General features: G+C 71.5%; 102 protein-coding genes, 1 tRNA gene and 1 pseudogene (2 of these 104 running past the window's edge). 40 read left to right on the top strand and 64 right to left on the bottom strand.

Translation table 11 applies throughout. The annotated features are described in order from the left end of the window. From AC07F3_RS23650 to AC07F3_RS23600, 11 genes are all read right to left on the bottom strand, one after another. Positions 1–661: the 5' portion of a diacylglycerol kinase gene (locus tag AC07F3_RS23650; protein ID WP_479116447.1), read on the bottom strand. 272 nt of this gene lie to the left of the window's left edge; 661 of the gene's 933 nt are visible here — the first part of the coding sequence; it begins with the start codon at positions 659–661; its stop codon lies beyond the left edge, outside the window. Positions 662–698: 37 nt separating this feature from the next. Beyond that, complete coding sequence (gene tatC / locus AC07F3_RS23645; RefSeq protein WP_479116446.1) at positions 699–1658, bottom strand: twin-arginine translocase subunit TatC; 960 nt, start codon at positions 1656–1658, stop codon at positions 699–701. 70 nt (positions 1659–1728) lie between these two features. After that, on the bottom strand, positions 1729–2013 hold the full coding sequence (gene tatA / locus AC07F3_RS23640; RefSeq protein WP_114037926.1) for a Sec-independent protein translocase subunit TatA: 285 nt from the start codon (positions 2011–2013) through the stop codon (positions 1729–1731). Between the two features lie 211 nt (positions 2014–2224). Continuing rightward, positions 2225–2422, bottom strand: coding sequence for a hypothetical protein (locus AC07F3_RS23635; RefSeq protein WP_114037925.1), 198 nt, complete (start codon positions 2420–2422; stop codon positions 2225–2227). An 11-nt stretch (positions 2423–2433) separates the two neighbouring features. Next, positions 2434–2688 (bottom strand): hypothetical protein, encoded by a 255-nt coding sequence (locus tag AC07F3_RS23630; RefSeq protein WP_479116445.1) that lies wholly within the window; start codon positions 2686–2688, stop codon positions 2434–2436. 15 nt (positions 2689–2703) lie between these two features. Further along, positions 2704–3678, bottom strand: coding sequence for a helix-turn-helix transcriptional regulator (locus tag AC07F3_RS23625; RefSeq protein WP_479116444.1), 975 nt, complete (start codon positions 3676–3678; stop codon positions 2704–2706). Between the two features lie 16 nt (positions 3679–3694). After that, entirely contained in the window at positions 3695–4645 is a 951-nt protein-coding gene (locus tag AC07F3_RS23620; RefSeq protein WP_114037922.1) for a helix-turn-helix transcriptional regulator, read from the bottom strand. A 147-nt stretch (positions 4646–4792) separates the two neighbouring features. Next, complete coding sequence (locus AC07F3_RS23615; RefSeq protein WP_479116443.1) at positions 4793–5164, bottom strand: FKBP-type peptidyl-prolyl cis-trans isomerase; 372 nt, start codon at positions 5162–5164, stop codon at positions 4793–4795. Positions 5165–5204: 40 nt separating this feature from the next. Further along, positions 5205–6215 carry an FKBP-type peptidyl-prolyl cis-trans isomerase gene (locus AC07F3_RS23610; RefSeq protein ID WP_479116442.1) on the bottom strand — a complete coding sequence of 337 codons (1011 nt, stop codon included), beginning with the start codon at positions 6213–6215 and terminating at the stop codon, positions 5205–5207. 136 nt (positions 6216–6351) lie between these two features. Beyond that, positions 6352–7713: a Pup--protein ligase gene (gene pafA, locus AC07F3_RS23605; protein WP_053723508.1), complete on the bottom strand. Its 1362-nt coding sequence runs from the start codon at positions 7711–7713 to the stop codon at positions 6352–6354. A 9-nt stretch (positions 7714–7722) separates the two neighbouring features. Next, the gene (locus AC07F3_RS23600) at positions 7723–8982 is read right to left on the bottom strand and encodes an MFS transporter (RefSeq protein WP_479116441.1); all 1260 of its coding nucleotides are present in this window, start codon (positions 8980–8982) and stop codon (positions 7723–7725) included. A gap of 176 nt (positions 8983–9158) precedes the next feature. On the opposite strand from AC07F3_RS23600, the gene AC07F3_RS23595 reads away from it, so the two are divergent. Further along, entirely contained in the window at positions 9159–10181 is a 1023-nt protein-coding gene (locus AC07F3_RS23595; protein ID WP_479116649.1) for a LacI family DNA-binding transcriptional regulator, read from the top strand. Positions 10182–10214: 33 nt separating this feature from the next. Here AC07F3_RS23595 and prcA read toward each other — a convergent pair whose 3' ends face one another. The 6 genes and pseudogenes from prcA to arc all read right to left on the bottom strand — a co-directional run bounded on the left by prcA (position 10215) and on the right by arc (position 15990). Then, positions 10215–10973 (bottom strand): proteasome subunit alpha, encoded by a 759-nt coding sequence (gene prcA / locus AC07F3_RS23590; protein WP_189962087.1) that lies wholly within the window; start codon positions 10971–10973, stop codon positions 10215–10217. A 55-nt stretch (positions 10974–11028) separates the two neighbouring features. Continuing rightward, positions 11029–11874: a proteasome subunit beta gene (gene prcB, locus AC07F3_RS23585; RefSeq protein WP_114037917.1), complete on the bottom strand. Its 846-nt coding sequence runs from the start codon at positions 11872–11874 to the stop codon at positions 11029–11031. Continuing rightward, positions 11826–12032 (bottom strand): annotated as a pseudogene (locus AC07F3_RS23580) (endonuclease domain-containing protein); the annotation flags it as partial. The pseudogene AC07F3_RS23580 and the gene prcB, both read right to left, overlap by 49 nt. Before the next feature lie 95 nt (positions 12033–12127). After that, entirely contained in the window at positions 12128–12346 is a 219-nt protein-coding gene (locus AC07F3_RS23575) for a ubiquitin-like protein Pup (RefSeq protein WP_016325855.1), read from the bottom strand. Positions 12347–12466: 120 nt separating this feature from the next. Next, on the bottom strand, positions 12467–13978 hold the full coding sequence (dop, locus tag AC07F3_RS23570) for a depupylase/deamidase Dop (protein WP_479116440.1): 1512 nt from the start codon (positions 13976–13978) through the stop codon (positions 12467–12469). 245 nt (positions 13979–14223) lie between these two features. After that, positions 14224–15990, bottom strand: coding sequence for a proteasome ATPase (gene arc / locus AC07F3_RS23565; protein WP_469839218.1), 1767 nt, complete (start codon positions 15988–15990; stop codon positions 14224–14226). A 239-nt stretch (positions 15991–16229) separates the two neighbouring features. On the opposite strand from arc, the gene AC07F3_RS23560 reads away from it, so the two are divergent. Next, positions 16230–16508, top strand: a complete 279-nt coding sequence (locus AC07F3_RS23560) for a ferredoxin (RefSeq protein WP_450718788.1) — start codon at positions 16230–16232, stop codon at positions 16506–16508. Positions 16509–16548: 40 nt separating this feature from the next. Here the strand turns inward: AC07F3_RS23560 and AC07F3_RS23555 are convergent, their stop codons facing one another. The 3 genes from AC07F3_RS23555 to AC07F3_RS23545 all read right to left on the bottom strand — a co-directional run bounded on the left by AC07F3_RS23555 (position 16549) and on the right by AC07F3_RS23545 (position 19578). Continuing rightward, complete coding sequence (locus AC07F3_RS23555) at positions 16549–17130, bottom strand: hypothetical protein (RefSeq protein WP_479116439.1); 582 nt, start codon at positions 17128–17130, stop codon at positions 16549–16551. A gap of 202 nt (positions 17131–17332) precedes the next feature. Next, a complete protein-coding gene (locus AC07F3_RS23550) occupies positions 17333–18220 on the bottom strand; it encodes a tRNA (adenine-N1)-methyltransferase (protein ID WP_053723500.1) in 888 nt (295 codons plus the stop codon). 92 nt (positions 18221–18312) lie between these two features. Further along, entirely contained in the window at positions 18313–19578 is a 1266-nt protein-coding gene (locus AC07F3_RS23545) for a site-2 protease family protein (protein ID WP_479116438.1), read from the bottom strand. Positions 19579–19757: 179 nt separating this feature from the next. Between AC07F3_RS23545 and AC07F3_RS23540 the strand changes: the two genes are divergently transcribed. Continuing rightward, entirely contained in the window at positions 19758–20615 is an 858-nt protein-coding gene (locus tag AC07F3_RS23540) for a RecB family exonuclease (protein ID WP_479116437.1), read from the top strand. Between the two features lie 132 nt (positions 20616–20747). Beyond that, entirely contained in the window at positions 20748–21419 is a 672-nt protein-coding gene (locus tag AC07F3_RS23535; RefSeq protein ID WP_053723497.1) for a response regulator, read from the top strand. 180 nt (positions 21420–21599) lie between these two features. Here AC07F3_RS23535 and AC07F3_RS23530 read toward each other — a convergent pair whose 3' ends face one another. The 4 genes from AC07F3_RS23530 to metH all read right to left on the bottom strand — a co-directional run bounded on the left by AC07F3_RS23530 (position 21600) and on the right by metH (position 29732). Next, positions 21600–23192: an ABC transporter substrate-binding protein gene (locus AC07F3_RS23530; protein WP_479116648.1), complete on the bottom strand. Its 1593-nt coding sequence runs from the start codon at positions 23190–23192 to the stop codon at positions 21600–21602. A gap of 71 nt (positions 23193–23263) precedes the next feature. Beyond that, on the bottom strand, positions 23264–24865 hold the full coding sequence (locus tag AC07F3_RS23525) for an ABC transporter substrate-binding protein (protein ID WP_479116436.1): 1602 nt from the start codon (positions 24863–24865) through the stop codon (positions 23264–23266). Positions 24866–25353: 488 nt separating this feature from the next. Then, the gene (locus AC07F3_RS23520; protein ID WP_479116435.1) at positions 25354–26094 is read right to left on the bottom strand and encodes an HAD family hydrolase; all 741 of its coding nucleotides are present in this window, start codon (positions 26092–26094) and stop codon (positions 25354–25356) included. Between the two features lie 128 nt (positions 26095–26222). After that, positions 26223–29732 carry a methionine synthase gene (gene metH, locus AC07F3_RS23515; RefSeq protein WP_479116434.1) on the bottom strand — a complete coding sequence of 1170 codons (3510 nt, stop codon included), beginning with the start codon at positions 29730–29732 and terminating at the stop codon, positions 26223–26225. 291 nt (positions 29733–30023) lie between these two features. On the opposite strand from metH, the gene AC07F3_RS23510 reads away from it, so the two are divergent. The 6 genes from AC07F3_RS23510 (at position 30024) to AC07F3_RS23485 (ending at position 37044) form a co-directional block, all read left to right on the top strand. Next, positions 30024–30788 (top strand): IclR family transcriptional regulator, encoded by a 765-nt coding sequence (locus AC07F3_RS23510; protein WP_479116433.1) that lies wholly within the window; start codon positions 30024–30026, stop codon positions 30786–30788. Between the two features lie 330 nt (positions 30789–31118). Beyond that, positions 31119–31895 (top strand): MIP/aquaporin family protein, encoded by a 777-nt coding sequence (locus tag AC07F3_RS23505; RefSeq protein WP_479116432.1) that lies wholly within the window; start codon positions 31119–31121, stop codon positions 31893–31895. Between the two features lie 40 nt (positions 31896–31935). Next, a complete protein-coding gene (gene glpK, locus AC07F3_RS23500) occupies positions 31936–33462 on the top strand; it encodes a glycerol kinase GlpK (RefSeq protein ID WP_114041518.1) in 1527 nt (508 codons plus the stop codon). A gap of 15 nt (positions 33463–33477) precedes the next feature. Beyond that, a complete protein-coding gene (locus AC07F3_RS23495) occupies positions 33478–35088 on the top strand; it encodes a glycerol-3-phosphate dehydrogenase/oxidase (protein WP_479116431.1) in 1611 nt (536 codons plus the stop codon). 161 nt (positions 35089–35249) lie between these two features. Beyond that, positions 35250–36308, top strand: coding sequence for an LLM class flavin-dependent oxidoreductase (locus AC07F3_RS23490; RefSeq protein WP_479116430.1), 1059 nt, complete (start codon positions 35250–35252; stop codon positions 36306–36308). A gap of 64 nt (positions 36309–36372) precedes the next feature. Beyond that, complete coding sequence (locus tag AC07F3_RS23485) at positions 36373–37044, top strand: FadR/GntR family transcriptional regulator (RefSeq protein ID WP_479116429.1); 672 nt, start codon at positions 36373–36375, stop codon at positions 37042–37044. 426 nt (positions 37045–37470) lie between these two features. On the opposite strand, the gene AC07F3_RS23480 is transcribed toward AC07F3_RS23485, so the two are convergent. Genes AC07F3_RS23480 through AC07F3_RS23460 form a run of 5 tightly spaced genes read right to left on the bottom strand, consistent with a single transcriptional unit; the run spans position 37471 to position 43221 of the window. Beyond that, positions 37471–38502, bottom strand: coding sequence for an ABC transporter permease (locus AC07F3_RS23480; RefSeq protein ID WP_479116428.1), 1032 nt, complete (start codon positions 38500–38502; stop codon positions 37471–37473). Next, positions 38499–40064: a sugar ABC transporter ATP-binding protein gene (locus AC07F3_RS23475; RefSeq protein ID WP_479116427.1), complete on the bottom strand. Its 1566-nt coding sequence runs from the start codon at positions 40062–40064 to the stop codon at positions 38499–38501. The genes AC07F3_RS23480 and AC07F3_RS23475 overlap by 4 nt, the downstream gene beginning before the upstream one ends. Positions 40065–40066: 2 nt before the next feature. Continuing rightward, complete coding sequence (locus AC07F3_RS23470) at positions 40067–41104, bottom strand: sugar ABC transporter substrate-binding protein (protein WP_479116426.1); 1038 nt, start codon at positions 41102–41104, stop codon at positions 40067–40069. 24 nt (positions 41105–41128) lie between these two features. Next, the gene (locus AC07F3_RS23465) at positions 41129–41905 is read right to left on the bottom strand and encodes an SDR family NAD(P)-dependent oxidoreductase (protein ID WP_479116425.1); all 777 of its coding nucleotides are present in this window, start codon (positions 41903–41905) and stop codon (positions 41129–41131) included. After that, a complete protein-coding gene (locus tag AC07F3_RS23460; RefSeq protein WP_479116424.1) occupies positions 41902–43221 on the bottom strand; it encodes an enolase C-terminal domain-like protein in 1320 nt (439 codons plus the stop codon). Before AC07F3_RS23460 ends, AC07F3_RS23465 begins: the two co-directional genes overlap by 4 nt. Before the next feature lie 359 nt (positions 43222–43580). On the opposite strand from AC07F3_RS23460, the gene AC07F3_RS23455 reads away from it, so the two are divergent. The 4 genes from AC07F3_RS23455 (at position 43581) to AC07F3_RS23440 (ending at position 48771) form a co-directional block, all read left to right on the top strand. Then, entirely contained in the window at positions 43581–44564 is a 984-nt protein-coding gene (locus AC07F3_RS23455) for a PAC2 family protein (protein WP_114041509.1), read from the top strand. An 87-nt stretch (positions 44565–44651) separates the two neighbouring features. Next, the gene (locus AC07F3_RS23450) at positions 44652–46058 is read left to right on the top strand and encodes an NADP-dependent succinic semialdehyde dehydrogenase (RefSeq protein ID WP_479116423.1); all 1407 of its coding nucleotides are present in this window, start codon (positions 44652–44654) and stop codon (positions 46056–46058) included. A gap of 358 nt (positions 46059–46416) precedes the next feature. Next, positions 46417–48153, top strand: coding sequence for a S8 family peptidase (locus tag AC07F3_RS23445; RefSeq protein ID WP_479116422.1), 1737 nt, complete (start codon positions 46417–46419; stop codon positions 48151–48153). A 54-nt stretch (positions 48154–48207) separates the two neighbouring features. Beyond that, positions 48208–48771 carry a hypothetical protein gene (locus AC07F3_RS23440; protein ID WP_479116421.1) on the top strand — a complete coding sequence of 188 codons (564 nt, stop codon included), beginning with the start codon at positions 48208–48210 and terminating at the stop codon, positions 48769–48771. Positions 48772–48832: 61 nt separating this feature from the next. Here the strand turns inward: AC07F3_RS23440 and AC07F3_RS23435 are convergent, their stop codons facing one another. From AC07F3_RS23435 to AC07F3_RS23415, 5 genes are all read right to left on the bottom strand, one after another. Continuing rightward, positions 48833–51868, bottom strand: coding sequence for an NPCBM/NEW2 domain-containing protein (locus AC07F3_RS23435; protein WP_479116420.1), 3036 nt, complete (start codon positions 51866–51868; stop codon positions 48833–48835). A gap of 136 nt (positions 51869–52004) precedes the next feature. Continuing rightward, a complete protein-coding gene (gene mshC, locus AC07F3_RS23430; protein ID WP_479116419.1) occupies positions 52005–53234 on the bottom strand; it encodes a cysteine--1-D-myo-inosityl 2-amino-2-deoxy-alpha-D-glucopyranoside ligase in 1230 nt (409 codons plus the stop codon). Positions 53235–53481: 247 nt separating this feature from the next. Then, a complete protein-coding gene (locus AC07F3_RS23425; RefSeq protein WP_479116418.1) occupies positions 53482–54303 on the bottom strand; it encodes an SCO1664 family protein in 822 nt (273 codons plus the stop codon). Next, a complete protein-coding gene (locus AC07F3_RS23420; RefSeq protein ID WP_114041504.1) occupies positions 54267–54857 on the bottom strand; it encodes a DUF3090 domain-containing protein in 591 nt (196 codons plus the stop codon). The genes AC07F3_RS23425 and AC07F3_RS23420 overlap by 37 nt, the downstream gene beginning before the upstream one ends. 68 nt (positions 54858–54925) lie before the next feature. Continuing rightward, on the bottom strand, positions 54926–55612 hold the full coding sequence (locus AC07F3_RS23415; RefSeq protein ID WP_479116417.1) for a histidine phosphatase family protein: 687 nt from the start codon (positions 55610–55612) through the stop codon (positions 54926–54928). 59 nt (positions 55613–55671) lie between these two features. On the opposite strand from AC07F3_RS23415, the gene corA reads away from it, so the two are divergent. Then, positions 55672–56667, top strand: coding sequence for a magnesium/cobalt transporter CorA (gene corA, locus AC07F3_RS23410; protein WP_479116416.1), 996 nt, complete (start codon positions 55672–55674; stop codon positions 56665–56667). On the opposite strand, the gene AC07F3_RS23405 is transcribed toward corA, so the two are convergent. Together AC07F3_RS23405 and AC07F3_RS23400 are read right to left on the bottom strand one after the other, a co-directional pair. After that, positions 56668–57456 (bottom strand): ferritin-like domain-containing protein, encoded by a 789-nt coding sequence (locus tag AC07F3_RS23405; RefSeq protein WP_479116415.1) that lies wholly within the window; start codon positions 57454–57456, stop codon positions 56668–56670. A gap of 215 nt (positions 57457–57671) precedes the next feature. Then, positions 57672–58727, bottom strand: coding sequence for an LLM class F420-dependent oxidoreductase (locus AC07F3_RS23400; protein WP_479116647.1), 1056 nt, complete (start codon positions 58725–58727; stop codon positions 57672–57674). Positions 58728–58897: 170 nt separating this feature from the next. On the opposite strand from AC07F3_RS23400, the gene AC07F3_RS23395 reads away from it, so the two are divergent. Beyond that, positions 58898–59881 carry an aldo/keto reductase gene (locus AC07F3_RS23395; protein ID WP_479116414.1) on the top strand — a complete coding sequence of 328 codons (984 nt, stop codon included), beginning with the start codon at positions 58898–58900 and terminating at the stop codon, positions 59879–59881. Further along, positions 59878–62202, top strand: coding sequence for a helix-hairpin-helix domain-containing protein (locus AC07F3_RS23390; protein ID WP_479116413.1), 2325 nt, complete (start codon positions 59878–59880; stop codon positions 62200–62202). Before AC07F3_RS23395 ends, AC07F3_RS23390 begins: the two co-directional genes overlap by 4 nt. Positions 62203–62265: 63 nt before the next feature. On the opposite strand, the gene AC07F3_RS23385 is transcribed toward AC07F3_RS23390, so the two are convergent. Next, positions 62266–62943 (bottom strand): hypothetical protein, encoded by a 678-nt coding sequence (locus tag AC07F3_RS23385; protein WP_479116412.1) that lies wholly within the window; start codon positions 62941–62943, stop codon positions 62266–62268. Between the two features lie 47 nt (positions 62944–62990). On the opposite strand from AC07F3_RS23385, the gene AC07F3_RS23380 reads away from it, so the two are divergent. Continuing rightward, positions 62991–63179 carry a DUF5703 family protein gene (locus tag AC07F3_RS23380; RefSeq protein ID WP_114041729.1) on the top strand — a complete coding sequence of 63 codons (189 nt, stop codon included), beginning with the start codon at positions 62991–62993 and terminating at the stop codon, positions 63177–63179. An 88-nt stretch (positions 63180–63267) separates the two neighbouring features. Here the strand turns inward: AC07F3_RS23380 and AC07F3_RS23375 are convergent, their stop codons facing one another. The 3 genes from AC07F3_RS23375 to AC07F3_RS23365 form a co-directional block, all read right to left on the bottom strand. Next, positions 63268–64089 carry a chaplin gene (locus AC07F3_RS23375; protein ID WP_479116411.1) on the bottom strand — a complete coding sequence of 274 codons (822 nt, stop codon included), beginning with the start codon at positions 64087–64089 and terminating at the stop codon, positions 63268–63270. Between the two features lie 139 nt (positions 64090–64228). Then, positions 64229–64462: a chaplin ChpH gene (chpH, locus tag AC07F3_RS23370; protein WP_114040110.1), complete on the bottom strand. Its 234-nt coding sequence runs from the start codon at positions 64460–64462 to the stop codon at positions 64229–64231. A 198-nt stretch (positions 64463–64660) separates the two neighbouring features. After that, on the bottom strand, positions 64661–65992 hold the full coding sequence (locus AC07F3_RS23365; RefSeq protein WP_388983057.1) for a M20/M25/M40 family metallo-hydrolase: 1332 nt from the start codon (positions 65990–65992) through the stop codon (positions 64661–64663). Between the two features lie 187 nt (positions 65993–66179). Between AC07F3_RS23365 and AC07F3_RS23360 the strand changes: the two genes are divergently transcribed. Next, a tRNA-Leu gene (locus AC07F3_RS23360) sits at positions 66180–66267 on the top strand. Positions 66268–66955: 688 nt separating this feature from the next. Here the strand turns inward: AC07F3_RS23360 and AC07F3_RS23355 are convergent. The 4 genes from AC07F3_RS23355 to AC07F3_RS23340 all read right to left on the bottom strand — a co-directional run bounded on the left by AC07F3_RS23355 (position 66956) and on the right by AC07F3_RS23340 (position 70287). Next, positions 66956–67789: a helix-turn-helix domain-containing protein gene (locus AC07F3_RS23355; protein WP_479116410.1), complete on the bottom strand. Its 834-nt coding sequence runs from the start codon at positions 67787–67789 to the stop codon at positions 66956–66958. Further along, positions 67779–68303, bottom strand: a complete 525-nt coding sequence (locus AC07F3_RS23350; RefSeq protein WP_479116409.1) for a DUF6879 family protein — start codon at positions 68301–68303, stop codon at positions 67779–67781. The genes AC07F3_RS23355 and AC07F3_RS23350 overlap by 11 nt, the downstream gene beginning before the upstream one ends. Beyond that, positions 68287–68496: a hypothetical protein gene (locus AC07F3_RS23345; protein ID WP_479116408.1), complete on the bottom strand. Its 210-nt coding sequence runs from the start codon at positions 68494–68496 to the stop codon at positions 68287–68289. The genes AC07F3_RS23350 and AC07F3_RS23345 overlap by 17 nt, the downstream gene beginning before the upstream one ends. A 264-nt stretch (positions 68497–68760) precedes the next feature. Further along, complete coding sequence (locus tag AC07F3_RS23340) at positions 68761–70287, bottom strand: beta-ketoacyl-[acyl-carrier-protein] synthase family protein (protein ID WP_479116407.1); 1527 nt, start codon at positions 70285–70287, stop codon at positions 68761–68763. Positions 70288–70482: 195 nt separating this feature from the next. Here AC07F3_RS23340 and AC07F3_RS23335 point away from each other — a divergent pair, with 195 nt between their 5' ends. The 4 genes from AC07F3_RS23335 (at position 70483) to AC07F3_RS23320 (ending at position 73616) form a co-directional block, all read left to right on the top strand. Continuing rightward, positions 70483–71433 carry a pseudouridine synthase gene (locus AC07F3_RS23335; RefSeq protein ID WP_479116406.1) on the top strand — a complete coding sequence of 317 codons (951 nt, stop codon included), beginning with the start codon at positions 70483–70485 and terminating at the stop codon, positions 71431–71433. 70 nt (positions 71434–71503) lie between these two features. Then, positions 71504–72448, top strand: a complete 945-nt coding sequence (locus AC07F3_RS23330) for an aldo/keto reductase (RefSeq protein WP_479116405.1) — start codon at positions 71504–71506, stop codon at positions 72446–72448. Further along, positions 72445–72756, top strand: coding sequence for an L-rhamnose mutarotase (locus AC07F3_RS23325; RefSeq protein ID WP_479116404.1), 312 nt, complete (start codon positions 72445–72447; stop codon positions 72754–72756). Before AC07F3_RS23330 ends, AC07F3_RS23325 begins: the two co-directional genes overlap by 4 nt. Then, positions 72753–73616: an amidohydrolase family protein gene (locus tag AC07F3_RS23320; protein WP_479116403.1), complete on the top strand. Its 864-nt coding sequence runs from the start codon at positions 72753–72755 to the stop codon at positions 73614–73616. The genes AC07F3_RS23325 and AC07F3_RS23320 overlap by 4 nt, the downstream gene beginning before the upstream one ends. Positions 73617–74085: 469 nt before the next feature. On the opposite strand, the gene AC07F3_RS23315 is transcribed toward AC07F3_RS23320, so the two are convergent. The 4 genes from AC07F3_RS23315 to AC07F3_RS23300 are packed head-to-tail and all read right to left on the bottom strand — an operon-like array spanning position 74086 to position 79080. Continuing rightward, positions 74086–74721 carry an MBL fold metallo-hydrolase gene (locus AC07F3_RS23315; RefSeq protein ID WP_479116402.1) on the bottom strand — a complete coding sequence of 212 codons (636 nt, stop codon included), beginning with the start codon at positions 74719–74721 and terminating at the stop codon, positions 74086–74088. Continuing rightward, on the bottom strand, positions 74721–75806 hold the full coding sequence (locus AC07F3_RS23310) for an S-(hydroxymethyl)mycothiol dehydrogenase (protein WP_479116401.1): 1086 nt from the start codon (positions 75804–75806) through the stop codon (positions 74721–74723). Before AC07F3_RS23310 ends, AC07F3_RS23315 begins: the two co-directional genes overlap by 1 nt. A gap of 46 nt (positions 75807–75852) precedes the next feature. After that, positions 75853–77496 (bottom strand): amidohydrolase, encoded by a 1644-nt coding sequence (locus AC07F3_RS23305; RefSeq protein WP_479116400.1) that lies wholly within the window; start codon positions 77494–77496, stop codon positions 75853–75855. Between the two features lie 36 nt (positions 77497–77532). Then, the gene (locus tag AC07F3_RS23300; protein ID WP_479116399.1) at positions 77533–79080 is read right to left on the bottom strand and encodes an APC family permease; all 1548 of its coding nucleotides are present in this window, start codon (positions 79078–79080) and stop codon (positions 77533–77535) included. Between the two features lie 69 nt (positions 79081–79149). On the opposite strand from AC07F3_RS23300, the gene AC07F3_RS23295 reads away from it, so the two are divergent. Next, positions 79150–79857: a TetR/AcrR family transcriptional regulator gene (locus AC07F3_RS23295; protein WP_479116398.1), complete on the top strand. Its 708-nt coding sequence runs from the start codon at positions 79150–79152 to the stop codon at positions 79855–79857. A 76-nt stretch (positions 79858–79933) separates the two neighbouring features. Here AC07F3_RS23295 and AC07F3_RS23290 read toward each other — a convergent pair whose 3' ends face one another. Continuing rightward, entirely contained in the window at positions 79934–81397 is a 1464-nt protein-coding gene (locus AC07F3_RS23290; protein WP_479116397.1) for an amino acid permease, read from the bottom strand. A 230-nt stretch (positions 81398–81627) separates the two neighbouring features. After that, positions 81628–82329, bottom strand: coding sequence for a FadR/GntR family transcriptional regulator (locus AC07F3_RS23285; protein ID WP_479116396.1), 702 nt, complete (start codon positions 82327–82329; stop codon positions 81628–81630). A gap of 138 nt (positions 82330–82467) precedes the next feature. Between AC07F3_RS23285 and AC07F3_RS23280 the strand changes: the two genes are divergently transcribed. Both AC07F3_RS23280 and AC07F3_RS23275 read left to right on the top strand, forming a co-directional pair. Further along, a complete protein-coding gene (locus tag AC07F3_RS23280) occupies positions 82468–82977 on the top strand; it encodes a gluconokinase (protein ID WP_479116395.1) in 510 nt (169 codons plus the stop codon). A 12-nt stretch (positions 82978–82989) separates the two neighbouring features. Next, positions 82990–84396, top strand: a complete 1407-nt coding sequence (locus tag AC07F3_RS23275; protein ID WP_479116394.1) for a GntT/GntP/DsdX family permease — start codon at positions 82990–82992, stop codon at positions 84394–84396. On the opposite strand, the gene AC07F3_RS23270 is transcribed toward AC07F3_RS23275, so the two are convergent. From AC07F3_RS23270 to AC07F3_RS23255, 4 genes are all read right to left on the bottom strand, one after another. Then, positions 84382–85047, bottom strand: coding sequence for a cytochrome b/b6 domain-containing protein (locus AC07F3_RS23270; protein ID WP_479116393.1), 666 nt, complete (start codon positions 85045–85047; stop codon positions 84382–84384). The genes AC07F3_RS23275 and AC07F3_RS23270 overlap by 15 nt on opposite strands. Then, positions 84989–85720 carry a molybdopterin-dependent oxidoreductase gene (locus AC07F3_RS23265; RefSeq protein WP_479116392.1) on the bottom strand — a complete coding sequence of 244 codons (732 nt, stop codon included), beginning with the start codon at positions 85718–85720 and terminating at the stop codon, positions 84989–84991. Before AC07F3_RS23265 ends, AC07F3_RS23270 begins: the two co-directional genes overlap by 59 nt. A gap of 84 nt (positions 85721–85804) precedes the next feature. Beyond that, a complete protein-coding gene (locus AC07F3_RS23260) occupies positions 85805–87400 on the bottom strand; it encodes an APC family permease (protein ID WP_479116391.1) in 1596 nt (531 codons plus the stop codon). 75 nt (positions 87401–87475) lie between these two features. Next, on the bottom strand, positions 87476–88426 hold the full coding sequence (locus AC07F3_RS23255) for a hypothetical protein (RefSeq protein WP_479116390.1): 951 nt from the start codon (positions 88424–88426) through the stop codon (positions 87476–87478). A gap of 189 nt (positions 88427–88615) precedes the next feature. Between AC07F3_RS23255 and AC07F3_RS23250 the strand changes: the two genes are divergently transcribed. Next, complete coding sequence (locus AC07F3_RS23250) at positions 88616–89047, top strand: ASCH domain-containing protein (protein ID WP_479116389.1); 432 nt, start codon at positions 88616–88618, stop codon at positions 89045–89047. A gap of 50 nt (positions 89048–89097) precedes the next feature. Here AC07F3_RS23250 and AC07F3_RS23245 read toward each other — a convergent pair whose 3' ends face one another. Beyond that, a complete protein-coding gene (locus AC07F3_RS23245) occupies positions 89098–90753 on the bottom strand; it encodes an FAD-binding dehydrogenase (protein WP_479116388.1) in 1656 nt (551 codons plus the stop codon). A gap of 166 nt (positions 90754–90919) precedes the next feature. Here AC07F3_RS23245 and AC07F3_RS23240 point away from each other — a divergent pair, with 166 nt between their 5' ends. From AC07F3_RS23240 to AC07F3_RS23215, 6 genes are all read left to right on the top strand, one after another. Beyond that, a complete protein-coding gene (locus AC07F3_RS23240; RefSeq protein WP_479116387.1) occupies positions 90920–91816 on the top strand; it encodes a DMT family transporter in 897 nt (298 codons plus the stop codon). A 43-nt stretch (positions 91817–91859) separates the two neighbouring features. Beyond that, positions 91860–92375: an NUDIX hydrolase gene (locus tag AC07F3_RS23235; protein WP_479116386.1), complete on the top strand. Its 516-nt coding sequence runs from the start codon at positions 91860–91862 to the stop codon at positions 92373–92375. A 25-nt stretch (positions 92376–92400) separates the two neighbouring features. Further along, on the top strand, positions 92401–92793 hold the full coding sequence (locus tag AC07F3_RS23230; protein WP_479116385.1) for a YidH family protein: 393 nt from the start codon (positions 92401–92403) through the stop codon (positions 92791–92793). Continuing rightward, on the top strand, positions 92793–93113 hold the full coding sequence (locus tag AC07F3_RS23225; protein ID WP_479116384.1) for a DUF202 domain-containing protein: 321 nt from the start codon (positions 92793–92795) through the stop codon (positions 93111–93113). The genes AC07F3_RS23230 and AC07F3_RS23225 overlap by 1 nt, the downstream gene beginning before the upstream one ends. A gap of 110 nt (positions 93114–93223) precedes the next feature. After that, a complete protein-coding gene (locus AC07F3_RS23220; protein WP_479116383.1) occupies positions 93224–94246 on the top strand; it encodes a phosphotransferase family protein in 1023 nt (340 codons plus the stop codon). 9 nt (positions 94247–94255) lie between these two features. Beyond that, complete coding sequence (locus AC07F3_RS23215; protein ID WP_479116382.1) at positions 94256–95470, top strand: acyl-CoA dehydrogenase family protein; 1215 nt, start codon at positions 94256–94258, stop codon at positions 95468–95470. Positions 95471–95482: 12 nt separating this feature from the next. On the opposite strand, the gene AC07F3_RS23210 is transcribed toward AC07F3_RS23215, so the two are convergent. The 3 genes from AC07F3_RS23210 to AC07F3_RS23200 all read right to left on the bottom strand — a co-directional run bounded on the left by AC07F3_RS23210 (position 95483) and on the right by AC07F3_RS23200 (position 98580). Continuing rightward, a complete protein-coding gene (locus tag AC07F3_RS23210; protein WP_479116381.1) occupies positions 95483–96079 on the bottom strand; it encodes a TetR/AcrR family transcriptional regulator in 597 nt (198 codons plus the stop codon). A gap of 87 nt (positions 96080–96166) precedes the next feature. Further along, complete coding sequence (locus AC07F3_RS23205; protein WP_479116380.1) at positions 96167–97819, bottom strand: class I adenylate-forming enzyme family protein; 1653 nt, start codon at positions 97817–97819, stop codon at positions 96167–96169. Continuing rightward, a complete protein-coding gene (locus AC07F3_RS23200; protein ID WP_479116379.1) occupies positions 97816–98580 on the bottom strand; it encodes an SDR family oxidoreductase in 765 nt (254 codons plus the stop codon). Before AC07F3_RS23200 ends, AC07F3_RS23205 begins: the two co-directional genes overlap by 4 nt. Before the next feature lie 652 nt (positions 98581–99232). On the opposite strand from AC07F3_RS23200, the gene AC07F3_RS23195 reads away from it, so the two are divergent. After that, complete coding sequence (locus tag AC07F3_RS23195) at positions 99233–100486, top strand: exo-beta-N-acetylmuramidase NamZ family protein (RefSeq protein ID WP_479116378.1); 1254 nt, start codon at positions 99233–99235, stop codon at positions 100484–100486. A 107-nt stretch (positions 100487–100593) separates the two neighbouring features. Next, a complete protein-coding gene (locus tag AC07F3_RS23190) occupies positions 100594–101904 on the top strand; it encodes a serine-threonine protein kinase (protein ID WP_479116377.1) in 1311 nt (436 codons plus the stop codon). A gap of 18 nt (positions 101905–101922) precedes the next feature. Here the strand turns inward: AC07F3_RS23190 and AC07F3_RS23185 are convergent, their stop codons facing one another. After that, positions 101923–104700 carry a penicillin acylase family protein gene (locus AC07F3_RS23185; RefSeq protein ID WP_479116376.1) on the bottom strand — a complete coding sequence of 926 codons (2778 nt, stop codon included), beginning with the start codon at positions 104698–104700 and terminating at the stop codon, positions 101923–101925. A 598-nt stretch (positions 104701–105298) separates the two neighbouring features. Between AC07F3_RS23185 and AC07F3_RS23180 the strand changes: the two genes are divergently transcribed. Both AC07F3_RS23180 and AC07F3_RS23175 read left to right on the top strand, forming a co-directional pair. Next, positions 105299–105910: a hypothetical protein gene (locus AC07F3_RS23180; protein WP_479116375.1), complete on the top strand. Its 612-nt coding sequence runs from the start codon at positions 105299–105301 to the stop codon at positions 105908–105910. Between the two features lie 97 nt (positions 105911–106007). After that, positions 106008–106715: a 3-keto-5-aminohexanoate cleavage protein gene (locus AC07F3_RS23175; protein ID WP_479116374.1), complete on the top strand. Its 708-nt coding sequence runs from the start codon at positions 106008–106010 to the stop codon at positions 106713–106715. Positions 106716–106730: 15 nt separating this feature from the next. Here AC07F3_RS23175 and soxR read toward each other — a convergent pair whose 3' ends face one another. Further along, the gene (gene soxR / locus AC07F3_RS23170; protein ID WP_479116373.1) at positions 106731–107192 is read right to left on the bottom strand and encodes a redox-sensitive transcriptional activator SoxR; all 462 of its coding nucleotides are present in this window, start codon (positions 107190–107192) and stop codon (positions 106731–106733) included. A 191-nt stretch (positions 107193–107383) separates the two neighbouring features. On the opposite strand from soxR, the gene AC07F3_RS23165 reads away from it, so the two are divergent. Further along, entirely contained in the window at positions 107384–107845 is a 462-nt protein-coding gene (locus AC07F3_RS23165) for a MaoC family dehydratase (protein ID WP_479116372.1), read from the top strand. A 59-nt stretch (positions 107846–107904) separates the two neighbouring features. Here AC07F3_RS23165 and AC07F3_RS23160 read toward each other — a convergent pair whose 3' ends face one another. From AC07F3_RS23160 to AC07F3_RS23150, 3 genes are all read right to left on the bottom strand, one after another. Continuing rightward, positions 107905–108540 carry a TetR/AcrR family transcriptional regulator gene (locus AC07F3_RS23160; protein ID WP_479116371.1) on the bottom strand — a complete coding sequence of 212 codons (636 nt, stop codon included), beginning with the start codon at positions 108538–108540 and terminating at the stop codon, positions 107905–107907. 72 nt (positions 108541–108612) lie between these two features. Continuing rightward, entirely contained in the window at positions 108613–108900 is a 288-nt protein-coding gene (locus AC07F3_RS23155; protein WP_114040119.1) for a YiaA/YiaB family inner membrane protein, read from the bottom strand. 77 nt (positions 108901–108977) lie between these two features. Beyond that, positions 108978–110135 (bottom strand): acyl-CoA dehydrogenase family protein, encoded by a 1158-nt coding sequence (locus AC07F3_RS23150; protein ID WP_479116370.1) that lies wholly within the window; start codon positions 110133–110135, stop codon positions 108978–108980. Between the two features lie 57 nt (positions 110136–110192). On the opposite strand from AC07F3_RS23150, the gene AC07F3_RS23145 reads away from it, so the two are divergent. Together AC07F3_RS23145 and AC07F3_RS23140 are read left to right on the top strand one after the other, a co-directional pair. After that, positions 110193–110876 carry a TetR/AcrR family transcriptional regulator gene (locus AC07F3_RS23145; RefSeq protein ID WP_479116646.1) on the top strand — a complete coding sequence of 228 codons (684 nt, stop codon included), beginning with the start codon at positions 110193–110195 and terminating at the stop codon, positions 110874–110876. A gap of 40 nt (positions 110877–110916) precedes the next feature. Continuing rightward, on the top strand, positions 110917–111915 hold the full coding sequence (locus tag AC07F3_RS23140) for a DMT family transporter (RefSeq protein WP_479116369.1): 999 nt from the start codon (positions 110917–110919) through the stop codon (positions 111913–111915). Between the two features lie 11 nt (positions 111916–111926). Here the strand turns inward: AC07F3_RS23140 and AC07F3_RS23135 are convergent, their stop codons facing one another. Further along, a protein-coding gene (locus tag AC07F3_RS23135) for a Zn-dependent alcohol dehydrogenase (RefSeq protein ID WP_479116368.1) crosses the window boundary here: on the bottom strand, positions 111927–112423 show its final stretch. It continues 583 nt past the right edge of the window; 497 of the gene's 1080 nt are visible here — the last part of the coding sequence; its start codon lies off the right edge, out of view; its stop codon occupies positions 111927–111929.

Raw genomic sequence — 112423 nt, 5'->3', positions numbered from 1 at the left:
GGCCGTCGGCGGGGTCGGCGTCGGCGCAGATGCGCATGCCGCCTCCGTAGGAGGAGGTGTTGCCGACCGCGACGAGGGTCGCCTCGATCTCGTGGGTCTCGCCGTCGTCGAGGGTGATCTTGTACGGGGTGGGCGTGAAGGCGGCGAGTTCGGCGAGCATCGCGAGGTCGTACTTGAAGCGGCCGCCGGGCCAACGCATGCGGTTCCCGCGGTCGTTGACCTTGGAGTCGAAGCCGGAGGCGAGGACGGTGGCGAACCAGCGGTCGCCGACCCGGCCCAGGTCGACGTCCCTGAGGTGTGCGCCCTTGAGGGCGTCCGCGGCGAACTGTCCGGCGCGGGCCGGGTCGCGTATCGGCAGGCCGAGGGCGCGGGCGAAGTCGTTGCCGGTGCCCGCGGCGACGACGCCGAGCGGGGTCCCGGTCCCGGCGACGGCCTGAAGGGCGAGGTTGACCATGCCGTCGCCGCCGACGGTGACGAGCGCCCCGGTGCCGCCCTCGACGGCCTCGCGGGCGCGGCGCAGCGCGTCGTCGGCGTTCTCGCCGAGGACGGTGCGTACGGAGTACCCGGCGGCCCGCAACGCGGAAGCGGCCGGCTGCGCGGCGTGCGCGCCCCGGCCGCGTCCCGCGGTGGGATTGACGAAGAGGGTGATCTCGCTGGTCACCCGCCGGACCCTACAAGCTCCGGCGATCACGTCAAGGTCAGGTGATGTCGTCGTACCCGTTGAGCTTGCTGGAGCGTCCGCCGTCGGACTGCTCGGGCAGACCGGGCGACGCGCTCACGGGTTCGATCGCGCCGACGTCCTCGGGGGTGAGGTCGAGTTCGGAGGCCTCGTCGTCGGCGGGCCCGGCTTCGGCGCGCTGCTTGCGGCGCTTGTCGTTCATCAGGGCGATGCCGACCGCGACGAAGTAGAGGGCCACGATCGGGGCGGCGAGCGAGAGCATCGACACGGGGTCGACGGTCGGCGTCGCGAAGGCCGCGAAGATGGTGACACCCATGATCATCCCGCGCCACCAGCCCAGCATCCGGCGGCCGGTGAGAATGCCGCTGAAGTTGAGCATGACGAGGAACAGCGGCAGCTCGAAGGAGAGGCCGAAGACGATGATCATGCGGGTGACGAGGTCGATGAGTTCGTTCAGCGGCAGGAGGTTGGCCACCCCCGCGGGGGTGAAGTCCAGGAGCACCCGGGCCGCCGCCGGCAGTACGTTGTACGAGAACCAGCCGCCCGCCACGAACAGGGGGAAGCCCGCCGCGACGAAGCTCAGCGAGTAGCGCTTCTCGTGCTTGTGCAGGCCCGGCGAGACGAACGCCCACAGCTGGTAGAGCCAGACGGGGCTGGCCGCGACGACGCCCGCCACCATCGACACCTTGATCATCAGCGTGAACGGCCCCATGAGGCCGGACATGGTGATGTTGCCGCAGACCTCCGAGCCACCGTCCTTCTTGGTGAGCTCGGTGAACGGCACCGTGCAGTTGACGGCTTCCTTGATCGGCCGCGTGATCAGTTCGGCGATGTCCTTGTAGTAGAACGCCGCCACGATGGCGCAGACCAGGATCGCCAACACCGACTTCGCGAGCCGGTTGCGCAGCTCGCGAAGGTGGTCCGAGAGCGGCATCCGGCCCTCGGGGTCCCTCTGTTGTTTGCGGGCAGACTTGAGCAACCCACGTCCTCATCTCGTGCGGCAGGTCACTTTGGTCACAGAGGTGAACAGCGCCTGCTTCGGCCCGGTGTCAGCGCTGCGTGGTGTCCGTCGGCTCGTTCACCGGGCGGGCGCTGCTCACGTCGCCGGGCGCGGACTGGATCGTGCGCTGGGCCGGGGGCTGCTCGCCCGGGGTGGCCGGTTCGGCCGGGGCGGGCTGCTGGCCCTCCGACTTCATGGCCTTGGCCTCGCTCTTGAGGATGCGGGCCGACTTGCCGAGCGACCGCGCCATGTCCGGGAGCTTCTTCGCGCCGAACAGCAGGACGACGACGATGAGGATGAGAATGATCTCGGGGGCGCCGAGCCTTCCGAACATAAGCGTTTACCTTCTCACCGAGGCTGCAGGATAGGGGGCTGCTGGAGGGCAGCGGACTGGTGTCCGACCGCCTTACGTGCAGCGATCGTAACGCGCGGGGGTGAACGCTGGGCAATCCCCGTGCGTACTCCCGTTTGCGGACCGGGCCTCGCTACCTGGCCCGCGTTGTGCAGCGTACCGTCCCGAAACGGGCGACATCAGAGCGCACCGGTCATCTCAGCGTTTCCCCGGCGCCCGCGAGGTCGACCGCGGCGCGTTCCAGGTCCTCGGCGGCGCGGTTGATCTTCCGTGTGGTGTCGGCCACTTGGCGGCCGAGCCGCTGCGCCTCGACGAAGACCTTGATGGCGAGGACGCCGAGCACGGCGATCCCGAGGAACCCGAGGGCGATGGCGGTCATCGGCCAGAACATGGATGCGGACCCTAGACGGTGGAGTGGAGGCGCAGCGTACGGACGCCGCCGCCGGTGAGGAGCTCGATGATGCGCTCCCCGGCGGGCTTGCGGACGGCCGAGCCGCACTCGGGGCAGGTGAAGGAGTAGAACGTGGTGCGGCGGCTGGCGCCGATGGCCAGCCGGAGCGCGGGTGCGCCGAGTTCGAAGCGGGCGCGGCACTCCGGGCAGGCCGCCTTGAAGAGGACCGGGATCATCGGACGGGAAATACCGGGCAATACCGACATGTTCCGCAATTCTCCTCAGCTCTGGTGGTCGAGCGCGGGCGGTTCCTCGTAGCCGGCCAGCGCCTCGCGGGCGGCGCGCCGGGCGCTGTCGGCGAGGTCGTCCGGCGACACGATCCGGCCGTCCTGGCCCAGGCGCAGCGCCAGGCGCCGCAGCGAGGCCGGGTCGGGGGTGCGCAGCGTGATCCGCAGCCCGCCGTCGGGGAGCTCCTCGGCGCTGTCGTGCGGGTAGTACTCGGCGACCCAGCGCCCGCCGGGGCCGACCTCGACGACGACCTCGGGGTCCTCGGCGGACGGCTGGACGAGCCCTTCGGACAGGTCGCGCAGTTCGAGCTCGGGCGGGGCGGAGACCTCGTCGAGCAGGCGGATCTCGGCGACCCGGTCGAGGCGGAAGGTGCGCCGGGCCTCGGAGAGGCGGCACCACGCCTCCATATAGGTGTGGCCGACCGCGAAGAGCCGGATCGGGTCGACCTCGCGCTCGGTGAGCTCGTCGCGCGCGGGCGAGTAGTACTTCACCCACAGCCGGCGGCGCTCGGAGATCGCGCGGTCGACCTCGGCGAAGACACCGCCCTCGGACTCGAAGGTGACGGAGAGGCGGGAGCTGGCGCCGGCGGCCTCGCCGGCCGCCGCCTCCAGCTTGGCGGTGGCGCGCAGCAGCGCCTGCCGGTCGCCCTCGCGCAGGCCGGGCAGCGTGGAGACGGCGCGGGCTGCGACGAGCAGCGCGGTCGCCTCGTCGGCGGCGAGGCGGAGCGGCGCCGCGACGTCGTCGGGGTTGTGCCACCAGATGCGGTCGCCGTCGGTGTCGATGTCCAGGAGGTCGCCGCCGCGGAAGCTCGTGCCGCACATGGGCAGCACGTCCAGGTCGGAGATGAGTTCGTCCTCGGTGATGCCGAAGGCGCGGGCGACATCCGCGACGTGGGCGCCGGGGCGCTCGCGCAGATAGGTCACCAGCGAAAGCATCCGCCGCGTCTGGTCGATGGCGTTCGCAGCCATGGTCGTTCGGTCCCCCTCAGCCCTTGGCCACGGCGCGCAGCCGGTCCATCACGTCGGCCCGCAGATCGGCGGGCTCCAGCACGACCACGTCCGGGCCGAACTCCACGAGGTGGGCGTCCAACCCGTGCCCGTACGGAATCTCCAACTCGTCCCAACCGTCGCCGAGTTCCCTCGTCGAGGTGGCCCGCGAGCGCAGCGGGTAGCCGGCCCCGGCGCGCAGCCGGATCCTGGCCGAGCGGGTCGCGGTCTCCCCCGCCCAGGTCTCGACGGTCTCGCGCACGGTGACGACGTCGGGCACCGGCGCGGTGAAGGCGCCCGCGCGGGAGCGGACCCGGCCACAGATGCGGCTGAGCCGGAACACCCGCTCGGCACCCCGGTCGCGGTCCCAGCCGGCCAGGTACCAGTGGCCGCGCCAGCACTCCAGGCCCCAGGGCTCGACGTGCCGGGTCTCGGGGCGTACGGCGGTGACCTTGCGGTAGTCGAAGACGACCGGGCGCCGGTCGCGGCAGGCCAGCATCAACGGCTCGAAGGCCGCCTCGTGCACCGGGATGCGCGGTTCGATCGCGCTGTGCTCATACGGATTGTCGGCTTCCGGCATGCCCGCGGCGCGCAGCTTCTGGAGGGCCCCGCTGGCCGCGCCCGCGAGCCGGGCCTGCTGCCAGACACGGGCGGCGAGCCCGAGGGCGGCGGCCTCCTCGGCGTCGAGCTGGACCGGCGGCAGGCGGTTGCTGTCGCGGCGGGCGAGGTAGCCGGTCTCACCGTCGAGGTTCTCGACGGTCTCGATGACCAGGCCGAGCTCCCGCAGATCGTCCTTGTCCCGCTCGAACATCCGGTTGAAGGAGTCGTCGGACCCCGCCTCGAGATAGGCCTCGATGGACTCGCGCAGCTCCCGCTTGCTGAGTGCGCGCCGTGTCCCGAGCAGACACAGCGCCAGGTTCATCAGCCGCTCGGCCTTGGCAATCGCCATCGATGCCCTACGCCCTCTCTCGTTGTGCGCTACGACCGTTGACCGTACCGCTCCGGGCTCCCCGGGCAAAAGCCGAGGGCCCATGCCGACTGGCATGGGCCCTCGCTCTGATCAGGTCCGATCGCTCAGGACTGATCGAGGTGCGTCTCAGACGGCGACCAGGTCGCAGACGAAGATCAGCGTCTCGCCCGGGGCGATGGCGTTGCCGGCGCCGCGGTCGCCGTAGGCGAGGTGGGCCGGGATGGTCAGCCGACGGCGGCCGCCGACCTTCATGCCCTGGATGCCCTGGTCCCAGCCGGAGATGACCTGGCCGGCACCGAGCTTGAACTGCAGCGGGGTGCCGCGGTTCCAGGAGGCGTCGAACTCCTCGCCGGTGGAGAAGGCCACGCCCACGTAGTGGACCTTGACCATGTCGCCGGCCTTGGCGACGGCGCCGTCGCCCTCCCAGATCTCCTTGATCTCCAGGTCCGCCGGCGGCTGACCCTCGGGGAAGTCGATCTCGGGCTTGTCGATGCTCACGTAATGCTCCTACTAATCGCTATGGGCAACCGGAACAGTCTTACATTGCTCCGACGATGTCCACGACGAAGACCAGCGTCGAGTTCGCGGGAATGTCCGCGCCCTGGGCCTTGTCCTTGTAGCCCTGCTCCGGCGGGATGACCAGCAGGACACGGCTGCCGACCTTCTTGCCGACCAGGCCCTTGTCCCAGCCCTCGATGACCTGGCCCTGGCCGATCACGGTCGAGAACGGGGCGCCGGTCTTCCAGGACGTGTCGAAAAGCTTCGCCTGCGCCGCGCCCTCGTTGGGCTTCCAGGTGGCGCCGCTGTACTGCATGTAGACGGTCTGGCCGCTCTTGACCTCGGCGCCCTTGCCCTCGATGAGGACCTGGTCGACGAGCTTCTTCGGCGGGTCGTTCTTGGGGACGCTGATCGTGGCGGCCTCGTCCTTGTCCGCCTTGATCTGCGGCAGGTCGGACGGGATGGCCGACTGCGTGCCCTCGACCTTCTTCGGCATCACACTGTCGATGTCGAGCACGAAGACCAGGTTGTCGGTGCCAGAGACGCCGAGCTCCTGCTTGCCCGCGGCGCCGAAGGCGGCGGCCGGCGGGGCCACGACCAGCACGCGGGCGCCGACCTTCTGGCCGAGCACCGCCTCGCTGAACGCCGGGATGTAGGTCTGCGAGCCTGCCGGGATGACCTGCGGCACACCGCCCTGGTCGTACGAACCGGCGAGGTCCTTGCCGCTCTTCCAGATCTTCCCGGTGTACTTCGTGACGGCGAGGTCGTCCTTCTTGACCTCCTGGCCGGTGCCCGCCGTCAGGGTCTTGACGACGAACTTTCCGCTCGGGTCGCCCTTGGGGATGGTGATCGTGGGCTTCTTGCCCGCGTCGCCCGCGACGGTGGGCATCGGCGAGGCGTCGGACACCGGCTTGGGGGCGGCTGGCTGCGACGCCGAGTCGGTGGGCGAAGCGGACGCGTCCTTCTTCTTCGCTGCGTCGTCACCTCCTCCGCAGGCCGCGGTGAGCATCAGGGCCGGCACGATGAGCGCGGCAGCAAGTCGGCGTCGCACAGTGGTCCTCGGGGTAGCTGGAACGGTCGGAGCGGCCACTCTACGGCCCCGCCCCCGTCCCACAAGGGTCCGGCATGCCCGGGGGCCCCGTGCGCCACAGCGCGCGGGGCCCCCGGTCGCAACCGCTCCCGGCGTCTCACATACCGGCGATCAGCTTCTCCACCCGGTCGTCCACCGACCGGAACGGGTCCTTGCACAACACGGTGCGCTGCGCCTGGTCGTTGAGCTTGAGATGCACCCAGTCGACGGTGAAGTCCCGGCGCTGCTCCTGGGCGCGGCGGATGAAGTCGCCGCGCAGCCGGGCCCTGGTGGTCTGCGGGGGCACCGACTTGCCCTCGAAGATCTTCAGGTCGTTGCAGATCCTGGCCGCCTGACCCTTGCGCTCCAGGAGGTAGTACAGGCCCCGCCGGCGGTGGATGTCGTGGTAGGCGAGGTCTATCTGCGCGACGCGCGGGTGCGACATGGTCATGTTGTTCTTGGCCCGGTACCGCTCGATGAGCTTGTACTTCATGACCCAGTCGATCTCGGTGCCGATCCGGTCGAGGTCCTCGGCCTCGATCGCGTCCAGGGTGCGGCCCCACAGTTCGAGGACCTGGTCGACGGTGCCGGTGCGGATGCCGCGCCGCTCCACGAAGTCGACGGCCTTCTCGTAGTACTCGCGCTGGACTTCGAGCGCGGACGCCTCGCGCCCGCTGGCCAGGCGCACCTTGCGCTGGCCCGTGATGTCGTGGGAGACCTCGCGGATGGCCCGGATCGGGTTCTCCAGAGTGAGGTCGCGCATGACCGTCCCGGCCTCGATCATGCGCAGCACGAGGTCGGTGGCGCCGACCTTCAGGAGCATGGTCGTCTCGGACATGTTGGAGTCGCCGACGATGACGTGCAGGCGCCGGTAGCGCTCGGCGTCGGCGTGCGGCTCGTCGCGGGTGTTGATGATCGGACGCGAGCGGGTGGTGGCGGAGCTGACGCCCTCCCAGATGTGCTCGGCGCGCTGGCTGACGCAGTAGACCGCGCCGCGCGGGGTCTGGAGCACCTTGCCGGCGCCGCAGATCAGCTGGCGGGTGACGAGGAAGGGGATCAGGATGTCCGCGAGCCGCGAGAACTCCCCGTGCCGGGCGACGAGATAGTTCTCGTGGCAGCCGTAGGAGTTTCCCGCCGAGTCGGTGTTGTTCTTGAAGAGATAGACGTCGCCCGCGATTCCCTCCTCGTGCAGGCGGCGTTCGGCGTCGACGAGCAGGCCTTCGAGAATGCGCTCACCGGCTTTGTCGTGGGTGACCAGTTCGGTCACGTTGTCGCATTCGGGAGTTGCGTATTCCGGATGCGATCCCACGTCCAGGTAGAGGCGGGCGCCGTTCCGCAGAAAGACGTTGCTGCTGCGGCCCCATGACACAACACGGCGGAAGAGGTAGCGCGCCACTTCGTCAGGAGACAGTCGGCGCTGTCCCCTGAACGTGCACGTGACGCCGTACTCGTTCTCCAGCCCGAAAATGCGGCGGTCCATGAGTGAACATTACGCCTGATGGCCTGAGCTGAAACCGGGTTCGACGGCACGGTTTCGATCATTTTCGTCAACTCCGGCGACATCAGGCCGACGCCCGGGAGCTGCCAGGACGCGCTGGGTGGCGAGAAGGACGACGAGGGCCGCGAGGCCGCCGCCGCCCGCGACCGCGAAACTGGCTCCGGTTCCGCCGAGTTCGACCGCCGGACCCGCGGCCGCCGTGCCGAGCGCGGTGCCGACGCCGAAGGCCGTCACCAGCCAGGAGAACGCCTCGGTGACCGTGCCGCGCGGCGCGTGCCGGTCGACGACGATGAACGCGCAGGCGATGGACGGCGCGAGGAAGAGGCCGGAGAGCACGGTGAGCGCGGCCATCGCGGGGACGCCGGGGACGAGGGCCAGCGGCAGATAGCCGACGGCCAGCAGGGCCACGAGGACCCGCAGGCGCTTCTCGGGCGCGCCGCTCCACTGCCGGGCTCCGTAGACGAGTCCGCCGAGCAGGGCGCCCAGACCGTTGGCGGCCATCAGCCAGCCGTAGATCTGGTCGCTGCCGTGGCCGTCGGCGTAGGCGGACGCGGCGACGATGATGGCGCCGAGCGCGAGGCCGACGAAGAAGAACGAGCCGAGCAGGGCGAGGAGCCCGGGCGAGCGCAGGGCGCCCAGCCAGTGCGCCTCGCGGGGCGCCGAACGCCAGGCCCTGGACGGCTCGGACAGGACGACGCTCAGAGCGCCGAGCACGCCGAGCGCGTTGATCAGGAGCAGCGCGGTGGCGGGCGACCAGAGCGCGATGGAGACGGTGACGAGCAGCGGGCCGACCGTGAACATCACCTCCTGGGCTATGGCGTCCATGGCGTAGGCGGTGTGCACCTGCTCCTCGCGGCCCAGGACGCTGGGCCACAGGGCGCGCAGCCCGCCCTCCAGGGGCGGGGTGGCGAGCCCGGCCACCAGCACCGCCGCGTAGGCGAGGGGCGCCGGTTCGATGCCGACGACGGCGAGCAGTGCCATGCCGAGGGCGGCCAGGACCGAGGCGGGGAGCATCACGCGCGGCTGTCCGTACAGGTCGACGGCCCGGCCGAGCAGCGGCTGGCCCACGGCCGTGGCCACCCCGTACACGGCGGTGAGGCCGCCCGCGAGCGCGTAGCTGCCGCCCTGGGAGCGGACGAAGAAGACGACCGCGATCGCGGCGGTGGCGTTGGGCAGCCGGCCCGTGAGGGTGCCCGCGAGCAGCCGCGCGGCATGCCGGGTCCGAAGGATCTCCGCGTATCCCGCCGCCATGGCCCACTCCCTAAGTGTTACGTATAACTTCCGTCGTCATACGTACCATGTGGCGAGTGCGCGGGTCTACCCCGCGCCCGCCGACCAGCCGCCCTGGAGGACCTGTGACCAGCCCGGAAAGCCCGGAATCCACGCCGGTCGCGGCCCGTACGGGGGTGCGCGCGGCCCGCGCCGCGATGTCCGGGCGGCCCGCCGGGGCCCGGCCCACCAGCCGGGACGTCGCGAGCGCGGCGGGTGTCTCGCAGGCCACCGTCTCCCTGGTCCTCGGCGACAAGTGGCGGGGGCGGGTCTCCGAGCGGACCGCGGAGCTGGTCCGCTCTACCGCGCGGGAGCTGGGCTACCGGCCGAACCTGGCCGCCCGCAGCCTGCGGCTCGGCCGCACCCGTACGGCGCTCCTGGTGGTGCCCGCCATGACCAGCGAGTTCTTCGCCCAGGTCTACGCGGGCGCGGCCCGGGTCGCTGCCGAGCACGGTTTCGGCGTGGTGCTCTACCCCTCCCCCGAGGGCATCGGCCCGGCCCGGGACCCCTTCGACTCCGCGCGCACCGCCCTCGACGGCGTGATCGCCTCCTCGATGGCGGCGGACGCGCTCGCCTCGATCCGCGGCAGCGACCTGCCGCTGGTGATGCTCGACAGCGACCCGGACGAGGCCGGGCCCGTCGCCCACGTCAACCTCGACATCGCCGACGGCGTACGGCGCCTGACGGAGCATCTGCTCCAGCTCGGCCACCGCCGCTTCGCGCACGTCGCGGCCGACGTGGACTCCTGGACGTTCGTCGTCCGGGCCCGGGCGCTTCGGGACGCGCTCGCCGGGGTGCCGGACGCCCGGCTGGTCACGGTCCGGGCGGCGCTCGGCGTGGACTGCGGCCGACTGGCCGCGGAGCAGGCCCTGAGCGGCCCCGGCCCCCGGCCGACGGCGTTGGTGTGCGACGACGACTTCCTCGCCGCGGGCGCCTGCAAGGCGGCCCACCGGCTCGGCCTTCGCATCCCCGGCGACGTGTCCGTCACCGGGTTCGACGGCCTCACCCTCGCCACCGCCCTGGAGCCGGAGCTGACCACGCTGGCGCTGCCCGCCGAGCAGGTCGGGGCACGGGGCATGGCGGCGCTGCTCGCCGTCCTGGAGGGCCGGGCGCCCGAGACCGGGGACCTGCCCGTCGCCCTGGCCGTGCGGGGATCAACGGCCGCGCCCCGGCCCGCCTGAGGCGGAACCGGGGCGCGTGCGCGACGGCGGGGACTACTCGTCCTCCGTCTCCTCCAGGTCGGACGGGGCCTCGGTGGGCTCGGTCTTGGCCACATCGGCCTGGAGCAGCCGGGAGAGCTGCCGGCCGACGATGCGCTTGAACTTCCGCTGCTGGGGCCGCGTCCGGTCCAGGACCGCGACCTCCAGGCGCTCGGCGGGGATCTCCCGGTCGGCGCCGTTCGCCTGGTTCGACAGGGCCTGCACGGCCAGCTTCAGCGCCTCGGCGAGCGACATGCCGTCCTGGTGGCGCTGGTCCAGGAAGGTGCTGATCTGCTCGGCGTTGCCGCCGACCGCGACCGAGCCGTGCTCGTCCACGATCGAGCCGTCGTGCGGCAGCCGGTAGATCTGGTCCTCTTCGGGGGTGCTGCCGACCTCGGCGACGACCAGCTCCACCTCGTAGGGCTTCTCGCCGACGCTGGAGAAGATGGTGCCGAGGGTCTGTGCGTAGACGTTGGCCAGCCCACGGGCCGTCACGTCGTCGCGGTCGTAGGTGTATCCGCGCAGATCGGCGTAACGGACGCCGCCGATGCGGAGGTTCTCGTACTCGTTGTACTTGCCGGCGGCCGCGAAGCCGATCCGGTCGTAGATCTCGCTGAACTTGTGCAGCGCGCGGGACGGGTTCTCACCGACGAACACGATGCCGTCGGCGTACTGGATCACGACCAGGCTGCGGCCGCGGGCGATGCCCTTGCGGGCGTACTCCGCACGGTCGGCCATGGCCTGCTGGGGTGAGACATAGAACGGGGTCGACACCGGCTAACCGTCCCTTTCTGTCAGTGGCGGGGTCATCTCGGGGCCTGCACGGGCCTCAGAGGAGGGAGGCCCGGGGGCCGTCGGGCTGCTCCAGCCGCCGTGCCAGGACGGAGCGGGCGAGCTCGGAGGACTCCGCCTCGGTGAGCCTGCGGAACCCGTCCTCGGTGATGACGGTGACGATCGGGAAGATCCGGCGCGCCATGTCGGGGCCGCCGGTCGCCGAGTCGTCGTCGGCCGCGTCGTAGAGCGCCTGGATGACGAGGGTCGTCGTCTCCTGCTCCGTCAGGTCGTCGCGGTAGAGCTTCTTCATGGAGCCCCGGGCGAAGATGGAGCCGGAGCCGGTGGCGGCGAAGCCGTGCTCCTCGGAGCGGCCGCCGGTGACGTCGTAGGAGAAGATCCGGCCCTTGTCGCGGTCCACGTCGTAGCCCGCGAAGAGCGGGACCACGGCGAGGCCCTGCATGGCCATGCCGAGATTGCCGCGGATCATGGTGGAGAGCCGGTTGGCCTTGCCCTCCAGGGAGAGCGTGGCGCCTTCGACCTTCTCGAAGTGCTCCAGCTCCAGCTGGAAGAGCTTGACCATCTCGACGGCGAGACCGGCGGTGCCGGCGATGCCGACCGCCGAGTACTCGTCGGCCGGGAAGACCTTCTCGATGTCGCGCTGGGCGATCATGTTGCCCATCGTGGCCCGCCGGTCGCCGGCCAGGACGACCCCGCCGGGGAACGTCGCCGCGACGATCGTCGTGCCGTGCGGGGCTTCGAGCGCGCCCTGCACGGGCGGCAGGACGCGCTTGCCGGGCAGCATCTCCGGCGAGTGCTCGGACAGGAAGTCCATGAACGAGGAGGAGCCAGGCGTCAGGAAGGCAGCTGGTAGACGCCCCGTGCCACGAGTGTTGGCTTCCACGAGTTTCCTTCCAAGTAGGCGGCAGCCCGACGGACGGTGCCGGGGATTTCCCCCAACAGGCCGATGGCCGAATTGCAGTTGAAGCACAGTACGCCTGGGACCCTACCCGGCGTGTGGCAATGATCCACATGAACGGCTGGGCAGGACAGGCCAATTACGCGATGAGCCCCGCGGGGCCCGGGGGGACCGCCGTGGGAAGCCCGCGACCCCGGCCGGACCTCCCACGACGCACCCCGATGTTCACGTTCGTGAACTACTGTCCGCCCTTTTGAACGAACGACCGCACGAAGTCTTCCGCGTTCTCTTCGAGCACGTCGTCGATCTCGTCCAGGACGGAGTCCACGTCGTCGGAGAGCTTCTCCTGCCGCTCCTTGAGGTCCTCGGAGGCCTGCGCGTCCTGCGCCTGCTCCTCGACCTCCTCGGTGGAGCGCGTCGCCTTCTGCTGGCCGCCGCCGGTGTCCTTGGTCGCCATCTACCTCACCCCGCTCGGTTCGATGTCCTTGATCAGACCCTACAAGCAGGGTCTGACATCGGCCCCGCACTTGGTGGAACGTGCGGGGCCTACCTCTGTGTTTCCCCCACCAGCGGTCTTTCAGCCGCCGGAGAGCACCCGCACCAGATCTTCGGCCGTGCGGCACCGGTCGAGCAGCGCCTTCACGTGGTTACGCGTTCCGCGTAGGGGTTCGAGGGTTGGAACCCGCTGCAGCGAGTCACGGCCGGGCAGATCGAAGATCACCGAGTCCCAGGAGGCCGCCGCGACGTCGTCCGCGTACTGCTCCAGGCAGCGGCCGCGGAAGTACGCCCTGGTGTCCTCCGGGGGCTTCGTCTGCGCCCGCAGGACGCCGGGATCGTCCAGGAGCCGCTTCATCTTGCCGCGGGCCACCAGACGGTTGTACAGGCCCTTCTCGGGCCGTACGTCGGCGTACTGGAGGTCCACCAGGTGCAGCCGGGCCGCGTCCCAGTCCAGCCCGTCGCGGCGCCGGTAGCCCTCCATGAGCTCGCGCTTGGCGATCCAGTCGAGCTCGCCCGACAGGCTCATCGGGTCGTTCTCCAGGCGGTTCAGGACGTCCTCCCAGCGGACCAGGACGTCCTTGGTCTGCTCGTCGGCGTCCGCCCCGAACCGCTCCTCGACGTACTTGCGGGCCAGCTCGAAGTACTCCATCTGCAACTGGACGGCCGTCAGCGTGCGACCGCTGCGCAGCGTGACCAGGTGGTGCAGGGTGGGGTCGTGCGAGACCTGGTGGAGGGTGCGGACCGGCTGGTCCACGGCCAGGTCGACGTTGATGAACCCTTCCTCGATCATGGAGAGGACCAGGGAGGTCGTGCCCAGCTTGAGGTACGTCGAGATCTCCGACAGGTTCGCGTCGCCGATGATCACGTGCAGGCGGCGGTACTTCTCGGCGTCCGCGTGCGGCTCGTCGCGGGTGTTGATGATCGGCCGCTTGAGCGTGGTCTCCAGGCCGACCTCGACCTCGAAGTAGTCGGCGCGCTGGCTGATCTGGAAGCCGTGCTCGTGGCCGTCCTGGCCGATGCCGACGCGTCCGGCGCCGGTGATGACCTGGCGCGACACGAAGAACGGCGTCAGGTGGCGCACGATGTCCGAGAAGGCGGTCTCCCGCTTCATCAGGTAGTTCTCGTGGGTGCCGTAGGAGGCGCCCTTGTTGTCGGTGTTGTTCTTGTACAGGTGGATCGGCTGGGCGCCGGGCAGCTGGGCCGCGCGCTCGGCCGCCTCGGCCATGATGCGCTCACCGGCCTTGTCCCACAGGACGGCGTCGCGCGGGTTGGTGACCTCGGGTGAGCTGTACTCGGGGTGTGCGTGGTCGACGTACAACCGGGCCCCGTTGGTGAGGATGACGTTGGCGAGGCCGATGTCCTCGTCGGTGAGCTGGCTTGAGTCGGCGGCCTCGCGGGCGAGGTCGAAGCCGCGGGCGTCCCGCAGCGGGTTCTCCTCCTCGAAGTCCCAGCGGGCGCGGCGCGCCCGGTGCATCGCCGCCGCGTAGGCGTTGACGATCTGGGACGAGGTGAGCATGGCATTGGCGTTGGGGTGGCCGGGGACGGAGATCCCGTACTCCGTCTCGATGCCCATTACTCGCCGTACGGTCATGCGGCCCTCCTTGCCCGGCGGCGCTCCCCCGCGGGAGCGGCGCTCAAGTACCGCTGGTTCTCCGGTGCGTGTGCGGTGCCCGTCCCCGCACTGCGCGACTCGGCGGTACCGAAGAGCCTAGAACGCCTCTGCGCTGGTGGGGAGATCAATTCCGTCATTGCTCGTGTTGTGCTCGTGGCCTGTTCATGGCCTGAAAAGCAGTCGGCTGCGGGTGCCCGCCCGGGCACCCGCAGCCGGCCTGCCTTTTACAGGTACTGACCGGTGTTGGCCACCGTGTCGATGGAGCGTCCGGTGTCCGCGCCCTGCTTTCCGGTGACAAGGGTGCGGATGAATACGATCCGCTCGCCCTTCTTTCCGGAAATCCGGGCCCAGTCGTCCGGGTTGGTGGTGTTCGGCAGGTCCTCGTTCTCCTTGAACTCGTCCACGCAAGCCTGGAGGAGGTGGGAGATCCGAAGGCCCTTCTGGTTCTGGTCGAGGAAGGCCTTGATGGCCATCTTCTTGGCCCGGTCCACGATGTTCTGGATCATGGCGCCGGAGTTGAAGTCCTTGAAGTACAGGACTTCCTTGTCGCCGTTGGCGTACGTGACTTCCAGGAAGCGGTTCTCCTCGGACTCCGCGTACATCTGCTCCACCACGGACTGGATCATCGCGTGGGTGGTGCCCTCGGCGTCCCCGCCGTGCTCGGCGAGGTCGTCGGCGTGCAGCGGCAGCGACGACCTGAGGTACTTGGCGAAGATGTCCTTCGCCGCCTCCGCGTCCGGACGCTCGATCTTGATCTTCACGTCGAGCCGGCCGGGCCGCAGGATCGCGGGGTCGATCATGTCCTCGCGGTTGGAGGCGCCGATGACGATGACGTTCTCCAGCCCCTCCACGCCGTCGATCTCGGCGAGCAGCTGCGGGACGATGGTGTTCTCCACGTCCGAGCTGACACCGGATCCACGGGTGCGGAAGAGGGACTCCATCTCGTCGAAGAAGACGATGACGGGCGTGCCCTCGCTCGCCTTCTCCCGCGCACGCTGGAAGACGAGGCGGATGTGCCGCTCGGTCTCGCCGACGTACTTGTTGAGGAGCTCGGGGCCCTTGATGTTGAGGAAGTAGGACTTCCCCGCGGGCTGGCCGGTCACCTCGGCGACCTTCTTGGCAAGGGAGTTGGCGACCGCCTTCGCGATCAGCGTCTTGCCGCATCCGGGCGGGCCGTAGAGCAGGATGCCCTTCGGCGGCCGCAGTTCGTGCTCCTTGAAGAGGTCGGGGTAGAGGTAGGGAAGTTCGACCGCGTCGCGGATCAGCTCGATCTGGTTGCCCAGACCGCCGATCTTGTCGTAGTCGACGTCCGGAACCTCTTCGAGGACGAGTTCCTCGACCTCGCTCTTCGGCACCACTTCGTACACGTAGCCGGACCTGGGTTCCAGCAGGAGCGCATCGCCGGGGCGGATGGTGATGTCCAGGAGCGGCTCGGCGAGCCTCACCACCCGTTCCTCGTCGGTGTGCCCGATCACCAGGGCGCGCTCGCCGTCCTCGAGGATCTCCTTGAGGGTGACGATGTCCCCGGCGCGCTCGAACTCCATGGCCTCGACCACGTTGAGCGCTTCGTTGAGCATGACTTCCTGGCCGCGCCGCAGTTCGTCGAGTTCGACGCTGGGGCTGACGTTCACCCGGAGCTTGCGGCCCCCGGTGAAGATGTCGACGGTGCCGTCCTCGTTGGACTGCAGGAAGACTCCGAAGCCGGCCGGCGGCTGCGCGAGCCGGTCGACCTCCTCCTTGAGGGCCACGATCTGGTCGCGGGCCTCGCGGAGCGTGTTGGCGAGCCGCTCGTTCTGTGCGGACACGCCCGCCAGGCTGGTCTGCAGCTCGACGATCCGCTCTTCGAGAATCCTCGTATGACGCGGAGAGTCGGCGAGCTTGCGTCGCAGGACGGCGATTTCCTGCTCTAGATAGGCAACCTGGCCGGCTGGGTCCTCAGACCCCCGCCCGGGCCGGATGCCGCGGTTGATGTCGTCGTCGTGGGCTGCCACGGTCCTCACCTCCTCCAAGGGGAGCTGGACGCTTCCTGACCCTACCTGGGCTGGTGGTGATTGAAACCCCTAGATCACAAAGACTCTGAGGTGTGTCTGATCTTCACCCTTGCGCTCTCCCTCACGCCAGGGGAATACCCACCCATCAACATCGGAAAGCGGGCGGTTGTTATCGTCGATGGGTCAACACCCGTCAGGGCTGGCATCGATTGATTCACTCGCGCAGGAACGGCAGGCACATGAACGAGGCGCTCGAAGTCTGGATCGACCAGGACCTGTGCACCGGCGACGGCATCTGCGTCCAGTACGCCCCCGAAGTCTTCGAGCTGGACATCGACGGGCTTGCGTATGTGAAGAGTTCCGAGGACGAGTTGCTGCAGTCGCCGGGGGCCACAACACCCGTCCCGCTGCCGCTGCTCCAGGACGTCGTGGACTCCGCGAAGGAGTGCCCTGGTGACTGCATTCACGTACGTCGGGTTTCGGACAGCGTCGAGGTGTACGGCCCGGACGCGGAGTGAGCGGAGCGTGACGGGGCGCTACCCGGCGCCGGTCTGACGCTCAGACACCCATCGGGGCGGCGCCGGACGAGCGGACGAACTTCCCGCCCTGCCAGCGCCACTTGACCTCCTGGCGCACGTCGGGCTCGTAGCGCGGGACGTCGTCGGACGAGTAGCCGAGCAGGGTCGCCGCCACCGCGCCGTTGCGTACGGCGAGCTCGGTGACGGTCTGCTTCTCCTTGGGGTCCACCAGCGTCGCCACCACGCGCGGCGGGGCTCCCCCGGCCGCCGGCCGCGTCAGGACGTAGACACCGGAGGGCGGGGTGCCGCCGCCGGCCTTGCAGTGCACGACCGCCACCGTCTCCGGGACGCCGTCGCCGTCGAGGTCGCCGGTGGCGCGCTTCTCCACCACCGAGCCCATCGGCCCGCACCGCAGGGGGAACACGGCCGTCCCCGGATCGGGGGCCGCCGCCGTCGTGAGGGGGGTGCCGCTCCGCTCGCCGGGGCTCTCCGTGGCCTTGGCCGCGTCCGGCTGCAGGAAGCCCGCGAGCGCGACCACCGCGGCCATCGCGGTCGCCGTGGCGATCCAGTGCACGGGGCGGGCGTGGGTGTGCGCGAGCTCAGGGACGGCGGCAGTCAGCACGCGGGAGGTCTCCTGTGAAGGGCGGTGCGAGTGGGGGTGGCCAGCATCGTGCCACACGTCACAGGTGGGCGGAATACCGGGGCCAACAGGCTCAACGTAAAGGCGCCGCCGCCGAGTTCCCGGGTCGGTCCGGGAACTCGGCGGCGGCGCCGGTTCGTTGTACGGGGCCCAGCTTCGGGGCCTGATCAGCCGGTCAGGCTGCTCAGTCCTTGTTGGGGCCCTCGTAGTCGTCGCCGTACGCGCCCTTGGCGGGGCGACGGCGGCGCATCGGGGGTTCCACGCCGTCCGCGAGGCGGCGGGCGGTCACCAGGAAGCCGGTGTGGCCGATCATCCGGTGGTCCGGACGCACGGCCAGGCCCTCGACGTGCCAGTTGCGGATCATCGACTCCCAGGGCTGCGGCTCGGCGAAGCAGCCGATCTCCCGGATGGACTCGACGGTGCGCGAGAGCTGGGTGGTGGTGGCCACGTAGCAGCACAGGATGCCGCCGGGGACGAGCGCCTTGGAGACGGCGTCCAGGCACTCCCAGGGGGCGAGCATGTCCAGGATCACGCGGTCGACGTCGGTGTCCGACAGGTTGTCCTGGAGGTCGCCGACGGTGAGCTGCCAGGCGGGGTGCGGACCGCCGAAGTAGCGCTCCACGTTCTGCGTGGCGATCTCGGCGAAGTCCTCGCGGCGCTCGTAGGAGTGCAGCATCCCGTGGTCGCCGATGGCGCGCAGCAGGAAGGCGCTCAGCGAGCCCGAGCCCACCCCCGCCTCGACGACGCGGGCGCCGGCGAAGATGTCGGCGAAGGCCAGGATCTGCCCCGCGTCCTTGGGGTAGACCACGGCGGCACCGCGGGGCATGGACAGGACGAAGTCGGGGAGCAGGGGGCGCAGCGCGAGGTAGGCGACGTTTCCCGTGGTACGGACAACACTGCCCTCGGGAGCACCGATCAGCTCGTCGTGCGGGAAGGAACCCTTGTGGGTGTGGAAATTCTTCCCGGCTTCGAGCGTGAAGGTGTAGTGGCGTCCCTTGGGGTCGGTGAGCTGGACCTGGTCCCCGACCTTGAAGGGCCCGCGACGGCGGGCGGCACCGGTCGGTTCGGACATACGACCAGAGTACCGGCCGTACGAGGCCGCGAACGCCACGCGTCCGCGCCCCGGTGGCGGCGGCCGGCCGGGTGGCGGGCAGCCGGACGCCGTCAGGCGCCGGGCCGCGCCATGGCCGCCACGAACGCCTTCTCCACGTCGGCCGCGGACAGCACGCCGTAGATCTCCCCGGTCTCCTCGACGACGAGGTACTCGGTCGCGGGGGTGGCCCGGAGGAGGTCGAGGAGCGGCTCACCGGCGAGTTCGGCCGGCACGCGCATGCCGTCGGTGAGCTCCTGGGCGAGGCCGCTGACGGCGACCCAGGGGCGGCGGTGCTCGGGGACGCCGACGATGGCCGCCTCGCGGACCAGGGCGGTCGGATCGCCGTGCCCGTCGACGACGACCAGGGCGCGCGCCCCGGCTTCGTTGGCGCGGCGCAGCGCCTCGGAGAGTGGGGTGGTGGACTCGACGGGGACGGCGCGCCGGGTGAGGGTGCGGGCGCGCAGCTCGGGGAGGTGTTCGCGCAGCCGGGCCATGCGCAGGCTGTTGCCCGCGCCGGTCCAGATGATCGCGGCGAGGATGGCGGCGAGCAGCGCGTCGGTGACGGTGTCCATCCCGCTGACCTCGTCGGGCGAGTTCCCGAGCACCCCGGTCTGGGTGAGCATCGGCAGGCCGATGAGGACGGTGACGGCGAGGGCGCGGCCGACCCAGGCGGCGGCCACGGTGCCGCTCATGGGCTTGCCGGTGATCTTCCAGACGACGGCGCGGAGCATGCGGCCGCCGTCGAGCGGAAGACCGGGCAGCAGGTTGAAACCGGCGACGATGAGGTTGGAGACCATCAGGCCGGCCAGCAGGACGCCGGGCACGGTGCCGGGTTCGACGGCCTTCATGCCCAGGTAGAAGACGCCGGACAGGACCAGGGAGAGCAGCGGGCCGACGAAGGCCAGGACGAATTCGCGGCCCGGTGTCTCGGTCTCCTTCTCGATCTCGGAGACGCCGCCGAAGAACTGGAGCTGGATGCGGCGCACCGGCAGTCTGAAGCGGAGGGCCGCCACCGTGTGGGCGAGTTCGTGGACCAGGACGGAGGCGTAGAAGGCCACCGCGAAGAAGAGGGACACGAGGTAGCGGGCGGCGCCGAGTTCGGGCAGGACGCGGTCGAGCTGGCCGCCGAAGACCCAGGTGATGAGGGCGGCGACCAGGAACCAGCTGGGGGCGACGTAGACGGGCACTCCGAAGGGGCGGCCCATCAGGAGCCCGCCGCCAGGGCCGGGCCGGGGCTGCTTTCCGTTGCCGGGACCGGCGCCGGGGGTGTCGTCCTGCGCGCCGGACCGCGGCCGTCCGCGCTTGTCGCGCTCGCCGCTCTCGCCGCTGTCTTCCACGGGTTCCCTTCGTCGGTACGATGCCTGCTCCGGGGAATGTGCCCCCGGTGCCCCGGCCGGACTCTCCTCGTCCGCCGAATGTTCGCTGCATGGCGCGATGTCACGATCATGCAGGGTGAGGGCGCCTGTCGTCGATGGTATTCCGCTCGCTGTCAGTGGCGGGTCGTAGGGTCTGTGTCATGAGTACGAGCACCGGTGGGGCCGCGGCCGCACAGCAGCCAACGTCGTTGTCGCCGTCGCGGGCGAACGACTTCATGCAGTGCCCCCTGCTGTACCGGTTCCGGGTGATCGACAGACTGCCGGAGAAGCCGAGCGAGGCGGCCACGCGCGGCACCCTGGTGCACGCGGTCCTGGAGCGGCTCTTCGACGACCCGGCCGTCGAGCGCACGGCGCCGCGCGCCAAGTCGATGATCCCGGGGCAGTGGGACCGGCTGCTCGAATCGAAGCCGGAGCTGACCGAGCTGTTCGCCGAGGACGCCGAGGGCGAGCGGCTCGCCAAGTGGCTGGGTGAGGCCGAGCGGCTGGTGGAGCGCTGGTTCTCGCTGGAGGACCCGACGCGCCTCGAGCCGGTGGAGCGGGAGTTCTTCGTCGAGACGGAGCTGGAGTCGGGGCTGCGGCTTCGCGGGGTGATCGACCGGGTCGACGTGGCGCCCACCGGCGAGGTGCGGATCGTCGACTACAAGACGGGCAAGGCCCCGCGGCCGGAGTACGCCGAGGGCGCGCTCTTCCAGATGAAGTTCTACGCGCTGGTGGTGTGGCGGCTCAAGCAGGTCGTGCCGCGCAGGCTCCAGCTGGTGTACCTGGGCAGCGGCGACGTGCTGACGTACGACCCGGTCGAGGCGGACCTGGTGCAGGTGGAGCGGAAGCTGCTCGCGCTGTGGGAGGCGATCCGGCTCGCCACCGAGACGGGCGACTGGCGGCCGCGGCCCACGAAGCTGTGCGGCTGGTGCGACCACCAGGCGGTCTGTCCCGAATTCGGCGGGACTCCCCCGGTATACCCGCTGTCCATCACCCCGGCCCCGGAGTCGGCAGGCTGAGTCCTGGTGGTGACCGACGGCTGGGGGGGCGCTCCTCCCGGCGGCGGCCGCCCCGGCCCGCGCCCGGCCGCACCCACCACCAGTGAGCAGGGCAGAATGGGCCCGGTCCAGCAATCCTGATGAGGAGTACCCGTGGCGATCCGCGTCCTACTGGTCGACGACCAGCCGCTGCTGCGCACCGGTTTCCGGATGATCCTGGAGGCCGAGCAGGACATCGCGGTGGTCGGCGAGGCCGGTGACGGTCTCCAGGCCCTCGATCAGGTGCGGGCGCTCCAGCCCGACGTGGTCCTGATGGACATCCGGATGCCCCGGATGGACGGGGTGGAGGCGACCCGGCAGATCAGCGGGCCCGGCAAGGACGGCCCGGCGAAGGTGCTCGTCCTGACCACCTTCGACCTCGACGAGTACGTGGTGGAGGCGCTCAAGGCGGGGGCCAGCGGCTTCCTCCTGAAGGACGCGCCCGCCAACGAGCTGGTGCAGGCGATCCGGGTGGTCGCGGCGGGCGAGGCGATGCTGGCGCCGTCGATCACGCGCCGCCTCCTCGACAAGTACGCCGACCACCTGCCCTCCGGCGAGGAGCCCGTTCCTGACACGCTGCACACGCTGACCGACCGCGAGGTCGAGGTCCTGAAGCTGGTGGCGCGCGGTCTGTCCAACGCGGAGATCGCGGCGGATCTGTTCGTCAGCGAGACGACGGTCAAGACCCACGTGGGGCATGTGCTGACGAAGCTCGGGCTGCGCGACCGGGTGCAGGCGGCGGTGTACGCGTACGAGAGTGGGTTGGTTCGGCCCGGCGCGCAGTGAGGGGGTGGCTCCCTGAGGCACCGGGGGCTCCGCCCCCGAACCCCGTCTCCTCAAACGCCGGAGAGGCTTCGTCCGCACGTCTGCTGCGACTCGCACGTGGCTGGTCGCGCAGTTCCCCGCGCCCCTGGAGGGGACCGCTCCTGCGGCGGGGCTGCTGGTGTCGCGGCCCCGGCTCTCGGCTCAGCCCTTCTTGATCTCCCAGAAACGGAAGACCGTGGACGCGTCCAGGGTCCACTCCAGGCCGGTGATGCCGGTCCGCGCGACCGCGTACTGCTTGCCCTGCCACAGCGGCAGGACGGGGAGTTCGTCGGCCACGATGTCCTGGAGCTTGGCGAAGTCGGCCTCGGTGGCCGAGCGGTCGGCGGTGGCCGAGGTCGCCGGGAGGATCTCGTCGGTGATCTGCTTGTTCGTGTAGTTGTTGGACAGCACGTTGCCCTTGCCGAAGAACGGCAGGGTGAAGTTGTCCGGGTCCGGGTAGTCCGGAACCCAGCCCTTCACGTAGACGCCGTACTTCCCGGCCTCGATGTCCTTCTCGTACTGCTTGAACTCGACCGACTTCACGTCCGCGTCGAACAGACCGCTCGCGTTGAGCTGGCCCGCTATGGCCTTCAACTCGTCGTCGGTGGACGGGCCGTAGCGGCTGGGGGTGGACCAGAGCGTCAGCTTCACCTTGCCGGTGATGCCCGCCGAGTGCAGCGCCGCCTTCGCCTTGGCGGGCTGGGGGGCGCCGCCGTACTGGTCGAACAGGGCGGTGCTGTGGGCGGTGATGCCGCTCGGTATGACGGAGTACAGCGGGCTCGCGGTGGACGAGTAGACGTCGCGGACCAGGGCCTCGCGGTCAAGGAGGTACGCGATGGCCTTGCGCACCCCGATCTTGCCGGCGACCGGGTCCTTCATGTTGAAGACCAGGTCCTGGACCTCGGCGCTGGTGCCCTCGACGACGTCGATGCCCTTCTTCCCGGCGGTCGCCGAGCTCTGCAGGGCCGCGGTGTCCTTCGCGGTGAGGCCTCGGTAGGCGAGGTCGATGTCGCCCTTGTTCAGGGCGGCGGCCAGGCCCTTCTGGTCGCCGTGGAAGAGCTTGAGGGTCAGGCCGGAGTTCTTGGCCTTGACCGTGCCCTCGTAGGAGGAGTTGACCGAGAAGACGGCCTGCTTCTCGCCGAAGGAGTCCAGCTTGTAGACGCCGGAGCCGACCGCTTTGGCGTCGGTGCGCAGCTTGTCGGCCGGGTACTCCGCGTGGTCGACGATCGAGCCCGCACCGGAGGCGATCTTGCTGGGGAAGGTGGCGTCCGGGACCTTGAGGTGGAAGACGACCGTCTTCGCGTCCGGGGTGTCGACCTTGCCCAGGGTGGCGAGCATCGGCGCCGGACCGTTGGGGTCGTTGATCTTCAGCACGCGCTCGAAGGAGTACTTGACGTCCTGCGAGGTGAGCTTGTCGCCGTTGCTGAAGGTGAGGCCCGGCCGCAGCGTGCAGCGGTAGACAGTGGAGCCGCCCTTGTCGAAGCCGCACGCCTCGGCGGCCTCGGGCTGGGGCATCGAGCTTCCCTTGGGGAAGCTGAGCAGGGACTGGAAGACGTTGTTGAACAGCAGCCACGAGCCCGGGTCGTAGCCGGAGGCGGGGTCGGTGGCCAGGATGTCGTCGGACATCCCCATGACCACCGAACCGCCGCCGCCGGACGCGGCGCCGCCGCTCTGCTGGGTACCACAACCGCTCAGGAGACCGGCCGCGACGCCCGCCGCTAGGGGGGCCGTCAGCCATCGGTTCCGGATCTTCACGTGCACGTGCCTCACAGTCCTGCTCACGGAATTACTGGCCGGCACGGAGGAGATCGCGGCCGGGTCGTGCGTTACTTCTTGCCTCGCGCCAGCTCCCAGAGCTGGAGGTCGGACGAGGAGTTGATGGCCCACTCGGTGCCGGTGATGTCGCTGCGGGCGGCGACGTACTGCTTGCCCTGCCAGAGCGGGATGACCGGGACGTCGTTGGCGACGATGTCCTGGATCTGCTCGAAGGACTTGGCCGCCTGGTTGCGGTCGGCCGCCACGCGCGAGGCCGGGATCAGCTGGTCGCAGATGTCGCCGTTGGCGTACGGGGTGTTGAGGAAGTTGTCCTTGCCGAAGAACGGCGCGACGAAGTTGTCCGGGTCCGGGAAGTCGGGGAACCAGCCGAGGCCGTAGACCGCGTACTCGCCCTTCTTCTGGGCTGGGCGGAACTTCGACCACTCGGTGCCCTGGATGGTGGTGTTGAACAGGCCGGTCGCGTTCAGCTGCGCCGACAGGTTCTTGAACTCGTCCTCGGTGATCGAACCGTAGTGGTCCTTGGTGTAGTTGAGGGTGAGCTTGACGGGCGTCTGGATGTTGGCGCTCTTCAGGATGGACTGGGCCTTGGCCTTGCTGGCCTCGCCGTACTTGTTGAAGAACGAGTTGGTGTGCCCGGCGATCGAGGTCGGGATCAGCGAGTACAGCGGCTCGGCCGTCTGCCCGTACACCTTGCTCACCAGCGAGCCGCGGTCGATGGACTGGGCCAGCGCCTGGCGCACGGCCTTGTTCTTCACCGACGGGTCGTCCGTGTTGAAGCCCAGGTAGCGGATCTCCAGGCCGGGCATCTCGACGAGGTTGACGTCCTTGCTGGGGCTGACCTGCATCTGCTGGATCTGCCCCGGCGTCATGGCGCGGGTCATCATGTCGATCTCGCCCTTGGCCAGGGCGGTGCCCATGGCCTCGGCGGTCGGGAAGGAGCGCAGCTCGACCTTGTCGTTGGCGAGCTTCACGTCACCCTTGTAGTTCGGGTTCTTGGTGAAGGTGAACTTGACCGCCTGCTCGCCCTTGGTCTCGGCCGTCATCTTGTACGGGCCGGAGCCGTCCATCTCGAAGCCGTCGCGCAGCTTCTTCGGCTGGTACTTGTCCTTCTGCACGATGCCCGCGGCGGGGGTGGCGAGCTTGTACGGGAAGGTGGCGTCCGGCGTCTTCAGGTGGAAGACAATCTCGGCATCGCCCTTGGTCTCCATGGTGTCGATGTTGTCGAGAAGACCGGAGGGGCCGTTGTCGTCCTTGATGGCGAGCACGCGCTGGATGGAGTACTTGACGTCCTCCGCGGTCACCTTGGTGCCGTCGGCGAACTCGAGGCCGCTGCGCAGCGTGCAGCGGTAGCTCTCGTTCTCCTTGTCGGTGAAGTTGCAGGCGGAGGCCGCGTCGGGAACGGGCAGGCCGCCGCCGCGCGGAACGTGGACCAGCGACTGCGTGGTCTGCCGCATCACGTTCCAGATGCCCGTCTCATAGGCGTGCGCCGGATCGAAGGGGGCAGGGGCGTCCTTGGTCGCCACGAACTGGTCCGTGGTGCCCACGACGATGGTCTTGCCGCCGTCTCCTCCGCTCTCCGATCCGCCGCAGGCGGCGAGTACGGGAGCGAGCAGGCCCACTACGGCCGGCAGCACCAAAGTCTTGCGGTTCATCCTGGACGATCTCCCTTGTCCGGCACTTTGGGGTACAGCTGTGTACGGGACACTCCGCCGCGTCCGCCCGTTCGGGGCGGGGCGATCGGGCCGGGTTTGTGCGATCGGACCTGCGCTCCCGTCCGCTGGGTGTGCGGCGGGGCAGATGAGGGTGCGGCGAAGTTCTCGGACGAGATTAGTGCGCGCCGTACGAAAAGCTGGAACTGGCTCTGACGCACGGGGAATCAATCGGGCCGCCCCATTCCGGCGCACCGATATCGGGGTGCCGGAATGATTCGTACACCGAATCACCAAACGGGACACAAGGGTGCCCTCAGGGGGTCCCAAGGGGGCCTGAGGGGCTCCTGTCGACCCCCTGTCGAGTGACGAACGTCACCGCCGGAGCCCCTTTGACAGGGTGTGAATTCGCTGTGTGGGGGGTCACGGAAAATGAACGCGCGGCTGCGATGAGTTTCCATCGCATTCACCGCCCCACGCTCGGTGCCCGGTCAGTTCACCGGCGTGATCAGGGTGCGCAGAAACGCCAGGTCGACCTGTTCGAGGGAGTCGACCACGACCCGGCCCGCGGCCGCCGCGATGGGCGCCACCGACGGCACCGCGACCACCCGGCAGCCGGCCGCCTCGGCCGCGGCGACGCCGGTCGCGGTGTCCTCCACGACCGCGCACCGGGCGGGCTCCGCGCCCAGCCCGCGGGCCGCGAGCAGGTACGGGTCGGGGTGCGGCTTGGTGCGGGCCACCTCGTCGCCCGCGACGGTGAGCGCGAAGTGGGACGGGCCGAGCGAGCGCACGATCTTGTCGATGATGCGGCGGTGCGAGGCGGAGACCAGGGCGGTGGGAATGTTGTGGGTGGCGAGCTCGCCGAGCAGCCGGGCGGCGCCGGGCATCAGCGGCACCCCGCGGGCGATGCGCTCCTCGAAGCGCTCGTTGAGCAGTACGGTCAGCTCGGCCAGGGTGATGGCGGCGCCGGTCGCCTCGATGAGGAAGCCCGCGCTGCGCGTCATCGGGCCGCCGACGACCACGTCCCGCCACGAGTCCTCCAGCGTGTGCCCGAGGTCCTCGAAGACCTCCCGCTCGGCGTCCCACCAGAAGCCCTCGGTGTCGACCAGGGTCCCGTCCATGTCGAGGAGGACGGCCTGGAGGGCGGAGCCGTCGGCCGTGGGCCCCTGTCCCGCTCGAACGGAGCCGAGGGTCTGGGGCTGGGTGACGGCTGCGGGGACCGTACTGGTCATCGGCACACCTCCTGGAGGGACGAGAAGGCCGGCCGCCTTCCCCAGCTGGGAAAAGCGACCGGCCTCTACTGGGCGACCAGTGTACGTCCGGCCCGCTGGACGCGCGTTGATTTTTCCGCCGTGCGCGGTCAGCGGGCGTTGAAGTACTTGGCTTCGGGGTGGTGGATGACGATGGCGTCGGTGGACTGCTCGGGGTGGAGCTGGAACTCCTCGGAGAGGTGCACGCCGATCCGCTCCGGTTCGAGCAGCTCGGCGATCTTCGCCCGGTCCTCCAGGTCGGGGCAGGCGCCGTAGCCGAGCGAGAAGCGCGCGCCGCGGTACTTCAGCGCGAACATGTCCTCGACGTCGGAGGGGTCCTCACCGGCGAAGCCGAGCTCGGAGCGGACCCGGGCGTGCCAGTACTCGGCGAGCGCTTCGGCCAACTGGACGGACAGGCCGTGCAGTTCGAGGTAGTCGCGGTAGGAGTTGGCCTCGAAGAGTTCGGCGGTCGCCTCACCGATCTTCGAGCCGACGGTGACGACCTGGAGGCCGACCACGTCCACCTCGCCGGAGTCCTCCGGGCGGAAGAAGTCCGCCAGGCACAGCCGGCGCCCGCGGCGCTGGCGCGGGAAGGTGAACCGGGTGCGCTCCGAGCCGTCCTCGCCGAGGATGATCAGGTCGTCGCCCTTGGAGACGCACGGGAAGTAGCCGTGCACGACGGCCGCTTCGAGCAGGTTGCGGGTGTGCAGCTGCTCCAGCCAGCCGCGCAGCCGCGGCCGGCCCTCGGTCTCGACGAGCTCCTCGTAGCTCGGGCCGCCCGAGCGGGCCTGCTTCAGACCCCACTGGCCCTTGAACAGGGCGCCCTCGTCGAGCCAGGTGGCGTACTCCTTGAGGCCGATGCCCTTGATGACGCGGGTGCCCCAGAACGGCGGGGTCGGGATCGGGTTGTCGGTGGCCACGTCGGAGCGCACCGAGCCCTCCGGCTCGGTGGTCTCCACGACCGGTGTGGCGCGCTGGGGGACCCGGCGCTGCTTCAGCTCGGGCAGGACCGCTCCGGGCACCCCGCGCTTGACACCGATCAGGGCGTCCATGAGGCGCAGGCCCTCGAAGGCGTCGCGGGCGTAGCGGACCTCGCCCTCGTAGATCTCGTGCAGGTCCTGTTCGACGTAGGCGCGGGTCAGGGCCGCGCCTCCGAGGATGACGGGGTAGTCGGCGGCCAGCTTGCGCTGGTTGAGCTCCTCCAGGTTCTCCTTCATGATCACGGTGGACTTGACCAGGAGACCGGACATGCCGATGACGTCGGCCCGGTGCTCCTGGGCCGCGTCCAGGATCGCGGAGACCGGCTGCTTGATGCCGAGGTTGACGACGTTGTAGCCGTTGTTGGACAGGATGATGTCGACGAGGTTCTTGCCGATGTCATGGACGTCGCCGCGCACCGTGGCCAGCACGATCGTGCCCTTGCCCTCGGCGTCGGACTTCTCCATGTGCGGCTCCAGATGGGCCACCGCGCTCTTCATGACCTCGGCGGACTGGAGCACGAACGGCAGCTGCATCTGCCCCGACCCGAACAGCTCGCCGACCACCTTCATCCCGTCCAGGAGCGTGTTGTTCACGATGTCCAGGGCCGGGGTGGTGTGCAGGGCCTCGTCCAGGTCGGCTTCCAGGCCGTTCTTCTCGCCGTCGATGATGCGCCGCTTGAGGCGCTCCTCCAACGGCAGTGCCAGGAGTTCCTCGGCCTTGCCCGCCTTCATCGACTTCATGTTGACGCCCTCGAACAGCTCCATCAGCCGTTGCAGCGGGTCATAGCCCTCCGCGCGCCGGTCGTAGATCAGGTCGAGGGCGACCTGGACCTGCTCCTGCTCCAGGCGGGCGATGGGCAGGATCTTGGAGGCGTGCACGATCGCCGAGTCGAGGCCCGCCTTCACACACTCGTCCAGGAACACCGAGTTCAGCACCACCCGGGCGGCCGGGTTGAGACCGAAGGAGATGTTGGAGAGGCCAAGGGTGGTCTGCACCTGGGGATGGCGGCGCTTGAGTTCACGGATCGCCTCGATGGTGGCGATGCCGTCCTTGCGGGACTCCTCCTGCCCGGTGCAGATGGTGAAGGTGAGGGTGTCGATGAGGATGTCCGACTCGTGCACCCCCCAGTTCCCGGTCAGATCCGCGATCAGGCGTTCGGCGATGGCGACCTTCGTCTCGACGGTGCGGGCCTGGCCCTCCTCGTCGATGGTCAAAGCGATCAGCGCCGCCCCGTGCTCCACCGCCAGCCGCGTGACCTTCACGAACCGCGACTCGGGCCCGTCCCCGTCCTCGTAGTTGACCGAGTTGATGACCGCGCGCCCGCCCAGCTTCTCCAACCCCGCCCGCAGCACCGGCAGTTCGGTGGAGTCCAGCACGATCGGCAGCGTCGAGGCCGTCGCGAACCGCCCCGCGAGCTCCGCCATGTCCGCGACCCCGTCACGGCCCACGTAGTCGACACACAGGTCGAGCATGTGCGCGCCCTCACGGATCTGGTCGCGCGCCATCTCCACACAGTCGTCCCAGCGCCCCTCCAGCATCGCCTCACGGAACTTCTTCGACCCGTTCGCGTTCGTCCGCTCACCGATCGCCAGATAGGAGGTGTCCTGACGGAACGGCACCGACTGGTACAGCGACGCGGCCCCCGGCTCCGGACGCGGATCCCGCACCCCCGGCACACTCCCGCGCACCCGCTCCACCACCTGCCGCAGATGCTCCGGCGTCGTCCCGCAGCACCCACCCACCAGCGACAGCCCGTAATCCCGCACGAAGTTCTCCTGCGCGTCCGCCAGACCCTCGGGGCCCAGAGGGAAGTGCGCGCCGTCACGGGTCAGCACCGGCAGACCCGCATTCGGCATACACAGCAGCGGAATACGGGAGTGCCGGGTCAGATAGCGCAGGTGCTCACTCATCTCGGCCGGACCGGTCGAGCAGTTCAGGCCGATCATGTCGACGCCGAGCGGCTCCAGGGCGGTCAGCGCCGCACCGATCTCGGAGCCGAGCAGCATCGTGCCGGTCGTCTCGAAAGCGAGGGAGACCAGCAGCGGCAGGGTGACACCGCACGCCTCCATGGCACGGCGCGCACCCAGGATGGCGGACTTCGTCTGGAGGAGGTCCTGGGTGGTCTCCACGATCAGCGCGTCCGCGCCGCCCGCGATCAGGCCCTCCGCGTTCGCCTGGAAACCCTCACGCAGCGTCGTGTAGTCGATGTGGCCGAGCGTCGGCAGCTTCGTACCCGGACCGATGGAACCCAGCACCCAGCGCTGCTGCCCGCTGGAGACGGTGAACTCGTCGGCGACCTCGCGCGCGATGCGGGCACCGGACTCGGAGAGCTCGAAGGTACGGTGCGCGATGTCGTACTCGCTCATCGCCGTGTGGTTGGCACCGAAGGTATTGGTCTCCACACAGTCCACACCGACCGAGAAGTACGCCTCGTGGACCGAGCGCACGATGTCGGGCCGCGTCACGTTCAGGACCTCGTTGCAGCCCTCGAGGTCCTGGAAGTCCTCCAGAGTGGGATCCTGCGCCTGCAGCATGGTGCCCATCGCACCGTCGGCCACCACCACCCGGGTGGCGAGCGCCTCACGCAGGGCGTCGATACGGGTCCGGCTGTCAGCGGAAGGGGTCGGCAACGAGGCCATGGATGTGCTCCCTGGAGTGCGACGGCTGTCGGCTTTGCGCCGTCCGGCAGGAGGGCGCACGCGGCCAGCGTAACCGGGCGGCCCCCGGCGGCGCGCGGCTGTATCAGGGGGCGGACGCCGCGGGCGGGGCTTCCGGACGCTGTCCGGAAGTGCAGGGAGCTGCGGCACTCACGGTGACACGAGGTCGACAACGGCCGATACTGTTCAGCATTGTCGAACCAGTTGTTGAGAGAGCCGGCCGCTGCAGCGGCGAGAACCGGTTCAGCAGGGCCCGAAAAGGGAGGGAGCGCGATGGCGCGCAACATCCAGTCGCTCGAACGGGCGGCCGCCATGCTGCGGCTGCTCGCGGGGGGTGAGCGGCGGCTCGGCCTGTCCGAGGTCGCGTCCTCGCTGGGCCTCGCCAAGGGCACCGCGCACGGAATCCTGCGCACCCTGCAGGCCGAGGGCTTCGTGGAGCAGGACCCGGCGTCGGGCCGCTACCAGCTGGGCGCCGAGCTGCTGCGCCTGGGCAACAGCTACCTGGACGTCCACGAGCTGCGGGCGCGGGCGCTGGTGTGGACGGACGATCTGGCGCGCTCCAGCGGCGAGAGCGTGTACGTGGGGGTGCTCCACCAGCAGGGCGTGCTGATCATGCACCACGTCTTCCGGCCCGACGACAGCCGCCAGGTGCTGGAGGTGGGGGCCATGCAGCCGCTGCACTCCACGGCCCTGGGCAAGGTGCTCTCCGCGTACGACCCGGTGGCGCACACCGAGGCCGTGGACACCGTGCAGGAGGCGTTCACGCCGCGCACGGTCACCTCCGCCGAGGGCTTCGAGGAGCTGCTCGACCTGACCCGGGCCCGCGGCTGGGGCTCGGACGTCGAGGAGACCTGGGAGGGCGTCGCCTCGGTGGCCGCCCCCATCCACGACCGGCGCCGGATGCCGGTCGGCGCGGTGGGCGTCACGGGCGCGGTGGAGCGGGTCTGCAAGGACGGCGAGGTGCGGCCCGAGCTGGTGGCCGCGGTGCGCGACTGTGCCCGCGCGGTCTCGCGGGACCTGGGCGCGGGCCGCTTCTAGCGCGCCGCGGCGCCCACGGCGGGCCGACAACGGCCCGCCCCGCACCCCGCCCCCATACCAGTACATGATCTTGGTCGCGACGCCGGGGGCATGTTTGGCGGTTCGTACCACCTGGTAACGATCAGGGATTCCGGTCACAGAAGTCTTGACGCCCAGTTAACCCGGGGGCAAAACTGCCGTTCAACGGTCGGCATTGTCGAACACCTACCGGCAATACGAGTTAGAGTGTGACAACGCCAAGGGCCGGCAGCTCTCAGCCATTGAGAGCGCGGACCACCGGAGGGACCCGGTAGTTCGCCTTCCCCTGGACGAAGGACAAAGGAGTCGCGGGTGTCCAGCCACGACATCTTCATCGGCGAGACCATCGGTACCGCCGTACTCATCCTGCTGGGCGGTGGCGTGTGCGCCGCCGTCACGCTGAAGCGCTCGAAGGCGCGCAACGCCGGCTGGCTCGCGATCACCTTCGGGTGGGGCTTCGCCGTGCTGACCGGTGCCTACATCTCGGCACCCCTCTCGGGCGCCCACCTCAACCCCGCGGTGACCCTCGGTCTCGCGATAGAGGGCGGCACCAAGTGGAGCGACGTCCCCGTGTACCTCGGCGGACAGATCCTCGGTGCCATGCTCGGCGCGGTGCTCGTGTGGCTCGCCTACTACGGCCAGTTCCACGCCCACCTCACCGACCCCGAGATCGTCGGTGACGGCAAGGCCGTCGAGGCCCGCGAGCACGAGGCGGGGCCGGTGCTCGGCGTCTTCTCGACCGGCCCGGAGATCCGCAACGTGGTCCAGAACCTGGTCACGGAGATCATCGCCACCATCGTCCTGGTCCTCGCGATCCTGACCCAGGGCCTGAACGGCGACGGCAAGGGTCTCGGCGTCATCGGTGTCCTGATCACCTCGCTCGTCGTGGTCGGCATCGGTCTCTCGATCGGCGGTCCGACCGGTTACGCCATCAACCCGGTCCGCGACCTCGGCCCGCGCATCGTGCACTCCCTGCTGCCGCTGCCCAACAAGGGCGGTTCGGACTGGAGCTACGCGTGGATCCCGGTCGTCGGCCCGCTGGTCGGCGGCGCGATCGCCGGTGGCATCTACAACATCGCCTTCGCCTGAGACTCGACGCGACCCCCTTCGGACTTCCCAGGAGCACCCCATGAGCGACATCCACTCGACCGGCCCGTTCATCGCGGCCATCGACCAGGGCACCACCTCCAGCCGCTGCATCGTCTTCGACAAGGACGGCCGGATCGTCTCGGTCGACCAGAAGGAGCACGAGCAGATCTTCCCCAAGCCGGGCTGGGTCGAGCACGACGCCACCGAGATCTGGACCAACGTCCAGGAGGTCGTCGCCGGCGCGATCGACAAGGCGGGCATCACCGCCGCCGACGTCAAGGCGATCGGCATCACCAACCAGCGTGAGACCACGCTGATGTGGGACAAGAACACCGGCGAGCCCGTGCACAACGCGCTGGTCTGGCAGGACACCCGCACCGACGCGCTCTGCAAGGAGCTCGGCCGCAACGTGGGCCAGGACCGCTTCCGCCGCGAGACCGGCCTGCCGCTCGCGTCGTACTTCGCGGGCCCCAAGGTCCGCTGGCTGCTCGACAACGTCGAGGGCCTGCGCGAGCGCGCCGAGCGCGGCGACATCCTCTTCGGCACCATGGACTCCTGGGTCATCTGGAACCTGACCGGCGGCGTCGACGGCGGTGTGCACGTCACGGACGTCACCAACGCCTCGCGCACCCTCCTGATGAACCTGCACGAGATGGCGTGGGACGACAAGATCCTCTCCTCCATGGAGATCCCGGCGGCCGTGCTGCCCGAGATCCGCTCGTCCGCCGAGGTGTACGGGCACGCCAAGGGCGGCGTCCTGGACGGCATCCCCGTCGCCTCCGCGCTCGGCGACCAGCAGGCGGCCCTGTTCGGCCAGACCTGCTTCTCCGAGGGCGAGGCCAAGTCCACCTACGGCACCGGCACCTTCATGCTGATGAACACCGGTGACAAGCCCGTCAACTCCTACAACGGCCTGCTGACGACGGTCGGCTACCAGATCGGCGACCAGAAGCCGGTCTACGCCCTCGAAGGCTCCATCGCCGTCACCGGCTCGCTCGTCCAGTGGATGCGCGACCAGATGGGCATGATCAAGACCGCCGCCGAGATCGAGACTCTGGCGTCCTCGGTCGAGGACAACGGCGGCGCCTACTTCGTGCCGGCCTTCTCCGGCCTGTTCGCCCCGTACTGGCGCTCCGACGCCCGCGGTGTGATCGCCGGCCTCACCCGGTACGTCACCAAGGCGCACATCGCGCGCGCCGTCCTGGAGGCCACCGCCTGGCAGACCCGCGAGATCACCGACGCCATGACCAAGGACTCCGGCGTCGAGCTGACCGCGCTGAAGGTCGACGGCGGCATGACCTCCAACAACCTGCTGATGCAGACCCTCTCGGACTTCCTGGACGCGCCCGTGGTGCGTCCGATGGTCGCCGAGACCACCTGCCTCGGCGCCGCCTACGCCGCCGGTCTGGCCGTCGGCTTCTGGCCGGACACCGACGCGCTGCGCGCCAACTGGCGCCGGGCGGCGGAATGGACCCCTCGCATGGACGCCGACAAGCGTGACAGCGAGTACAAGAACTGGCTCAAGGCCGTTGAACGCTCCATGGGCTGGCTCGAAGAAGAGAACTGACGAGGAGTAATCGACATGACCACCCTGCAGAGCGTCCCCGCCCTGGGGACGCACCCGGCCTCCGGCTCGACCCCGAGCCGCGCCGAAACCCGGGAGCAGCTGTCCAAGGCGACGTACGACCTCCTGGTCATCGGCGGCGGCATCCTGGGCATCTCCACCGCCTGGCACGCCGCGCAGTCCGGTCTGCGGGTGGCCCTGGTGGACGCCGGTGACTTCGCCGGCGCCACCTCCTCCGCCTCCTCCAAGCTGCTCCACGGCGGTCTGCGCTACCTGCAGACCGGCGCGGTGAAGCTGGTCGCGGAGAACCACTTCGAGCGGCGTGCGGTGTCCCGTCAGGTGGCCCCGCACCTCGCCAACCCGCTCACGTTCTACCTGCCCGTGTACAAGGGCGGCCCGCACGGCGCCGCCAAGCTGGGCGCCGGCGTCTTCGCCTACTCGGCGCTGTCCGCCTTCGGCGACGGCGTCGGCCACCTGCTCTCCCCCGCGAAGGCCGCGGCGGACGTGCCGGAGCTGCGCACGGACAACCTGAAGGCCGTGGCCGTGTACGGCGACGACCAGATGAACGACGCCCGCATGGCGCTGATGACGGTCCGCGCCGCCGTCGAGGCCGGCGCGGTCGTCCTCAACCACGCCGAGGTCACCGGCCTGCGCTTCACCAAGGGCCGGGTCACCGGCGCCGACCTCAAGGACCGCATGGACGGCGAGGAGTTCGGCGTCAACGCCCGCCTCGTCCTCAACGCGACCGGCCCCTGGGTCGACCACCTGCGCAAGATGGAGGACCCGAACTCGGCCCCCTCCATACGCCTGTCGAAGGGCGCGCACCTGGTCCTCAAGCGCACCTCCCCCTGGAAGGCCGCGCTCGCCACCCCGATCGACAAGTACCGCATCACCTTCGCCCTGCCGTGGGAGGACATGCTCCTGCTCGGCACCACCGACGAGGAGTTCGAGGGCGACCCGGCGGACGTCCGCGTCACCGAGGCGGACACCGCGCAGATCCTCGACGAGGCCGCGTTCTCCATCCGCGACCAGCAGCTGTCCCGCGATCTGATCACGTACTCCTTCGCGGGCCTGCGGGTGCTGCCCGGCGGGCCGGGCGACACCTCGAAGGCCAAGCGCGAGACGGTCGTCACCGAGGGCCGCGGCGGCATGCTGTCGGTGGCCGGCGGCAAGTGGACGACCTTCCGCCACATCGGCCGTACGGTGATGAAGAAGCTGGAGCAGCTGCCGGGCCACCCGCTCGGCGACGACTTCGAGCCGATCTCCGAACTGCCCGGCAAGATGCCGCTGCCCGGCATCGCCAACCCGCGCGCCGTCGCCCACCGCCTGATGGTGGACGGCCCGGCGCCCGGCCCGCGCATGGCGGCCGACACCGCCAAGCACCTGGCCACGCACTACGGTTCGCTGTCCTTCGACATCGCACGCCTGGCCAACGAGGACGCGGCGCTCGCCGAGCGCATCCACCCGGACGCGCCGGAGATCTGGGCCCAGGTCGTCTACGCCCGCGACCACGAGTGGGCCGAGACCGCCGACGACGTGCTGCGCCGCCGCACGACGCTGACGATCCGCGGCCTGGCCACGGACGAGATCCGCGGCAAGGTCGACGACCTGCTGGCGAAGAAGAACTGACGACACGTCAGCTACGCGCTGACCCTGGGGCGGCTCCCCGGCGGGAGCCGCCCCTTTCGCGTGCCCGCCGCCATACGGCGTACATGAGGCTGCAACACCGCGCGGCGAGAGTGGAGGGATGCCTCCCGTGCCGGACGGCAAGCAGATCTGAAGGGCACAGCATGAAATTCCAGGTACTTTCCATCGTCGGCCACGCCCCGCACCCGCTGACGGGTGAACTCCCTTCCGCCGCCGACCGGTTGGCGCAGGTGCTCGACGTCGGGGTCGAGGCCGAGCGGCTCGGCTTCGACGCGTACGCCATCGGGGAGCGGCACGCCGGGGCCTTCCTCTCCTCCAGCCCCACGGTGCTGCTCGCCGCGCTGGCCGCGCGCACCAGCCGCATCCGGCTCCTGACCGGGGTGACCGTGGTGGCGATCCTCGATCCGGTGCGGGTGGCCGAGGACTACGCGACGCTCGACCAGATCTCGCGCGGCCGGGTCGAGCTGGTGATCGGCAAGGGCGCGGAGGCCGGTCACTTCGATCTGTTCGGCCTCGACGAGTCCCGCCAGTGGGACCTCCAGCGCGAGAAGTACGAGCTGCTGCGGCGGCTGTGGAGCGAGGAAGGGGTGGACTGGGAGGGCGAGTTCCGCCCCCCGCTGAGCGGCGTCACGACCGTGCCGAGGCCGTACGCCGGGGTGCCGCGGATCTGGCACGGCTCGGCGACCTCCCTCAACTCCCCCGAACTCGCGGCCAGGCACGGCGATCCGCTGTTCACCGCCAACGCCATCCAGCCCCGCGCGGCGTACGCGAAGCTCATCGCGCACTACCGGGAGAAGTTCGAGGAGTACGGGCACGATCCGGCGCGTGCGCATGTGGCGGCGGGCTCGGGCGGGCTGCTGATCGCGGACACCGCGGAGCAGGCGGTCTCCCGCTACCGGGAGGTGTACGAGGCGAGGGTGCGGCAGGCCTTCAAGCCGCACCTGGCCGGGAAGGCGGGCTACAACACCCCGTTCCGCACCATCGAGGACGCCATCGCCGAGGGCCCCCAACTCATCGGCTCGCCCCAGCAGATCATCGACAAGATCCTCGGCTTCCACGAGGTGTACCGGCACGACCTCCAGTCGGTCACGGTGGACGGCTTCGGGCTCTCCACGGCCGAGCAGACCGAGACGCTGGCACGGTTCGCCGAGGAGATCGCCCCGGTGGTCCGCAAGGAGGCGCCGAGCTCTCTGTGGGAGTGAGGCCCTGGCGGAGGGCCGAGCGCGCATAATGGGGGCCGATACATCGGATGTATGGAGGTCGCCCATGGCTGTCACCGACGAGGCCATCGAGAAGATCAAGGAAATGATCGTCTCCGGTGCGCTGCGCCCGGGCGACCGGCTCCCCAAGGAGAGCGAACTGGCCGCCGAGCTCGGCCTGTCGCGCAACTCGCTGCGCGAGGCGGTGCGGGCGCTGTCGCTGATCCGGATCCTGGACGTCCGCCAGGGGGACGGCACGTACGTCACCAGCCTGGACCCGCAGCTCCTCCTGGAGGCGATGAGCTTCGTCGTCGACTTCCACCGCGACGACACGGTGCTGGAGTTCCTCGCGGTACGCCGCATCCTGGAGCCGGCCGCCACCGCGATGGCGGTGTCGCGGATCCCGGACGCCGAACTCGACGCGCTCTCCGCCCAGTTGGAGGCCCTGGGGGCCGCCCCCTCGGTCGAGGAACTCGTCCTCGCCGACCTCGAATTCCACCGGCGGATCGTGGCGGGGTCGGGGAACTCGGTGCTCTGCTCCCTCCTGGACGGGCTCTCCGGGCCGACGACCCGGGCCCGCATCTGGCGGGGCCTGACCCAGGAGGACGCGGTGAGCCGCACGCTCCATGAGCACCGGGCGATCCTGACGGCGCTGCGGGACCGGGACGCGGAGGCGGCTCGGTCGTGGGCGACCGTGCACATCGCAAGCGTGGAGCAGTGGCTGAGGTCAACACTGTGACCCTCCTCACCCCGCCCCCACCGGGAACGAAGGTGCCCCTGGGGAAGGCCGAGGATGCCCATGCCCCCCTACAGGGACGCGAGGAACTGCGCGAGCAACCGAGCACGTCCCGCGGATGACAGGCGGCCCCAGGGGCGCGGGGAACTGCGCGACCAACCGGGCACAGCCCGCGGATGACAGGCGGCTCCAGGGGCGCGGGGAACTGCGCGAACAACCGAGCACGGCCCGCAGCCGAAGTCCCCCGGAGGGTTTAGGGAAGGGGCGGGGTGGGGCACTCCTCAGGTCCGGGGCAGAGCCCCGGGCCATAGACCACCGGACTGGGTCGCGGCAAGGCCCCGGGCGGCGGACCACCCTGCCGGGTTCGGGCAGAGCCCGGGCCGCAGACCACCGGGCAGGGTTGGGGGCGGAGCACCGGGTGCGGGGGCGCTACGTTTGTTTCTCGCCGCTGGCGAAGCGGCTGATGACCAGGGCCACAATGATGATCGCTCCGTTCAGGAACTGGTTCCACAACGCCGGCACACCCCCCAACGTCATGACGTTCACGACCAGTTGGAGCGTGAGCACCCCCGTCAGCGCGCCGAACAACGTGCCCCGCCCGCCCTTGAGGCTGATCCCCCCGATGACCGCCGCCGCGAAGACCTGGAAGATCCACCCGTTGCCCTGGTTCGCCGCCACCGAACCGTAGTGGCCGGTGTAGAGGATCCCCGCGAACGCCGCCAGCAGGCCCCCGGTCGCCAGGACGATCCAGGTGACGCGGTCCACGCGGATGCCCGCCGCCCGGGCCGCCTCCGGGTTGCCGCCGATCGCGTACAGCGCCCGCCCGTGCCGCAGCCACGCCAGCGCCGCCCCGCCGATCGCGAAGAGGGCGAGGCAGATCCAGACGGCCGCGGGCACCCCGAACCAGTCCGTCATCCCGAGGTAGCGGAAGGACGGCGGCATCTCGATGATGGAGCGGCCTCCGGTGATGCCGATGTGGAGGCCCCGCAGCATCGTCAGCATCCCGAGCGTCGCGATGAACCCGTTGACGTTCAGCTTCAGCATCAGGAACCCGTTGAACGCCCCGATCGCCAGGCCGACCAGCAGGCACACCGGGATCGCCGTCCAGCCGGGCAGCAGGCCGACGCCCGCGAAGCGGCCGGCCGGCGCGGAGGACGGCAGGACCAGCCACATCGCGACGACCGGCGCGATGCCGATCGTCGACTCCAGGGACAGGTCCATGCGGCCGCAGATCAGGATGAGGGCCTGGCCCAGGACCAGCAGGCTCAGCTCGGAGGACTGCTGGATGACGCTGATCAGGTTGTCCGAGGTGAGGAACACCGGCGAGACGACGAAGCCGATGACCATCAGGACGAGGATCACGGGGACGAGGGAGAAGTCGCTCCAGCGGATGCGGGACAGCCGCCCCAGCGGACTCGCCCCCCGCACCCCCCTCGGCGCCTTGGTCGCCGTATCGGTCATGTCCGCTCCCCCATGCCGTCCGTCCCTTCCACGGCCTCCGCGCCGTGCACGCCTTCCATCGCCGCGACGAGCTCGCCGTCGGTCCACCCGCTGCCGTACTCGGCGACGACCCGCCCGTGGAACAGGGCGAGCACCCGGTCGCAGACCCGGAGGTCGTCGAGCTCGTCGGAGATGATCACTGCCGCGCTGCCGTCGTCGGCCACCTGCCGCACCACGCCGAGGAGCGCGTCCTTGGACTTCACGTCCACGCCCGCCGTGGGGCGTACCGCGACGAGGGCCACCGGCCCGCGGGCCAGGGCGCGGGCCACCACGACCTTCTGCGCGTTGCCGCCCGACAGGCCCGACACCGGCTGGCCGGGTCCCTGCGTCCTGATGTCCAGCGACCCGATCATCGCGAGGGCGAACTCCCGTGTCCTGGAAGGGAGTACGGTCCCGAAGGGCCCGAGCTGATCGGTCACCGTCAGCGTGGCGTTCTCGGCGACCGAGCGGTCCGGGACCAGGCCCTGGCGATGCCGGTCCTCCGGGATGTAGCCGATGCCCGCGTCCAGGGCGTGCGGCACGCTGCCCGGCTTCACGGGCCTGCCGTGCACGGTGACCCGGCCCGCGGTGGCCCGGCGCATCCCGACGAGCGTCTCACCGAGGGCGGAGCTCCCGCTGGCTGCGGCCCCGGCGACGCCGAGCACCTCGCCGCCGCGCACCGCGAGGTCCAGCGCCTCGAACTCCCCGTCGAGCGCGAGCCCCTCGGTCCGCAGCACCGGCTCCGAGGTCCGCCGCGGCCCGGCGGCGGCCCGCCACGAGGCCCCGCCCGCGCCCGGCCGGTCCCCGGTCATCGCCGCGACCAGTTCGTCCTTGGGCAGGTCGGCGACGGAGGCCGTGAGGACCTGGCGGGCGTCGCGGTAGACGGTCACCGCGGTGCACAGGTCGTACACCTCCTGGAGGTGGTGCGAGATGAACAGGAACGCCACGCCCTGCGCCTGGAGTTCGCGGAGCTTGGTGAACAGGCGCTGGATCCCGCGGGCGTCGAGCTGGGCGGTGGGTTCGTCCAGGACGATCAGGCGGGCGCCGAACGACAGGGCGCGGGCGATCTCCACGAACTGCCGTTGCTCCAGCGACAGTTGACCGGCCCTCGCGTCGGGGTCGACGTCCACTCCGTACTCGGCGAGGAGGTCCGCCGCGCGGCGGCGCAGCCTGCCCCAAAGGATGCGCTCGCCCTCGAAGCGGTTCAGGAAGAGGTTCTCGGCGACGGTCAGGTCCGGGACGACCATGGACTTCTGGTAGACGCAGGCCACCCTGGACTGCCAGCCGGTCCGGTCGCCGAAGGCCGGGGCGGGCGCGCCGCCGAAGGCGACGGTGCCGGAGTCCGGCCGGTGCAGTCCCGTGACGACCCCGACCAGGGTCGACTTCCCGGCGCCGTTGCGGCCGACCAGCGCGTGCGACTCGCCGGGCCGCACGGTCAGGCCGACGCCGTCGAGGGCGAGCGTGGGTCCGAAGCGTTTGACGACGCCGTGGGCGTACAGGGCGGGTGCGGGCGGGGTGTCGCGCTCGTGCGGTTCGGGGGCCATGGCTAGCTCTTCTTCCGCAGCTGGTTGGCCCACAGCGCGGGGTCGTCGACGTTGGACCTGGTCACGAGGGGGGCCGGCAGCTGGTCCTCGTACCCGCCCGGGATCTTGATGATGGTCGAGCCGTGGTCGGTGGGGCCCTCCTTGAAGGTCTTGCCGTCCAGGGCCGCCTTGGCGTAGTAGAGCGCGTACTTGGCGTAGAGGTCGGCGGGCTGGGAGATCGTGGCGTCGATCTTCCCGGCCTTGATCGCGTCGAGCTCCTCGGGGATGCCGTCGTTGGAGACGATCGTGATGTGGCCCGCGGTGCCCGACGGCACGAGCCGCCCCTTCTGCTGGAGCAGGGCCAGGGTCGGCTGGAGGAAGACCCCGCCGGCCTGCATGTAGACGCCGTTCAGGCCCGGATGCGCGGCGAGCGTGGACTGGAGCTTGGCGGAGGCCACGTCGCCCTTCCAGTCGGTGGCCAGCTCGTAGACCTTGATGCCGGGATAGCTCTTGTCCATGCAGGACCTGAAGGCCTCGGAGCGGTCCCGCCCGTTGATGGAGCTCAGGTCGCCCTGGAACTCGGCCACTTCGCCCTTGCCGCCCAGCTGCTTGCCCAGGTACTGGCAGGCCTTCTCGCCGTACGCCTTGTTGTCGGCCCGTACGACCATGTAGACGTCGCCCTTGTCCGGGCGGGTGTCGACGCTGATGACCGGGATCTTCCGCTGGTTGAGGCTCTCCAGCGTGGAGGCGATGGCGCCGGTGTCCTGCGGGGCCATGACGACCGCCTTGGCGCCCTGGTCGGTGAGGGCGGTGACGTCGGCCACCAGCTTGCCCACGTCGTTCTGGGAGTTGGTGAGCGGCAGCGCGGAGACCTCGCCGCTCGTGACGCCCTTCTCGACGTAACTCTGGTAGGAGTTCCAGAAGTCGCTGTCGCTGCGCGGCAGGTCGATGCCGACCTTCCGGCCGCCGGACCCGCCACCCGACTCGCGGTTGCAGCCCGTGACGAGCAGGGCCGCGACCAGTGCGGCGCAGGCGGCGGCGGTTGTCGTACGCACTCTCATGGTCCCGTCCTTGGTGGGGTGGCGTCAGGTACTCGGTCGCAGGCGCAGGCCCTGCATGCCTCCGTCGACCGCTAGTGCCGTGCCGGTGACGGCGGCCGCGGCGGGACTGGCGAGATAGGCGATGGCGGCGGCGACCTCGGCCGCCGAGACGAGGCGTCCCATCGGCTGGCGCGCCCGCAGCGCGGCCCGCTCCGCCTCCGGGTCGTCCGCCCGCTCCAGCAGCCGGGCGACCCAGGGGGTGTCCGCCGTGCCGGGGTTGACGCAGTTGACCCGGACGCCCTCGCGTACGTGGTCGGCGGCCATCGCCAGGGTGAGGGAGAGGACGGCGCCCTTGGCGGCGCTGTAGAGGGCGCGCTGCGGCAGGCCCGCGGTGGCCGCGATCGAGCATGTCTGGGTGAGGGACGCGTGGCCGGGCCGCTCCCGGGCCGCGCGCCGCAGATGGGGCAGCGCGTGCCGGGCGACCCTGACCATGCCGAGGACGTTGACGTCGAGGACGTGCCGCCATTCGGCGTCGTCGTTGTCCTCGACGGTTCCGGCGGCGCCGATGCCCGCGTTGGAGACGACGGTGTGCAGGGCGCCGAGTTCGCGGGCGGCCCGGGTGACCGCGTCCCGTACGCCCGCGTCGTCGGTGACGTCCGCCCGGAGGGCGAGGACCCCGGCGGGGGCGCCCTTCAGGTCCCGGTCGAGCACCGCGACCCGGGCGCCCCGCTCCATGAGGAGCTCGGCGACGGCGGCGCCGATGCCCGAGGCGCCGCCGGTGACCAGCGCCGCCATGCCCTCGAAGTCCCTTGCACTGCTCATGAGTTGACCTCCTGGACCGGACGGCGCGACCGCCACTGCGGGCCGTCCGGAAAGCGGTAGGCGGCGATCGTCTCGGGGTGCATCCGGGCCGAGAAGCCCGGTGCGGTGGGCGCGCGGTAGTGGCCCGACTCGACGACGGCGGGGGCGGCGAAGTGCTCGTGCAGATGGTCGACGTACTCGATGACCCGGTCCTCGCGGCTGCCGGAGACGGCGACGAAGTCGAACATGGCGAGGTGCTGGACGAGTTCGCACAGGCCCACCCCGCCGGCGTGCGGGCAGACCGGCACGCCGTACTTGGCGGCCAGCAGCAGGATCGCCAGGTTCTCGTTGACCCCGGCCACCCGGGCCGCGTCGATCTGCACGAAGTCGACCGCCCCGGCCTGGAGGAGCTGTTTGAACACGACCCGGTTGGCGACGTGTTCGCCGGTGGCGACCTTCACCGGCTGCCCGGCCCGCACGGCGGCGTGGCCGAGGATGTCGTCGGGGCTGGTCGGCTCCTCGATCCAGTGCGGCTCGTACGGAGCGAGCGCGGCCATCCAGCGGATCGCCTGGGACACGTCCCAGCGCTGGTTGGCGTCGACCGCGATGCGGATGCCGGGCCCGACGGCGGCGCGGGCCAGGCCCAGTCTGCGGACGTCGTCGTCGAGGTCGGCGCCCACCTTAAGCTTGATCTGGGCGAAGCCGTCGGCGACGGCCTCCTTGGCGAGGCGGACCAGCTTGGCGTCGTCGTAGCCGAGCCAGCCGGGCGACGTGGTGTACGCGGGGTAGCCCTCGGCGCGCAGCAGCCGGGCCCGTTCGGCGCGGCCGGGTTCGGCGGCGCGCAGCAGGGCCAGCGCCTCCTGGCGGGTCAGCACGTCCGACAGGTAGCGGAAGTCGACGAGCGAGACCAGGTCCTCGGGGGACATCGAGGCGAGGAACTCCCACACCGGCAGGCCCGCCGTGGTGGCCGCGAGGTCCCAGGCGGCGTTGACGACGGCGCCCGCCGCCATGTGCGTGACCCCCTTCTCCGGTCCCAGCCAGCGGAGTTGGGAGTCGTGCGTGAGGTCGTGGTGGAGGGCGGCGAGGTCGGCCGCGGCGACCGGCGCCGGGCGGCCGAGGACGTAGGGCCGCAGCGCCTCGATGGCGGCGGCGGTGACCTCGTTGCCGCGGCCGATGGTGAAGACGAAGCCGTGTCCCTCGTGGCCGTCCGCGGTGCGCAGCACCACGTAGGCGGCCGAGTAGTCCGGGTCGGGGTTCATGGCGTCCGAGCCGTCGAGCCGTTCCGAGGTGGGAAAGCGGATGTCGTGTACCTCGAACCCCGTGACACTCGGCCTCATGCACGCCCCCCTGGAAGAACACGTGGACCCACGCATGGATCAATGCCCTGGATGAACCGCTGAACGAACGTCCGCAGAAGGTCCGCGGAACGTTCACGGGAACATCCGTGTGGACATCGGACCTCTACCGGTCATCCGATGTATATCCCCGTCCGTTCGCCAGCGTCCAGGGTCCTGACGAAAATCGCGGCGCACAGCTCGGATGAATCACGGGCGGCCTGTGCTGCTGCCCCGCGAGCCGCCCCTTCATTCCCGTGTCACTCCGGACGCCTCGGGGCCGTGCACGGGGGCTGCGGCTGGGTAGGTCTGAAGCCGTAAGGTTGGGACGTACGCAAGGGAACTTCGGAGGGAGGCACTGGGTGATCGAGCTGGAGGGCGTTCCCGAGCTGGTCGACCCGGTCATGATCGCCGCGTTCGAGGGCTGGAACGACGCGGGCGACGCCGCCTCCTCCGCGGTCGCGCACCTGGACGGGGCATGGAAGGGCGAGGTCTTCGCCGCGCTGGACGCGGAGGACTACTACGACTTCCAGGTCAACCGGCCCACGGTGTGGCTGGACGGCGGGGTCCGCAAGATCACATGGCCCACCACCCGGCTCTCCGTGGTCCGGGTCGGCGGGGACAAGCCGCGCGACCTGGTGCTGGTGCGCGGCATCGAGCCGTCGATGCGCTGGCGCTCGTTCTGCAACGAGATCCTCGGCTTCGCCCACGAACTGGGCGTCGAGATGGTGGTGATCCTGGGCGCGCTGCTCGGCGACACCCCGCACACCCGGCCGGTACCGGTCAGCGGCGTGACCTCCGACCCGGACCTGGCACGGACCATGGATCTGGAGGAGACCCGCTACGAGGGCCCGACGGGCATCGTCGGCATCCTCCAGGAGGCCTGCACGCACGCGGGGGTTCCGGCCGTCAGCCTGTGGGCCGCGGTGCCGCACTACGTGTCCCAGCCGCCGAACCCGAAGGCCACGCTCGCCCTGCTCAACCGCCTGGAAGACCTGATCGACCTCAGGATCCCGCTCGGCGAACTCGCCGAGGACGCCCGGGCCTGGCAGCTCGGCGTCGACCAACTGGCCGCCGAGGACAGCGAGGTGGCCGAGTACGTGCAGACGCTGGAGGAGGCGCGGGACACCGCGGACCTGCCCGAGGCGTCCGGCGAGGCCATCGCCCGCGAGTTCGAGCGGTACCTGCGCCGCCGCGACGGCGGCCCCGGCCCCGGTCAGGCCACCGCGGGCGGCCACGCCACCGACGGCGACGGATCCTATCTGCGCGACACCTCCAGCGGGCGCACCCGGCCACCGAAGCCGCCGAAGACGGACGAGCCCGGCGAGGAGTCCCCCGAGGAGTAGCCCCGGCCGGGCCGCGGCTCGCGTTGCGGCGCCTTCCCGCGCGCGGGAAGGTCGAAGGACCAGTGCCTTCGGGAGGTGTCGTACGTCATGGCCATCGCCACGGTGAATCCGGCTACCGGTGAGACGCTCAAGAGCTTCGGTGCCATGGGGCCCGAGGAGGTGGAGCGGCGCCTCGCCACCGCCGAGACCGCCTTCGGCGCCTACCGCACGACCGGCTTCGAGGAGCGGACCCGGCTCGTGCTGCGGGCGGCCGACCTGCTCGACGGCGACCGGGACGACATCGCGCGCACCATGACCCTGGAGATGGGCAAGCCGGTGGCGGCGGCGCGCGCCGAGGCGGCGAAGTGCGCGAAGGCGCTGCGCTGGTACGCCGAGCACGCGGCCTCCCTGCTCGCGGACGAGGAGCCCGCGCCGGACGACGTCCACGACTCGGGAGCCGAGCGGGCCCGGGTCCACTACCGGCCGCTCGGCGTGGTCCTCGCCGTGATGCCGTGGAACTTCCCGCTCTGGCAGGTCGTCCGGTTCGCGGCGCCCGCGCTGATGGCGGGCAACGTCGCCCTGCTCAAGCACGCCTCGAACGTGCCGCAGACCGCGCTCTACCTGGAGGACCTCTTCCGCCGGGCGGGCTTCCCCGACGGCTGCTTCCAGACGCTGCTGATCGGCTCGGACGGCGTCGAGCAGGTGCTGCGCGACCGGCGGGTGGCGGCGGCGACGCTGACCGGCAGCGAGCCGGCGGGCCGCTCGGTCGCGGCGATCTGCGGTGACGAGATCAAGAAGACCGTCCTCGAACTCGGCGGCAGCGATCCCTATCTGGTGCTCCCCTCGGCCGACGTGGAGCGGGCCGCGCGCACCGCGGTGACCGCCCGCACGCAGAACAACGGCCAGTCCTGCATCGCCGCCAAGCGCTTCATCGTCCACACCGACGTCTACGATGCGTTCGCCGAGCGGTTCACCGCGGGGATGCGGGAGTTGAAGGTCGGCGATCCGCTCCTGGAGGACACCGACGTCGGCCCGCTCGCCAGCGAGCGGGGCCGGAGCGACCTGGAGGAGCTCGTCGACGACGCGGTGCGCAAGGGGGCGACCGCCCTGTGCGGCGGGAGCCGTCCCGAGGGGATGGAGCGGGGCTGGTTCTACCTGCCCACGGTCCTGGCCGGCGTCACCGCGGACATGCGGATCCACCAGGAGGAGACCTTCGGGCCGGTCGCCACGCTCTACCGGGTGCGGGACCTCGACGAGGCGGTGTCGGTCGCCAACGACACGCCGTTCGGGCTGAGTTCCAACGTGTGGACCCGGGACGGCCACGAGGTCGACCGCTGCGTACGGGACCTCCAGGCGGGCGGCGTGTTCTTCAACGGGATGACCGCCTCCCACCCGGCCTTCCCCTTCGGCGGTGTGAAGCGGTCCGGCTACGGCCGCGAGCTCTCCGGTCACGGCATCCGCGAGTTCTGCAACGTGACGACGGTGTGGCACGGCGCCGAGCCCTCAGGAAGCTGACCCGGGCCTGCCGCCGAGCGGCGTCCGGCGGGAACCGGTCGCGCCGGGCGCCGGCCGCGGGCACGATCCGGCAACGGCCGGGGCGGGCGGTTCCGGCCCGCCCCGGCCTCCCCCGCGCGGCAGCGTCGGCCGGGCGGCCGCACGGGACGCTCACACCCCACCGGACACCCCCAACCCCCGTGGTGTTTGGCCGAATTGCGGCGTGACATCGGTTTCCAGACCAAATGCACGGGGTGCCCATTCAGCTTGATTTCAAACTCCCTTCGCGCAAGCGGGGTGGACGACCCGCCGCGGCGGTAGCAGGGTGTGTCCCCTGAAGGCACGCCAAGCACAGCACCCGAGGGGAGCGGCGGAAGCGATGACCGATCGGATTCACCCGGGTCAGGGCCCCGGAACGGCGGGCCCAGGACCCGACGGAGCTGGATTCACCTATCACGGAGCCGAGCCGGAACTGATCGTCGTCGCGCGGGCCGAGTCCCGGTTGCGCGTCGGCGCGGAGGGCGTCCGCTCGGCCTCCGGAGCCGACACCTCGGCTCTCACGATGTTCCTCGCCGACGAACAGATCGCCCTGGAGCCGCTGTTCGGCCGCGAGGAACGGCTGGCCCAGGTCCCCCGGGGCACCTCCCGCGAGGCCCTGCCGGACCTGTCCCTCTACTACCGGGTGCGCGGCGGCGGCGAGCGGGCCAGGGAGCTGAGCGCGCGCCTGGCCGCACTGCCCGAGGTCGAGACGGCGTACGTGAAGCCGGGCGCCGTGCCGGCCTCACTGACGGGCCGTGACGAGGACACCGTCAAGCGCCTCAAGGAGGGCGCGCCCGCGACGCCCGACTACACCGGGCGCCAGGGCTACCTGGCCCCGGCGCCCGAGGGCGTCGACGCGTACTGGGCGTGGCTGCGCCCGGGCGGCTCCGGCGAGGGCGTCACCGTCATCGACGTCGAGGGCGCCTGGCAGCTGGGCCACGAGGATCTGGCGGAGAAGCTCGCCGGGCTCGTGGTGGGCAACCCGGTGCAGGACATGGCCTGGCGCAACCACGGCACGGCCGTCCTCGGCGTCATCGGCGGCGACCGGGACGACAAGGGCATCACCGGTATCGTCCCGCAGGCAGTCACCGCGGCCGCCTCGTTCCAGGGCATCGGCACGGCGGCGGCGATCCACGCCGCGGCCGAGCGGCTCTCGCCCGGCGACATCGTCCTGGTCGAACTGCACCGGCCCGGGCCGAGGTTCGACTTCCAGGACCGCGACGACCAGGAGGGCTACGTCCCGCTCGAATGGTGGCCGGACGACTTCGCGGCGATCCGCTGGGCGACCGCCAAGGGCGTCCTGGTGGTGGCGGCGGGCGGCAACGGCGGCGAGAGTCTGGACGACGCGCTGTACGAGCGGCGCCCCGACGCGTTCCCGCACGACTGGCGCAACCCCTTTAACCCGTCCAACCAGTCCTCGGGCGCGGTCCTGGTGGGCGCGGGCGCGCCCCCGCCCGGCACGCACGGCCGCGATCACGGCCCGGACCGCTCACGGCTCGCGTTCTCCAACTACGGAGCCCGCGTGGACGCCCAGGGCTGGGGCCGCGAGGCGACCACGACCGGCGGGTTCTGGGACCGGGCGGGTGACCTCCAGGGCGGGGCCGAGGAGATCGCGTGGTACACGGACACGTTCTCCGGCACCTCGTCGGCCGCCGCGATCGTGGTCGGCGCCCTCGCCTCGTTGCAGGGCATGCTGAAGGCGACCGGGCAGGAGCCGATGACGCCGGAGCGGGCCCGGACGATCCTGCGGTCGACGGGCTCGCCCCAGCAGGACGCGCCGGGCCGGCCGGCCTCGCAGCGCATCGGCAGCCGGCCCGACATCAAGGCCGCGGTGACCCGTCTTATGCCCTCGACGGTCGGCACCGGCCAGGCCGAACGGTACTGGGACGAACTGATCCCGTACCCCCATGAACTGCCTCCGAGGCTCCGGCTGTTCGTCGCCGGGGCGTGGCGCAACCTGAACAACCCCGGGCCCGAACTCCGCCAGGCGGTGCACTCCGCCTTCGCGGGCGGACGGCCGGACATCAGGGTCTGGTTCTCGGACGACGAGGTCGTCGGCCTGGTGGTCGCCGGCTGAGCGTCCGGACACCGGACGGCGAACGGAACTCACAACAGGGAAGGTGACACCCGCATGAGCACCACCCCGCAGATGAGCCAGCAACACCAGCAGCACCCGCAGCAGTACGGCCAGCAGCCGGGCCAGCAGGGCCCCAGCACCTCCCCGCCGCAGGGCTTCGGCCAGCAGGGCATCGGTCAGCAGGGGTTCAACCCGTCGTACCAGCAGGGCATCGGTCAGCAGGGCTTCGGCCAGCAGCAGATCCCGCCGCAGATCCAGCAGCAGCTCCAGCAGCTCGGCCAGCAGCAGCCCTACCAGCAGCTCCTCCAGCAGATGGGCGGCCAGCAGGGACAGCAGGGCCAGCAGTCCATCGGTCAGCCGCTGGTGCTGCCGGCCGCGGTCAACAGCTCCGCCCTGGTCAGCGGCATCGCCACGAAGTTCTGGGACGTCGTGGCCCCGCTGCCCGGCCAGCCCTCGATCCTGTACTTGTTCATCGACGGCAGCTGGCGCCAGCTGGCGAACCCCAGCCCCGCCACGCATGACGGCGTCCAGGTGGCCTTCGCCTTCGGGCAGCAGGTCATCGGGTTCTACGACACCACCAACAGCCTCATCCAGGCGATCGTGGTGAACAAGCAGTAGCGCCAACTCCCGCACAGAGGGCGCCGGGTGGGCAGGTCCCCGCCCGGCGCCCGCGGCGTGCCTAGGCGCAGCTGAACTTCGCCGCGGCCCAGTCCCCGTGGTCACCGGACTTGGAGTTGTTGGTGTCGGTCACCAGGAGGTGGACGTGTCGGGCCGCGCCGAGCGGAACGTTCACCGGCACGGTCGCCGAGGCCCCGGTCACCCTCGGCGAGGTCCAGAGCACCTTGCCGTCCGCCACGACGGAGAAGGCCACCTCCCCGTAGCCGTTGATCTCGTCGTCGATGCCGACGTCGGCGGTGAAGGCGGTGCAGCGGCCGCCCGTGTAGACCTCGATGTCGGAGTCGGCGTGGGCGCCGATGCCCTTGGCGTACGTCTTCCCCGCGAGCGTGAGGGTGTGCCCGTCGGAGGCCCCCGACTCGCCGTTGGACCGGTCGCGTTCGGGCGGCCCGTACCCGTTGGTCCGGGTCAGCCAGACCATGTCACTGGCCCAGGTGTCCTTCGAGGGCGGCGGCGGCATCACGGAGACCGCGATCCGCTGCTGTGAACTTCCCTGCCGGGAAGTCGAGTTGGCCGTCAGCGTGGCCTCGCCGGGTTGGGCGTCGGGTGCCGGGGTGACCGCCACCTCGACGCGCCGCGTGGTGCCCGCCGGGACCCGGTCGAGCGTCGCGGCGGGGCTCACGGTCCATCCGGCCGGGGCGGCGAGGGAGACCCGGACGCCGGTCGCGTCCCTGGTTCCGGCGGTGACGTCCACGGCCACCGTGCCGGGCGCGCCCGCGCCGAGCTCCTGCCCGGCGGGCGCGGCCAGGGTGACCTGGGCGCCCGGCGTCCGGCCGCCCACGGCGCTGGTGTCCTTGAGCTTCACCTCGAACGCCTGGTCCGTGCGCAGGGTCGCGGTCTTCACGAGCACCACGCCGCCCCGGTCGCCCGGGTCGTAGAACCAGCCCGTGGCCGCCTTGTCGTACGCGGCCCTGGAGCCGAGCCGTGCGAGCCGGTGCCCCGCGACCTCCACGGTGGCGGGCGCGCTGCCGGTGTGCAGCGTCAGCACATAGGGACGGGCGGTCTGCTTGCCCGTGAACTGCCCGTCACTCGCGCCCACTTGGACGGTCACGTCGCCCGGTCCGCGCTGCGGGGCGGCGACATCGGCACGCTGGGTGGCGTACGCGCCGGAGCGGTTGGCGCGGGTCACGCCGTCGTCCTCGTACAGCCGGAAGGAGGAGCGGCCCTGAGGGTAGATGTCCCAGGCGAGCGGGGAGGCCGCCGTGCGGTCCTGGTAGCTGCGGATGCCGGGCCACATCGGGACGGCGGCGCCCGCCTTCACGAACAGTGGCAGCGTGTCGAGCGGTGCGCTGTAGCCGTCGACGGTCGTCGGCCCCTGGTAGGTGCGCCCGCTCCAGTAGTCGATCCAGGTGCCCCGGGGCAGGTAGATCCCGTTGCGTACGGTCGTGTCCTGGTACACCGGCGCGACGAGGAAGTCCTCGCCGGAGAGGAACTCGTACTTGGCTGCGTCGGTGGCCGCCTTCGGGTCGTCCGGGTACTCGAGGGCCAGCGGCCGGACCGGCCCGATGCCGGTCCTGGTGGCCTCGTGGGCGTAGGAGTACATGTAGGGCAGCAGCGACTCCTTGAGCAGCAGGTAGTTCCGGTTGATCGAGGTGTAGGGCTCGCCGTACCGGTAGGGCTGCTTGTCGCTCGCGGCCCAGCCGTCCATGGTCATCACGGCGGGCAGGAAGGACTTCCACTGGAGATCGCGCGTGTAGGTCTTGGGGCTGCCGCCGAAGATGCCGTCGATGTCACCGCTGGTGTAGGCGAGGCCCGACAGGGTCGCGCCCGCGTAGGTCGGGATCTGCCAGCGGATGTAGTCCCAGCTGCCCGACTGGTCGCCGGACCACTGGACTCCGCAGCGCTGAGCGCCCGACCAGCTCTCCGGCGCCCAGGTGAAGCCGCGGGCGTCGCTGTTGGCCTCGATGCCCTGGTAGGCGGCCTTGCAGCCGTCGAGGGCGTGCTTGTACCCGTCGCCGACCCAGGCGACGTCCAGCTTCGCCACCCGCTGGCCCGCCTTGACCTGGTCGGCGAGCTTGTCGAGGCCGTCCTCGGTCCACAGGCCCAGGTGCATGGAGTCGTTCTGGAGGCCCTTGGCGGTCTCGGGGAGGTTCTCGTAGCCGCAGCCGTAGCCGTCGTTGACGAGCATCCAGCCGTTCGGCATGCCGTTGGACTTGTACGCGTCCGCGATCTTCACCGCGTCGAGGGTGTGCCGCTCGCCCCGGTTGGCGTTGTGCAGATAGCAGTCGGAGTCGCCGGGTTCGAGTCCGTACACGGGCGGCAGGAACGGCTTTCCGGTCAACCGGGTGTACGCGCCGACGACTTGTTTGGCGTCACCGGCGAAGTAGTAGGCGTCGAAGCGCCGTTCCCTGGCGCTGGCCGTGACGGGCTGTCCGAAGACGTACGTGTTGGGGGCGTATGTGTTGCGGTAGACGCCGTAGCCGGCCGTGGAGAGGTAGAACGGCACGGAGTTGGGGTGGCCGCCGTCGTTCCAGTTGTCGTCGACGCCCACCTGGACGGTCTGGTCGCGGTGCGAGGTGTTGCCGCGGCCGTTCTGCATGCCGCCGCCGTAGAACTGCTCGGTGGCGCCCCGGGACAGGGTCTGGGTGGTGGCGTCCTTGGTCCAGCCGAGCGGCTTGGTCTCGGCCCACAGCCGGGTGCCGTCCGCCTTGTAGAGGGCGAAGCGGAGAGGGGACTTGAAGGCGCGCAGGGTGACCTTGTCGGTGCTCAGCTCGTAACGGTCGCCCCGGTCCTTCCAGCGGGTGGCGGGCGGCTTGCCCTGCGGCAGGACGATGTCGGAACCGGTCGGGTCGGTGAACTTGCCGTCCGGGGCGAGTTCGATGCGGAAGGTGTCGGCCGCCACGAAGCTGACCCGGGCCTCGGCCGCACCCGCGTGCAGCTTGAAGACGGAGCCCGCGGCGGCCTCGAAGCCGGTCACGTCGCCCACGGAGGTGTCGGCCGGGGTGTCGGCCTGCGCGCTGCCGGGTCCGGCGAACACCGCGAGCAGACCGAGCACGGCCGCCCCCGCGAGCGCCACTCTCGTGCGTATTGGTGATTGCATATAGCGTGTTTAGCGCACGAACGAGCATTGGACCATGGGGCGGGCAGGCAAAAAACGGAACCGCCCCCGGACTCACGAGGAGTCCAAGGGCGGTTCCGGCAGGGCGGGTTGGCGCGTGTCGTGGTGGTTCGGGTCCCTACAGGGCGACACCGAGGAGGGCGTCGACCGTACGCGACACGAGGCCGGGGGCGGCCTCGTCCGTGCCGCCGTCGGCCTCCTGGCGCTCGGCCCAGCGGTCGACCGCGGCGAGGGCCGCGGGCGCGTCCAGGTCGTCGGCCAGGGCCTCGCGGACCTCCTCGACCAGGGCGTCCGCGGACGGCCCGTCGGGGCGGGACACGGCGGACCGCCAGCGGTCGAGGCGCTCGACGGCGTCCTGGAGCACCTGGTCGGTCCACTCCCAGTCGGCCCGGTAGTGGTGGGCCAGCAGGGAGAGCCGGATGGCGGCCGGGTCCACGCCGTCGCGGCGCAGCTTCGACACGAACACCAGGTTGCCCTTGGACTTGGACATCTTCTCGCCGTCCAGGGCGACCATGCCGGCGTGCACGTACGCCTTGGCGAAGGGGTACTCGCCGGTCAGCGCCTGGGCGTGCGAGGCGCCCATCTCGTGGTGCGGGAAGACCAGGTCGGAGCCGCCGCCCTGGACGTCGAAGCCCATGCCGAGGTGCTCAAGGGCGATGGCGACGCACTCGATGTGCCAGCCCGGGCGGCCGCGCCCGAGGGAGGCGCCGTCCCAGCTCGGCTCGCCCTCGCGGGCGGCCATCCACAGCATCGGGTCGAGCGGGTTCTTCTTGCCGGGGCGCTCGGGGTCGCCGCCGCGCTCTGCGGACAGCGCCCGCATGAACGCCGCGTCGTAGTGCGAGACGCCGCCGAAGTGCGGGTCGCTCTCGACGGAGAAGTAGACGTCCCCTTCGAGCTCGTACGCCGCTCCCGCGTCCCTGAGCCGTTCGACGAGCGGGACGATCCCGGGTATCGACTCGACCGCACCGATGTAGTGCTTCGGGGGGAGCAGCCGCAGGGCGGTCATGTCCTCGCGGAACAGGGCGGTCTCGCCCTCGGCGAGCTCGACCCAGTCCTTGCCGTCGCGCAGGGCCCGCTCCAGCAGGGGGTCGTCCACGTCCGTCACGTTCTGGACGTAGTGAACCTGCCGCTTGGTGTCGAGCCACACGCGCTGAACGAGGTCGAACGCGTTGTAGGTCGCCGCGTGACCCATGTGGGTCGCGTCGTACGGGGTGATCCCGCAGACGTAGATACGGGCGACGGGACCGGGGTCGAGGGTGACAGGACCGCCGGTCGCGGTGTCGTGGATCCGGAGGTCGCGGCCCTTGCCGGGCAGGGCGGGGACCTCAGAAGCGGGCCAGGCATGCATGTACATGAGCGTAACCGGACGCACGTTCCGGATACGAACCGGATACCGGTCTTGGCCGAATCCCCCCTCTTGCGCACCCCGCCCCAAGACTGCTACTTGGGGCTCCGCCCCAGACCCCATGCGGGCCAGCACCGTACTGCTGAGGGGCGCGGGGAACTGCGCGACGGGCCACGCACGGCCCGCGGTCGAAAGCGGGGTGGGGGCGCCCGCACGGTCCGGGGGCGAGGTGCCCCGGGGTGGGGGAGGGTCACACCGGGGGCCAGGGGATGGCGGGCCACTCCCCCGAGGGCTCGGGGTGCACCCCGGTCGCCAGCAGCGCGGCGACCCGCGCCCGCAGCGCGTCCACCTCGGCCGCGGTGAGCAACTGGGCCAACCGGGTGGCAAGGGGCTCCAGGGGTCGAAGGGCCTCGGCCAGGCCCTTCAGGGCGCCCACCGCCTCCGAGGTGAGCGGCTCGCCCGCCCACCCCCACAGCAGCGTCCGGAGCTTGTCGTCCACATTGAACGTGACCCCGTGGTCGATCCCGTAGAGCCGCCCGTCCGGTGCGGGCAGCAGGTGCCCGCCCTTCCGGTCCCCGTTGTTGATGACCGCGTCGAGCACCGCGAGCCGCCGCAGCCGCTCGTCGTCGGCGTGTACGAGGAGCGCGGTGCGCCCCTCACCGACCTCGGCGAGCGCGACGGCCTTCCAGCCCTCGGCGGGCTCCTCGTCGTCGACGAGCGCGAGCAGCCCGGAGTCCCCCTCCACCGGCTCGATCCACAGCTGGACCATGCCCTCGCCATAGGGGCCCTCGCGCAGCACGGTGGGCGGCACGAGGTCCCAGCCGGTCGCGAGCGACACCTCGTACGCCGCGACCTCGCGCTGGGCGAGCGTGCCGTCGGGGAAGTCCCACAGCGGCCGCTCCCCGGCGACGGGCTTGTAGACGCACTCCGCGCTGTCCTCGCCGTACGAGACGGAGCAGTACAGGACCGCGTTGGACGCCTCGCGGATCCGCCCGAGGACGGTGAGCTCACCCCGGGCGAGGAGCTCGGCGGAGGTCAGGCTCCGCGGCGGTATCCGTTCTGGCGCGGGCATACGTGTCCTTCCGGGTCGAGCGGGAGGCTGCACAGCGGGCACGGCGGCCGGCCCGCGTTCACGACGTCGAGGGCCCGCTTGGCGAAGGCCCGGGCCTGGGCTCCGGTCAGGCGCACCCGCAGCATCGGCGGGCCGTTCTCCTCGTCCTGGAGCATCCGCTCCTCGGCCTCGGCCAGATCGTCCTCGGTGTCCGCTTCGAGCTCGACCAGGGCCTGCGCCTCGATGATCATGCGCTGTTCGTCGCCGTCCCAGGCCAGCGCCATGGTGCCGACCCGGAACTCCTCCTCGACGGGTGAGTCGAGGGGCGCGGTGTCGGTGACGTCGGGCGGGGCCACGGCGGGCACAGGAGCGTTTCCCCCGGTCCTGCGCACGACCTCGTCGAGCAGCTCGTCGATCCGCTCGGCGAGCGCCGCGACCTGGGTCTTCTCCAGGGCGACGCTGGTGGTGCGGCTGCCCGCGGACGCCTGAAGGAAGAACGTACGGCGCCCGGGGAGCCCGACCGTGCCGGCCACGAAACGGTCCGGCGGGTCGTAGAAGAACACCTGACGGGACACGTTCTGGTCTCCCTAGTTCGGAGTTGGAGCGGCGGTTTTCGGCGCGTCCACCCTACTGCGCGCGGCGATCACGGTGCTCCCGCACCGCCACCGACCTCGGCCTGTTCGTCCGCGGGGGCCTCGCGCGGGGCCAGGGAGGCGAGGTCGCCGGTGTCGCCGAGGCGTACGAGGTAGGGGCGCAGGCGGGTGTAACGGATCACCGTGAGGGAACACGGTTCCACCGAGATCCGCTGAAAGAGGTCGAGATGCATGCCGAGGGCGTCCGCCACGATGGACTTGATGATGTCGCCGTGCGAGCACATGGCGTAGACCGCGTCGGGGCCGTGCTCCGTCTCGATCCGGGTGTTCCAGTCCCGTACGGCCTCGACGGCCCGGGTCTGCATGGCGCGCATCGACTCGCCGCCGGGGAACGCCGCGTTGGAGGGGTGCTGCTGCACGACCTCCATCAGCGGCTCGGTGGAGAGCTCGGAGAGTTTGCGGCCCGACCAGTCGCCGTAGTGGCACTCCCCGATCAGGTCCTCGGGGTGCAGCGGCAGCCCGGGGCGGGCGTCCAGGAGCGGCTGGACGGTCTCGCGGCAGCGTTGCAGGGGGCTGGTGACGACGGCGGCGAGCGGCACGGAGGCGAGCCGGGCGGGCAGGGCGGCGGCCTGGGCGCTGCCGCGCTCGTCGAGGGCGACACCCGGCGTCCAGCCGGCCAGCACCCCCGCCGTGTTGGCGGTGGAGCGTCCGTGGCGTACGAGGATCAGCGTGGCCATGCCCGCCAGCCTAGGCGCCGGGCGGCCGGCGGGTGCGGGCGGCTCCCGTTCACGGGACAATGCCCGCGATGATCGTCGACTGTGCCATCTACCGCGACGGCCGCCGCACGGACGGCCCCAAGGACTTCTCGGACGCGCTCGGTGAGGCCCGCGCCGCCGGGGACAGCTTCGTGTGGATAGGGCTGCACGAGCCGACCGAGGAGGAGTTCGACCTGGTCAGCAGCGAGTTCGGGCTGCACGCGCTGGCCGTGGAGGACGCCCTCAAGGCACATCAGCGGCCCAAGCTGGAGGTGTACGACGACTCGCTGTTCATGGTGCTCAAGCCCGTCGTGTACGAGCCCCGCAGCGACACCGTCTCCACCGGCGAGCTGATGCTCTTCGTGGGCGACAGCTTCGTGGTGAGCGTGCGGCACGGCGAGGGCGCGCCCCTCAAGGCGGTCCGGCAGCGTCTGGAGGCGGAGCCCGAGCTGCTGCGGCACGGGCCGACGACGGTCCTGTACGCGGTGAGCGACGCGGTCGTCGACCACTACACGGACGTGGCCGCGGAGCTCCAGACCGACCTGGAGGAGCTGGAGGCGCTGATCTTCTCGCCGACGGGCGGCGGCGACACCAAGAACACCGCGTCGCGGATCTACACCTTCAAGCGGCAGGTCCTGGAGTTCCGCCGGGCCACCGGCCCGCTCGCCCAGCCCGTGCAGCGCCTGGCGAGCGCGGGGGTGCCGTTCGTGAACGCCGAGTCGCAGCCGTTCTTCCGCGACGTGAACGACCATCTGACCCGCGCCAACGAGGCGGTGGAGGGCCTGGACCGGCTGCTGTCCGACATCCTCTCGGCCCATCTCGCCCAGGTGAGCGTCCGCCAGAACGACGACATGCGGAAGATCTCGGCGTGGGCGGCGATGGCGGCGGTCCCCACGATGGTGGCCGGTGTGTACGGCATGAACTTCGACGACATGCCCGAGCTCCACTGGTGGTGGGGCTACCCGGCGGTGATCCTGCTGATGGTCGTCCTGGAGGTCGTCCTGTACCGCCTGTTCAAGCGGCGGGGCTGGCTGTAGTCAGGCGAAGCCGGGCGCCGCGACGGCGGGTCCGCCCAGCGCGTCGCGCCGCTCGGGCATGGTGAGGCTGACCATCCGGCGCCATCCCGCGAGCCGTTCGTAGGCGTACACCGCGTGGATTCCCGCGGCGAGGGCCGCCCTCTTGGCGCGTGGCCAGTGGAGGATCCGCCCCATGTGGGCCATCACGGCGAGGCTGACGTCGCGGTAGACCCGGATCTCGGCGAGCGCGCAGGCGCGCAGCGCCTCCTGGATCGCGCGGGCGTGTCCGGCGCGGGCCAGGCGCAGCAACTCCTCGTGGCAGTACGCCAGATGGTTGTCCTCGTCGTCGGAGATCATCCGCACCGCGCGCCCGATGCCGGGGTCCGCGCCGAAGTGCTTGCGCAGCAGCTCCATCTGTTCGGACGCGCGCTGCTCGGTGACCCGGCTGTGGGCGAGGTAGACGACGACGTCCCTTTCGCTGAGCGGCTTCTCGCCCCGGAGCAGCGCGTGACCGAGTCCGATGCCGTTCTGTTCGAGCAGCATCGTGTAGTCGGTTTCGGGCGGTACGTCGACGGGGCTCAGGCCGCGCTTCTTCATCAGCGCGTGGAAGATCCGCCCGTGCTTGTCCTCGTCGGCGCCGTGCCGGGCGACCTTGGGGGCGAGCGCGCGGCATTCGGCGGGCAGGAGGGCGGCGATCCGGCCGTTCTCCCAGCCTCCCTGGGACTCCCCGCTGGCCGCGATGGAGCAGAAGAGCCGGAACGACTCGTCGTCGTCGAGGATCTCCTGGAACAGGCTCTTGGCCGAGAGCATCGCCGTACCTCCGGGGTCGCACAGGGACCATGCGAAACCGAGTCAAATGCGGCAGACCACCCGCGGCAACAGGGGTCCCGGACCCACTGGGCCGAACGAAGGAATGTGCGGTGCCCCCACCGCCGTAACCGGGCGGCGCGGCCGGGCGTTGTCAGGCAGACGGCCGTGGCGGGGAAGACCCCCCGAGCCCCCACCACGGCCGCAGAGCCCCTCCCCTACGCGAGCCCCGCGCGCTCCAGCGCCTCGGTGCCCGCGCGCAGCGAGGCGAGCCGCTCGTCCAGCGTGAAGCCGGCCGGGGCCAGGGTCAGCGTGGTGACGCCCGCGGCGGCGTACGCCTGCATCCGGTCGGCGATCCGCTCCACCGAGCCGAGCAGCGTGGTCGAGTCGATGAGCTGCTGCGGCACCGCGGCGCCCGCGCCCGCCTTGTCCCCGGACAGGTACTTGTCCTGGATCTCGGCGGCCTCCTTCTCGTATCCCATGCGCTGAGCGAGCTGGTTGTAGAAGTTCTGCTTGCGGCTGCCCATGCCGCCGACGTACAGCGCGGTGTACGGGCGGAACATGTCGGCGAGGGCGGGTACGTCGGCGTCGGCGCCGAGCGAGATCGGCAGCGTGGGGCAGACGTCGAAGCCGTCCATGGTCAGGCCTGCCTTCTCGCGGCCCGCCCGGATGTGGGAGATCGCGGTGGCCTCGATGTGCTCGGCGGCCGGGAAGATCAGCAGCGCGCCGTCGGCGATCTCGCCGGTCTGCTCCAGGTTCTTGGGGCCGATCGCGGCGATGTAGAGCGGGATGTGCTCGCGCTGGGGGTGCACGGTCAGCTTGATGGGCTTGCCGGGGCCGCCGGGCAGCGGCAGCGTCCAGTGCTCGCCCTCGTAGGAGAGCCGCTCGCGCGTCATCGCCTTGCGGACGATCTCGACGTACTCCCGGGTGCGGGCGAGCGGCTTGTCGAACTTGACGCCGTACCAGCCCTCGGAGACCTGGGGTCCCGAGACGCCGAGGCCCAGGCGGAAGCGGCCGCCGGACAGCGAGTCGAGGGTGGCGGCCGTCATCGCGGTCATGGCGGGCTGGCGGGCCGGGATCTGGAGGATCGCGGAGCCCACGTCGATGCGTTCGGTCTGGGCGGCGACCCACGCCAGGACGGTCGGCGCGTCCGAACCGTAGGCCTCGGCCGCCCAGCAGACGTCGTAGCCGAGCTTGTCCGCCTCCTTGGCGACGGCGAGGTTGTCGCCGTCCATTCCCGCGCCCCAGTAGCCGAGGTTGATGCCGAGCCGCATGGCCGATCCCCTTACTCGTCGTGACGCGTAGGTACGCGTCCACTCCCGCGTCTTACTCATGAGTAACGTTCCTGTGCCGGGGACTCTAGCGCGCGGTGGCGCGCTGCGGCAGGGCCGAGTTGTCCACAGGCTCTCTCCCCGTGGGCCCCCGGCCAGTAATCTCAGCGCCCATGGAGCAGAGGCATCTCGGCCGCACGGGCCTGCGCGTATCCCGGATCGGGCTCGGCACCCTGACGTGGGGCCGGGACGTCGGCGAGCAGGACGCCGCCGAACTCCTGAAGGTCTTCTGGGACGCGGGCGGCACGCTCATCGACACGGCCGACGTGTACGGCGGCGGGGACGCCGAGTACCTGCTCGGGCAGCTGGTCGAGCGGCTCGCGCCGCGAAGGGACCTGGTCATCGCGACCAAGGCGGGCAGCGTGCCCGACCCCGACCGCCGTTTCGACGGCTCGCGCGGCCATCTCCTCAGCGCCCTCGACGCCTCCCTCGAACGGCTGGGCACCGACTACGTCGACCTCTGGCAGGTCCACGCCTTCGACCCCGCGACCCCGCTGGACGAGACCCTCCAGGCCCTGGACATCGCGGTCAGCAGCGGTCGGGCGCGGTACGCGGGCATCTCGAACTTCTGCGGCTGGCAGCTCGCCAAGGCCGCGACCTGGCAACTCGCCGCGCCCGGGGTACGGACCCGGCTCGCGAGCACCCAGATGGAGTACTCGCTGCTCCAGCGCGGCGTGGAGCGCGAGGTCCTGCCCGCCGCCCTGGACCTGGGCGTCGGCCTGCTGCCCTCCTCGCCGCTCGGCCGGGGCGTGCTCACGGGCAAGTACCGGCACGGGACGCCCTCGGACTCGCGGGGCGCGTCGGAGGGCCTGTCCGCGTTCGTGGCGCCCTACCTCGACGAGGCGGCCAGCCGGATCGTCGACGCCGTCTGCATAGCGGCCGACGGACTCGCCGCGACACCCCTTCAGGTGGCGCTGGCCTGGGTGAGGGACCGGCCGGGAGTGGTGGCGCCTATCATCGGCGCGCGCAACGCGCAGCAGCTCGCGGCGGCATTGTCAGTGGAGGCCCTTAGTCTTCCTGACGAGATCTGCCAGGCGCTCGACGATGTGTCGGCGCCCGTGCACCGCTATCCCGATCAGGACTGGAGCACGCTGTGACTGCGCTTCCCCAGGGCTCGGCCCCTGGATCCACGGCCGACGAATCCGCCGGGGCGGAGGTGGCGCCCGAGACCGCGCAGGCGTCCGCCGACGCGCAGGCCGACACCGTCGGCGACCCCGCCGTGGATGGCGCGGACACCGCGGTCGGTGCCGGATCCGCGACCGCGGAGGTGCCCGGCCCCGAAGGCGACCTTGGCCCGGCCGGGGAGACCGCCGAAGAGGCCGGGGCCCCCGAGCCCGACAGCGACAGCCCCGCCGGGCCCGGGACCGCCGAGGACCCCGGGCCCGAGGGCGCAACCGGGAGTCCCGAAACAGCCGAGTCGGCCGACGCGAAGGCGCCCGAGATCTCCGAGGCGGCGGCGGAGCTCGCGGCCCAGCGGGAGCTGCGGGCCAGGATCGAGCAGCGCAAGGCGGAGAAGGAGGCGCCGATCACGGCCGGCGCCAAGCTGAGCGGGCAGGCCGCCGACCTGCTCGCCGCGGTGCGGGCCGTGGAGAGCGGAGAGAAGTCGGGAGCCGCGTTCTTCGGCGGCCCGCCGCCCGCCCCCCGCAAGCCCGCCCCGGCTGCGCAGGCCGCCCCGGTACGCCCGCAGGCGGCCCCGCGGCCCGCGCCCGCCGCTTCGGCCGAGGCCCTCGGCTCCGTACGTGACGTGCTGACCCGGGGCGGCGCGCCCGAGGCGCTGGCCGCCCAGGTCACCGGTGCCCTCGGCGAGCACGCGGCCGAGCGGCTCGGTGCGGACCCCTGGCAGCTCCTGGCCGTGCCCGGGGTGCGGCCCGAGCAGGCCGACGGCTTCGCGCGGGCGCTGCTCGGCGCGGAGTGCCGACCGGACGACGAGCGCAGGTCGGCCGCGCTGGTCGGCTGGATCCTGGAGCAGGCGGCCGTCCAGGGGCACACGGCGCTGGCGGCGGACGACGTGCGCAAGGCGCTGGCCGGGCGCTCCGTCCCCGATCCGGACGAGGCGGTGCAGCAGGCCATCGCCGAGGGCGTGGTGCTGGTCTTCCAGGACGGCCTGGCGGACGAGCCGACGTCCGAAGAGGACGACGGCGCCGGGGCCGAGGCGGCGGAGCCCGCCGAGCCGGTCGAGGTGCTGCTCGGGCTCGACCGGTACGCCCTGGCCGAGGAGAGCCTGGCCGACGGCCTGGCCCGCCTGCTCAACTCGCCGGTGCGCGAGGACGGTTCGGTCTGGCCGGAGGGCGGCGAGCTGGTCCGCGCGGTCGCGGGCAGCGGCCTGGTGGCGCACACCGGCGGCGAGGCCGCGCGCGCGGAGTCGGCGGCGGTGGTGACGGCGGCCGCGGCGGCCGGACTGCGCGCCGCGGGCGCGGCGCACACCGCGGACGGCCGGCGTCGGCTGGCCGAACTGACCGGCCCGCTGGCCGCGTTCACGGTCGCCGGGCTGCTGTCCGGCGAGGGCCCCGGCCGGGACGCGGACGGCGCGCTCGCCCTCGACGTCCTGGTGGTGCAGGACGCGACGCAGCTCGACGTGGAGACCGCGGCCGCGCTCGTGGAGTCGCTGCCCGACGGCTGCCGTCTCGTCCTGAGCGGCGATCCCGGGGTGCTCGGCCCGGCGGGCGCGGGTCTGGTCTTCCAGGACGTGCTGGCCGCCCGGGTCTGCCCGCTCGTGGCCTCGCGGATGCCCGACCCCGGGCCGGTCGGCGAGCTGGTCTCGGGCATCGGCATCGGCGAGCTGAACCAGGTCGAGGCGCCCGGCAAGGAAGTGGTGATCGTCCCGGTGCGGGACGCGGGCGAGGCGGTGCACCGCTGCGTGCAGCTCCTCGCCGACTCGATCCCCCGGGCGATCGGCATCCCGGCGGACCAGATCCAGGTCGTCACGGTCGGCCACGGCGGCTCGGCGGGCACCCGGGCGCTGAACGCGGCCCTGAAGCAGCGCCTGAACCCGGGCCCCGGCCGCTTCGGCGGCTTCGACCCGGCCGACCGGGTGGCCTACGCCCAGGCCCCCGGCCGCACGGTCACGGGCACGGTCGTGGGGGCGGACGCCGAGGGACTGCGCCTCGACTGCGCCGGCACGCCCGTCCTCGTACCGAAGGAGCGCGTCGAGTCCGCGCTGCGGCACGGCTGGGCGCTGACCGCGCACCAGGCGATCGGGATGCGCTGGCCCGCGGTGGTCGCGGTGCTGCCGGGAGACGCGGCCCAGGGGCTCAACCGGGCATGGGTGTACACGGCGTTCGGCCGGGCGGAGCGGCACCTGTCCGTCGTCCACGGCGTGGACCAGGCGCTCCCCCGGGCCGTCGCCGAGATCCTCCCGGCGCCGCGCACGACCCGCCTCACCCCGCTGCTGCACGGCCTCCTGAAGACCCCGCGGTAGCCGCACACGGCAGAGGCCGCGCACCCCTTCGACGGGGTGCGCGGCCTCTGCCGTGGGGCCGGGTCAGGGGGCCGGTCGCAGGTCGTCCTCGTCGTCGAGGCCGTCCTCCAGCTCCTCCTCGTCGAAGACGGCGCTCACGTCGAAACGGCACACCACGCGCTGCGGATCGGCGTGGTCGAAGGGCGTGCTCAGCCACTCGCCCGGCTCCGGGAGCTCGTCGGCGGCCGACACCCACAGCGTGGAGTCGCCCTCCTCCAGGCCGAACTCCTTGTGCCGGGAGGCGATTTCGTCCGGCTCGTACTCGCCGAAGAGGACGCCGAGCGCGGCGTGGACGCTGCTGCCGACGACCGGCGCCGTGCGCTCGCCCCCGTCCGCGTCGTCGGCCTCGGGATCGAGGTCGGTGATCCGCTGGGCCTGGGCCAGCAGGCGCTGGGGCTCGGCCACGGCGTAGTCGCGCCGGATGAGCACGCTGAGTGCGTTGGGTTCCTCGGGGCCCGCGTAGGGCGGGAGCGAGTCGTCGGCGCCGGGGATCTCGAAGGGGGTCACCTCGTCATAGCGGTCGTAGAGCCGCTCGTCGTACGCCTCGGCGGCCGCCGCGAGCGCGTTGAACGCCTCGTACACGCCGGGGTCGTCGTCCCCCGTGCGGCGTTCCACCGCATCGAGGTGACGGTCCAGCGCGGCTTTGACCGCCTCGGCGGCGGCACGTACCTCGGCAGCGGTGGGCTGCGCAGCATCAGACATAGTGCAGACGCTATCCGTACCGGGCCTCTGCCCGCACAATAGATGCGATGCCGGAATACGAATTTGTCGACGTGTACGTCCCCCGCGGGGTGTCCCGCAAGGAGGCGACACGCCTGCTGACCGACCATGCCGAGTACGGACACTGGGAGTTGGACCGACTGAGTCTGCACCGGGACGGCAGCCGCAGGGTGCGGCTGCGCCGACGGATCATCCGCCAGCTGCGGGCCACCTGGTGAGAGTGCCGACATGACGGAGCGGGCCCCGCAGGGGTGCGGGGCCCGCTCCGTCATGACCGCCGCGGGTGCGGCTGCGGGGGTGCTGCGACTACTGCGCGGCGCGGCTGCGGCGGTAGAGCACGGCTCCGCCGAGCACCAGACCGGCGGCGGCCGGGGCGGCGAAGCCCAGGCCCTCGGAGCCGGTGTGCGCCAGCGCGGCCCGGGCGGCGGGCCCGGTCACGCTCTGGGTGACCGGGGCATGCGCGGCGAGCTGGCCGGGCGCGGCAGGCTGAGCGGGCTTGGCCGGCTGGTGCGCGATCGGGCTGACCGGGTTCTGCGGGACCCCGGGGTGCCCGGGCTGCTGCGGGTGACCCGGCTGCTCAGGGGTGCAGGGCGGCTTGTGTCCACCCGGGTGGTGCGGGTTCCCGGGGTGCTCGGGGTGCCCCGGGTGGTGGGGCTGTCCCGGGTGCTGGGGGTGGCCCGGGTGCTGCGGGTGGCCCGGACGGCCGCTCTCGTCGTTGAGGCAGTCGTTGCCGAACACGGGGTTGCCCACTCCCACCACGTTCACGCTGTTCCCGCAGAGGTTCACGGGTACGTCGACGGGTGCCTGGATGGTGTTGCCGGAGCCCACACCCGGGGAGTTGCTGGTGTGGCCGGACGCCATCGCGCCGCCGCCCTGGTGGCCTCCGCCCTTGTTGGCACAGGTGTTGGCGAACGCCGGATTGAGCGCGCCGATCACGTTCACGGTGTTGCCGCAGGCGTTGACCGGCACGTGCACCGGGGCCTGCAACGCGTTGCCGGACAGCACGCCCGGCGAGTTCGTGGCGCCGCCCTGGGCACCGGAGTCGGCGTGCGCGGCGCCGCCGCCCATGGCGATGACGCCGGTCGCGGCCGCCATGGTGATCAATCCCTTGCGGGTGACCTGTCGCATAGATTCGTTCCCTGCCTTCTGCCTTCCGGAAAGCCCGGATGCGCCGTTGCGCCCGGGCTGAAATGCCGGGCGGCCCCGGAGTGCATGGCGCGCACTCCGGGGCCGCCCGGCTCAGACCCTCACGGGTTGAGGCACAACGTCACTTGTTGATGCAGGTGTTGCCGAAGGCGGGGTTCAGCAGCCCGATCACGGAGACCGTGTTGCCGCACACGTTCACCGGCACGTGTACGGGAACCTGGATGACATTGCCGGACGCGACACCCGGGGAGTGCACTGCGGCACCCTGGGCACCGGCGTCGGCCACAGCCAGGCCCGCACCCGCGAGAACCAGACCACCAGTGACAGCCGCAGCAGCGACGACCTTCTTGATCATTACTTCCTCCTTGTTGGCAAATGTGCGATCCCAGCCGCGGACCGCACACCCTGTAACGAGGCGGAAGTTATGGGGCTACGAGCATATGAGTGCATTCACTCTTTTCAGTCGGATACGTACGTTCAAACGATTAGTGGAGTGTCGTTTCAGCACGTAACCGGTGCCAGGGGCCCCTTGAGGGACCCCTGGGGCGTGAGGTCAGGAGGCGTCGATGAACCGGTCGAGGACCCGTACGCCGAACTTCAGGCCGTCGACCGGGACCCGCTCGTCCACGCCGTGGAACATCCCGGCGAAGTCCAGCTCCGGCGGCAGCTTCAGCGGCGCGAATCCGAAGCCGCGGATGCCGAGGTCGTCGAAGGACTTGGCGTCGGTGCCCGCCGAGAGCATGTACGGCACGGCGCGGGCGATCGGGTCCTCGGCCTGGAGCGCGGTCTGCATGGCGTCGACCAGGGCGCCGTCGAACGTGGTCTCCAGCGCCTTGTCCGCGTGGACGTCCTCGCGCCTGACCCGCGGCCCCAGGATCCGGTCGAGGTCGGCGAGGAACTCCTCCTCGTACCCCGGCAGGAAGCGCCCGTCGACGTGCGCGGTCGCCTGCCCGGGGATGACGTTGACCTTGTAACCGGCGCCCAGCTGCGTCGGGTTGGCGGTGTTCTGGAGCGAGGCGCCGATGAGCTTGGCGATGCCGCCGAGCTTGGCGAGCGTCTCGTCCATGTTCTCCGGGTCGAGCTCGGTGCCGAGCGCGTCCGAGAGCTCGTCGAGGAAGTGTCGCAGCGTCTTGGTCACGCGCACCGGGAACTTGTGACGGCCCAGCCGCGCCACGGCCTCGGACAGCTCCGTGATGGCGTTGTCCTTGTGGATCATCGAGCCGTGCCCGGCGGTGCCGTCCACGGTCAGCTTCATCCAGTGCATGCCCTTCTGGGCCGTCTCCACCAGGTAGAGCCGCAGCTTCTCGTTGACCGTGAACGAGAACCCGCCGACCTCGCTGATGGCCTCGGTGACGCCCTCGAACAGCTCGGGGTGCTTGTCCACGAGGAAGCGCGCCCCGTACGTGCCGCCCGCCTCCTCGTCCGCGAGGAAGGCCAGGACGATGTCCCGCGGGGGCTTGCGGCCGCTCCTCAGCCGGTCCCGTACGACCGCGAGGGTCATGGCGTCCATGTCCTTCATGTCGACCGCGCCGCGGCCCCACACGCAGCCGTCGGCGATCTCGCCCGCGAAGGGGTCGTGGGTCCAGTCGTCGGCGTTGGCCGGGACGACGTCGGTGTGGCCGTGGATGAGCAGCGCGGGCCGCGACGGGTCCTCGCCCGCGATCCGGGCCACCGTGGAGGCGCGGCCCTTGTGCGACTCGAAGATCTTGGGCTCCAGGCCGACCTCGGCGAGCTTCTCCGCGACGTACTCCGCGGCCGCACGCTCACCGGGGCCGGAGTGGTCGCCGTAGTTGCTGGTGTCGATCCTGATCAGATCGCGACAGAGGTCGACGACCTCGTCCTCACCGGTCACGCCGCCGGTCCGGGTCGTGCTCGACTCGCTCACGCTGCTTCCTCCCGCTGTCGCTCCGTGTGGTCCGCCCCCATCCTCCCCCCGCTCCCCCTCGCCGCCCAAGGGCGGCCTCCCGTCGACATCCCGTGTTCACGCAGGCCAGGGGGGTGATGGAGCACCCCCGGATGTTTGCTATTGTTTTCCACGTCGGAACGGGCACGGCCCGCGAGACAGACACCTTGTCCGGGTGGCGGAATGGCAGACGCGCTAGCTTGAGGTGCTAGTGCCCTTTATCGGGCGTGGGGGTTCAAGTCCCCCCTCGGACACCAGCTGAGACCCCAGTTCACCTGGGGTCTTTTGCTTTTCCGGGCGACGGCGTGACCAGCGGCCCAGCGAATCGGCCGGTCGGACCGGGAATGACAGGCCCAGTCGGCCCGCACCGGAGGCGGCGAGCTTCCGCGCCGCCCGGCACGTGGTGCCGGATGTTCGCGGAGACCGCGACACTCAGGGCAAGCCGGTGCGGGGCAGCCATCGACTCGTCCTCAACTCCTCGGGCGTATGCGTGGCGGGCTCGCTCATGGCTGACCCGGGTGGCCGAGGCCGCAACCGCGCCGTCTGCGTCGCCCCGGCCCCCATACCGTTCAGGGCTTCCCTGGGCGCGTCCGTGGCATTCTGGGCGCGGCCCCAGGCATCGCGCCATTCCTGCATCTCCATCATCGCCCCCGCTTCGCGTGGGGGTGATTCCGCACCTCTGCCGCAGCGTCGTACGCCGCACTCCACTTCTTGGCCGCCTTGGCCTCCCCCAGCTCCCGCACGAGGGCCGCGCAAACCCCGCAACCGTCGGCCGGAGCGCAGTCATACAGGTAGGCCTCCACCGCCCCGGCCAACTCCACCGGTGGCCGCGGGTATTTCAACAGATTAGTCATGGCTTTCCCCTCGTCGGCTTTTTTCGTCCCTGACGAGTGTCCGCCTGGTGCCGCCTCTTCCCCACCTTTATTGGCGTTGCGGGGTAGATGATCACGCGCGGCATTCTGCGGCCCACCGACCGAACAAGGCTCTGGCTTCGTCGCCGAACAATGCGTGGCACTCGTACACGCGGAAAACTTCGAGGTGTTCCGCGATATCCCTGGCGTCCTGGAAAACGATTCGGCCGGTGAATGTCTCGACGGTCGCCAGCCGCTGGTCGTAGACGGTGAAGGTGTTCATGGGCCCACGCCCCACAACTGTCCCTGTAGGGATGACCCCGATACGCACGTTGGGCAGGTGGGAAATTGAGGCGAGCCGATCCATCTGGACGGCCATTGCTGCAGGCGGGACAACGGCCCACCTGACAGCTTGTTCTGTCAGCAGGAACGTGAAATGTTTCGTGCTGTCGTAGAGAACTGCTTGCCGTTCCAGCTTCCTCGCGACCGTCTTGGTTGTGTCCACTGGGGAGTTGCTGAGGCTGGCCCTGATGTACTCAGGTGTGGCGAGGAGTCCCGTCACCATCGCAGGCAGGAAGTAGCGCAGCGCCGAAGCTTCCCCTTCAAGACCGGCCAGCTCGGCTTGCCGCTTCTCCAGCCCTCTTCGCCACGACGCCCGCTTACCTTGCCACTCCGTATTGGCCAGCCGCGCCAGGGCGGTGACTTCGGCCAAGAGTTCGGGAGGCGCATCGAGGGCACTGAGAATCAACTCGACGTCGACAAGACCAGGAGTGACTCGACCCGTCTCGATATTGCTCAGCTTGGTCTGAGAAACATTGCAGCGCCGAGCGAGCCAGACCTGAGTACGCCCGGCTCGCCTTCGCATGCTGCGGAGTGTTTCCGCCAGGTCAGCTTTCGACTGGCCCAGCTGGTCGGGGTCAAGCGTCAAGGCCCCTCACGTACTCCTCGAAAGGTACTGCGTGCTCCAGGGCGACCCGCTTCCACTCCCGATAGGGGGCCGGGTCGCCTTCGTAGGCTTCACGATTTATCTGAGTTCCGTCCGGGCGGAAGTTCAGGTGAACGACGCGGGAATCGTCGAACATCCACCAGTCTCGGCCTGAGAGCGGCAACCCGAGATCCTCACGTGTCACATCCAAGATGCGAATGTCCTCCCCAGCGGAAATGTTTCCGGGGATACCCCAGGCAAATTGATACAGCTGGTAGTCGGTGAGCGGCTGACGCACGATGCGGACCCGTCCGATGTGCCTGCCGGATTCGATGTACCCGCGCACTCGTTCGTGCCAGCGGGCATTGTGGCCGGTGGGCTTGTCCTCACCGTGCAGGAAGCGGGCTACGTTCTCCTGCTCCTTCGGCATCGTGTACGTGGGCTGCGCCTCGAACCGCCACGCTTCGCGCTCGAAGGCATCGAAGAAGCGGCGCCAGTCGTCACCATCCAAGAGCACGGACAGCCTCCCTCAGGATGTGCTCCGGGATTTCCACCAGCCCCTCGCCCGAGGGCGGGGTGAAGGCATCGGACACGTCGCCCTGGACGACGATCGAACCGCGCTCGGTCCGGTAGACGTTCGGACAATCGTCGTCGTCACAGTTGGGCCCGCCGACGCTGCCGGTAAGGCGGGTCAGTTCCTCACGCGCCATGATGCCCCTCCTGGCGCGCAGGGGCGTTCCCTGCCGCCAGGAGGACGGTAGGCCGGCCCCGCGTGCCAGGTCCATGGCACTTCGCCACTATTCGCGTTGTCGGGTAGACGATCTTGAGCACCTCGACCCGTCCGACCAGTCACGCGCGCGTGAGGGTCGGCTACGGAATCAACAGCGGCCCGAACCAGTCGGAACGCATGGCCAACAGGCGCATCAACTCCCATGCGTGTCAGCCGTGTTCATGTAAGGCAGTTGGCCAACGGGTCAGACGCGGCGGAAGGCCAGGACCGCGTTGTGGCCGCCGAAGCCGAAGGAATTGCTCAGGACCACGTCGCCGCACGGGGGCAGGGCGCGCGGGGTGCCGCGGACTATGTCCAGGCCCAGGCCCTTCTCGGGGTGGTCGCAGCCGACGGTCGGGGGGATCAGGCCGTCGCGCAGGGTGAGGACCGCGGCGATGGCCTCCACCGCGCCCGCGCCGCCCTGGAGGTGGCCCAGGGCGCCCTTGTTGGCGGTGACCGGGATGTCGCGGGTCTGGCTGCCGAACAGCCGGCACAGCGCGAGGGCCTCGGTGCGGTCGCCGTCGACAGTGGCCGTGGCGTGCGCGTTGATGTGGGCGACGTCCCCGGCGGTGGCCCCGGCGTCGGCGAGGGCGGAGCGCAGCGCGGCCTCGACGCCTCGGCCGTGCGGCTCCGGAGCCGCCATGTGGAAGGCGTCCGCCGACAGGCCCCAGCCGGCCGCCTCGCAGTAGACGCGGGCGCCGCGGGCCCGGGCGTGCTCCTCGTCCTCCAGGATCAGGACGCCCGCGCCCTCGCCCAGGACGAATCCGTCGCGCGCCTCGTCGAACGGCCTGGACGCCCGGGCCGGCTGGTCGTTGCGCGTCGAGACCGCCCGCATCGCGGCGAACGCGGCGAGGATCTCCGGGGTGATCACGGCCTCGGTGCCGCCCGCGACCACGAGGTCGACCCGTCCGGCGCGGATGGCGTCGATCGCCTGCCCGATCGCCTCCGTACCGGACGCGCACGCGGACACGAAGGTCCGTGCCTCGCCCCGGATGTCGAGGTCCTTGGAGATCTGGGCGGCCGAGGCGGAGGGCACGATCATGGGCGTGGTGTACGGGGAGACCGCCCTCGGGCCGCGTTCGTCGAGGACGAGCCTGCTCTCGACCATCACGGGTGCGCCGCCGATGATCGTGCCCATCGACACCCCGGCGCGGTCCGGGCGCAGGCCGGCGGCCACGGTGCCGGAGGGGTCGAGTCCGGCGTCGCCCCAGGCCTCGCGTGCGGCGAGCAGCGCGAACTGGGCGGAACGGTTCATCCGCCGCACCACCGGCCTCGGCAGCAGTGCGGCGGGGTCCACGGCGGCCCGGGCCGCGAGCCGTACGGGCAGGCCGTCGAAGCCCGGGCCGGTGACGGCCGTGACGCCGCAGCGCCCTTCGAGCAGGCCGTGCCACAGCCCCGGCACGTCGCCGCCGAGCGGGCTGACGGCGCCGAGGCCGGTCACCACGACCCGGCGCCGCCGGGGCACCGTCCACTGTTCGGGGTCCGGCAGATCGGCGGGGTCCACCCGCGTGGTGCGGACGACCTGGCGTTCGTAGCGCGGGAGCATGCGCTCCAGGTCCGGGCCGCCGGTCAAGGGGCGCAGGTACAGCCTGGTCCTCGTCTCGGTCGCGGGCGCGGTGCGCACCACGACGAGCCAGGGGCCGTCCGGGTCCGTCGCGATGACGTCCCCGGGCACCAGCTCGCTCGTGGTGAGCAGCCAGCACTTGCCGCCCATGACCGACTCTTCACTCATCGTTCCCTTTACCTCATTCACGGCGAAACCAGGATGTTCCGGGCACTCTCCCCTCTGGCAGCATGCCTCTCCGCCGGGCAGAAAGCAGGCCAGGAGAGCCTCCGCCCGGGTCTCGCCGTAGGCCGCGGAGAAGGTTCGCCTTCCTGACCTGGGGTTCTGTTGCCCCTGCGGGGTCCGGTGGGGTTCTCTGGTGCCGTGACCCGCAGATCAAGGACCCCGGCCGCCCCGCTCGCGCAGCGCGACGGCATCGATCCGGTACGTGTACGCCTGCCCGCCGATCCGGAGGGCACCTGGGCGACGGTCGGTGATCATCTGGTCGGCCGGTTCGCGGGCGCGGTCGGCGCCGGGCGGGTCGCCGCGATGCTGCGCGACGGGCGGTTCGTCGGGACGGACGGTCCGCTGAGCGGGGCGGAGGCGTACCGGCCCGGGATGTACGTGTGGTTCCACCGGGATTTCGCGCCGGAGGTGCCGGTGCCGTTCGAGGTGGGCGTCATCCATCGGGACGAGCGCATCGTGATCGCGGACAAGCCGCACTTCCTGGCCACCACGCCGCGGGGACGGCACATCACCGAGACGGCGGTGGCCCGGCTGCGGCGCGACCTCGGTCTGCCCGCGCTCCAGCCCGCCCACCGGCTCGACCGGCTGACGGCGGGTCTCGCCCTGTTCGTCGTACGCCCGCAGGACCGGGGCGCGTACCAGAGCCTGTTCAGCGGGCGCCGGGTCTGCAAGGAATACGAGGCGGTGGCGGCGTACGACCCCGAGGTGGCCCTGCCCGTGACCGTGCGGAGCCGGATCGTGAAGGAACGCGGGGTCATCGCCGCCCGCGAGGAGGCGGGCGAGCCCAACGCCGAGAGCCGGATCGAGCTGGTGGAGCGGCGCGGCGGGCTCGGCCGCTACCGCCTGCTGCCCGCGACCGGCCGCACCCACCAGCTCCGGGTCCACATGCACGGGCTCGGTCTGCCGATCCTCAACGATCCGGTGTACCCGGTGGTCCTGCCGGAGCCCGCGCCGGACGACTTCGGCGCACCGCTGCAACTCCTCGCCAGGGTCCTGGAGTTCACCGATCCGGTGGACGGGCGGCCCCTGAGGTTTGAGAGCCGGCTCCGGCTGGAGAGGTGGCCGGGCAGCGAGACATCGGACCAATGAGGCCTCGCTGTACGGAAATTGGGGCCTCGGGGGTGCCTGAACCCCGTAGAGGTCTGATAAATATGCGGGCATGCGTGCTACCTCGCTGGGTGCGGGCCCCTGCCGGGTGACCGCCCTGTCCCTGGGCGGCGCCGCCCTCGGCAACCTCTTCTCGCCGCTGACCGACGAGACGGCCCAGGATGCGGTGGACGCCGCCTGGGACGCGGGCATCCGCTACTTCGACACCGCCCCGCACTACGGACTCGGCCTCTCCGAACGCCGGATGGGGGCGGCGCTGCGGGGCCGCCCGCGCGACGCGTACACGCTCTCCACGAAGGTCGGCAGGATCCTGGAGCCCCACGAGGGCGGCGGGGACGATCTCGCGGCGGGCTTCGCCGTGCCCGCCACCCATCGGCGGCGCTGGGACTTCAGCGCGGACGGGGTGCGCCGCAGCCTGGAGGCCAGTCTGGAACGGCTCGGGCTCGACCGGATCGACCTCGTCTATCTGCACGACCCCGACGACCACGGCGATCAGGCGCTCCGCGAGGCGTACCCGGCCCTGGAACGGCTGCGCGCGGAGGGCGTCGTACGGGCCATCGGCGCCGGGATGAACCGGACCGGGCTTCTGGTCCGGTTCCTGCGCGAGACGGACGTCGACACCGTGCTCTGCGCCGGGCGGTACTCGCTCCTCGACCAGCGCGCCGCCCGCGAACTCCTCCCGGAGGCCGCCGCCCGCGGCAAGCGCGTGGTGGTCGGCGGGGTCTTCAACTCCGGGCTGCTCGCCGATCCGCGCCCCGGCGCGACGTACGACTACGCCACCGCTCCCCCGGAGCTCGTCGAACGGGCCCTGAAGATCAAGGCAGTCTGCGCGGGCCACGGCGTCCCCCTGCGGGCCGCGGCCCTCGCCTTCCCCCTGCGCCACCCGGCGGTGGCGAGTGTGCTGGTGGGGGCGCGCTCGGCGGCCGAAGTCGCCGACACCGCCGCCATGTTCACGATGCCCGTACCGGACGCGCTCTGGGAGGAGCTGGGCCTATGAGGGTCGCGCTGCACACCCGGGTCCGGCCCGACCGGATCGAGGAGTACGAGTCCGCCCACCGCGAGGTGCCTCCGGAGCTCACGGCCGCCATCTCCGCCGCCGGGGCCACGTCCTGGACCATCTGGCGCAGCGGCACCGAGCTGTTCCATGTGATCGAATGCGCGGATTACGCACGTCTGCTGAGCGAGTTGGCGACCCTGCCGGTGAATGTCGCTTGGCAGGAGCGGATGGGCGAGCTGCTCGATGTCGCGCACGACTACGGGAGCGACGGCGCGGGGGCGGGGCTTCCGGTGGTGTGGGAGCTGTGAGCGGGGCGGGCTGCGTCGACGCCCATCATCATGTGTGGGATCTGGGCGTCCGCGACCAGGACTGGATCGCCGGGCCCGAACTCGCCCTGCTGCGGCGGGACTTCACCCTCGACGATCTTCGGGGCGAGGCCGCGGCCGCCGGGGTCACGGCGACGGTGGTGGTCCAGACGGTGACCGTGGCCGAGGAGACCCCGGAGCTGCTGGCCCTCGCGGACGGCAGCGACCTGGTGGCCGGGGTGGTCGGCTGGACCGACCTCACCGCGCCCGGCGTCGCCGACGACCTGGCCCGGCTGCGTCGGCTGCCCGGGGGCGGGCGGCTGGTGGGCGTCCGGCACCAGGTGCAGTCCGAGAAGGACCCGGACTGGCTGGCGCGCGGTGACGTGCGGCGGGGCCTGGAGGCGGTCGCGGGCGCGGGGCTCGTGTACGACCTGGTGGTCCGCGCGGACCAGCTGCCCGCATGCGTCGCGGCGGCGGCCCGGCATCCCGGACTCACCTTCGTACTGGACCACTTGGGCAAGCCGCCCATCGCCTCGGGCGCCCTGGAGCCCTGGGCCTCGGACGTGCGCGCCCTGGCGGCGCTGCCGAACACGGTGTGCAAGCTGTCGGGGCTTGTGACGGAGGCGGACTGGGCGGCCTGGACCGTGGCGGACCTCCGGCCGTACGCGGAGGTGGCGCTCGACGCGTTCGGGGCGGGGCGGGTGATGTGGGGCTCGGACTGGCCGGTGTGTGGGCTGGCGGCGTCGTACGGGGGTGTGGTGGGGGTGGCTCGGGAGCTGGTCGCGGGGTTGAGTGCGGGTGAGCGGGGGGCTGTGTCCGGGGGAACGGCGCGGGCCGTGTACGCCTTGCCGCCCGCGGCGTAACTCCCCCACCTCGCCCCTTCCCGAGCCCCTTCAGCACCAGTACCGCCAGGAACGCGGGGAACTGCGCGACCAGTCACCTGCGGCCCGCGGATGGACGGGGGGTTAGGGGCCCGGGGAACTGCGCGACCAGCCACCTGCGGCCCGCGGATGGACGGGGGGTTAGGGGCGCGGGGAACTGCGCGACCAGCCGTCCACGGCCCGCGGATGGACGGGGGGGGTTAGGGGCGCGGGGAACTGCGCGACCAGCCACCTCCGGCCCGCGGATGGACGGGGGTTAGGGGCGCGGGGAACTGCGCGACCAGCCACCTGCGACCCGCGGATGGACGGGGGGCTAGGGGCGCGGGGAACTGCGCGACCAGCCACCTGCGGTCCGCAGATCGACCAGGATTGAGGGGCGCGGGGAACTGCGCGACCGGCCCCCGTCGCCGCAGGGCGCGAAGGCGGGCGGGGCCGGGCGCGGGGCCGGGGGTCAGTGGCCCCGGGTGAGCCACTCCTCCAGGTGCGGGGCCTCCGCCCCGATCGTCGTGCCGTCCCCGTGCCCCGTACGGACCGTCGTTTCGGGCGGCAGGGACAGCAGGCGGCCCTGGATCGAGTCGATGATCGTCGGGAAGTCCGAGAACGAGCGGCCCGTCGCGCCGGGGCCGCCGGCGAACAGGGTGTCGCCGGTGAAGACCGTGCCCAGCGCCGGGGCGTACAGGCAGACCGCGCCCGGGGCGTGGCCCGGGGTGTGGAGCACCTTCAGGGCCACGTCGGCGATCAACAGGCTCTCCCCGTCCGACAGTTCGCCGTCCGGCAGGCGCGCGGGGTGGGTCTGCTTCCAGAGCGGGAGGTCGGCGGGGTGCAGCAGGATCGGTGCGCCCGTCGTGTCCGCCAGGGCGGGGGCCGCGTCGATGTGGTCGTTGTGCGCGTGCGTGCAGAGGATCGCCTTGAGCCTGCGCCCGCCCAGCGCCGCCAGGATCGCCTCCGCGTCGTGGGCCGCGTCGACGACCACGGCCTCCTCGTCGTCGCCGACGATCCACACGTTGTTGTCGACGTCCCAGGTGCCGCCGTCCAGAGAGAACGTGCCGGACGTGACCAGATGATCGATACGTGCGCGAACGGACATCAGAACTCCACCACCGAGCGCAGCACATCGCCTTCGTGCATCCGCTCGAAGGCCTTCTCCACCTCGTCCAGCGCGATCGTCTCGGTGACGAACGCCCCGAGGTCGATCCGCCCCTGCTGGTGCAGGTCGATCAGCATCGGGAAGTCGCGCGAGGGCAGGCAGTCTCCGTACCAGGAGGACTTCAGGGCGCCGCCGCGGCCGAAGACGTCGAGCAGCGGCAGCTCCAGCGTCATCTCGGGGGTCGGCACCCCGACCAGGACGACCGTGCCCGCCAGATCGCGGGCGTAGAACGCCTGCTTGTACGTCTCGGGGTGGCCGACCGCCTCGATGACGACGTCCGCCCCGTTGCCGCCCGTCAGCTCCCGGATCGCCTCGACGGCGTCCCGCGTACGGGAGTTGACCGTGTGCGTGGCGCCCATCGTCTGGGCCGTCGCGAGCTTGCGGTCGTCGATGTCGACGGCGATGATCCTGGCCGCGCCCGCGAGCCGGGCCCCGACGATCGCCGCGTCGCCGACGCCGCCGCAGCCGATGACGGCGACCGAGTCGCCCCGGCAGACGTTGCCGGTGTTGATGGCCGCGCCGATGCCCGCCATGACCCCGCAGCCGAGCAGGCCCGCCACCGCCGGGGAGACGGCGGGGTCGACCTTGGTGCACTGGCCCGCCGCGACCAGGGTCTTCTCGGCGAACGCGCCGATGCCGAGCGCGGGCGAGAGCTCGGTACCGTCGAGCAGGGTCATCTTCTGCCGGGCGTTGTGGGTGTTGAAGCAGTACTGCGGGCGGCCGCGCAGACAGGCGCGGCAACCACCGCACACCGCCCGCCAGTTGAGGATCACGAAGTCGCCGGGAGCGACGTCGGTGACGCCGTCGCCCACCGACTCCACGATGCCGGACGCCTCGTGGCCGAGCAGGAACGGGAAGTCGTCGTTGATGCCGCCCTGCTTGTAGTGCAGGTCGGTGTGGCAGACGCCGCAGGCCTGGATCCTCACCACCGCCTCGCCGGGGCCCGGGTCCGGCACCACGATGGTCTCGACCCGCACGGGCTGGTTCTTCCCCGGTGCGATGACCCCTTGGACCTGCTGCGACATGCCGCCACTCCCTGTTCCGTGCCGTCGGGTGTATCAGGGATACACCCTATGAGGTGGCCTCGTGCACCCGCTCGCCGCCGACGTAGGTCGCGAGCACCCGGGTCGCGCCGATCTCCTGGGGCGGCCCGGCGTACGGGTCGCGGTCGAGCACCGCCAGGTCGGCGAGGGCGCCCGCGCGGATCGAGCCCGTGTCGTCGAGGTGGTTCACGTACGCGGTCCCCGCGGTGTACGCGGCGAACGCGGCGGTCAGGGTGATGCGCTGCTCGGGCAGGAACACCGGGCCCTGCTCGCCGGGCGCGATCCGGTTCACCGCCGTGTGGATGCCCTCCATCGGGTCGGGGCTGCTGACCGGCCAGTCGGAGCCCGCCGCCACGGTCGCCCCGGAGTGGAGCAGCGCCGCGAACGGATACTGCCATCCGGCCCGTTCCGCGCCGAGGAAGGGGATGGTCAGCTCGTCCATCTGGGGTTCGTGCGAGGCCCACAGGGGCTGGATGTTGGCGGTCGCGCCGAGCTCGCGGAAGCGGCCGATGTCGTCGGGGTGCACGATCTGGAGGTGGGCGAGGTGCGGGCGGGTGTCGCTCCACCCGTTGGCCTCGCGGGCCGCCCCTACCGCGTCGAGCGCCTCGCGCACGGCCCGGTCGCCGAGCGCGTGGAAGTGGGCCTGGAAGCCGAGTGCGTCCAGCCGCGTGACGTACGAGCGAAGGTCGGCGGGGTCGACGAAGCTGGTGCCGGTGTTGGCGGTGGCGCAGCCGCAGGCGTCGAGGTAGGGACCGAGCAGGGCCGCGGTGCCTGTCTCGGCGACCCCGTCCAGCATGATCTTCACCGATCCGGCCCGGAACCGGCCGTGGCTCAACTCCCGCCTCCGCTCGACGAGTTCGGGGATCTGCTCGGAGCCGCGCTCGCGGTCCCACCACAGGGCGCCGACCACCCGGGCGGTGAGCGAGCCGTCGCGGGCGGCGCTCACATAGGCGTCCGCGGGGTCGTCCATGGAGCCGAAGCGGCCCACGATCGCGTCCTGCCAGGCGGTGATCCCGTACGCGTGGAGGTGGGCCTGGGCGCGCAGCAGGGCCGCGCGCCGTTCGGCGGGGGTGGAGCGCGGGGTGAACCGGCCGACCAGGTCCATGGCCCCCTCCTGGAGCAGCCCGGTGGGCTCGCCGGACGCGTCGCGCTCGATGCGGCCGTCGGCGGGGTCGGGGGTGTCCCGGGTGATGTGGGCGAGCGTGAGGGCGAGGGTGTTGACCCAGGCTCCGTGGTGGTCCCGGTTGGGGAGGTAGACGGGGCGGTCGGGCACGACGCGGTCGAGGAGGTCGCGGGTGGGGCTGCCGCCCTCGAAGGCTTCCATGGACCAGCCCCCGCCGGTGATCCACTCCTGGTCGGGGTGGGCGTCGGCGTAGGCCCGGACGGCCGCCAGGGTGTCGGCCGCCGTGCGCAGGCCGGTGAGGTCGCAGCGCGCCAGCTCTATGCCCGCCGACACCGGGTGCACGTGGGCGTCCTGGAAGCCGGGGATCAGCAGCTTGCCCGCGAGGTCGACGACGTCGGTCTTCGGGCCGATCAGTTCGCGCACCTCGTCGTGGCCGACGGCGGTGATCCGGTCCCCGGTGACGGCCACCGTGGTGGCGCGGGAGCGGGCGGCGTCCAGGGTGAGGACCGGACCGCCGGTGAAGACGAGGTCGGCGGGGGTGTGGCGCATGCGCGGATCCATTCTGTGCGGAGGTGTGCGGAGGGTTCAGACGGTTTCGGGGGACGCGCCCAGCGGCGGCGGTTCGCCCTCCATGGTCGAGCGGCCCGTGACGAAGTACGGTGATTTTCTTACCCACTTGGCCCAGGCGGCCGCGACCACCCCGCTCAGCAGCATCGCCGCGGGGCACAGGAGCATGAACCACCCGTTGTCGGGGCTGACTTCGAAGTGGTCGGCGGAGGTGTAGAAGGTCCAGCCGAGGTAGCCGCCGAGGCCGAGCAGGAACAGGGCGCTGAGGACCGGGATGACCACGGCGCGCAGCGCCTCGCCCGCGCTCTCCCTCAGGGCGCCGCGGAAACGGCTCGCCGCGGCCAGGGCGGTCAGCGCGTAGTAGAGGGACACCACGATCCCGATGGCGTTGACGGAGGCCAGGATCAGGTCGCCGATCTTGGGGATGAGCAGCGAGAGGACGGCGATGGCCGCCGCCACGCAGCCGATGGCGACGGTGCCCGCCGCCGGGGTCCCGTACCGGGGGCTGACCTTGAGCCACAGCGGGCCCAGCGTGCGGTCGCGGCTCATCGCGAACATGCCGCGCACGGTGGGGATGACGCCGGACTGGAGCGAGGCGACGGCCGAGAAGGTCAGGGCGACCAGGGGAAGGGCGGCGAGCGGCTGACTGGCGAGCCGGTCGCCGAAGAAGGTGAGGCCCTGGGCGCCGTGGCCCACCAACTCGTCGGCGGAGAGCACCCGTTGGAAGGAGAAAGAACCGAGGAGGAACAGGCCGAGCATGGTGAACAGGGTGATGAGTCCGGCCTTGGAGGCGTCCTGCGGGTCGCGGACCTCCTCGTTCACGCTGAAGGTCGACTCGAAGCCCCAGTAGCAGAAGACGGAGAGCAGCAGCCCCTGGGCGAGTGCCTGACCGGAGGGGATGGTGAAGGGGTTGAGCCAGTCGAGGCTGAAGGGGTGCGGGCCCTTGAGCAGGCCGTAGCCGCAGAAGCCGAGCAGCACGGCGTACTCGAAGACCAGGAGCCACTTCTGCAGGGTGGCGGCCGAGCGGGTGCCGACGACCGCGGTGAAGGTGACGGCGACCAGGATCACGATGCCGAGGGCGGTGGACTGGGCGGTGGAGTCGGGGTCCAGGCGCACCCCGCCGACCTCGTGCAGGCCGCTCTCGCCCGCGAGCTGGATGAGGGCGGAGCCGGTGACGGCGGTGGTGTAGGAGAGGAAGACGACCGTCGAGACGATGCCGATCCAGCCGGTGAGGAAGCCCAGCCAGGGGCTGAGCGAGCGGCCCACCCACACATAGCCGCTGCCCATGTTGGGCTCGACCTTGTTGAGCCGCGTGTAGGCGCTGGCGATGCCGAGGATCGGCACGAACGCCAGCAGCATGACGATCGGGAGGTGCAGGCCCACCGCGCCGGCCGTGACACCGAGTCCGATGCCGATGCTGGTGGTGGCCGCCGTGGAGGAGGCGGCTATCGCGACGCCGTCGAGGACGCCGAGGCTCTTGCGCAGAACGGGCGGGTCACTGCCGTAGGGAGTGCGCACGGACGCTCCTTCGCCGAGGGGCGCTCGTCGGCCCCGATGGCGGCACATCGAACTCGCCGCCGGACTATTGCGTCAACGCTGTTGTCATAACGGTCGCCGGTTCGTAGGGTGCGGCGCATGAGCGAGCGAGTCGTGGCGGACGGGGAGCGGCGCCGCCGTCGGCCCACCAAGCGGGGCACGGTGCTGTCCGAGGAACTGATCGTCGAGACGGCGCTGCGGCTGATCGGCGAGCACGGGGCGGCCGCGCTGACCGTGCGCCGGCTGGGCACGGCCCTGGGCGCGGATCCGAGCGCGCTCTACCGGTACTTCCACGACACCGACGACCTGCTGCTCGCGGTGGCCGACGAGCTCATCGGGCGCACCCTGCGCTCCTGGCGGCCGACCGGCGAGTGGCGGGCCGACCTGCGCTCGCTCGGCCTGCGCATCCACGCCGACTACCAGGCCCATCCGCAGGCGGCGCTGCTGACCTGCACCCGGGTGACCGGGCGGGTCAACGAGATGCGGTCGGTGGAGACGATCCTCGGGATCCTGCGCGGGGCCGGGTTCCCGGACGCGGAGGCGGTGCGGATCTACCACGTCTTCGTCGACCAGGCCCTGTCGTTCGCGGCGCTCGACGCGGCCGTGCTCACCCTGCCGACGCGGTCCCGGACCCAGGAGGAGCGGGCCTGGCGGGAGAAGTACGCGCGGCTTCCGGCCCGCTCCCATCCGCACGTGGCGGCGACCGCGCCGACGCTGGTGGCGGAGATGGGCCGCAGCGCCTATCCGGCGGCCCTGGAGATGATGCTCGCCGCGGCCGCGGCCCGGCTGCGGCACGTGCGTGCCTGAGGCCTGCCGCAGGCACGCGAAGAGGGCGGCACCCCGGCGAACCGGGGTGCCGCCCTCTCGGCAGGACGGGGTGGGGCTACTCGCCCGAGGCCGAGGCGATCGCGCCGACCCGCTTGCGGACGACGTACCAGCCGCCGACGAGCAGCGCGGCGATGATCGGGAGGCAGTAGATCGTGGTGCGGCCCACTCCCCCGCCGTACCACATCAAGAACGCCACGGCGGCGAGGAAGACCAGGGTCACGATCTGCGTGTACGGGGCCCACGGCAGCCGGTAGGAGGGGCGCTGGAGGCTGCCCTCCTGCGCACGGCGCCAGAACAGCAGCGAGCAGATCATGATCATCGCCCAGGTGCCGAGGATGCCGATGGAGGCGAAGTTCAGCACGATCTCGAAGGCGTCGTCGGGCACGAAGCCGTTGAGGGCGACCCCGAGGACGCCGAAGAACGCGGTGAAGAGCACGCCGCCGTAGGGGACCTTGCCCTTGTTCATCACGCCGACGAACTTGGGCGCGGAGCCCGCGAGCGACATCGAGCGCAGGATGCGGCCGGTGGAGTACAGGCCCGAGTTGAGGCTGGAGAGGGCGGCGGTGAGGACCACCAGGTTCATCACTCCGGCCGCGCCGGGCACCCCGATCTTGTCCAGGACGGTGACGAACGGGCTCTGGTTCTCGGAGTACTCCGTGTACGGAAGCAGCAGCGCGAGCAGCACGACCGAGCCGACGTAGAAGATGCCGACGCGCCACATGATCGAGTTGATCGCCTTGGGCAGGATCTTGTGCGGGTTCTCCGTCTCGCCCGCGGCGACGCCGCACAGCTCGACCGAGGCGTACGCGAAGACGACGCCCTGGATGACGAGCAGCATGGGCAGCATGCCCATCGGGAAGATGCCGCCGTGGCTGGTGATGTTGGCGAGGCCCGGGGTGGCGCCGTCCACGTCGTGCTGGGTGACCACGAGGTAGATGCCGACGAGCATGAACGCGACCAGGGCGACGACCTTGATGATCGCGAACCAGAACTCCATCTCGCCGAAGTACTTCACCGAGATGAGGTTGGCGGTGAGGACGACCGCGAGCGCGACCAGGGCGCAGACCCACTGCGGAACGCTGCTGAACATGGCCCAGAAGTGGGCGTAGGTCGCGGCCGCGGTGATGTCGGCGACGGCGGTGGTCGACCAGTTCAGGAAGTACAGCCAGCCCGCCGTGTAGGCACCCTTCTCGCCCATGAACTCACGGGCGTAACTGACGAAGGCACCCGAGGAGGGGCGGTAGAGCACGAGCTCACCCAGGGCCCGTACGACGAAGAAGGCGAAGACGCCGCAGACCGCGTACGCGATCGCGAGCGAGGGGCCCGCGCCCGCCATCCGGCCGCCGGCACCGAGGAAGAGGCCGGTGCCTATCGCGCCGCCGATGGCGATCATGTTGATGTGGCGGGACTTGAGGTCCTTGCTGTAACCGGCGTCACCGGCGTCGATGTGGGGGGTGCCCGTCGTCGCCCCCGCGGGGGCACTCTGGGTCTCGGCCGCAGGCATGGTGCGGTCACTCATGGAGTAGTTCGCCTTTGTGAGGGGTCATGCGGTCGTGCGGGACCGGCCTAACCGGTGATGCAGGTCGTCACCCTGGCTGGGACTAGTCGTCACCATGGCACGGACCAACGGCTCATGGTCCCGGCTGTCGGCCCAGTTTGGCAGTGTCCAATGTCACGTAGAGACAGATTTGAGGTGTTTCAGAGGTAACAGAAAAGCATTCTGTGAGCGTTTTTTGTTGCCTAGGGTACCTATGGGGCGAGGACGTCCAGTTCCTGGAGCGCGCCCACCGCGATCTCCCGGGTCAGCCGCTCGGCCTCCGCGGCGTCGCGTGCGCGCACCGCCTCGGCCACCCGCACGTGCAAAGTGACGGCGGCCGGATCCGGGTCGGGGAACATCACCTGGTGGTGGGTGCGGCCGGTGAGCACCTCGGCCACCACGTCGCCGAGCCGGGCGAACATCTCGTTGCCGGAGGCGTTGAGCACGATCCGGTGGAAGGCGACGTCGTGCACGAGGTACGCCTCCAGCTGGCGCCCGCGCGAGGTGGCGACCATGCCGAGGGCCCGCTCGGTGAGGTCGGCGCACTGGGCGGGGGTGGCCCGCAGCGCGGCGAGCCCGGCGGCGACCGGCTCCACGGCGGAGCGCAGCACGGTCAGGGAGCGCAGCTGGCGCGGCCGGTCGGCGCCCGCGAGCCGCCACCGGATGACCTGCGGGTCGTACACGTTCCACTGCTCGGCCGGCTGTACGGTCACGCCGACCCGGCGTCTGGACTCGACCAGGTACATGGATTCGAGGACCCGGATCACCTCGCGGACCACGGTGCGCGAGACGTCGAAGCGCTGGGCGAGCTCGTCGGTGCGCAGCACACTGCCCGGCGGGTACTCCCCCGCGGTGATCGCCAGGCCCAGGCTTTCGAGCACATGCGTGTGAAGCCCCCGGGCCCGAGTCGTCATGGGCCAAGCCTACGGTGCGGCCATCAGGCCTCAAAAGTATGACTTTTACATCACGAGCTCTTGAATATGTCGTACCTAATGGGTTTGAGTGTGCGCGACGGACATCGATGTCGATGAGGACAGCGAGGCACCACCCGCATGAACTCCCCCCTGACCATCGTCGTGATGGGTGTTGCCGGGACCGGCAAGACCACCATCGGGCCGCTGGTCGCAGAACGGCTCGGCGTCCCCTACGCCGAGGGCGACGACTTCCACCCGGAGGCCAACGTCGCCAAGATGTCCGCGGGCATCCCGCTGGACGACGACGACCGCCGGCCCTGGCTCGACGCGATCGGCGCGTGGGCGCACGGCCGCGCCGGGCTCGGCGGCGTCGTCAGCAGCTCCGCGCTCAAGCGGAGCTACCGCGACCGGCTGCGGGCGGCCGCCCCCGGCCTGGTCTTCCTGCACCTGACCGGCGACCGCGCGCTCATCGAGCGGCGGATGGCCGAGCGCAAGGGGCACTTCATGCCGACCGCGCTGCTCGATTCGCAGTTCGCCGACCTCCAGCCGCTGGGCGCCGACGAGACGGGTGTCTCGGTCGACGTCTCCGGCACCCCCGAGGACATCGCGGAGCGGGCCGCCGCCGCTCTGCGACCGCTCACCACCTAAGGAATCCCCACCGTGACCAGACTCAGCGTCGAGTTCCTGGCAGCGGGCGCCCCGGAGCCGATCACCTCGGCCGGCAACACCCAGCTGGGCATTGCCGTACTCGCGGGCATCGCCGTCATCGTCCTGCTCATCACCAGGTTCAAGCTGCACGCCTTCCTGGCCCTGACCATCGGCTCGCTGGCGCTCGGCGCCTTCGCGGGCGCCCCGCTCGACAAGGCCATCGCCAGCTTCAGCGGCGGACTCGGCAGCACGGTCGCCGGGGTGGGCGTGCTGATCGCGCTCGGTGCCATCCTCGGCAAGCTGCTGGCCGACTCCGGCGGCGCGGACCAGATCGTCGACACCATCCTGGCCAGGGCCGGGAAGTCCGGCGGGCGGGCCATGCCGTGGGCGATGGTGGCCATCGCCTCGATCATCGGGCTTCCGCTGTTCTTCGAGGTCGGCATCGTGCTGCTGATCCCCGTGGTGCTGCTCGTCGCCAAGCGCGGCAACTACTCGCTGATGCGGATCGGCATCCCCGCGCTGGCCGGTCTGTCCGTCATGCACGGCCTGATCCCGCCGCACCCGGGGCCCCTGGTCGCCATCGACGCGATCGGCGCCAACCTCGGTGTGACGCTGGCGCTCGGCGTGGTCGTCGCCGTTCCGACGGTGATCATCGCGGGCCCGCTGTTCTCGAAGTACGCGGCCCGCTGGGTCGACATCCCGGCCCCGGACAAGATGGTGCCCAGCCGCCCCTCCGAGGACCTGGAGAAGCGGCCGGGCTTCGGCGCGACCCTCGTCACCGTGCTGCTCCCGGTCGTCCTGATGCTGGCCAAGGCCCTGGTCGACATCGTCGTCGACGATCCCAAGAACCACGTCCAGCGGGTCACCGACGTGATCGGCTCACCCCTGATCGCGCTGCTCGCGGCCGTCGTCGTGGGCATCTTCACGCTGGGCCGGGCGGCCGGGTTCACCAAGGAGCGGATCTCGGCGACCGTCGAGAAGTCCCTCGCGCCGATCGCGGGCATCCTGCTGATCGTGGGCGCGGGCGGCGGCTTCAAGCAGACGCTGATCGACGTGGGCGTCGGCCAGATGATCCTGGACCTCTCCAAGGACTGGGCGATCCCCTCGCTGCTGCTCGCCTGGCTGATCGCGGTGGCGATCCGGCTCGCGACCGGCTCGGCGACGGTGGCGACCATCTCGGCGGCCGGACTCGTGGCGCCGCTGGCGGCCGACATGTCGACCGCGCACGCGGCGCTGCTCGTGCTGGCCGTCGGCGCCGGCTCGCTCTTCTTCAGCCATGTGAACGACGCCGGATTCTGGCTGGTCAAGGAGTACTTCGGGATGAACGTCGGCCAGACGATCAAGACCTGGTCGGTGATGGAGACGATCATCTCCGTGGTGGCACTCGGCTTCGTCCTGCTGCTGTCACTCGTCGTCTAGCTCCGGCTCCCACAACGGGTGCTCCCTCGTGGCCCAGCGCCGCTCGACCGACCCGGTGCGCATGCCACGGCGTGCCTCCGGGTCGCCGAGCGCCATCCACACATGGCCGATGACGACGATCCCGACCGCCAGCGACAGCCAGTCGTGCACGAAGGTCGAGCCGATCCGCACCTCGATGGGCGCGAGGTGCGTGAACCACATCAGCACCCCGGTGCCCAGCATCACCAGCGCGGCCCCCGCGATCCAGCCCGCGTACACCTTCTGACCGGCGTTGAACTTCCCGGCCGGGCGCGGCTCCCGCTCCCTGCGCAGCGCGGTGCGCAGCCAGGTCCTGTCGTACGGCAGGAAGCGGTTGAGGCGGCCCAGGTCCGCCCGGAACGCCCGGGAGGCGAGCCCGAGCAGCACCGGCGCGGGCAGCAGCACCCCGCAGATCTCGTGCACCCGCACCACCAGCTCCCGGCGGCCGACGGCCTCGGCGAACTGGGGGACGTAGAGGATCGCCGCGGTCACCACACAGGCACCCATCAGCCACGCGGTGGCGCGGTGCACCCACCGCTCTCCCGCCGTGAACCTCCGCACCCGGTACGGGAGTTCAGGAGGTGGGGGTGTCCTGGCGTCCGTTGGACCGGCCGACCCAGGCGTCGGTGTCATAGCCTCGCTCCTCCCAGAATCCCCGCTCGACCTTCTCCGTCACGGTGATCCCGGACAGCCACTTCGCCGACTTGTAGAAGTACATGGGCGCCACATACAGCCGTACCGGGCCGCCGTGTGCGTGGCTGACCGGCTTGTCCTGCATGCTCAGCGCGATCAACACGTCGTCGCGACGCGCCTGTTCAAGGGTGAGGCTCTCGCTGTACGCGCCGTCGAAGCAGGTGAACCGGACCGCCCCGGCGCCCGGCCGCACCCCCGCCGCGTCGAGGAGGCGGGACAGCTGGACCCCGGCGAAGGGGGTGCCGGGCACCCGCCACCCCGTCACGCACTGCACGTCGCGCACCAGCCGGGTCTGCGGCAGCGCGCGCAGGGCGTCGAGGGTGTAGGTGGCGGGCCTGGTGACCAGGCCGTCCACGGTGAGCCGGTAGTCGGCGGCGCTCCGGTCGGGCACGGAGGCGGCCACCGAGTAGTAGCGGAAGCCGCCGCCGTTGGGCAGCAGACTGGTCAGCCCGGTGGGGTCCTTGTCGGCGGCGGCGCCCAGGAACGACTCCAGGCCGTTCTGGACGTAGCGCGCCGAGGCGACCCCGGCCACGCCGAGCCCGAGCATGCCGAGCACGAGCCGGCGCCCGACGGGTGCGCCCCGCGCGGGCGGTGGCGTTGGATCTGGTCTCACCCGACGATTCGAACACCCGCGGGCCGGTCCTGCCAGGGGCCCCGGCCGTCCGTCACCGTTCCGTCAGAATTCCCCCCGGCCGGCTCACAGCCCGGCGCCGCGGCCCGCCTCCCGCTGACCGGGCTGGCGGCGGCCCGGCACCGCGGGAGATCCGCCCCGCTCGGCGGCGGCCGCCCGCTCCAGCTGGAAGGCCTCGTTGCCCAGGCCGATCCGGGCGTGCGCCTCCGGGTTCCTCGCCCGCAGCACGAGGCCGTGGACCAGGCCCGCGACCAGCGCGAGCGCCACGATGCCGGGCAGCACCCAGTTGAGCGCGTCGCGCGGCCCCGCACCGACCAGCACGTGGAACTGCTTGACGGTGTACGCGGCGATGCCGAACAGCGCGATGCCTGCGGCGCCCGCGGCGAGCAGCCGCCACAGCTGGGCCCCGGCCGCTCCCCGGCGGACGAAGAAGACGATCACGGCGAGGGAGGCGGTGGCCATCAGGAGGGTCACGCCGAGCGCGCCGACGTTGCCCATCCAGGTGAACAGGTGCATGACGGGCGCGGTCGGGTCGCCGGCCGGCCAGTGGTCGGTGAGCGCGAAGGCCACGACGACCACGACCGAGATCACGCTCTGGAGCAGCGAGCCGCCCGCCGGGGCCCCGCTGGTGCTGCTGGTGCGGCCGAAGCCGGCGGGCAGCAGCCCCTCGCGGCCCATGGCGAAGACGTAGCGGGCGACGACGTTGTGGAAGCTGAGCAGCGCCGCGAACATGCCGGTCACGAACAGGACGTGGAGCACGTCGGTGAACGTGGCGCCGAGGTTCTTCCCGGCCAGCGCGAACAGCAGCCCTGGGCCCTGCTTCTGGGCGGAGTCCACGATGTCGCGCGGGCCCGTCGCCAGCGTCAGCGCCCAGGAGCTGAGCGCGAAGAAGACCGCCACGAAACCGACGGCGAGGAACATGACGCGCTTGACGACGACGTGCGGGCGGCTGGTCTCCTCGGCGTACACGGGCGCCTGCTCGAACCCGGTGAACGCGGCGATGCAGAAGCACAGCGCGACACCGACGCTGCCGCCGGCGCTCAGGGTGTGCGGGTTGAAGGCGTGCAGCGAGAGTCCGTCGGCGGCCGGTTTCGCCAGTGCCGCGCCGTCGAAGGCGACGACGAGGGCGACCTCGATGACCAGGAGCACCCCGAGCACCTTGGCGTTGAGGTCGATCTTCAGCCAGGCGAGCGCGCCGACCAGCGCGACGGCCAGCAGCGCGGGCACCCACCAGTCGATGGCGACGTGCGCGTAGGTGTCGAGCAGCCCGGAGACCTCGAACCCGAACATGCCGTAGATGCCGACCTGGAGCGCGCTGTAGGCCGCGAGCGCCACATGGGCGGCCGAGGCCCCGGCGGTCGGCCCGAGCCCCCGCGCGATGTACGCGTAGAACGCGCCCGCGTTGTGCACATGGCGGCTCATCTCGGCGTACCCGACGCTGAACAGGGCGAGGACCGCGCCGAGGATCAGGAACAGCAGGGGCTGCCCGACGACGCCCATCGCGGCGAACGCGGCCGGCATCACCCCGGCCACCACCATCAGCGGCGCGCTCGCCGCGAGGACCGAGAGCAGCAGCCCCGGGGTGCCGAGGCGGTCGGCGCGCAGCGCCCGGTCCTGTCCCTTGTACGTGCTGATCTCGGTCTCGCTGGTCTGGCTCGGCATGCGGGGTCTGCCCTTTCGGTACTGCCTGCGGGACGGGGACACGGGTGCGGCCATGGTGCGGGCCGGGGCCGCGCGCTACACGGAACCGAGCGCGGCGCTGCGCGCGGCGTGGAAGGCGTGGTACGGGTCGCGGTCCGGGTAGGACCAGGGGGCCGGGGTGACGTGGCGCCCGATGCGGTGGAAGAGGGCGGCGGCCTCGGCGGTGCGGCCCTCGCAGTGCTTGGCATGGGCGAGGAAGTTGAGGTCGATGCCCGCCCGGGGGTGGTCCTCGCGCTCCCATTCGAGCCACCAGTCGAACGCGGTCCTGATGACCTGGCCGGCCCGCCTGCCGCTCCAGTGGCCGGAGGCGGCGGGGTCGCCGGGCCGGCCCCCGGCCGCGGCCAGCACCCGGTAGCGCTCGGCGTGGGCGATCAGCGGGAGCAGGGCGAGCGGGGAGTCGGCGGGGGCCCGGGCCGCCGAGGCGGCGGCGAAGTCGTACACCTCGTGCAGCGGGTCGGGGCCGTCGCCGGGACGGCGTTCGGCGAGCCGGGCGGCCATCAGATGGTGGGCGTGGTGGTGCTCGGGGTGGCGGGCCCGCACCTCCTCGAAGGCGCGCACCGTCTCGTCCTCGGTGCCCAGCGCGCGGGCCAGGGCCAGCAGCGACAGCCAGGGGGTCGGGTCGGCGGGGGCGCGTCCGGCCGCGGTCAGACAGGCCTCGTGGGCGCGCTCCTCGGACTCCTTGCCGCGCAGGCACTGCTGCACGCTGGCACAGGCGAACAGCGCGGCGGCGTCGGCGCTGTCGGGCTCGGCGAGCAGCCACTCGCGGGCCCAGACGACGCTGGTGGCGGGTTCGGCGAGCACGGTGATCCGGTGCCCCCGGCGGTCCCAGTCGTCGCCGGTCGCCCCGAGCAGCGAGCGGACCCTGGTCCACCGGCCCTGCGCCAACTGGTCCCGGACCGTGGCGAGTTCGGTGTCGTCGAGGGCCGGATCGAACGATCGGCTGCCCCGTGGGCGGGGTCGGCCGAGCGGGGGCGGAGGCGGGGACATCCGCGTACTTCCTGTGTGAGGCGACGGCGCCCGGGCATGCATGTGGACGCTGAACACGTGCGCGATGGTCGCCGACAGCAAAGCGGTACGCGGTGCTCCACGTCAAGGCCGTTCGCCCCTTGAACGATCAGCGAACTTGGGCCCCGCTCAAGGGAGTTGATCGCCGCGGGCACCGCCTAGGCTGGCCACATGACGGATCGACAACCACTGCCCGAATTCCTGCTGGCCTTTCCGGGTCCGCTGCGTGACCAGCTGGTCGCCGCCGTGCTCAGCGGCGCGAAGACCTCGACCACCGGTCTGCTCGCCGACTACGAGCACGAGGGCGATCCCCTGCCGTACGTCGGGGAGCGCAGCCGCGTGATCGACTCCGCGGGCGAGGCGGTCGCCGTGATCGAGGTGACCGACGTGCGGGTCCTTCCGCTCGCCGAGGTGGACCTCCAGCACGCGATCGACGAGGGCGAGGGGGACGAGAGCGTGGCCCAGTGGCGCGCCAACCACGAGGGGTTCTGGCGCAGTCCGGAGATGCTGGAGGCCCTGGGCGACCCGGATTTCGAGGTCACCGACGAGACCCCGGTGATCGCCACGCGGTTCCGCCTGGTGGAGCGGCTCGGCCGGGGCTGAGGGGCGCGGGTCCGCCGGACGCGGGCCCGGGCGGGCCCCCGCGCGCCGGGCTAGGACACGGCCTTCGCCGCGGCCCGGCCCGCCGCGCGGCCCGAGAAGATGCAGCCGCCGAGGAAGGTCCCCTCCAGGGAGCGGTAGCCGTGCACGCCTCCGCCGCCGAACCCGGCCGCCTCGCCCGCCGCGTACACGCCCGGCAGCGGCTCGCCGCCCGCCGTGAGCACCCGGGAGGAGAGGTCGGTCTCCAGGCCGCCGAGCGACTTGCGGGTCAGGATGTGCAGCTTGACCGCGATCAGCGGGCCGGCCTTCGGGTCCAGGATGCGGTGCGGGGGCGCGGTGCGGATCAGCTTGTCGCCCAGGTAGTTGCGCGCCCCGCGGATGGCGGTGACCTGGAGGTCCTTGGTGAACGGGTTGGCGATCTCGCGGTCGCGGGCCACGATCTCGCGGCGCACCGCCGCCTCGTCGAGCAGGGGTTCCTCGGTGAGCGCGTTCATGCCGCGCACCAGCGAGGCCAGGTCCTTCTCGACGACGAAGTCGGCGCCGTGGTCCATGAACGCCTTCACCGGGCCCGGCACGTCCGCCCGCGCCCGCCCGATGACCCCGCGCACGGACTTGCCGGTCAGGTCGGGGTTCTGCTCGGAGCCCGACAGCGCGAACTCCTTGCCGATGATCTTCTGGTCGAGCACGAACCACGTGTGGTGGTGGCCGGTCTTCATGATGTGGTCGAGGGTGCCCAGGGTGTCGAAGCCGGGGAAGAGCGGCACGGGCAGCCGGTTGCCGCGCGCGTCCAGCCAGAGCGAGGAGGGGCCGGGCAGGATGCGGATGCCGTGCCGGGCCCAGATCGGGTCCCAGTTCTGGATGCCCTCGGTGTAGTGCCACATCCGGTCGCGGTTGATGTGGTGGGCACCGGCCTCCTCCGCGATGCCGAGCATGAGGCCGTCGACGTGGGCGGGCACTCCGGAGAGCAGGTGCTCGGGCGGGGTGCCGAGCCGCTCGGGCCACTGTGACCTCACGAGGTCGTGATTGCCTCCGATGCCGCCGCTGGTCACGACGACCGCCTGCGCCGTAAGCTCGAAGGAGCCGGTGACGGTCCGGGTGGACGCGGTTCCGCGCTCGGCGGCGGACGGCTCCAGGACCTCGCCGGTCACGGTGTCGACGGCGCCGGCGGTGCGTCCGAGGCCCGTCACCCGGTGCCGGAACCCGAACCGCACGAGCCCCCGGGCGGCGGCCTCCCGCACCCGCCGCTCGAACGGGGCCACGATGCCCGGCCCGGTGCCCCAGGTGATGTGGAAGCGGGGAACGGAGTTGCCATGCCCGTTGGCGTCGTAACCGCCCCGCTCGGCCCAGCCCACCACGGGGAAGAAGCGGACCCCCTGGGCGTGCAGCCACGCGCGCTTCTCGCCGGAGGCGAAGTCGACGTACGCCTTGGCCCACTCGCGCGGCCAGTGGTCCTCCGGCCGGTCGAAGCCCGCCGTGCCGTACCAGTCCTGGAGCGCCAGCGCCCGGCTGTCCTTGATGCGCATGCGGCGCTGCTCGGGCGAGTCGACGAGGAAGAGCCCGCCGAAGGACCAGTGGGCCTGGCCGCCGAGCGACTGCTCGGGCTCCTGGTCGAGGAGGATCACCTTCTTGCCGGCGTCCGCCAGCTCGGCCGTGGCCACCAGGCCCGCGAGCCCCGCCCCGATCACGATCACATCGGCGTCGTACGCCATGGGCCCGTCACTCCGCTCGTCCGCCAAGTTACCCGTGCGTCAGATCTTCGGCGGGCGCCCACCCGGCGTCAACCGTCCAGGTCCGGCCGCCCGGGAGGCATCCGCGCCCCCGGGGCGCTATCGTCGGCCAAGTCAGTGCCCCCCGGCCGTACTTGAGGTGTACGTCGTGTCGGTCCTGGTCCTCGTCCTCGCCGTGAGCGCAGCGTGCTGTCTGGGCTCGGGCTTCGTGCTGCAGCAGAACGCGGCACAGCACGCCCCGCTGAGCGACTTCATGTCGCCGCGGCTGCTGCTCGACCTCGTGCGGATGCCGCGCTGGCTGGCCGGCATAGGGCTGATGGTGACCGGCATGGTGCTCAGCGCCCTCGCGCTGGGCTGGGGCGAGGTCTCGCTGGTCGAGCCGCTGGTGGCGACCAACCTCTTCTTCGCGATGTGGCTCTCCAGACTCTGGACCCGCCAGCGGCTGGGCCGCCAGGGCTGGGCGGGCCTCGCGCTGCTCGCGGGCGGGGTGACCGCGTTCATCGTGGCGGGCCAGCCGCACGGCGGCGTCTCGGAGGCGGGCGCGCTGCGGCACTGGCTCATCGTGGGCCTCGTGGTCGGGATCTCGCTGCTGCTGGCGGGGCTCGCCAAGCACGACCGGCTCAGCGTGGCCGCGCCGGTCATGCTGGCCGTCGCCGCGGGCCTGCTGTACGGCCTCCAGGACGCGCTGACCCGGATCAGCGGCCAGCGCCTGTCGGGCGGCGGCTGGCCGGAACTGATGACGAGCTGGCAGCCGTACGGCGTGATCGCCCTCGGGGTGACCGGTCTGGTCCTGGTGCAGAGCGCCTTCGAGACCGCCCCGCTGCGCATGTCGCTGCCCGCCCTGACGGCCGCCCAGCCGCTCGCGGGGATCGCCTGCGGGGTCGGCTTCCTCGGGGACCGGCTGCGTACCGACGCGGGCGCACTCGCCTGGGAGGCGGCCGGGCTCGCGGCGATCGTGGCCGGGATCGTGCTGCTCGGGCTGCACCCGGCGATGCCGTCGGGCACCGCGCCGAGGGAAGAGGCCCGCGACCTCCAGCCGCACTGAGCGGCCCGGCGGGCGACCGCCGGGACGGTGGTTTCATGGCTCCATGAACCCGGCTGACGAAATCCTGGACATCGTCGACGCGAACGACACCGTGATCGGACAGGCCCGCCGCGCCGACGCCTACGCGCACCATCTCCGCCACCGCTGCGTGTTCGTCCTGGCCCGGGACGCCGAGGGCCGGATCTTCGTGCACCGGCGCACCCCGGACAAGCTCGTCTTCCCCTCCCTGTACGACATGTTCGTCGGCGGGGTGGTCGGCGCGGGCGAGTCGTACGACGGCGCGGCGCTGCGCGAGGCCGAGGAGGAGCTCGGGGTGTCCGGGCTGCCGCGGCCCGTGCCGCTGTTCAAGTTCCTGTACGAGAACGGTCCGCAGAGCTGGTGGTCGTCCGTGTACGAGGTGCGCTGCGAGCTGCCGGTGAACCCGCAGGCGGAGGAGGTCGCCTGGCACGACTTCCTGCCGCTCGCCGAACTGGAGCGCCGGATCGGCACGTGGGAGTGGGTGCCGGACGGGCTCGCGGCCTGGCAGCGGCTGCGCGCCTCGGGGATCGCCCTGTCCTGAGGGGCCGCCGGGTAGGGTGCGGCGGGTGATCACGATCGTGCAGACCCTGCGGCTGTGGTTCGCGCCGCAGCGCATCGGCGAGGAGGGCGAGACCCCCGACTACCGGTTCTCGCTCGCCAACGAGCGCACCTTCCTGGCCTGGATCAGGACCTCGCTGGCGCTGGTCGGGGGCGGTTTCGCGGTCGACCAGTTCCTGCCCGGGCTGCGCTGGGGCGTCCGGGTGGCGCTCGCGCTGGCGCTGCTCGCCTCGGGGGTGCTGTGCGCGCTGCGGGCGGTGAACCACTGGGTGCGCTGCGAGCGGGCCATGCGGCGCGGCGAGGACCTGCCGGTGTCGCGGTTCCCCACGCTGCTCGGCCTCGCCGTCGCCGTCGTCGCCGTGGTCATGGTGGTGGTGGTCGTCTTCGGCTGGGCGGGCTGATGCCCTCCCCCGTTCCCGCGCGCGATCCCGGGCTCCAGCCGGAGCGGACCCGGCTCGCCTGGCGGCGCACCACCCTGGCCTGCACGGTGGCCGCCGTGCTGGCCGCCAAACAGGCGGTGCACCACGGCGGTGCACCGCTCTCCCTGGTCGCGGTGGCGCTCAGCGGGCTCGTGTGGCTCGGGTTCCTGGTCGTGGCGCACCGCCGCATCCAGGCCCTGAGCGGCGCGGCGCGCCCCCGGGTCCTCGGGGTCGGCGCCGCGGTCGGCGCGGCCGCCTGCACGGTGGCCCTCGCCTGCTTCGCCGTGGCCGTACTGTTCTGACCCCCGCCGCCGGCACGCCACAATTCACGGTCCGGCCTGGACGGCATACCGACTGGTCGGTAGCCTGACTCCGGACAGGATGACCGACCCCCGTTCCGGAGGTGCCGACCATGAGCACAGTCCCCCCGCCAGGCCTCGACCCGGAGCGGCTGCGGGCCCACCTGGACCGCGCGCGTCCGGGCCTCGTGAGCGGACCGCTCAGCGCCCGGCTGATCGAGGGGGGCCGGTCGAACCTGACGTACGTGGTCACCGACGGCACCGGCCGGTGGGTCGTGCGGCGGCCGCCGCTGGGCCACGTGCTCGCCACCGCGCACGACATGAAGCGCGAGCACCGGGTCATCAGCGCCCTGCACCCGACGACCGTCCCGGTGCCCGAGCCGGTGCTGCTCTGCGAGGACGAGTCGGTGCTCGGCTCGCCGTTCTACGTCATGGAGTACGTCGTCGGCACGCCGTACCGCACCGCGCGGCAGCTCGCCCCGCTCGGCGCCGAGCGGACCCGGGCGGCCGTGCTCGCCCTCGTCGACACGCTCGTCGAGCTGCACGCCGTCGATCCCGAGTCGGTCGGCCTCGGCGACTTCGGGCGGCCCGACGGCTTCCTCGACCGCCAGCTGCGCCGCTGGGGCAAGCAGCTCGACGCCTCCCGCAACCGCGACCTGGCCGGCATCGACGAGCTGCACGCGGCCCTGGGCCGGGAGCTGCCCACCTCCCCCGCACCCACCGTCGTGCACGGCGACTACCGCCTCGACAACGTCCTGATCGGCGACGACGACCGGATCAAGGCGGTCCTCGACTGGGAGATGTCCACACTGGGCGACCCGTTGACCGACCTCGGCCTGCTCGTGATGTACAGCGCGAAGCTGGAGGTCCCCGACTCGCCGGTCTCCACCACGGCCGGCGCCGCCGGCCACCCCGACCCCGCCGAGCTGATCGAACGCTACGCGGCCCGCTCCGGCCGCGACACCTCGGCCATCGCCTGGTACACGGCGTTCGCCTGGTTCAAGCTCGCCGTGATCCTCGAAGGCATCCACTACCGCTACACCCTCGGCCAGACCGTGGGCGCCGGCTTCGACCGCATCGGCGAGCTGGTCCCCGTCTTCATCGAGCACGGCCTCACCACCCTCCAGGAAGGCTGAACACCCGCCATGGACTTCACATTCGACGCCCGCACCCAAGAGCTGCGGACCGCGCTCCTGGCCTTCATGGACGAGCACGTCCACCCCGCCGAGGCGGTCGCCGAGGAGCAGCGCGCCCTGCTCGCCTCGCCGTGGGACACCCCGCGGGTGGTCGAGGACCTCAAGGCCGAGGCGCGCAGGCGGGGGCTGTGGAACCTGTTCCTGCCCGACGCGGAGTACGGCGCGGGGCTCACCAACCTCCAGTACGCCCCGCTGGCCGAAATCACCGGCCGCTCCCCGCACTTGGCGCCCACCGCCCTCAACTGCGCGGCCCCGGACACCGGGAACATGGAGGTGCTGACCCAGTTCGGTTCGGAGGAGCAGAAGAAGCGGTGGCTGGAGCCGCTGCTGGCCGGGGAGATCCGCTCCGCGTTCGCGATGACCGAGCCCGAGGTCGCCTCCTCGGACGCCACCAACATCGAGACGCGCATCGAACGGGACGGCGACGACTACGTCATCACCGGTCGCAAGTGGTACATCTCCGGCGCCATGAACCCGGACTGCGCGATCTTCATCGTGATGGGCAAGACCGACCCCGCGGGCGCGGACGTCCGCCGCCAGCAGTCGATGATCCTGGTCCCGCGCGACACCCCGGGCGTCGAGATCCGCCGCGCCATGCGGGTGTACGGCTACGAGGACCACTACCACGGAGGCCACGCCGAGGTCGTCTTCCACGGCGCCCGGGTGCCCGCGAGCAACCTCATCGGCGAGGAGGGCGGCGGCTTCGCCATCGCCCAGGCCCGGCTCGGGCCCGGCCGCATCCACCACTGCATGCGGCTGATCGGCATGGCCGAGCGGGCGATCGAGCTGATGTGCCGCCGGGCGGTGTCCCGTACGGCGTTCGGCAGGCCCATCGCCCAGCAGGGCGTGGTCCAGGAGTGGATCGCGGACTCCCGCGTCGCGGTCGAGCAGCTCAGGCTGCTCGTCCTGAAGACCGCCTGGCTGATGGACACCGTGGGCAACCGCGGGGCGCACACCGAGATCCAGGCCATCAAGATCGCCACACCGCGCACGGTCGTCGACATCATCGACCGCGCCGTCCAGCTGCACGGGGCGGGCGGTGTCAGCCAGGACTTCCCGCTGGCCGAACTGTGGGCCGCGGCACGGACGTTGAGGCTCGCCGACGGGCCCGACGAGGTCCACCAGCGCTCGCTGGCCCGCCGCGAGCTGAAGAAGTACCTGTAGCGGCCGGCCGGTTCAGGGCCGCAGGGCGCGCAGCAGCAGGTCGGCGAGGTGGTCGGCGACCTGCTGCTGGCTGAGCGGGCCGTCCGGGCGGTACCAGGTGGACAGGTGGTGGACCGAGCCGAAGTGGTAGTCCACCACGAGGTCGGCCGGGGTCGCGGTGGAGAACACCCCGGCGGCCTGGCCCTCCTCGACGAGGGCGCGGAAGCGTTCGTGGTAGCGGCGGCGCTCGGCGCGGACCTGCTTGTTCTTCTCCGGGCTCAGATGGTGCATCGAGCGGAAGAAGATCGCCGCGTCGTCGAGGTTGTCGATGGTGGTCACCACCACGTCGGCGGCCGCCTCGCGCAGCCGCCGCTCGATCGGCTCGTCCGCGTCGGCGAAGGCGTCGAGCCGCTCCTGCTGGAGGCGCAGCACCCGGGCGTACACCTCCTGGAGGAGGTCCTCCTTGGAGCCGAAGTAGTGGTAGAGCGCGCCCTTGGTGACGCCCGCCGCCTCGACGATCTCCTGCACGGAGGTGCGGTCGTAGCCATTCTCCGCGAAGAGCCGGGTGGCGGCGGCGAGCAGCCGCTGGGGGACGGGGGTGGTGCCGCTCGTCTCCGTCGCCTTGGCCATCGCCGCCACCTTTCTCTCGTACGTGCGCGAGGGGCCTGGCCCCTCGCTGTGTGCTGGTCGTGCCGTGTTCATCGTGCCTGGTGGTCGCTACGCCCGGGTGCGCAGTTCCCGCCTGAGGATCTTCCCACTCGTGGTCTTGGGAAGCTCCGCCAGGATCTCCACCTCGCGCGGGTACTTGTAGGCGGCGAGGCGTTCCTTGCAGTACGCGGCGAGTTCGGCGGGGCCGGCCTCGGCGCCCGGGCGCAGGCTGACGTACGCCTTCACGCTCTCGCCCCGGTAGGCGTCGGGGATGCCCACGACGGCCGCCTCGCGGACCGCCGGGTGGGTGTACAGGACGTCCTCGACCTCGCGGGGCCAGACCTTGAACCCGGACGCGTTGATCATGTCCTTCATGCGGTCGACCACGTAGAGCCAGCCGTCGCGGTCCATGAAGCCGATGTCGCCGGTGCGCAGTTCGCCGCCGGGGAACGCCTCGGCGGTGGCCTCGGGCCGGCGCCAGTAGCCGGGCACGACCTGGGGGCCGGACACCACGATCTCGCCCTGCTCGCCGAAGGGCACGTCGTTGCCCGCGAGGTCGACGATCCGTACGACCGTCTCGGGCCCGGGCACGCCGACCGAGAGGGTGCCGGAGACCGGATCGACCGGCGCCTCCTTCTCGGGCGGCACCGAGGCGCAGGGCGCGGTGCACTCGGTCAGTCCGTAGCCGTTGCGGATGTACGGGCCGAAGCCCTCGCGGAACTTCTCGACGAGAGCGGGCGGCAGCGGGGCGCCGCCCGAGGAGATCACCTGGAAGGAGGCGAAGTGCTCCCGGGTGACGCCGGGGGTGGCCGCGAGCGCCATGAAGGCCGTGGAGGGGCCGACCGTGTAGGCGGGGCGGTGCTCGGCGAAGGCGTCCAGGACGACGCCCGGGTGGAAGCGGTGGGCCAGGACCAGGGTGCCCGCGTTGGCCACGCAGGCGGCGAGTTCGCAGACCATGCCGGTGATGTGGAAGAGCGGGGCGAGCGCGAAGTAGCCCGAGCCCTCGGCTATCGGATGGCCGGTGCGCTGCCTTTCCGCGTTGTAGGTGATGCCGCGATGGGTGTTCATCGCGCCCTTGGGGGTTCCGCTGGTGCCGGAGGTGTAACTGATCAACGCCGTGTCCTGGGCGGAGAGTTCCCGTTCCGCGGGCGCGCTCAGGCCCTGCCGGGCGACGGCGATCAGGTCGTCGGTGTCGGCGGGCCGGGGCAGCCGCTCGAAACCGAGGACGCGGTCGTCGTTCCTCGTCTGGAGGTCGAGTTCGCACGCGGTGAGCGCGACGCGGACGGGGGAATTGGCCGCGGTGTCGCGCAGATAGTCCTCCCAGGCGCGGTCGGAACAGATCAGCGCGGCTGCCTCGGAGTCCTTCAGCACGTGCGCGACCTCGCCCGACTTGTACATCGGGTTGAGCGGCACCACGGTGGCCCCGGCCTTCCACGCGCCGAGCAGGGCGAGCACGAAGTGCGGGGTGTTCTGGAGCATGAGGGCGACCCGGTCGCCGCGGACCAGGCCCCGGGCGGCGAGATGGCCGGCCACGGAGTCGGAGAGCGCGTCGGTCTCGGCGTAGCTGAGACGGCCGTCGAAGTAGGCCAGCGCGGTGCGTTCGGGGGCGCGGGCGACGGCGGCGCGGAAGGAGTGCAGCACCGTCTCGGGCGGCTCGACGGGCGCCCGCTGGGCCTCGCTGAGCTGGGAGAGCCAGGGCCTGGCCACGTAGATCGAGGTCATCCGGCGTTCGTCTCCCACTTCTGCTGGAGGTGGTTCATGCTGGTCAGCCAGCGGTCGGGGGTGGCCGCGCGGGCGGTGTAGTAGTCGGCGACCTCGGGGTGGGGCAGCACCAGGAAGCGGTCGTCGGCCATCGCGGCGAAGAGGGCCGCGGCCACCTCGTCCGGCTCGATCGCGGTGGGCCTGAGCACCAGGTCTCCGGCCGAGCCCGTGGCCGCCAGCATGTCGGTGCGCACGCCCTGCGGGCAGATGGCGTGGACCTGGATGCCGCGGTGCCGGTAGGTCAGCGACAGCCATTCCGCGAAGGCGAGCGCGCCGTGCTTGGTCACGCTGTACGGGGCGGCGCCGATCATCGTGAGCAGGCCGGCGGCCGAGACGGTGGAGACGAAGCGTCCGCTGCCGCGCTCCAGCCAGTCGGGCAGCAGTTCACGGGCGGCCCGCACGTGGGCCATCACGTTGACGTCCCAGGCCGCGGCCCACACGTCCTCGGGGGCGGACTCCGAACCGCCCGATCCCAGGCCCGCGTTGGCGCAGTAGATGTCGATGGTCCCGCCCAGTGCCTCGCGGGCCGCGGCGACGACGGTGGAGGCGTCGCCCGGCACGGCGATCGCGCCGATCTCCTCGGCGGTCTTGCGGGCCTTGTCCGCGTCCAGGTCGTTGACGACCACCCGGGCGCCTTCCGCCGCGAATCTGCGTGCGAGTGCGGCTCCTATGCCGCCGCCCGCGCCGGTCACCACCACCGCGGTGTCCTGTCCCGTGCCCATGCCGACCCGCCTCTCTGCTTCTGCCGAACCCCCACAGACTAACCAGTCGGTATGCCCCGGGGAAGGCCCCGCCCGCCGCAGACCGCGCGGGGCGGCCGCGCGCCCCCGACCCACCTCCGTCCGCGGACCGTGCGAGCCGGCTCGCGCACTTCCCCCACGCCCCTGAACCCGTTTTCGTCCGCGGACCGTGCGGGCGACTCGCGCAGTTCCCCGCGCCCCTTGGCAGCATGCGGCGAACCACACCCATACCGGGACCTGAGCCCTCGACCCGCCTTCGTCCGCGGACCGTGGCCGGTTACTCGCGCAGTTCCCCGCGCCCCTGAACCCCCTTCGATCTGCGGACCGTGCTCGCTTCTCGCGCAGTTCCCCGCGCTCCTGGCGGTACTGGTGCTGGTCGGCATGGGCATCTTTAGCCCGTCCGGCGATTGAGGACGAGCGCCGTTCAGGCGCGAACGGGGGTCTGGGGGCGGAGCCCCCAGGAACGCCCTTCACCCCCGGAGGGTTTAGGGGAGGGGCGGGGTGGGGGCCCCAGGGGCTCGGTCAGCCCACCCGCGCCCACGGAGGCGACTCCGCCGAGTCGCTGGTTCCGCCGAGCCTCACGGCCCGCTAGCGTGCGCACGAACCCGCCCCTACGACACCCGGAGGCGCACGGATGAACCTGTCCAGACGGAGCCTGCTCGCGGGCACGGCGGCGGCCGGAGCCCTGACGGCCGCGGCCCCGGCCCGGGCGCGGGCGCGGGCGGCGGACGACCACCCCCACCCCCTCCGCACCGGCTTCGCCCGCCTGGCCGCCGACGGCTACGCGACCCTGGCGGGACAGAAGGTGGGCGTGGTCACCAACCCGACCGGCGTCACCCAGGACGTACGGCACATCGTGGACGTCATGCACGCCGACCCCCGCGTGCGCCTCGTCGCCGTCTTCGGCCCGGAACACGGCTTCCGCGGCACCGCCCAGGCGGGCGGCTCCGAGGGCCGCTACGACGATCCGGCGACCGGGCTCCCGGTGTACGACACGTACACGAAGAGCGGCCGGGCCCTCGCGGACGTCTTCACCGCCTCGGGCGTGGACACGGTGGTCTTCGACATCCAGGACGTCGGCGCGCGCTTCTACACCTACATCTGGACGCTCTACGACTGCATGGAGGCGGCGGCCCTCGCGGGCAAGCGGTTCGTCGTCCTGGACCGGCCCAACCCGGTGACCGGGCGGGCGGCGTACGGGCCGGTCCTCGACCCCGCGTTCGCGACGTTCGTGGGACGCAGGCCCATCGCGCAGGCGCACGGCATGACGGCGGCCGAACTCGCCCGCCTCTTCGACGCCGAGTTCCTCGGCGGGAAGGTGCGGCCGACGACCGTCGGGATGTCCGGCTGGCGGCGCTCGGCGTTCTTCGACGCCACCGGCCTGCCGTGGGTGCCGCCGAGCCCCAACATGCCCACGCCGGACACCGCGCTGGTCTACTCCGGCACCTGTCTCTTCGAGGGCACGAACCTGTCCGAGGGGCGGGGTACGACCCGGCCGTTCGAACTGCTCGGCGCGGAGGGGATCGACGGCCGGTGGGCGGCGGCGCTCGACGCGCTCGCCCTGCCCGGCGTCCGGTTCCGCGAGGCGTACTTCGCCCCGACGTTCTCCAAGTTCCAGGGGAAGACCGTCGGCGGAGTCCAACTGCACGTCCACGACCGGGAGTCGTACGACCCGGTGCGCACCGGGATCGCGCTCCTGGTGACCGCGAAGCGGGTGTGGAGCGGCTTCGCCTGGCGCGCCGACCACTGGATCGACCACCTCACCGGCTCGGCCCTGGTGCGCACGATGATCGACGCGGGCGCCGGGACGGACGAGATCGTGGCCGCCTGGCAGCCGGGGCTCGCCGCGTTCAGGGACGTACGCCGGAAGTACCTGATGTACCGCTGAGCCGGACCGCGGCGCACCCGGACCTGACCCCGTCCCGCGTATGGCCGGTTCCGCCCTCCGGCGGGACGATGGGGACGCTCATCGTCGAGCGGACCGGAGGTCGGGCCATGACAACGGACATCGGGGTCGAGCCGTACTGGGAGATCACCTTCGACGCGGACGGCGACGCGAACCCCGCCGAGCGCACCGCGCTCAGCGGGGTGGACGCCACGGATCTGGTCCTGTTCTGCCACGGCTGGAACAACACCCCGTCGGCGGCCAGAAGCCTGTACCAGGCCTTCTTCGCCGCCTTCCCCGCACTGCTCGCCGACGCGCCCCAGGTGCGGCTCGGCTACGGCGGCATCATCTGGCCGTCGATCCGCTTCACCGACGAGACCGTCCCGGACTATCCCCACACGGCGCTCGCCCGTGGCCCCGGGCTCGACGACGCGACCGTGTCGGCGCTCAAGGGGTTCTTCCCCGGCCAGGACGCGACCGTCGACCGCATCGCCTCCTACCTCGCCCAACAGCCGGACTCCGAGGACGCGTTCAACGACTTCGGGCGCCTGACCCGGCAGTTGGTGACGGCGTCGGCGGGCGGACCCGGAGCCGTCGGCGACCTCGCGCTGGAGGACGGCCCCGGCGCCTCCCCCGCGCTCCTGACGGACGGAACCCTGGACCTGTGCCAGAGGTTCACGGCCGCGCTGGCCGAGACCGGCATGGCCGTGCAACCGGGACCGCCCGCGCCCTCGTTCTCGATCGGCGGCTCCCTCAAGCACCTCTGGGACGGCGCGAAGGAGGTGCTGCGCCAGACGACCTACTACGAGATGAAGCACCGGGCGGGCACGGTGGGCCAGCTCGGCCTCGGTCCGCTGCTCGGCCAACTCGCCTCGGAGCGCCCGGAGTTGCGGATACATCTGGTGGGCCACAGCCAGGGCGCGCGGGTCGTCGCGTTCGCCCTGAGGGGGCTGCCGGCGGGCGCGCGCAACGTGAAGTCGGTGACGCTGCTCGAAGGGGCCTTCTCGCACTACGCCTTCGCCGAGCGGCTGCCGGACGGCCTCGCGGGGGCGGGTGCGCTGAGCGACGCGCAGGCCCGGGTCGACGGCCCGGTGGTCTCGTGCTACTCGCGCTTCGACACCGCGCTCGGCATCATCTATCCGCTGGCCTCCGCGCTGTCCGGGGACTACGCGAGCGAGCTGCCCGGCCTCGACCGGCGGTGGTGGGCGGTCGGCCACGACGGCATCCAGGCCGTCAGCCCCTGCACCACGCTCACGCTCGCCGAGGCACTGCGCGACGGGGTGCCCGACTCGGGCTGCGTCAGCGTCGACGCGGCCGCGGTGGTGAAGGACGGCGGGCCGCCCGCCGGCGCGCACAGCGACATCTGCCACAGCGAACTGGCCCGGGTGGTGCTGGCCGCGGGCCGGATCATCAGGACCTGACCCGCGGCCGCAGGCGTCCTAGCGGTGGCTGGGGAACTCGACGACCTGCTGATAGGTCGGCCGGTTCTGCCAGTTGACCGCGGACTGGGTGATGCCGCCGAGCGGGCGCTGCACGATGCTGTCGGCGCACCACTGGTCACCGGCCTGGCAGCCGGCGTCCCCCGGGTAGACCTGGGCCGGGGTCTTGGCGGCGGCCTGCTTGAGCGCGCCGAGCAGGCTGTCGCGGCAGGCGTCGAGCTTGCCGTCGCCGCAGTAGGCGCGGGCGAGCGGCCCCTGGACCGGCTCGCCGAGGACCGTCCGCAGGTCCTTGTCGGCGTAGCTCCACCAGCCGTACTGGAAGGCGGACCCGGCGTGCGAGCCGGTCGGGCCGCGCCCGGCCGAGGGCGCTTCGTCGATGCCGAGGTTGGTGGTCAGAGCGTTGTAGAGCGGGTCGCCGAGCCCTGGCCGAAACTCGGCCTCGACCAGCAGCGGCCACCAGGCGTCCATCAGCCGCACCGCGTCGGGGTGGGTGTAGGTGTGCGAGCCCTGCGAGGTCTCGCGGCGCTGGCTGCCGTCCGCTCGCCACGACTCCAACTGCTGTACGGCGGTGGCCAGTTGCGGGTCGGTAATGGGTGCGCTGCGCAGCACTTTGAGGAGCTCGGGCAGCACGTCCTCGCCGCGCAGGTCGGTGACGGCGGCCTGGGCCATGGCGCGGGTGAGCGAGGAGCGGGTGACCCCGCCCTGGGCGACCAGCGCCTTCACCCGGTCGTCGAGGAGGTTGGCGCGGTGCACGGAGCCGTCGCCGAACCCGGCCGTGGAGTAGTCCTTGGCCTGCTTGTTGTTCCAGGACACGTAGTAGTCCTGGCCGACCGACTGGGGGTGCTGGGCGGGCGGGGTGTAGGCCGCCGTGTTGGCCGCGGGGTCGAAGCCCTGCCACTCGTAGGCCTGCTCGGCCTTGACGGGGAGCGACGGGTCGACGTCCGGGTCGCGGACCGGGTTGAGGCCGCTGTTGTAGTAGGCGGCGGTGCGGGAGTCCGCGTAGAACCAGTTGAAGGTGTAGTCGACGTGCTGGGCCGCCTCCTGGAAGGTCTTGGCGTCCTTCACGTAGGAGGGGTCGTTCATCATCTGGAAGCCGATGATCGAGTCGGCGTCGTGCCGGTAGGTGGAGCGCAGCGAGGTGTACGCGACGGCCTTGCCGCCGACGGTGGCGCGGGCGGTGACGATGCCGTAGTCGGTGCGCCACACCTGCATGCGGTAGGAACCGGCCGCGGTGGTGTCGGCGACGGTCGGCTTCCAGGAGTTGGTCTTCTCCAGCTTCTCCATCGGGGTGCACACGCCCCGGTAGAGGTAGTGGGTCGCGTCCTGACAGAGCTCCACGGCGTACGTGTCGGTGATGTCCTGGCCCGCGGAGGTGGCCGACCAGGCGTAGTCCTGGCCGCGGCCGAGCTGGACGTACATGCCGACCCCGGCGAAGGAGGCGCCCCGGGCGCTGATGCCTGGACCCTGGATCTCCTGGAGCATCAGCAGCTGCGGCGCAAAGTAGCCGGTCTGGGGGCCGAACACCGCCACGGGGTTGCCGCTCGCGGTGTGCGAGCCGGACACGACGAGGGCGTTGGACATGCCGCGCGGCTTGCCGAGGTCGATGCCGGGCAGCGCGCCGCTGTCGTACCTGCCCTTGAGCGGTGCCAGTTTCGGGGGCACCTTCACGTCGGCCTTGGCGTTCGTGTTCGCCGAGCCGGTGCGGTCGTAGACGAGCTGTTCGGGCACGACCGAGCCGGGGTCGGGCATCGCGGCGCCTTGGGCGTTGGCGGGTTTGCCCGCGTACGGGAAGCTGGTGCCGTCGTGCACGGTGAGCACGGCCTCGGGGTCGTCGCGCTCGCGGAAGGACTCCCAGACCCGGGTGCCCTCGGCGACGCCGTACTTGGCCTGGGCGGCCTGGAGCGAGAGCGCGGCCTGCACCTCACCGCCCCCGCCGCCGCCGAAGAGGCCGCCCACCACGGAGGCGAGCGCGATCAGGTCGGTGAGCTTGAAGGGCTGGATCTCCCCGACGTTCGTGATGGCGTCGATCTTGCCGGTCAGGACATATTCGCCGGGGAAGTAGCGGCCGTCCTTGGCCTGCTTGGCGTAGGCGTTGATGCCGTCGACGTAGGCCTGGGCGTCGGCCATGGCCTGTTCGCCGCGGGCGCCGTTGGTCGTGCGAATGCGGTCGACCTGCGCCTGGAGATCGGCCTCGGTGTACGGGGCCTGCGGCCAGAACTCCTGCTCCAGCCCCTGGTTGGCGAGGGCGCCGCCCGCGAAGGAGGTGAGCTCGCCGCGTCCGATGTGCCGGAAGAGGTCCATCAGCCAGAGCCGGTCCTGCCCGGCCGCGTACCCCGCGCCGTACTCGGTGCCGTAGCGCGTGCTGCCCTTGATGTGCGGCACGCCGGTCGCCTTGTCGCGGGTGATGGTGACGTCGGGGCGGGGTGAGGTGGCCGACTCCGCCTGGCCTGCGGGCACGCCGAAGGAGGCGTCGTTGAAGAAGGAGTTGAGCTTGTCGTCGGTGAGCGAGGACTGGCCCGCCACCAGGGCGTCGTACTTGCCGAGTTCGTCGTCGCTGTGCGCGGGGTGGGTCCCGAACATCTTGTTGCCGAGGATCTCGACGAGGGTGGCGTTGCCGTTCGCGCCGGGCGGCAGGATGTCGGAGCACTGCCCCTGGCAGTGGTCCCCGTCCGCGGGCTCGGCGGCGCCGGCCGGGACGGCGGGGCCGAGCAGGGCCGCGGAGAGGGCGATGACGGTGGCGGCGCAGGCGGCGGCTCTGCCGCGGCCGATGCCCGCCATGCGTCGAAGTCTGCTGGTGGTGACGGAGGTTGTGGGCCTTGCGGTGCGTCGTCGCATGCGCGCTCCTAGTGGGGGCCGATGCGCGGGAGGCTACTGGGGGGTACGCCGCGCCGTAAGGTGAACAGCCGTCACCTTCTCCGAATCCCCACACACCCGCCCGACCGGCTCCGCGATCACGGCGGAACATCACCGGCAGCTGTGCCCTTTCGGCCTCCGTCGGCACGCGTATTCCTTCCGGCCTTCGCAGGGTTATGTGGGGCGGGCGAATACGGATCGTGAGGTTGCGCCCCAAGTGACCATGGTGGCCCTACCGGTTGAAGGGATTCCGGATGAGCCGGTGGGCCCGCTCTCCCGCCGCCCCGAGCACGCTCCCTGACCTGGTCGTCACCGGGCACGTCGGTCGTTCCAGCAGGTCGGCGGGGTGACCGGTCCATACGCGCCACGTTCTGAGGAGTTCATGAGAATCGGATTCCAACGGTTGGGACAGGGTAGGCGAATCCCCCGTAATGGACGCCATCGGAAATTCGATGGAGCCGGATCGCCTTCCGGTACGTCCATTCCTCGACGCCGAAGTACGAGCGACGGAGGTGGCAGGGCCATGGCTGGATTCCGCAGTCTGGCGAGACAGGTGCGCGACCCGAGGAACGATCTCGCGTTGCGGCGCTATTCGCTGCGCAAGTGTCTGGAGAGGTTCGCCCCGTACGGGCATCGGGCGACCTGGGACCACCTGTGCGGCAGGCACCGCATCGGGCCCGAGGACCGGGCCCCCGATCCGGGGCGGCTGGTGGCCGCACTGGAGGAGCTGGAGGCGGCCAGGGCCGTCTGGCTCGCCTATGAAGTGGAGTTCGCGGCGCGCAGGAAGCGTGAGAAGCACGCGGGGCTGCGCCGCCCGGGCTCCTTCGACGACTGGCACCGGCGCACCTGGGGCGGTTTCGGGGTGGCGTGGTGCGACGATCCCGGTACGCATCCCACCGAGCCGCTGGCCGAGGTGCTCCGCCGCATGATCGCGGCGCTGCGGGCCGCACCCGGCGCGGTGTGCCCGGTGTGCGGGGGAAGCCGACTGGTGTGGAACCAGGACCTGTCCCACGAGCCGTGGTTCGGGCCGGTCTGCTCGGGCTGCGGGATTCTGGTGCCGCGGCCGGTGCTGACCTCCGAGGCACTGACGCGGGCCAAGGCGGCACGGCGCGGAGAACTGGCATCGGTGGCGTGAGCGGCGCGGGGGCGAGCCGACTCTCCCCCGCGTTGTCGGCGCCCCTCGCGCGGGCATCGGACCCCTCGGTGTCAGTGGGCTCTGGCACCATCGACGCATGATCCAGGTCTGTCTGAACGGCGTACGAAGTGCTCAGGACGGCGTGGCGGTGCCGCTGACCCCGGCCGCCCTCGCCCGGTCCGCGGCAGCGGCCGTGGCCGCCGGTGCGGCGGAGGTCCACGTCCACCCCAAGACCCCCTGCGGCAGCGACTCGCTCTCACCGCGCGTGGTGGGCCCGGCACTTGAGGCGATACGGGCCGCGGTGTCGGTGCCGGTCGGGGTGACCACGGGCGCCTGGGCCGAGCCCGATCCGGCGCGCCGCGCGGAGCGCGTGAGGTCCTGGACGGTGCTGCCCGACTACGCCTCGGTCAACTGGCACGAGGAGGGCGCCGACGAGGTGGCGGCCGCCCTGCTGGAGCGGGGCGTGGGCATCGAGGCGGGCATCTGGTCCGGCACCCCCGCCGCCCGCCGCTTCCTCGCCTCCCCGTACGGGCCACGGGTGTTGCGCGTCCTCGCCGAGGTGATGGGGGCACCCGCCGGGGCCGCGGAGCAGGCCGCCCGCGCCCTCCTCGCCGAGCTGGGCGCCGCGCACGGCAGGCCCGTGCTCCTGCACAGCCAGGACGAGGGCACCTGGCCGGTGCTGCGTCTGGCGCGCGGGCTGGGGCTCGACACCCGCATAGGCCTGGAGGACGTGCTGGTGCTGCCGGACGGCGAACGCGCGGATTCCAACGCCCAGTTGGTGAGGGCGGCGCTGGAGCGCGGGTAGGCGGGGCCGGGCCGCTCAGGCCTTGCGCTCGGCCAGCAGCCGGGAGCCGGTCAGGCTGTTGCCGAAGACGTCGTCGGGGTTGGACAGGACGCAGTTGTCCAGGGACAGGCAGCCGCAGCCGATGCAGTCCGAGAGGTGGTCGCGCAGCCTGGCCAACTGGGTGATGCGGCGGTCGAGTTCGGCACGCCAGTTCTCGGACAGGCGGGCCCAGTCCTCCTTGGTGGGCGTGCGCTCCTCGGGCAGCTCCGCGAGGGCGTCCCGGATCGTGGCCAGCGGGATGCCGACGCGCTGGGCGGCCCGTATGAAGGCCACGCGGCGCAGGGTGTCCCGGCCGTAGCGGCGCTGGTTGCCCGAGGTCCGGCGACTGGTGATCAGGCCCTTGGACTCGTAGAAGTGCAGGGCGGACACCGCGGCCCCGCTGCGCGCGGACAGCTGCCCGACCGTGAGCTCGTGGATCTTCTCTGGAATCTGCGGCACTCCTCGAACCCTACTGCGCCTTCGCCGCGCCTTCGCCCAGCCCCCGGCGGGCCCGTCCGCTCCGCCCGTACGTCGTTGACAGGACCGGCGGCCCCAACCATGCTGAGCTAGCTGAGCAAGCGCTTGGACAGGTGCTTGCGGATGTGCTTTCCATGACGGCGAGAGCGTCGCGAGAGGCAGGTACCAGGGACATGGCAGAGCCGAGGATCTTCACGTCCGCCGAGGAGCTGAAGGCCGGGGTGGGCGAGCAGCTCGGGCACAGCGACTGGCTGGAGATCGACCAGAAGCGGATCGACCTGTTCGCCGACGCCACCGGCGACCACCAGTGGATCCACGTCGACCCGGAGCGGGCGGCGGCCGGCCCCTTCGGGACGACCATCGCGCACGGCTATCTCACCCTGTCGCTGCTGCCGACCCTGGTGCCGCAGGTGCTGCGGGTCGAGGGCATGAAGATGGGCATCAACTACGGCACCGACAAGGTCCGCTTCCCCTCCCCCGTGCCGGTCGGCTCGCGGCTGCGCGCGACCGCCGTGCTCACGGACGTCGCGGAGGCGGGCGGCGGCGTCCAGGTCACGGCTAAGGTCACCGTCGAGCGCGAGGGCGGCGACAAGCCGGTGTGCGTGGCGGAGTCGGTCTCGCGCTACTTCTTCTGAGCACGCCCCCGGTCTCTTCCGTACGCTCCCGGCCCCGCCTCCTGGCGCGGCCGGGTCCGCTATTTCTGGACCCCCACCATGCGCAGCACGAGGTCGGCGTAGAGCGCGCCGACCTCGTCGGGCGTGCGGCGGCCCTCGGTGTTGAACCAGCGGGCCACGTCGATGCAGAGCGAGAGCACGGCGAGCGTGGTGCCCGGCGCGTCGGGCACGTCGAACTCGCCCGCCGCCACACCGTCGTTGAGGATGCGGCGCACCGCCGCGTCGCTCCGCCGGCGCAGTTCCACGATCTCGGTGCGGTGCTCCGCACCGAGCGCGTCGAGTTCGTACTGGACGACGCGGGCCGTCATGTGGTGGCCCGCGTGCCAGCGGACGAAGGAGCGCACCGCGGCGGAGAGCCGCTCGGCGGCACTCCCCTCGCCCTCGGCCGCGGACCGGAGGATCTCCAGCGCCTTGTCGTGGCCGATCCGGCTGATCCGGTGGAGCAGCTCTTCCTTGGTCTTGTAGTGGATGTAGAGCGCGGCCGGGCTCATGCCGGCCCGGCCCGCGATGTCCCGGGTCGTGGTGGCGTGGTAGCCGCGCTCGGCGAAGGCCTCGACGGCGGCGACGAGCAGCCTCCTGGCGGCCTCGGGCGTGACCTCGCCCCACGGCTTCTCCTCGCCGCCGGCCGTCTCCTCGGTCACGTCAGCCGTGCCCATCGCTCGCCCCTCTCGTCCGTCAGCGCCCGCGTTCGGCGGGACGAACACCATACCCCGAGGGTGAGCAAGCGCTTAGAGCTTCTGGAACGGGTCGTGCTCGGCGAGGAGCTTCTCCAGCCGGGCCTGGTCGACCCGGCTGACGATCTGCCCGGCCTCCTGGCGGTCGCGGACCACCTTGGCCAGCGTGAAGGCGGAGGTGACGAGGTAGAGGACCGCGATGCCGAGGAAGGCGCGGACCCAGGCGTCCGCCTGGAGGCGGAGGATGCCGATGGCGGTGGCGACGAGCGCGACCGCGAAGGCGGCGACGGCCTGTCCGTAGTAGGCCGCGGTGTTCTGCTGCTTGACCGGTGTCTCACTCATGACCGACAGCATGGAGCGGATGTGGCGCGTGCCACATCCGCTCGCGTACTCAGGGCGTACTCAGGCGCCCACCGCGGTCAGAACGCCGAAACCCCCGTCTCCGCACGGCCGATGATGAGCTTCTGGATCTGGCTGGTGCCCTCGTAGAGGGTCATCACGCGGGCGTCGCGCAGCAGCTTCCCGACCGGGTACTCGTCGATGTAGCCGTAGCCGCCGAAGACCTGGAGGGCGTTGTTGGCCGAGCGCACCGCGGCCTCGGAGGCGAACAGCTTGGCCTTGGAGGCGGCGGTCGCGAACTCCTGGCCCCGGTCGATGAGATCGGCCACCCGCCAGGTGAGCAGCCGGGCCGCGTCCACGTCCACCGAGATGTCGCTGATCAGCTCCTGGACGAGCTGGTAGTGGGCGATCGGCTTGCCGAACTGCTCGCGCTCCCCGGCGTAGCGGACGGCCGCGTCGAGGGCGGCCTGCGCGATGCCCACGCAGCCGGCCGCGACCGACATCCGCCCCTTGGCGAGCGCCGACATGGCCAGGGAGAACCCCTTGCCCTCCGGGCCGAGGAGCGCGCCCGCCGGGACCCGTACGTCGTCGAGCACGAGCTCGGCGGTCGCCTGGCCCCGCAGGCCGAGCTTGCCGTGGATGGTGCGGCGGGTCAGGCCCGGGGTGTCGGTGGGGACGAGGAACGCCGAGACGCCCCGGTGGCCCGGGGTGTCGTTGGTGCGGGCGAAGAGCAGCACCACGTCGGCCCAGGTGCCGTTGGTGATGAACATCTTGGAGCCGTTGATCACCCAGTCCCCCGAGGCGCCGTCCCGGACGGCCCGCGTGGACAGGTTGCCCGCGTCCGAACCGGTGCCCGGCTCGGTGAGGCCGAAGCAGCCGAGCGCGTCGCCGGAGGTGAGCCGGGGCAGCCAGGCGCGCTTCTGCTCCTCGTCGCCCCAGGACGCGATCGTCTTGGTGACCAGGCCGAGGGAGACCGAGACGATGCCGCGGACCGAGGAGTCGCCGCGGCCGAGCTCCTCCGTCACCAGGCAGTAGGCGAGGTGGTCGCCGCCGGAGCCGCCGTACTCCTCGTCGATGGTGAGGCCGAGGAAGCCGAGCGAGCCCAGCTTCTTCACGATCGACCTGTCGACGTTCTCGGAGCGGTCCCACTCGACGACGTGCGGGGTGATCTCGCGGCCGACGAACTCCTCGGCGAGCTGCCGGACGGCCGCCTGTTCCTCGCTCAGCTCCAGGTTCATGTTCCCTGCACCCCAGATTTAATTACCACTGCTAGTTTTTGGTTGGCAGGCCCTACTATGTGCCGCATGGCCCGACCGCGCAAGCCCCTCCTGAGCACCGACCGCATCGTCACGGCGGCGAGCGCGCTCGTGGACGCGGAGGGCCTCGCCGCGGTCTCGACCCGGCGCCTCGCGGCCGAGCTGGGGGTCAGCGGGCCCTCGCTCTACAACCACTTCCGCACCAAGGACGAGATCCTGGAGGCCGTCGCGGACGCCACATCGGCGCAGGTCGACCTGTCGATGTTCGACGCGGACGACGACCGCGACTGGCGTACGTCCCTGCACGACTGGGCCCGCGCCTACCGCGCGGTCCTCACCCGCCACCCCAACATCGTCCCGGTCCTCGCCCAGGGCCCGGGCCGGCGCCCGGCCGGTCTGCGGCTCGCGGACGCGGTGTTCGGCGCGATGGTGGCGGCGGGCTGGCCGCCCGCCCAGGCGACCCGCATCGGCGCGCTGATGCGGTACTTCATCATGGGCTCGGCGCTCGGCTCCTTCGCCCGCGGCTTCGTGGACGACGAGAGCGCCTACGACCCGGCCGACTATCCGCACCTGGGCCAGGCCCACCTCCTCGCCGAGCGGCAGGAGCGGATCGACGAGGGCGCCTTCGAGACGGGGCTCCAGGCCCTGCTCGACGGGCTCGCGATCCAGTACGGCACGGTGTGCGGCCAGGCGGCCCCCGAGGCGGCGGACCCCGCTCGATAATTCGGCCGGATCCGGGCCGCCGGGCGCCTACTGTCCTCGCATGACCCTGACGAACTTCTCGCCCGAGCGCCGTTCCGCTCGGCTCGCCCTGGCCGCCGTGGCGGTCTCCGTCGTGCTGTGGGCCTCGGCCTTCGTGGCGATCCGCAGCGCGGGCGACGCCTATGCCCCCGGCGCCCTCGCCCTCGGCCGCCTACTCTCCGGGGCGCTCGTGCTCGGCCTCCTGCTGCTGATACGCCGCGAGGGACTGCCGCCGAAGGGCGCCTGGCCGGGCATCGTGGCCTCGGGCGTGCTGTGGTTCGCCTGCTACATGGTGGTCCTCAACTGGGGCGAGCGGCAGGTCGACGCGGGCACCGCCGCGATGATCGTGAACGTCGGCCCCATCCTCATGGCGCTGCTCGCCTCCCGCTTCCTCGGCGAGGCGCTGCCGCCGCGCCTGGTCGCGGGCATGGCCGTCTCGTTCGCGGGCGCGGTCGCGGTGGGGCTCTCGATGTCGGGCGACGGGCACGCCTCGGTGCTCGGCGTGCTGCTGTGCCTGGCCGCGGCGGCCACGTACGCGGCCGGAGTCGTCCTGCAGAAGCCCGCGCTGCGGCACGGCAGCCCGCTCCAAGTCACCTTCTTCAGCTGCCTGGTGGGAGCGCTGGCCTGCCTGCCGTTCAGCGGGCAGCTGGTCTCGGACGCCTCGCACGCGCCCGTCTCGGCGACCCTGAACATGCTGTACCTGGGCGTGTTCCCGACCGCCCTCGCGTTCACGACCTGGGCGTACGCCCTGGCCCGCACCTCGGCGAGCCGCATGGGCGCCACCACCTACGTGGTGCCCGCCCTGGTGGTGCTGATGTCCTGGGCGGTGCTCGACGAGATCCCCGGGGCGCTCACGCTGCTCGGCGGCGCCATCTGCCTGGCGGGCGTGGCGGTTTCGCGGTCCCGGCCGCGGCGGAGCTCCCCGGCCGGGCTCACCGTGGCGGCCGGGCCCGCCGCCGCGGCCGTGCCGCCCGCCCCCGAGGACGCGGGCGAGCCGAGCCCCGGGGAGCGGATCGGCTGAGCCGCGTCCGGCTAGAACACCACCAGCGCCCGGCCTCCCTTGCCCGCGAGCATGTTGTCGAAGGCGGCCGGGATGCCGTCCAGGGCGATGCGCTCGGACACCATCGAGGCGAGGTCGAGGCGCCCGGCCCGGATGTGCTCGGCGAGGACCGGAACGTCGGCCGCCGGGTCGGAGTTGCCGTACACGCAACCCGCCAGCGTGCGGCCCCAGTGGAAGATCTCCAGCGCGTTGAAGGTCACCTGCTGGTCCTTGCCGCCGATGCCGACGACCGTGGTGCGCCCGCCGCGCCGCGTCGACTCCCAGGCGGTACGGATGGTCACGGCGCGGCCCACGCACTCGACGGCCACGTCCGTGCCCTGACCGCCGGTCAGCCCCCGGATGTCCTTGGCCGTCGTCCCGGACGCGACGACGAAGTCGGTCGCGCCCGCGGCGCGCGCCAGCTCCTCCTTGGCGGGGGACACGTCGACGGCGATGATCCGCTCGGCACCCGCGATCCTGGCCGACTGGA

The organism is Streptomyces sp. NPDC045846, from assembly GCF_056431605.1.
The sequence above is the reverse complement of the archived record's forward strand: the minus strand, read 5'-3'. Positions and strand labels throughout refer to the sequence as shown.

Excerpts from the sequence above, each read along its gene's own strand:
- tatA (WP_114037926.1), bottom strand. The coding sequence starts at position 2,013 with ATGTTCGGAAGGCTCGGCGCCCCCGAGATCATTCTCATCCTCATCGTC.
- AC07F3_RS23635 (WP_114037925.1), bottom strand. The coding sequence starts at position 2,422 with ATGTTCTGGCCGATGACCGCCATCGCCCTCGGGTTCCTCGGGATCGCC.
- AC07F3_RS23630 (WP_479116445.1), bottom strand. The coding sequence starts at position 2,688 with ATGTCGGTATTGCCCGGTATTTCCCGTCCGATGATCCCGGTCCTCTTC.
- AC07F3_RS23625 (WP_479116444.1), bottom strand. The coding sequence starts at position 3,678 with ATGGCTGCGAACGCCATCGACCAGACGCGGCGGATGCTTTCGCTGGTG.
- AC07F3_RS23620 (WP_114037922.1), bottom strand. The coding sequence starts at position 4,645 with ATGGCGATTGCCAAGGCCGAGCGGCTGATGAACCTGGCGCTGTGTCTG.
- pafA (WP_053723508.1), bottom strand. The coding sequence starts at position 7,713 with ATGGACCGCCGCATTTTCGGGCTGGAGAACGAGTACGGCGTCACGTGC.
- AC07F3_RS23600 (WP_479116441.1), bottom strand. The coding sequence starts at position 8,982 with ATGGCGGCGGGATACGCGGAGATCCTTCGGACCCGGCATGCCGCGCGG.
- AC07F3_RS23595 (WP_479116649.1), top strand. The coding sequence starts at position 9,159 with ATGTCCGGGCGGCCCGCCGGGGCCCGGCCCACCAGCCGGGACGTCGCG.
- AC07F3_RS23575 (WP_016325855.1), bottom strand. The coding sequence starts at position 12,346 with ATGGCGACCAAGGACACCGGCGGCGGCCAGCAGAAGGCGACGCGCTCC.
- dop (WP_479116440.1), bottom strand. The coding sequence starts at position 13,978 with ATGACCGTACGGCGAGTAATGGGCATCGAGACGGAGTACGGGATCTCC.
- AC07F3_RS23560 (WP_450718788.1), top strand. The coding sequence starts at position 16,230 with ATGAACGAGGCGCTCGAAGTCTGGATCGACCAGGACCTGTGCACCGGC.
- AC07F3_RS23550 (WP_053723500.1), bottom strand. The coding sequence starts at position 18,220 with ATGTCCGAACCGACCGGTGCCGCCCGCCGTCGCGGGCCCTTCAAGGTC.
- AC07F3_RS23540 (WP_479116437.1), top strand. The coding sequence starts at position 19,758 with ATGAGTACGAGCACCGGTGGGGCCGCGGCCGCACAGCAGCCAACGTCG.
- AC07F3_RS23525 (WP_479116436.1), bottom strand. The coding sequence starts at position 24,865 with ATGAACCGCAAGACTTTGGTGCTGCCGGCCGTAGTGGGCCTGCTCGCT.
- AC07F3_RS23520 (WP_479116435.1), bottom strand. The coding sequence starts at position 26,094 with ATGACCAGTACGGTCCCCGCAGCCGTCACCCAGCCCCAGACCCTCGGC.
- metH (WP_479116434.1), bottom strand. The coding sequence starts at position 29,732 with ATGGCCTCGTTGCCGACCCCTTCCGCTGACAGCCGGACCCGTATCGAC.
- AC07F3_RS23510 (WP_479116433.1), top strand. The coding sequence starts at position 30,024 with ATGGCGCGCAACATCCAGTCGCTCGAACGGGCGGCCGCCATGCTGCGG.
- glpK (WP_114041518.1), top strand. The coding sequence starts at position 31,936 with ATGAGCGACATCCACTCGACCGGCCCGTTCATCGCGGCCATCGACCAG.
- AC07F3_RS23495 (WP_479116431.1), top strand. The coding sequence starts at position 33,478 with ATGACCACCCTGCAGAGCGTCCCCGCCCTGGGGACGCACCCGGCCTCC.
- AC07F3_RS23490 (WP_479116430.1), top strand. The coding sequence starts at position 35,250 with ATGAAATTCCAGGTACTTTCCATCGTCGGCCACGCCCCGCACCCGCTG.
- AC07F3_RS23485 (WP_479116429.1), top strand. The coding sequence starts at position 36,373 with ATGGCTGTCACCGACGAGGCCATCGAGAAGATCAAGGAAATGATCGTC.
- AC07F3_RS23480 (WP_479116428.1), bottom strand. The coding sequence starts at position 38,502 with ATGACCGATACGGCGACCAAGGCGCCGAGGGGGGTGCGGGGGGCGAGT.
- AC07F3_RS23475 (WP_479116427.1), bottom strand. The coding sequence starts at position 40,064 with ATGGCCCCCGAACCGCACGAGCGCGACACCCCGCCCGCACCCGCCCTG.
- AC07F3_RS23470 (WP_479116426.1), bottom strand. The coding sequence starts at position 41,104 with ATGAGAGTGCGTACGACAACCGCCGCCGCCTGCGCCGCACTGGTCGCG.
- AC07F3_RS23465 (WP_479116425.1), bottom strand. The coding sequence starts at position 41,905 with ATGAGCAGTGCAAGGGACTTCGAGGGCATGGCGGCGCTGGTCACCGGC.
- AC07F3_RS23460 (WP_479116424.1), bottom strand. The coding sequence starts at position 43,221 with ATGAGGCCGAGTGTCACGGGGTTCGAGGTACACGACATCCGCTTTCCC.
- AC07F3_RS23450 (WP_479116423.1), top strand. The coding sequence starts at position 44,652 with ATGGCCATCGCCACGGTGAATCCGGCTACCGGTGAGACGCTCAAGAGC.
- AC07F3_RS23445 (WP_479116422.1), top strand. The coding sequence starts at position 46,417 with ATGACCGATCGGATTCACCCGGGTCAGGGCCCCGGAACGGCGGGCCCA.
- AC07F3_RS23440 (WP_479116421.1), top strand. The coding sequence starts at position 48,208 with ATGAGCACCACCCCGCAGATGAGCCAGCAACACCAGCAGCACCCGCAG.
- AC07F3_RS23435 (WP_479116420.1), bottom strand. The coding sequence starts at position 51,868 with ATGCAATCACCAATACGCACGAGAGTGGCGCTCGCGGGGGCGGCCGTG.
- mshC (WP_479116419.1), bottom strand. The coding sequence starts at position 53,234 with ATGCATGCCTGGCCCGCTTCTGAGGTCCCCGCCCTGCCCGGCAAGGGC.
- AC07F3_RS23425 (WP_479116418.1), bottom strand. The coding sequence starts at position 54,303 with ATGCCCGCGCCAGAACGGATACCGCCGCGGAGCCTGACCTCCGCCGAG.
- AC07F3_RS23415 (WP_479116417.1), bottom strand. The coding sequence starts at position 55,612 with ATGGCCACGCTGATCCTCGTACGCCACGGACGCTCCACCGCCAACACG.
- corA (WP_479116416.1), top strand. The coding sequence starts at position 55,672 with ATGCCCGCGATGATCGTCGACTGTGCCATCTACCGCGACGGCCGCCGC.
- AC07F3_RS23405 (WP_479116415.1), bottom strand. The coding sequence starts at position 57,456 with ATGCTCTCGGCCAAGAGCCTGTTCCAGGAGATCCTCGACGACGACGAG.
- AC07F3_RS23400 (WP_479116647.1), bottom strand. The coding sequence starts at position 58,727 with ATGCGGCTCGGCATCAACCTCGGCTACTGGGGCGCGGGAATGGACGGC.
- AC07F3_RS23395 (WP_479116414.1), top strand. The coding sequence starts at position 58,898 with ATGGAGCAGAGGCATCTCGGCCGCACGGGCCTGCGCGTATCCCGGATC.
- AC07F3_RS23385 (WP_479116412.1), bottom strand. The coding sequence starts at position 62,943 with ATGTCTGATGCTGCGCAGCCCACCGCTGCCGAGGTACGTGCCGCCGCC.
- AC07F3_RS23380 (WP_114041729.1), top strand. The coding sequence starts at position 62,991 with ATGCCGGAATACGAATTTGTCGACGTGTACGTCCCCCGCGGGGTGTCC.
- AC07F3_RS23375 (WP_479116411.1), bottom strand. The coding sequence starts at position 64,089 with ATGCGACAGGTCACCCGCAAGGGATTGATCACCATGGCGGCCGCGACC.
- chpH (WP_114040110.1), bottom strand. The coding sequence starts at position 64,462 with ATGATCAAGAAGGTCGTCGCTGCTGCGGCTGTCACTGGTGGTCTGGTT.
- AC07F3_RS23345 (WP_479116408.1), bottom strand. The coding sequence starts at position 68,496 with ATGGCGCGTGAGGAACTGACCCGCCTTACCGGCAGCGTCGGCGGGCCC.
- AC07F3_RS23340 (WP_479116407.1), bottom strand. The coding sequence starts at position 70,287 with ATGAGTGAAGAGTCGGTCATGGGCGGCAAGTGCTGGCTGCTCACCACG.
- AC07F3_RS23330 (WP_479116405.1), top strand. The coding sequence starts at position 71,504 with ATGCGTGCTACCTCGCTGGGTGCGGGCCCCTGCCGGGTGACCGCCCTG.
- AC07F3_RS23325 (WP_479116404.1), top strand. The coding sequence starts at position 72,445 with ATGAGGGTCGCGCTGCACACCCGGGTCCGGCCCGACCGGATCGAGGAG.
- AC07F3_RS23315 (WP_479116402.1), bottom strand. The coding sequence starts at position 74,721 with ATGTCCGTTCGCGCACGTATCGATCATCTGGTCACGTCCGGCACGTTC.
- AC07F3_RS23310 (WP_479116401.1), bottom strand. The coding sequence starts at position 75,806 with ATGTCGCAGCAGGTCCAAGGGGTCATCGCACCGGGGAAGAACCAGCCC.
- AC07F3_RS23305 (WP_479116400.1), bottom strand. The coding sequence starts at position 77,496 with ATGCGCCACACCCCCGCCGACCTCGTCTTCACCGGCGGTCCGGTCCTC.
- AC07F3_RS23300 (WP_479116399.1), bottom strand. The coding sequence starts at position 79,080 with ATGTGCCGCCATCGGGGCCGACGAGCGCCCCTCGGCGAAGGAGCGTCC.
- AC07F3_RS23295 (WP_479116398.1), top strand. The coding sequence starts at position 79,150 with ATGAGCGAGCGAGTCGTGGCGGACGGGGAGCGGCGCCGCCGTCGGCCC.
- AC07F3_RS23290 (WP_479116397.1), bottom strand. The coding sequence starts at position 81,397 with ATGAGTGACCGCACCATGCCTGCGGCCGAGACCCAGAGTGCCCCCGCG.
- AC07F3_RS23285 (WP_479116396.1), bottom strand. The coding sequence starts at position 82,329 with ATGACGACTCGGGCCCGGGGGCTTCACACGCATGTGCTCGAAAGCCTG.
- AC07F3_RS23280 (WP_479116395.1), top strand. The coding sequence starts at position 82,468 with ATGAACTCCCCCCTGACCATCGTCGTGATGGGTGTTGCCGGGACCGGC.
- AC07F3_RS23270 (WP_479116393.1), bottom strand. The coding sequence starts at position 85,047 with ATGACACCGACGCCTGGGTCGGCCGGTCCAACGGACGCCAGGACACCC.
- AC07F3_RS23260 (WP_479116391.1), bottom strand. The coding sequence starts at position 87,400 with ATGCCGAGCCAGACCAGCGAGACCGAGATCAGCACGTACAAGGGACAG.
- AC07F3_RS23255 (WP_479116390.1), bottom strand. The coding sequence starts at position 88,426 with ATGTCCCCGCCTCCGCCCCCGCTCGGCCGACCCCGCCCACGGGGCAGC.
- AC07F3_RS23250 (WP_479116389.1), top strand. The coding sequence starts at position 88,616 with ATGACGGATCGACAACCACTGCCCGAATTCCTGCTGGCCTTTCCGGGT.
- AC07F3_RS23245 (WP_479116388.1), bottom strand. The coding sequence starts at position 90,753 with ATGGCGTACGACGCCGATGTGATCGTGATCGGGGCGGGGCTCGCGGGC.
- AC07F3_RS23235 (WP_479116386.1), top strand. The coding sequence starts at position 91,860 with ATGAACCCGGCTGACGAAATCCTGGACATCGTCGACGCGAACGACACC.
- AC07F3_RS23225 (WP_479116384.1), top strand. The coding sequence starts at position 92,793 with ATGCCCTCCCCCGTTCCCGCGCGCGATCCCGGGCTCCAGCCGGAGCGG.
- AC07F3_RS23220 (WP_479116383.1), top strand. The coding sequence starts at position 93,224 with ATGAGCACAGTCCCCCCGCCAGGCCTCGACCCGGAGCGGCTGCGGGCC.
- AC07F3_RS23215 (WP_479116382.1), top strand. The coding sequence starts at position 94,256 with ATGGACTTCACATTCGACGCCCGCACCCAAGAGCTGCGGACCGCGCTC.
- AC07F3_RS23210 (WP_479116381.1), bottom strand. The coding sequence starts at position 96,079 with ATGGCCAAGGCGACGGAGACGAGCGGCACCACCCCCGTCCCCCAGCGG.
- AC07F3_RS23205 (WP_479116380.1), bottom strand. The coding sequence starts at position 97,819 with ATGACCTCGATCTACGTGGCCAGGCCCTGGCTCTCCCAGCTCAGCGAG.
- AC07F3_RS23200 (WP_479116379.1), bottom strand. The coding sequence starts at position 98,580 with ATGGGCACGGGACAGGACACCGCGGTGGTGGTGACCGGCGCGGGCGGC.
- AC07F3_RS23195 (WP_479116378.1), top strand. The coding sequence starts at position 99,233 with ATGAACCTGTCCAGACGGAGCCTGCTCGCGGGCACGGCGGCGGCCGGA.
- AC07F3_RS23190 (WP_479116377.1), top strand. The coding sequence starts at position 100,594 with ATGACAACGGACATCGGGGTCGAGCCGTACTGGGAGATCACCTTCGAC.
- AC07F3_RS23185 (WP_479116376.1), bottom strand. The coding sequence starts at position 104,700 with ATGGCGGGCATCGGCCGCGGCAGAGCCGCCGCCTGCGCCGCCACCGTC.
- AC07F3_RS23180 (WP_479116375.1), top strand. The coding sequence starts at position 105,299 with ATGGCTGGATTCCGCAGTCTGGCGAGACAGGTGCGCGACCCGAGGAAC.
- AC07F3_RS23175 (WP_479116374.1), top strand. The coding sequence starts at position 106,008 with ATGATCCAGGTCTGTCTGAACGGCGTACGAAGTGCTCAGGACGGCGTG.
- AC07F3_RS23165 (WP_479116372.1), top strand. The coding sequence starts at position 107,384 with ATGGCAGAGCCGAGGATCTTCACGTCCGCCGAGGAGCTGAAGGCCGGG.
- AC07F3_RS23160 (WP_479116371.1), bottom strand. The coding sequence starts at position 108,540 with ATGGGCACGGCTGACGTGACCGAGGAGACGGCCGGCGGCGAGGAGAAG.
- AC07F3_RS23155 (WP_114040119.1), bottom strand. The coding sequence starts at position 108,900 with ATGAGTGAGACACCGGTCAAGCAGCAGAACACCGCGGCCTACTACGGA.
- AC07F3_RS23150 (WP_479116370.1), bottom strand. The coding sequence starts at position 110,135 with ATGAACCTGGAGCTGAGCGAGGAACAGGCGGCCGTCCGGCAGCTCGCC.
- AC07F3_RS23145 (WP_479116646.1), top strand. The coding sequence starts at position 110,193 with ATGTGCCGCATGGCCCGACCGCGCAAGCCCCTCCTGAGCACCGACCGC.
- AC07F3_RS23140 (WP_479116369.1), top strand. The coding sequence starts at position 110,917 with ATGACCCTGACGAACTTCTCGCCCGAGCGCCGTTCCGCTCGGCTCGCC.